The sequence below is a fragment of the Nostoc sp. UHCC 0302 genome, from assembly GCF_038096175.1.
Classification (GTDB): Bacteria; Cyanobacteriota; Cyanobacteriia; order Cyanobacteriales; family Nostocaceae; genus UHCC-0302.
The window spans coordinates 6,982,094-7,097,436 of record NZ_CP151099.1 but is presented as its reverse complement, the minus strand read 5'-3'; the positions used below and the strand labels follow the sequence as shown (position 1 = coordinate 7,097,436).

Sequence of the window (115,343 nt, the reverse complement as noted above, 5' to 3'; positions counted from 1 at the left end):
CAGGCTGGATCAAGAAATTAAATAAACCAGGAGTAGGATAGCTACCCAAACCAGGGCGAAAACCATTCCCAGTTGTGCTAATACCCAATTGACGGCCAGTAGTGCGATCGCAATAGAAATGCCGTAATATTCCGTTTTCGATAAACATTAAAGACTCAGTAGGAGTGCCTTCATCATCAAAAGGGCAACTGTAAGGGCCAGCTTCAGGATCTTGATAAAGGGTGAGGGTGGGTGCAATTACTGGTTTACCCAGGCGTTCTGCCCAAGGAGAAGCTGCTTCCAAGACTCGCTTACCGCTTAAAGCAGCTTGGACAGTTCCCCAAAGCATATCAGCAGCTTTAGAAGTAAACAAGACTGGAACGCGACCAGTAGGGGATGGAACGTTTTCTCTTGACCAAATTAACCGTTGTAAAATTTGGTTAGCTACTCTTTCAGGTTGCAGTTCGCCCCGCTGGGTTTGACCATCGGAAACACTCAAGAAATCATCACCGCGTACCCATTCTGCCGACATATAGCAACTAAGGGTTGTGTCAGTGTAGTGACAATCTAAACCTTTAGTGTTGACAAGTCTGGTAGTTTCAACATCACATTCCCAGTCACTGTTACATAAAACATCTGGATAGGCATCGCGAATCAGGGCGATCGCTTCTTTGCCCCAATCTACCAAAACCTCTATAGGCACACTTTTTCCTAAATCTGGGTAGGATGGCTGAAAGTTAGTACCTAATTCCACTGGTTCCGGCTGATTAAGTTGACTCAAAGCGATCGCTCGTTCTACCAGCACCTCCGGAGGGACAGAACCGTAAGCCACCGTGAGTCCTGGACATCCGTTTCGCCACAGCCGCAGTGCTGTGCCTTCAGATTGACTGGTTTCTAGCTGCTTGAGCCGATTTGCTTCAAAAAATACTGGTCGAGAAAGCGATCGCGACTGATACACCTCAGCAGCTTCTGCTCCAGATTTTATGGCCAGTTCCAGCAGTTGTTCGGCTAGTGTATCGTGTGACAAATTTTCAGAACCCATGACCCTTGGTGAATTGTGGATTGTGGATTTTGAACTGCAAATTGAGACTCCCCCAAGGCGATGAATCCAGCCCTAAAACGGTTTCCCGTTGCAGGCAACTGCTTCACCACAGCAGTGGCTCCGTAGAATATATCCGACGAAGGACTGCCACAGAGTAAACTGATACACGCAAATAATTTCTCAAAATCATCAACGTATTTCAGCGTTTGCAAGTTGGAACCACAGATCAACGTTGTCTGGGAAAGTTCTGGCGTTTCTTAAAGTTCTCAGTAAAGACTGTGCCTTTACTCACACTTTTCGAAAACCGATGCACCCTGCTTTAAGCTACGAAGCATCAACAAACTTTCCGCTGATGGACGCAGATAATTATCCCAAATCATTGTCATGTCTGGACGTATTTCAGCGGTTATAATTTGTAACCACAGATTAACGCTATCTCAAAAATCAGGGCTGTGGACTTCTAAAAGGCAGAAGGGGCTTGCGGATAAGTCAATTTAAAATTCAAAATTTATTCTGTGCTTTTCTGCTTCTCTGCCCAATACCCCATGCCCAATCTTTTTTACAAGAAAAACCAGATCATCGCTCCAGTTCCTAATATGCAAATAATTCCTGCTACACCAGCTAAAGGTTTTTTGTTCTTACCAGTAACCCAATCTGAAACTTTATCTGTGTAAGTAATCAGTCCTGCTGTGTCTATAGTAGCGATCGCCCATACCCATCCTGCGTGCAGTCCCCAAGCTACACCTAAATTGCCGCTATCAAAAAACCGTGCTAATACCAACACCATTCCCATTAACCACAGTCCAGGAATTTGAGGTATGGTTTCGCGCTGCTCCCAAACCAAGTGTAGCAAGGCAAAAATTAAGCTAGAAATTACTGCTGCTAGCCAAATTGGATAATCTTGCTCTAATTCTGTAAACAGAAAACCCCGAAAAACTAACTCTTCTATAGCAGCGACTAACAATGCTATTAACAAAATTGGTAAAAAAATGGGTAACACTAGCTTGATGTTTGACTTTTGAAAAGAACACCAACCCAGCCATAATTGCCCACTAAAGACAACGACTAGACTCAGCACGCCCAAGCCTAAACCTAGCCCTAAAGAACTTAAAGTTGAAATATTTACTATAAAGCCATAATCAGAGAAAGATTTCTTAGACAGCCAATTAACTCCCCAAAGAATTAGGGGAGCTAATAGGTAAAGAGACACCAATAAAGGTATCTTTTGCTCTGGCTGCACAGGTTTATTTGGTTGCCAATTGAGGAATATTGCTAATATTCCTGCCACTGGCAACCAGCATCCTACCCAGAAAACAAAAAATGTCAGTACTATAACTAGTACTGATGCATCTTCCATAAATGTCAGTAAGGCGTTAACTGAAGGTTTAAACAGCGGTTTCAAAATAGACAAAAAAAACACGTTAGACTTCTTGCTAAATAGATTACTTGTTAATCAAGACTCTACTAGAATTTTTGAATTCTGCAAGGGGTCTAATCGTATTTTTGGCTGAGACAAAATTATCAAAATAGAAGTACTCGTTTCCTGTATGAGTAGAGACAAGTTATCAAGCATTTACTTGAAACTGAGTCTCTACTTCAGAAAAATTTACTCCTCTTCGTCCAAATCTTCTTCGTCCGATTCTTCCACGTCATCTATGTCTTGTAGGGTTTCTTTTTTATCACTTTCACCAAGTTGAATCAAGTGAATATGCTTGTATCCCAGCCTAATTTCAAATTCATCTCCAGGCTTTAAGCCCATTGCTTTGGTATATGTTGCACCAATTACAATCTGACCGTTTTGATGAACGCTAACGCGATACGTCGGTTCACGACCACGACCATCTTTAGGTGCTTCTGGACTTAGAGGAATTCCTCTAGCCGACAGCAAAGCGTCATAAAAATCAGTGAGATTGACACGAACTTGGTTATTCTTAGTAACAGTGTAATAGCCGCACTGCTTAGCTCTTTCTCGGCGTGGTAAAGTGGAAAGTTCTTTTACTTTAGCAAGTAGAGCTTTTCCGGTTAATGGGGCGGTTGCAGTTTCAGTCATTATGCTCAAATTTTCCTTACTCTCTCCGAACTGATAAACAATTACGTTTCATGCTAGCATCTGGCTTTTTAGCATCGGCATAGAGCTGCTCAGAACCCTACGATGAGGAGTCAATTTCTACTGATAGTTAAGCCCAAGCAGTTCCATTATGGTTACCCACAACAGATTAGTGGCCATACTTGTCAGAGACATTAATTTTGGTGATTTTACGGCACTTTTAACCATCATTCGCCATTAGAAATAAAATTATTTTTTCTTTTGGCGTTAATGTAGCGGTGTAACTTTAAGCCACCTTTACAAACTGGGCAGGCAAAATCGGTGTGGATTCTCCTTCCGATTTATTGCTGTTAAGTTCTACTACAAATAAGTCGTAGACCCCAGAAATTGCAGGTTTTCCACTTTCAGTGCTTGCCTTTCTTGCTCTTGAATTGTAGGCTTTTCCCTACTCATCTTCTCAAGCTTAGGACAGCATAGTATTTGAATAGGGTTCTACGGGCATACACCCTTTTGTCCTGCCTGTAGAGACATGAATTTTCTTGTCTCTACATTATTACAAAGAAACAAAGCAGAAGTAGCCACGCTTATGCGGCTCTTGATTCTGGTTTTCTTACTTCGTAATTTTATATTAAATACTAGCATGGACTAATAATAGCAAAATAGTTGTTGAATTTTGAATTAAACTTGCCGAGAAACTTTTATCTAAATCTCTGGACTTGAGGAAGGAAAAACTGGTGAGGATTTTTCTCCCGCTTTATTGCCTATTGAGTATTGCTGTATGGGTTTTATAAAAATTTATCTAATTTAGACTCACAGTTTTGTCCAATGAGTTAAAACCAAGATTTTCTTGATTTAGAGCAGACAAAAAGCGAAAAGTCTGACGTATCCAGGTTTAACAGCATCAAAACTTTTTAATAAAGCGGCGAGGATTTACCTCCTGTTTATTACTGTGAAGCAAAAAGCAGTCAGAATATTTTGCACTTCTGTCTATGGGAAGAATAAACTTCGCAACTTCGTAAGCGTGCTTTATTGCCATCACCAGATTTTGAACGTCAGCTTTAACATTTCTATATAACCAAAAATTTCTGGCTTCGCTACTGCTTGAGGTATTTTACCAGCTAGTGGCTCTGACTCCAGTTGACATCAAATTGATCAACTCAGATGCATTTAATAACCTAACATCTATTTAATATAGATATTTTTACTATGGAGGAGATCAGGGCAAGCCCACCTTTGGGTAAAACACCTCTTCCCGATACTGCCAAATAAGTAAATTAAATATGAAGCAACTGCTACTTTTTTACTCTTGGGCATAAAGCTTGAGATAAATCTCGTATAGAGTGCTTCTACAACTGAAATTTTCATAAGTTATGCAAATTTATGAAAAAATGAACTCTAAAGGAGGTAGAAGAAAGTTACGCGTGAGATTTAGTCGCTAGTTCCTATGTCTTTCGGACATGGTAAGCGAAAAGATAAACTAAGCGCAAAGCGCACACCTTCGCATTCGCTCACAAAAATTTTTAAGTGAAAGGATACAGTGATAAGTCTGAGGGTCGGTTTCTCCTGCTCAGAAATTTTCAATACAAATAAATAAGAGTTTTAGAAAGTTATTACATGAGTCCTAATTTTAATGGTTATCCTTAAACTAGAATCAGTAGCTGTTTAATCATCAGCTGATAAACCCTTGGCTTTGAATCAAGGGCAACAAGAGTATAGCTTGCTTTTCGCAGCCACCTGCCTTTACTGATGATTTATGGGGCAGGCGACAAAATTTTAAGATTTTGGTTGGTAGTAATGGAAGTTCTTTTTAAAGTCATTCGGCAGCAACAAAATTCGTCTCCTGTTGTGCAAACTTATCTTTTAGAGGCAGAACCTAGTAATACAATCCTGGACTGTCTCAATCAAATTAAGTGGGAGCAAGATGGAACGTTAGCATTTCGCAAAAATTGCCGCAATACTATTTGTGGTAGCTGTGCCATGCGAATTAATGGGCGTTCAGCTTTAGCTTGTAAAGAAAATATAGGTGCTGAACTTGCTAGATTACAACAAATAACATCATTACAGAGTAAAGTAAATGCCATTCCAGAAATCACAGTGGCTCCTTTAGGGAATATGCCCGTGATTAAAGATTTAGTTGTAGATATGAACAGTTTCTGGAATAATCTTGAGGCAGTTGCTCCTTATGTGAGTACAGCAGCGCGACAAGTACCAGAAAGAGAGTTTTTGCAAACACCAGAAGAACGATCGCGTCTCGATCAAACTGGCAACTGTATTATGTGCGGTGCTTGCTACTCAGAGTGCAATGCCCGCGAAGTCAATCCAGATTTCGTTGGCCCCCACGCCCTCGCTAAAGCTTATCGCATGGTGGCAGACTCCCGCGATCGCGATACTGAAAATCGCTTGGCAAACTATAACGAAGGTACTAAAGGAGTATGGGGCTGTACCCGTTGTTTATACTGCGACTCCGTTTGTCCAATGGAAGTCGCACCGCTAGAGCAAATTACTAAAATTAAACAAGAAATTCTTGCAAATAAAGAAGTTGCTGACACTCGCTCAATTCGTCACCGTAGAGTATTAGTAGATTTGGTTAAAGAAGGTGGTTGGATTGACGAACGTCAGTTTGGCTTACAAGTTGTTGGTAACTACTTTCGCGACCTTAAAGGATTACTTTCTCTTGCACCCCTTGGTCTGCGGATGATCCTTCGGGGTAAATTTCCTCTCTCATTTCAACCTTCCGAAGGAACTCAAGAAGTGCGATCGCTCATTGAATCTGTGCAACAAGAGGAACTGGGGACTAGGGATTAGTGATTGATGGGTACTGGGGATTGGGTATTGCCTATTGAGTACTAAAGTATTGGCAGTTAAAACAATTATTTCCTAGTCCCTAGTCCCTAGTCCCCAGTCCCCAGTCCCCAGTCCCCAGCCCCCAACTTCACCGCGGGTCTTGCGGTATATTCAAAGGCTCCCCAGAACGGTTATAGACTAAAATATCCCACTGCCCATTGTTACTGGACTCAAAGGCAATCCTATTACCATCAGCGCTAATTGCAGGGTTGCGAACTTCTGCTTGCAGGTTAGTAGTCAAATTCCGCACTTGGCGTGTTTCGCGATCGTAAAGAAAAATAGCTGATCGCCCCTGGCGACTCCCCGCAAAAGCAATATAACGACCGTTCTCCGAAACACTAGGATGAGTTGCAATGGTATCAAAGGAGTTTAAACCCGGTAAATCAACCAAATTACGACTTACCGTATCAAACATATAAACATCTTGGCTGCCTCGGCGGTCAGTAGTAAAAACAATGTATCTTCCAGATATTTCAGGGTCTAATTCTGAAGCGAGACTGTTGAGACTTTGACCCCCCGGATCAAAGGGATAATTTAAAAGACGGGGATAACCAAAACACCCAGTCAACAAGCTTGAGCAGATAAATACAGGTATAAAAATAACGCCTTTCATAATATTTATTTAGAAGTTAGGAATCAAGAGTCAAGAGTCAAAAGCCAAAAGTCAAGAATTAGTATTTCTTCTCTTTGTCCCTCTGCCTTCCCTGCCCCCTGCCCCTCTGCCTCCTCTACGGCGGTGAACCCACAGTTGCACCATTGGGAATATCTAACTCTATATTGGGGCCGCGGTCTAGCACTTCAATATCCCACTGACCACGACTTGCGGTTTCAAAGACAACATAACGTCCATCTGGACTGATATTCGGTTTTCTCACCCAGCCGCGATAGACTGGGGTGAGGATTTGCGACTGTTGCGTAGCGCGATCATAAAGCGCTACCACTGGTCTACCCTGGTCGCTAGTAAGATAAGCAATGTAACGCCCGGTATAGCTCAAGCTAGGACTTTCAGCAATTGTCTCCGGTCGGTTTAAACCTGGGATGCGAATCAACCGCTGCTCGTCCAAGTCGTATACCAGTAATTGGTGATTCCCATTGCGGTTAGATACAAATGCTACAAAGCGGCCATTTCCACTCAGAGCAGGTTGCTCCTCAGTGTAGCGACTGTTGAGGGAAGTAGGCCCTATGGGGATATCGTTGGAACCACAAGATACCAGAAAACCTGTCAAGCTAAAAATCAGGCTCCAATGAATTGGTCTTTGGAGCCAAAATGTAAGCGTAAATTTTTTCACCTCAAATGTTTTCCGTTGCCTCTAAGCCTACCTTTAACCTGACTGTTTTAAACTTCATCAAAATCAGTCGAGTTATCGCGTTCGTCATTTGGCTTTTCAATTGGGTTATACGGTACATATTCGGTTGGTATTGCCTCATCATCTTCACGCTCTCTTCGAGGAGCTGAGTCAGCAGGTGGACGACGCCTTCTTGGTCTGGGAGCGACATCATCTTCACGGCTTTCTGGTCGCTGGGGGCTGTTATTACTACGACGAGAGGGTTTTCTGACTTCCTCACCAGAACTATCCCAATCATCAACTTCTCTAGCAGAAGAACCCCAATTTTCGTCTTCCAGTCTTTCAGGAGTGCGGTTCACCGGACGCCCAGGGCTACGCCTACGTGACCTATCAGTCGGGTTCTGCCTTTCACTACTGCTGCGGCGTTCTGTACGGCGGGGGGGTTGTTCCTCATAGTAGTCATCACGAGATGAAATTTCATCCCTGCTACCCCGAATTCTGGGACGTACTGGGCGTTCCTCTTCTTCTTCATAGGGCAGTGGATCTAAGTCTATATCCATCTCAGCCTGATACTTCTTCCTATTACTGTACGAATAGTTTTTGCTGATCTCTCGTTCATCGTCCACAATAGGAGTATTGCGCTTGGCTTGTTGGGTAGCTATACTCCGCAAGCGAATACTTTCAACTGCAAAAAATACAGTTGTGCCAACTAAAAGCAGTTGACCAAATTGTAAAATCGGGTCTAGTCGCCATCCTTGAAAGACGAGAATGAAGCCACAGAGTAAGCCCACTGCGGCAAAAAAGATATCTTGATCTCTTGACAATTCAGGACGCACAGTGCGGAGGAAATACAGTGCTGCCCCAGCCACAGCCAAGAAAATTCCTAGAATACTGGCTGAGTTCGCCCCAAAATTTACCTGAGCCAAAACACTGGCTGAGTTCAGCCCAAAATTTATCATTGCTGTTTTCCCAATATCAAATCTATGTTAGCGACTCACAATTAAAATCACTACTCTAATTAGCTACTACATATTGAAGCTTCAAAGCATCTGGCAAAGAAGCTCTGAAGCTGTTTACCGAAAGCGGAAAAAGCCTATTAAAGCTCATGTCTGTCAGCGACAACCGCCCTGAGTGCAAGAAATTGCTGTTCTTAGTGCAATTAGTCTAAATGGCTAACAGACAATCCGGTGTGAGAGCCGAATTGGCTCCCACAAGCATTATTAACGTTGAATTTTATCTTTTTGGCTAATGAAAATTAGTCCAACAGTAGCAGGAATAACCACAATTGCAGCACCCGCAACCAGACTCCAAAGAAAATTTGCTAAAGAAGGTGTCATAGTTCTCAACCTTTTTTTACACAGTTCATAATTAATTTTAATGGTGTATTACTTCCTTGAGAAGCCTTTAAGCATGAACTGTCAAACTTGGTAACCCCTGACAGAAGTCATTTAGTTAACTGAGCGAGCGAGTTTGCTTTTTTATTCTCAAAAGTAAGTGCCAGCATTTAGTTAAAATTGTAGAGAAACTGCTTTACAAAGCTTCAAGTTTCCTGGCGATCGCTAAGCGCGGCTTGCCGTTCGCGAACCGATTCGCCCTTGGCGTTCCCATACCCCTACGGGGAAGCAAGCTACGCGGAGCGTCTCCGTTAGGAGAAGGGTAGGGCTTGCCGTTTGCTCAAATTTTTTCTTTCTCGGACAGATAGTAGCTCAAACCAATGACTGGTGTTAACCTGACTGCTTGGATTCTCGGCCCTGTATTGGGACTGATGACATTTTTGTTTATTTTCCGCATAATTCTCACTTGGTATCCGCAAGTGAATCTTAATCGTTTACCCTTCAACCTAATAGCTTGGCCTACTGAACCATTTTTAATACCATTGCGAAAGCTAGTGCCGCCCATAGGTGGCGTAGATATTACACCCATCATTTGGGTTGGTATCTTCAGTCTGGTGCGAGAAATTCTATTAGGTCAGCAAGGATTGCTGACCATGATGACTCGTGTAAGTTAGGGCATTGGGCATGGGGCATTGAGTATTAGATTTTAATTCCCAGTCCTCAGCCCATAGCCCCCAGCTACTGCCCTGAGTTATTCATTTCTTGTACAAAGTTGGTATAGACATTGCCTTGCAAAAACTGTGGGGTTTCCATAATTTTTTGATGAAAGGCGATCGTAGTAGGTAGTCCCGTAATTGCACACTCCCGCAGTGCGCGTTTCATGCGATTAATTGCAGTGGGGCGGTCTGCTGCCCAAACAATTAACTTGCCAATTAGGGAATCGTAGTAGGGCGGGATTTGGTAATCTGTGTAAACGTGGGAATCAATGCGAACACCAGGGCCTCCAGGGGGAAGATAGCCACTGATGCGTCCTGGGGAAGGACGAAAATCATGCTCAGGGTCTTCAGCGTTGATCCGGCATTCGATCGCATGACCCCGCAAAACCACTTGGTCTTGAGTCAGCTTGAGTCTTTCCCCTTGGGCAATCCGGATTTGTTCGACAACCAAGTCGACCCCTGTAATCATCTCAGTTACAGGATGTTCCACTTGAATCCGCGTATTCATTTCCATAAAGTAGAATTTGCCGAATTTATCCAAGAGAAACTCAATAGTACCTGCCCCACTGTAGTTGATAAACTGAGCAGCTTTCACCGCAGCTTCTCCCATTTTCTCACGCAGGTCTGCGTCGAGAGCGGGGCTAGGGGCTTCTTCTAGTAGTTTTTGATTTCGGCGTTGAATTGAGCAATCCCGTTCGCCTAAGTGAATAACGTTGCCGTAGTTATCTGCCAAAATTTGGAATTCAATATGGCGGGGACGCTCAATAAATTTTTCTATATAAACGCCAGAATTACCAAAGGCAGCTCCTGCTTCTCCTTGAGCAGCTAGATAGAGTTTGACAAATTCGTCTTCAGAATTCACTAGACGCATACCGCGACCGCCGCCACCCGCTGTGGCTTTAATCATCACTGGGTATCCGATATCTTTAGCGATCGCCAATCCTTCTTCCTCAGATTCTACCAACCCATCACTACCTGGTACGGTCGGCACACCAGCTTTTTGCATGGTTTCTTTGGCAGTGGATTTATCCCCCATCTGCCTAATCGCTTCTGGAGTTGGGCCAATAAAGGCAATATGATGGTCAGCACAGATTTCCGCAAATTTGGCATTTTCTGCCAAAAAGCCATAACCAGGATGAATCGCGGTGGCATTGCGTGTTAATGCAGCAGCAATAATATTGGGAATATTCAAATAACTTTTACTGCTAGCAGCCTCACCAATGCAAACAGCTTCATCAGCAAGTTGGACGTGGAGGGCATTGCGGTCAACAGTGGAGTGAATCGCAACCGTTGTAATCCCCATTTCTTCACAGGCGCGGAGAATGCGAAGGGCGATTTCTCCCCGATTGGCAATTAATATTTTGTCGAACTTCATTTTTTAGTTTCGATATCATTACCAGTAGATTGATATTTTCTCCCATCCAATTTGATACAACGCTTTTGCACCATTTCAAATTATTACAGGAGATTCTTAACCCCGATGCTGAGTAAGCTGTGAAAATCGGGATTGCTGGCTCTACGGGTCTTAACTAGACTAACAACATTCATTGCTGGTGCAAGTCTTTGCTAGTTACCCGTCTAGGTCTTCCCAAGCCCACCGTGCCTTCCACAGCAACTCAACCCCTTTTAATATCACTTGTGCAGCTGCTAAATTTCTGTGAGTCTGATATTATATCCACCTCAGAAAATTTATAAGACTATACACTTAGATTTTTGGGAACTTGAACTTAGATATCACCTTACTATAATTGTTTTGTTATGCTATATTTTGTATTCAGACAACCCATGCGGATGTGGCGGAATTGGTATACGCGCACGTTTGAGGGGCGTGTGCCTTTGGCTTGCGAGTTCGAGTCTCGCCATCCGCATTTTTTAATTGTCTTAGTCAAAAGTCCAGTGCCAATAGTCAAAATCAAATGCTATTGACTTTGGACTCTTGACCTTTGACTATTGACTTACCTCTGTTTTTTTATGCTTTTATAGAGATAGGTGAAGTTTTGTAAAAAGCATTGACTACTACTTTTACGCCGACAGACAACTTAACGCTACCAGCAGCTTGGCATCGACTGACTCCTATTTGGCAAGGTGGAGAGGAAGTAATTCAACAAAGTTTGCCTCACACTCAGCTGGCACCAACTTGGCAAATGTTGCTTTTAGGCGACGGTTCGCCGACAAGACATTTAGAATTACTTACCGGTGAGCCAACAGAAGTAGATGTCATTGATATGTCACTAATTGGTATGGACTCAGATAGTGCGCCTGAGTTAATCAAAGCTGTTCCAGGGCCACGACTGCGGCGGCAGGTATGGCTGCGTACAGGTTCAGGTCAACGTTTGGCTTATGCTACCTCGTGGTGGGAAGCCAGTCATGTAGATGAGTATTTGCAAAACCGTTCCTTACCAATTTGGGCAAGTTTAGCCCGTCTGCGTACAGAATTATATCGGGATGTCCGAGGAATTTACTATGGTTACTCATCTGCGCTAGAGTCGGGTTTTAATGTAACTGGGCCTTTTTGGGGTCGCCACTACTTGTTTTGGCATCATGGACAGCCCCTGACTATGATTTATGAAGTTTTTTCACCTTATTTAACCAAGTATTTGGGGCCTATGCAGGTAAGTGAGCTTAACGTTCAGACATAGTGCCATTTAGAAAATCTGTAACCTTTTCCTATCCTTATCCTTAATCTCTAAGAAGAGAACTTGCAGATTCGTCAACTTAGTTATATTCTCAAATTGCTTAGAAACCTGGAATAACAGCAATTTTCTGCTCAATAGACCACATACTTGACCTTTATGTTAAAAAGCTTGGAGTGGAAGAAACCTCTGCTCAACGCCAGTAACGCTCCTGCGTTGCTACCGCTTCTCTACGAGACCGGAGGCGAACGCTAACGCCCAAGTCGGGAAACCCTTGACGCTCGTTCGCCCTTGGCGTCTCCGTTGGCGTAGCCTCTCCCTTTGGGAGAAGGAGAAGACTCGCTAACGCTGCGCTAACGGCAGTCGCTCATGGGGAAAACCCCCTACAGCCCTTCGGGCATCCTACGGCAGGCGCTAGCCTCTCCCTTTGGGAGAAGACCGCGCTGCCTCACCAAGCGACTGGCTCAACTTTTTGCTCTCAAAGCTTCTCTTGCTGAGAAAGGCTTATACCCATTCTCAGCAAGAAAAGAAGTTAAGTATCTTAACGTAGTCTAATTAAGTGAGAACTGCTGTAATTCTGGGAGAGTTCCTTATAAAAGTAACCTTTCCGCGAAACTGTCCTGCGAAATTCAACAAAGCGTGTTAAAAAAGATAACTAATCACAAAAACACTGCTTTTAAAACAGTAGAGAAGGTTGATTACCAAAGTACCATCAAGGTCTAGGTGGAGAAATTGATACAATTAGCTGCCCTAGATAATAGGAAACCTTTGGTTGATTTAACCAATCAAGCAAGTAATAAGTTTGCAAGTATGAGGTATAGGTTTCAATGGCACCGCCTGTTGTGTCTGTCCCAATGAAGAAAAAAAAGAAACCGTCTCTGGTGCTGACGCTTTCGGCTGCTGGGTTATTAATTGGTGCAGGAAGTGCGGCATACTGGTTTTTAACCCAAGGACAATCTTCTTCCAGAGATTTGCCAGTAGGTGCAAATATTATTCCTCAAGATGCTTTGTTTGCGGTTTCTTTAACAACAGATCCTAGACAGTGGCAGAAATTGCGAGAGTTTGGGACAAAAGAAACCCAAGCAGAACTAGATAAAAATTTAGTCCAGTTGCGCGATCGCTTTTTGACTAATAATGGTTACGACTTTCAGAAAGATATCGCTCCTTGGGTAGGCGATGAAGTAACAATCGCCATTCTTACCCCCCAAACAGCAATTAAACCTGCGCCCAAACCAGTTGCTACTGATGGAGATACTACTAACTCTGGGCAATCGATGGTGATGGTGCTGCCAATAAAAAGCCCAGAAATAGCTAAAAACTTTCTTGCACAACCCAAAACTCTCAAACAAGGCAAATGGATTGACCGCACATATCAGGGAATCACTATCAAACAAAATCAGGGACAAGCTGACGGAAACTTTTCCGCAGCATTAATAGACGGACGTTTCTTAGTTGTCACAGATAATCTGAAAGCTACAGAACGAGCCATTGACGCTTATAAAGGTAAAACATCCCTAGCAACAATCGGGGGCTTTGCAGAAAATTTCCCCAAAATTGCCAACTACCAACCCTTTGCCCAGTTTTATGTAAATGTGCCAACAGCGGCTAGGATAGCCACCGCTTCTCCAAACCGTCGGTTACCTGCTCAAGTACTAGCTCAACTTCAAAATAACCAAGGTTTAGCAGGGACAATTACCTTAGAGTCTGAAGGAATTCGCTTAAAAGGCGTTTCTTGGCTAAACCCTAATAGCCAGCGTGTGCTAGCCGTAGAAAATAAAGCTGGAACTATGCAAAGCCGCGTACCCGCAGAAACCTTAATGATGCTGTCTGGTAGTAACTTACAACGGTTGTGGGGAGACTATGTTTTAACATCTCAAGGAAATCCTCTCTCACCGATAACACCAGAACAGCTGCGAGGTGGAATTAAATCTCTAACAAATTTAGATTTAGATCAAGATTTGCTCAGTTGGATGAAAGGTGAGTTTTCCATCTCAATCGTTCCCACCACTGCCAAACAGGGTTCAGCAGAAGATTTTCGTGCAGGTTTGTTGATTATGGTACAGGCAAGCGATGCCTACAGTGGGCAAAGCCTACGTAAATCAGCTGAAGCATCTTTACAAAAACTGGATGATGTGATGAAAAATCAATACCAGTTCAAGATCCAACAGGGTAAAGTTGGCGGTCAAGCTGTCGTTAACTGGGTTGCACCGTTTGGCACATTAACTGCTACCCACGGTTGGTTAGATCAAGATATCGCTTTCTTAGTAGTAGGCGCTCCCATCACCGATAAAATTGTTCCCAAACCCAACAATACACTAGCTAGTACTCTCCCCTTTCAACAAACAGTTCCTACAGAACCTAATCCAACAAATGGGCAATTTTTCTTGGATGTAGAAAGGACTGTGAAAAATTTTCCCTTACCAACTTTGATTCCCAATCAACAAACCTTGCTAGCAGCAACGCGTTCAATTGGGGTAACATCTGCTGTCAGCGATAGTCGGAGTAACCGCTACGATATTTTTTTTGCACTTAAAAAAGCTGGTGACTCACCTGCTTTACCCAGTCCAGGTAGTAGTCCTAGCAGTCTTGCTATTCCTGTCCCGGCTCAATCACCGTGACACCACCAGCAAAAATTAAGAGTTAGAAGTTATCAGTTTATAACTTCTAACTCTTAACTGTTAACTCCAAAGTTATCCATTCCCCATTCCCCCTTAAGCAGATAGGATCAAAACAGTCAGAATCTATATTTTTAAGTAATCCACCGGGGAGAAGACTTTATGAATTTGGTTGCACTCCAGAACTGGCTGGACAACGCCTCCTTTGCGATATTATTTCTCACAATGCTCGTGTATTGGGGAGGGGCAGCTTTTCCAAATCTGCCTTATCTAGCCGCTTTGGGAACAGCTGGGATGGCGATCGCTAATTTGTGCATGGCTACTCTACTGGGAGCAAGATGGATAGAAGCTGGCTATTTTCCCTTGAGTAATTTGTACGAATCCCTATTTTTCTTAACTTGGGGAATCACCGCCGTGCATTTAATTGCCGAAAATACTAGCCGTAGCCGCTTAGTAGGAGTTGTTACCGCCCCCGTAGCTATGGCGATCGCAGCTTTTGCCACATTGACGCTGCCATCTCAAATGCAACTTTCAGAACCCTTAGTACCTGCTTTGAAGTCAAACTGGCTAATGATGCACGTCAGTGTGATGATGTTGAGTTATGCTGCTTTGATGGTGGGTTCTTTATTAGCGATCGCTTTTTTAGTTGTCACTCGCGGTCAAAATATCCAGCTACAAGGAAGTTCTGTAGGTACTGGTGGCTATCGTAGCAACGGCTATCGCTTGCACAAAACAGCTGAACTAATTTCTCAACCATCAACACCTCCCGTTGAAAATAACGGCTTTGCTCGTTTTGAAACCAATAACAACGGCAACAGTAACGGTAACACCGCTGTTTTAGGTTTAGTCACAACAACCCCAATCCAAAATCCAAACACTGAAATCCAAAATTCGGAACCCCTTTCACCACAACGTCTTAGCTTAGCTGAAACCCTCGACAACATCAGTTATCGCGTCATCGGACTTGGTTTTCCTCTGCTGACGATTGGGATTATTGCTGGCGGTGTTTGGGCTAACGAAGCTTGGGGTTCCTACTGGAGTTGGGATCCCAAAGAAACTTGGGCTTTAATCACCTGGTTAGTTTTCGCCGCCTACCTCCACGCTAGAATTACTCGCGGATGGCAAGGGCGTCGTCCTGCGATTTTAGCCGCCACCGGCTTTGTTGTCGTCTGGACTTGCTATCTCGGTGTGAATCTTTTAGGTAAAGGTTTACATTCTTACGGGTGGTTCTTTTAATAACTTTACTTTCTACCCCTCTTTAACAACAAAGAGGGGTTATTTTACCGAAGAGGAGCAGATTTTACATTAATCACTACTTTTGTTACTTTTAGCTTGCTTTGTCGCAGGTGAAAATATGGTTAAAACCCCAGTTAAAAAACTAACTTTTGAAGAGTTTCTAGAGCAATATCCTGATAGCTCTGGCATCTACGAACTGGTAAATGGAGAAATTATAAAAGTGGAGCCAACTAGAGCGCATAAAAATGTAGCAAGATTTCTGATGCTAAGTTTCAACGATGAAATTAGGCGCTTAGAACTTAACTATATTGCTGACAAGGATATTATTATCAGGACGTTCACTGATACTGGTGAAGAACAAGGTAGAAATCCAGATGTCAGCGTAGTTAATGCATCACAGTGGAATAGCAATGTCCTCGCTTATGGGGCATTGATTGAGCCAATTCAATTGGCTGTAGAAGTTACTTCAACAAACTGGGATGATGATTATATTGACAAACTACAGGAGTATCAGCGACTCGGTATCTCTGAGTATTGGATTGTAGACTATCTTGCAATTGCCAGTCGCGCTTATCTCGGTAATCCTAAACTTCCCACCGTTTTCGTTTACCAGTTGATAGATGGTCTCTACCAAGTGCAAAAATTTACAAATAATGACCGCATTCTCTCTACTACTTTTCCAGAACTAGCAGTGACTGTTGAGCAAGTTGTAGCTGCAAGTAAAATCCAAAAACTATAACGGATTTCAATTAATTCCTAGTTTTATTTCGGATGAGGCGCTATGTCTATAGAAACTATAGATTTAGTGACAGGAGATTTTTATGGGAGATGGATTCGAGAGGCTAAACCACGATGAAGTTGTGTCTATAGAACCAGACACTTTTAATAAATTAGATATTGCTAAAACTTTTAAAGTCCGTGATTTGATTAGAGCGATAAAGGAGCATATTGGAGCAGACGGGACATCTGAAGCAAATCTGTATACTGAAGGACTCAACTGTGAAGTCTTACAATTTACTACCGAGGGATGGAAGAAAGGAAAAGTTAGGCTTGCTTTAGAATTTTGTCCTGAAGAACCAGAATCACCATTAGACGAAATTTATCAACAGCTCAAAGAAGCAGAAAACCTAATAAAGTAGCCAGTCCCCAACTAAAAAATTTTGATACCAAGGCGAAATATATCATTGTTATTAGTAGCACAGATGCACGCCGATAAAATAGAAAATTATCTGCGTTCACACCGAAGTTCTGAGCAGCTTCTGCTGCTCAGGTTTTTGTCTGCGTATATCTGTGGTTAAAAGTCAAAAATGGTATGGACTCCGCTACATTCAAAAATACATCGCACTATCCGATCGCGCCATTTATTTGAGCGCAATCAGCGGCTATTAGTAGCAGTTTCCGGCGGACAAGATTCACTGTGCTTAATCAAACTACTGTTAGATTTACAACCAAAGTGGGTATGGCATTTAAGTATTGCTCACTGTGACCATCGCTGGCGTTCTGATTCAGAAGCCAATGCTAATCATGTCAAAAATTTAGCTAAAACTTGGGATCTACCTTTTTATTTAGAAACTGCTACACAGCCTTTAAATAGTGAAGCTGCTGCACGTGATTGGCGCTATCAAGCTTTAAATGCGATCGCCCAAACAAATAATTATCAATATATAGTTACAGGGCATACCGCAAGCGATCGCGCTGAAACTCTACTTTACAACTTAATTCGTGGTACAGGTGCAGATGGTTTGCAGGCTCTGACTTGGAAACGTCCACTAACTACAGACATTATCTTAGTGCGCCCACTTTTAGAAATAACTCGTACACAGACAGAGCAATTTTGTCAATATTTTCAATTACCAGTTTGGGAAGATTCCACTAATCAAGATTTAAAATACGCCCGCAACCGCATTCGCCAAGAGTTAACACCATATTTGCGAGATAATTTCAACCCACAAGTAGAATCAGCATTAGCCCAAACCGCAGAACTTTTGCAAGCAGAAGTCGAGTATTTGGAGCAAGCAGCCGAGAAGTTGCGAAAAGAAGCACTTGGGGAAGTAAACCAAGAATTTTTCTTGTCCCCCTCTTCCCCTGCTCTTCCTTTAAGGTTAAATCGTACAGTCTTGCAAACAGCACCACTAGCATTGCAACGTCGGGTAATGCGTCAAGTATTGCTGCAAATACTGGCTGACGCCCCTAGTTTTGAACATATCGAAAAATTAACAGTTTTAATTACAGCACCAAATCGGTCACAAACCGATCCATTTCCTGGTGGTGTGATCGCGTTAGTAGAAGGCGATTGGATTTGCTGGAAACAGTTATGAGTTAGGAATTATGAATTAGAAATTTTCTCCAACTCATAACTCCTAACTCATCACTCCTAGCTTTTCACGAAGCTATTAATTCAGGTTGAGGTAACAAACTTTGGATAGTTTGACGCATTTGGGCGATCGTCTGGAGTTGATAATCACCAGTTTCTTGGACTTGAGACAAAGATTCTCCAATTCCTTGTAACTTGTGCCGTAAACTATCTAAAGAATCCTGAATGGGTTGTAATGTTTCTTGATAAACATTTAGCTGGCCCCAGGATTGAGATGTTGCTGAGCGCAAGGACAGCAAGTTTTCCTCGATTACTTTCAGTTCTTGGTGTTTCTGTTCAAGCTCATGTGTTTGATTGTCAATCATTCCCTGAGCTAATTCAATACCAGAGCGTATCTGCTCAATCTCACGTTCCAGCTTTTGTATCTCTTGCGAATGTTGTTGTCGCTGGGTTTCAATTTGTAACAGAATCGGCTCTAAATTAACTTTGTTACCTTCTTCTTCATCAGCGACAGTATGTCCTTGCCGCCGCAGCAGTACAGCTTGGTGTTGCTTGAGAAACTTCTGATGCTGTAGCATATTGCGGCGTTGTCCTACTAAACTGGAGTTTAGCATTTGATATAGGTCTTTTTCATCCGCCAGTTCCATTTCTAAATTGATGTGGTCATGGTCAGATGCTAGGTTTATTTTCTTTTCTAGTTCTTCTATAGCTTCTTGCTTATATTTAAGTTCTTGTTCTTGATCGTGAACAAAGCTAGAGTCTATTTCCAACTTATGCTGCAAGTCTTGCACAATCTTTTGCAGTTCTTCTAAAGACATTTGCTGCAAAGCTTCCACATCAGCTTGCTGGCCGAGAACAACATCACTAGATGTTGCAGCCAAGGTATGAATATTTTGGTATAACTCTTCCTGATTTCGTAACTGCTCTTTGAGTTTTTCAGCCAACTCTTGCTTGGTGGTAAGAGCGGCTGTATTTACCTGCAACTGTACTGTTTGCTGTACTAAAGAATTTTGTGCCTGTTGCCATGCATTTTGGCGATCGCTAAACGTTTGCGCCAGTTGTTCTACTTCCTCTTGCTGTGCAGCCGCCACACTTTTTTGCTGTTCCAGTTGTTGCCAGTGTGGATTCAGCGTAGCTTGCTGGCTTTCGACCAATTCAAAAGCCAGATGCAGATGTTCTCTGACTGTTTCCGTAGGAGCAACATGACTAGACAAGCGATCAAGTAACTCACTAATTACCCGACTTTGTTCTGCATCCAAAACACTCCCTTGTTGGAAATCCGCTTGACACTCTGCAAGGCGACGCTGCTCACCGCGTAAATGCTCCCAAGCTCCTTCCAGTTCTTTGCGATTGCGCTCAATTTCTACTTGCAACCGTTCAATCTCCTCGCGCGAGGTTTCAACTTGCTGTTTTTCCTCATCGAGGCGTTGAACATCATCCTCCATTTGTTGCAGATGTTCTAAGCGTACTTCCATATCCATTTCACGGCGATTCAACTCTTGCGCCTGAAACGTCAAGGACTGCTTCCACTGATCAATCTCATCTTCTTTGAGCTTAAACTTTTCCAGTTGACGAGAAAAATTCTGCAAAATATTCACTAGTGGTCGGCCTGCTTCTTGAATCCGCTGCACTTGACGATTCGGATTCACTTCAGCCAATACCAGTGCGCCATCATTTAATTTGCTTGCTTCCTCAGCAGCAATTACTTCTTCTGAGACAGTATTCCAATTTTGGTCAGTGCGCTGACAAGCTAGCAGTTTCAATTCGGTTTTTGAACCACCGCTGAGTAAGCCACCTTTCTGTTTTTGTACTTCTGCTAAATACAGCACACCTTTAGTCCTTTTGATGCACTTGACATTTGTTTTTTGGGATATACATTAGATAATTCTGTTAACTTATCTGACTGAACCTAAGTTTAGAAAAGACACACAAAACTATTTATAGGCGTTAGATTTGGTCTTGTTATTTATAGAAGCGATTAGGGTCGCGCCTTTATATTCTGTACTCATGACGTTGATCATGACTTCCGTGTGATCACTAACTTTGCCAAAGTGTATTACAAAAGTTTAAGGATAGTAGCTGAATATATTTTTTAAACAGAAAAAGAGATTAGGGAAAAATCTTACTAATACGTCATAATCAAAACCTAATCCATCTGCTCAAAACATGAAAAAATTGAGGGCGCAAGGGATAAACAATATCAACGGGATTAAAAGGAGCAGCTTTTAGCTAAATGCAGGGAAATTTAAACGAAATTGATATTTGCAGTATTCTGCAATTGATTGAGTTGGGACAGCGAACTGGGCAACTATGGGTAGAAGCCTATAGCTCTCACCAAAGTAATCAACTTGCAGAGGAAGGTTTGAGATATCGCCCCAAGCAACAGTCTTGGTTTGTCTTTTTCTTGAATGGTCAAATTATTTATTGCCAAGAAGGTGAAAGTAGTGTATCTCGCATTAACGATTATTTACGTCACTACCGCATTGAGAAGCGACTCGGCGAGATGCACTTGGCTTCCCTAGCATCAACTAATGCGCCAGAGTATGCCTATCTCTGGGAACTCTTAGAGCGGAATATTATTAAGCCGAAGGTAGGTGGTAGTATCATCCTTGGCTTGGTGCATGAGACTCTCTTTGACCTGCTGAGTTTACACCAAGGTAACTTTATTTTCCATCAGAGTGCAGCCTTGGCTCCACAATTACGCACCCTAGAAATTGCTCCCCTGATTACAAAAATTACCAAGCAGCTGCAAGAGTGGAAACAGCTACATCCACACATTCAGTCTCCTGAACAATTACTAGTGCTAGCCGACAGTGTTCGGCTACGTTCCTCGTTACCAGATGCAACAGTAAATAAACTAGAGCATTGGGCAGATGGGAAAACTTCCCTGCGTCAACTGGCTCGCTATCTCAACCGAGACATTTTGACAGTCGCTAAAGTAATTTATCCATACGTGCAACAGGGTTGGCTACAACTAGTTAATTCAGTCAAGACTAAATTAAACACCCATACAAAAGAAACAGAGTTGGCGGAAAACTATAGAGGACGGATAGTATGTATTGACGATGCGATCGCTATTGGTGAAACTGTAGAGTATATTTTAAAACCACAAGGCTATGAAGCGATCGCCCTCACAAATCCCTTAGAGGCGCTCAGTCTTGTTTTTCAACTCAAGCCGGATTTAATTTTGTGCGATATTACTATGCCGGAATTAGAGGGTTATGAAATTTGTGCCATGCTTCGACATTCAACAGCATTTAGGCTCGTACCAATTATCATGCTTACTGGTAAAGATGGATTTATTGACCGAGTCAGAGCTAGGATGGTCGGGGCAACAGATTATTTGACCAAACCATTCGCAGACACTGAGCTAATAACGCTTGTAGAGAAATATATCAACATAAACTCCTAGGAAAATAGGGTATTGGGAAGCCAGCCACATCGCGGGTTATCCGACTTGTAAAAACTAGCGTCAGGAGGCTTCATAAAAACAAATTTTTATTCTGCCTTATAAATTCTGTTTATAAAATCTCTGAAACGGAGGTATAAACGAGATTCAAGACTTGTTGATTCCATTAAAGATGGGGTAAAAGATGTTATCACAGAATCAACTGACCCCAGAGGAATGTCAATATTCAGTAAACTTAGTGAAAAAGTAGAATTTATTTATACATTTATTGCTTACGGGGGGGGGGAATTAGGGAATGTTCCAAACAGGAACGTCTACATCAGGAGGTAGATAGAAATTTATGAGTACAGTTCTGATTGTGGAAGACAGTATCGCACAAAGGGAGATGATCACAGACCTCCTAAAAGCAAGTGGCTTAACAGTCACCCATGCTAGCGACGGATTAGAAGCGTTGGAGGCAATTCAAAGCACGCCTCCCGATTTAGTAGTACTGGATATTGTCATGCCCCGGATGAACGGCTACGAAGTTTGTCGGCGGTTAAAGTCTGATCCGAAAACTCAAAATGTTCCTGTAGTTATGTGTTCATCCAAAGGTGAAGAATTTGATCGCTACTGGGGTATGAAGCAAGGAGCAGACGCCTACATAGCCAAACCGTTTCAACCAACCGAGTTGGTGGGGACAGTCAAACAACTGCTGCGAGGATAAGGATGAGAATAATATGGTCAGCAAACCGGACTTTTTAAGTGGCAGTGGTCAAGACCACTTTCGTCCTGAATTACAAGTAGAAAGTCCCGAAGGTGAGTTGCATTTAAGGTTTTACATTCCTTCGCATCAGGAGTTTGCACTACAAGCAACTGGTATCCGGGAGGTAATTGAACTAAGTCCTGACAGAATCACCCCAATTCCTAATGCTTCTCCTTTACTTTTGGGTACTCTAAATTTACGAGGTCGAGTTATTTGGGTGGCTGATTTGGGTCAATTTCTTGGGGAAGCAACTGCATTAAACACAGATAGAGCCGAGATTCCAGTGATTGCTATTGAAGAGCAAGACACAATAGTGGGTTTAGCAGTAGAGGAAATTGGTGGCATGGATTGGCTGGATGTCCAGCATCTCATCTCACCAAATCATGTTCCGGATACTATGGCTCCCTTTTTACGCGGAGAGTGGTTATTAGATGCTAAAAAAAATCAGTGTCTGCGACTAATCGATCAAATGGCAATTTTGCGGAGTGCCCGGTGGGCAGGATGAAATTGGGAGGAGGAAATGGCAGCAAGTATAAATAATTACGAGCCAACATATCAACAGGCAATGACAGCCTACGTACAAAGGGAGTATGAAGTTGCCGCCACTTTAGTTGATCAAGTGGTGCAAAATCTACCAACTGACCCAAATTCTCATTTATTACGGGGTCACATATATTACGTTTTGCAGCAGTACGATGTAGCACAAGAAGAATATAAACAAGTGTTGCAATTGACTGACGATCAAGAAATTATTGGTTTTGCTAGTAATGGACTTGAGAACATCAATCAATACTTATCACTAGGCGGTCAGCTTCATACATCTGCAGACGAAGAGGAAATAAATTCTACAGAAGAGTTTAAGCCTCTGGTAGATAGCGAACAAGAATTTCCAGATTTAGCTGCTCATCAAGAGTTTGATAGTGCCAGTCTTGATTTAAACTCTTTCAAAGAGCAGCCAGATGTTAATACCTTAGAAGAACTATCTTTTGATAGTCCATTTGATCTACCCACAGACAGTAGTGAGTTTGATAAAAACTCAGATTCTACCGCCTCTTTGGGTGAAGATCCTTTTGCTTTAAATCAACAATCACAGGAACAAGAGTCGAATAGCAACACTTGGGAGGAACAAACAGAATTAGAATTACCAGTTTTCTGGCAGGAAGATAGCTCAGAAGAGAGTCTTGAAGAACCAACAGTAGACAGGAATTTCTCGGCTAGTGACTCAAACTTGACTAACGAAAATTCTGTAACTGGAAATCATCATAACTCTTCGCCATTTGCTGAATATAATTCAACAACAAGCGAGAGTTGGACAAAAGATCCTGATTTGGTTATTGAGTCAGAGCCTAAAAATTTTAGTAGTGATTTGGAATATACAAACAATAGTTTGGGAGATGAAACTTTATTAATTGCTGAAAATGAATTAAAACAGACTTCAATAACAAATGATCTAGAATACAGCAATCCAGATAATTTCTCTCAAGCAGCAACAGATAACTGGTTAAAGCAAAAAGAAGCTGAGGAAGAGTTAGACTTCCAGCCCAACTTTCCTAAAGAATCTTCATCGTTTAACAGCAGTTTTGCTATAGAAGAAAAGCAGCCTAAATCAAATGAACTCATAGATCACAATAACTTTGATGATGAAAGTTTTGATATGGAGGCATTTGAGTCTGCCTTTGGCTCAGAAATATCCTCTCCTGAAGAGACAAATGGTCGATTGAGTGGAGAAAATTCTAAGAGCAATATAGAGTTTTTAGACGATTTTGAAGAATTTGACGATTTAGGAAATATTCCAGGATTTGACCTAATAGACGAAGATGCTAACTTCGGCAATCTGGCCATGCATTCTGGTTCACTGGAAACCAGTGGCAGCGTCAGGAATCAATTTGTGGAGGCAAGCTCAAGTAATACAGCTAGCGATCGCGACGAAGAACTGTTTACAATGACTGGTTCACAAGAAGCAGTTCCAACCTTTACTCAAACAGATGTCGTCTCGAAGTCAGAACCTAACGTTAGCGTCGAGCAAGGTTTACTAGCACCCCTAGAGAATGCCCCCATAGAAAGAAAACAATGGTTAGTCGCAGGGACTGTGGGCATTGTTTCGGCGCTAGTTGTAGCTACAGTTAGCTTTGTAGCCACCACATTTTCTCCACCCCAACAACGTGAATCAGTCAGGAACACAGGTTGGGCAATGTCACTAGCAGCCGGGATTGCTGGTTTTGCTACCGCAGGTTTTATGGGGAATCTGACACTCAAGCAAATTCGCCGTACAACCCAGGATTTGCAAACTCAATTTGATGCTGTACGCCAAGGAAATCTCAATGCTCAAGCGACAGTCTATTCTGAAGATGAATTAGGACACCTATCCAGTAGTTTTAATGAAATGGCGCGGGTCATTTTTACAACTACAAATGAAGCCCAACGTAAAGCTGATGAACAAGAAGAAGCCAAAGAAAATCTACAACGCCAGGTGATTCGTCTCTTGGATGATGTGGAAGGAGCCGCTAGAGGAGATTTAACAGTACAAGCTGAAGTGACAGCCGACGTATTAGGAGCCGTAGCTGATGCATTTAACCTGACAATTCAAAACCTGCGGGATATTGTGCAACAGGTAAAAGTGGCAGCGAAGGAAGTGACAAAAGGTGCGACCAACTCTGAAACCTTTGCGAGAGCCTTATCTAGTGATGCCTTACGGCAAGCAGAAGAGTTAGCAGTCACACTCAATTCTGTGCAGGTGATGACTGACTCGATTCAGCGCGTAGCAGAGGCGGCGCGGGAAGCTGAAACTGTTGCCCGCGATGCTAGCACGATCGCTCTTAAAGGTGGAGAAGCAGTAGAAAATACCGTAGCGGGGATTTTGGAAATTCGCGAAACCGTTGCGGAAACCACCCGGAAAGTCAAACGATTGGCAGAATCTTCGCAAGAAATTTCTAAGATTGTAGCGTTGATTTCTCAGATTGCTTCTAGAACTAACTTGTTAGCACTCAATGCCAGTATTGAGGCAGCCAGGGCGGGAGAAGCCGGACGCGGGTTTGCCATAGTAGCAGATGAAGTGCGTCAGCTAGCGGACAAATCTGCCAAATCTTTGAAAGAAATTGAACAAATTGTGATGCAAATCCAAAGCGAAACAGGCTCTGTAATGACAGCGATGGAAGAAGGCACACAACAGGTAATTAAAGGCACAAAATTAGCAGAAGAAGCCAAGCGATCGCTAGAAAATATCATTCAAGTGGCAAATCGCATTGATATTCTTGTGCGCTCAATTACTAGCGACACTGTAGAACAAACGGAAACTTCTCGCGCTGTAGCTCATGTAATGCAATCAGTAGAACTCACAGCGCAAGAAACTTCTCAAGAAGCACAACGAGTTTCCGGCGCTCTTCAAAACCTAGTTGGCGTATCTCGTGACTTGATCGCCTCAGTTGAACGTTTCCGAGTGGAAACCATTGAAACTACTAGGTAATTAGTCATTTGTCATTGGTTATTTGTCTTTAATAAATGACAAATGACTGCTCAGCACTCAAAACTCAGCACTCAGAACTTTTATTATGCTGCCGGAACAACAACAGCGGATTTTGGGTTACTTTATTGAAGAAGCCAGAGACCACCTGAATACAATTGAGCAGGGGTTACTGAATCTAGAGAGTACCCTGAACGACCCAGAAATGGTTAACGAAGTCTTCCGGGCGGCTCACTCCATCAAAGGAGGAGCGGCGATGCTTGGATTGACTAGCATCCAGCACACATCCCACCGACTGGAGGATTGTTTCAAAGTTCTTAAAGAGCATCCAGTTCAGATTGACCAAAAGTTAGAGTCTTTATTTCTCGGTGTATCTGACACCCTAAAAGCACTTTTAGAGCATTTGAGTGGCCCGTTTGGTTTATCGGAAGATGCAGCTAATACTCTCATGTCAGAAACCGAGCCGGTCTTTCAATGGCTAAATGAGCATCTAGAACTATTAGTACAACAAAGTAGTAATTTAGTACCAAATACTACTTCTAAAATAGAAGTACAAGCACCCTCTGTAGATAGCGTCACAACACTTACAGAACTTTTCCTCCGACGGGATATTCCCAGTTTGCCAGAAGAAGCCCGCAGGAAAACAGCAGAAATTTCTTTTTCGGTAGTACCCCAAGAGGTGCGTACACCAGTAACAGCCAAAGGAAATAATAATTGGGGTGAGTTTCAAACCCAGGTACTACAAACATTGCGGGAAATGTTGCAACTGTTTAAGCAAGCAACAACACCCGAAACTCGGCAAAATCTTCAGCAATGCTGTTATCGATTAGTCGAACTTGGTTCAGATCAGAATTTGTCCCAATGGTGTGGCTTGTGTCAAGCGGCAGCTAGTGCGATTGTCAATCCCGAAAACAGTTATCTGACTCTAGCAAAAATTGTCATTACCGAAATCAAGCTAGCTCAAGAGTTAGTTCTACAAGGTAGAGAAGCTGAAATTACAATTAGTCAGCAACTAGAAGCACTTCTAAGTTTCTCAGAAATTGAGCTGTTAGAAATTACCACTGATTTTGGTGACAAACAACCTGCGGCTTTGATAGAAACATCAACTGCGCTAGAGACAGTTCTGTTTAGCAACACTCTCGAAACAGCGAACGCTGGGTGGTTACCACTACAAGCTAACGAAATTAGCCTATCTAAGGTAAATGAGAACGAAATACTTCATTTAGACGAAATTACGAGGGAAGATCACTCTTTTAATTTACAAGCGACAACAGAAAGCGTTCTGAGTCAGAGTAATTCTGCTTTTAACACCTTGTTTGATCATGAAACTGAGGTACATCCGATTAATAGGAGTATTGACCCCAATGGGCCAGAGGTAGGAATAGCAGAGTTAAATACTCTTGCCGATTTATTTGAAGGAGAGACTCCTGATCTAGATGAAACTTGGCAAAAAGAGGAAATTTTAGACATTACCAGTCCCAATGAATTGGGAATTGATTTTGGCAACAGCGACGCTGAGGACAGTGATAGCGACTTATCTGATTTACTCTTGTTTGATGAAGATACGAGCAACGAGCAGCAGCTAATAACAACAACCGCTGTAGAAGATATATCTTTGTTATTTGGCGACCACTTCCTAGAAAAAGATAATTCAGAACCACAAAATTTACAAACACCAGCTACAAATGTAGAACTGAACAATGTTGCAATTCCTCTAAATTTAGACTCTTCTTTCTCAGATACTTTAGAAGAAGTTACGGCAACTGATGACTCGGATCTGTTTATGGAATCTCTAAAAACAAATCCGAGCCACAATGATGTGCTTGAAGATTTATTGGCAATAGCACCAGATGATCATAGTGAATCACTACCTTCAAGTGAAGTAACTCAACCAGAAGTAGAGGCGATCGCCAGTATAGAACCATCTTTCAAGCAACAGAACAGTTTGGATGAATTATTCTTAGAAACAGGGAACACAGATTGGGTAGAGAAAATTACCCTAGATGACTACGTAGAATCAAACTCATCCCAATCTCAGCCTCAAGGTTTGTCTTTAGAGAGTTTGTTTACTAAAACGGAAGAATATGAGCTACCACCTACGGTTGAGTTAGAAATTGGTGATTTATTTGATTTAAACCCAACAACAGCGTCTGAGTTTTCTAACTCAGAAGATGACCTGAGCAACTTTTGGAATCAGGAAACCACAGCAGAACAAGAAGAATTAGATGCTCTCATTGAGCAGGATGTAGCTAGGGACTTAGAAGAGAGTTTGTTTGCGGCAGCTGTTGATGACATTTTTGCTGAGAGTCGGGAGTCACTACTATCTTCCTCAACCAATTTTAATTTAGAAAATTTTGGTATAACTTTCCAGCCACAAGAGCAGCTAGACCTACTATTCTCCTCAGATGCTGGAGATGATTTATTTGAGGAGTTTGAACCAAGTAACTCAACGGTTTTCCCTCAAGAAAACAGCGAAGAGATAGGTACGTTAGAAACTTCAGTCTCTCCACAAGAAATTCGTAGCTTGTTGCAAGCACCAGAAACTTTAGATTTTATTCCAGAATTTACTAATCAACATACAGAGACATCTGCTATTGATTCTCCCCAAACATTTGCCGATCTAGAAATTGATTTATTTGATTCTCTCCACGACAGCAGCGAAGACAATCCACAATTTTTATTTGCGGACGTTTCTACAGTAGATTCTCCCTATGTTCAAGTAGACACCACAGATCATCCAGATGAAGATTTGTTGGCAGCAGCACTCGAAATTCAGCCTAGTCTGTTAGATACGACCGATGAAAACACCTTAGACAATCCACAATTTCTATTTGCGGACGTTTCTACAGTAGATTCTCCCTACGTTCAAGTAGACACCACAGATCATCCAGACGAGGATTTGTTGGCAGCAGCACTTGAAATTCAGCCTAGTCTGTTAGATACAGCCGATGAAAACACCTTAGACAGTCCACAATTTTTATTTGCGGACGTTCCTACAGTAGATTCTCCCTATGTTCAAGTAGACACTACAGATCATCCAGACGAGGATTTGTTGGCAGCAACACTTGAAATTCAGCCTAGTCTGTTAGATACAGCCGATGAAAACACCTTAGACAGTCCACAATTTTTATTTGAGAATGATTTATTCTTTACAGAAATTGCTCTGCCAGAAGTGGCAAATCAGGAAAAATTACCAGAAAACGAAGAAAGCACGGAAAATAATGATTTAACAGCCGTCGATGATTTCTCACAAACTGTTATTCAAGAACATGAATTTGCAGCCTTAGATTTAAGTTTGGATGAGTCCAATTTGGTGTTAGATTTGTCTAAGCAAGTGTTGGATCTAGAAGAGACAATTGAACTTGTACCAGCAAAAGATGAAGAAAATGCCAGTGTTGATGAGATTCAAGCAGTCGAGGCAGGATCGGCAACAACAGAAATAATTCAACCAGTTGCTTTAGAAAATGATATTCCTAGCCAAGATGAATTTGCGGACTTGGAAGCATTACTAGAAGCAGAAGCAGCTATCCCCAATACTACCTCTATACCAGAACTAGATTTTGCTGCCCTCGAAGCATTGCTAGGTACAGACAATAATGAGGCAACAGCAACACCAAATTATCACCAGCCTTTCAGCACTCAAGCAGAAACACAATCTGAAAATACCGCTAAAAATGTAGTTCGATTAACAGATACAGATGAATTTGGTGATTTAGAGAAGTTGTTGGCAGAAGCCGATCAAACAATATCGCACTCATCATTGCTAAAAACAAATATAGGTAAAACTACACGCTCCTCTACTCGTCGTGCTGCAAGATTTGAAGAAACGATGAAGGTTCCAGTCAAACAACTGGACGATATGAGCAATTTAGTTGGAGAGTTGGTAGTAAACCGTAACACCTTAGAGCAAGATCATGAACGTCTACGGCAATCACTAGATAACTTGCTGATTCAGGTGCAACAACTCTCGGATGTGGGAGCGAGGATGCAGGAATTGTACGAGCGATCGCTACTGGAAGCTTCTCTATTAGCTGGGCGCAAAAAGAAAGATTCTGGCGGCACTCCATCCCAGGACTCCAATACCGACCGGGGTTTTAGCGAGTTAGAAATGGATCGCTTTACTCCTTTCCATACACTATCTCAACAGATGATTGAGCGGATTGTGCGGGTACGTGAGTCGGCAAGTGATATTGACTTTGTTACCGAAGAAACCGAGCGAGTGGCGCGGCAGTTCCGCCAAGTAACAACCCAGCTACAAGAGGGTTTAACAAGAGCGCGAATGGTTCCTTTTGCCCAAACTATTGATCGCTGGCGGCGAGGAGTGCGCGACAATGCCATCAAGTGCGGCAAACAAGTGGAGTTGGTGATTGAAGGTGGCGATACCTTAATTGACAAGATGATTTTGGATCATCTTACAGATCCGCTGACGCATATGCTCAATAATGCGATCGCTCACGGTATTGAAACGCCAGAAGAACGGCAAGCTGCTGGGAAACCACCCGTGGGAATTATTACCATCCGTGCCTTCCACCAAGGTAACCAAACTGTAATTTCTGTAGGCGACGACGGTGCAGGCATCGATCCAGAAAGAGTTAAGGCGAAGGCAGTGAAAATTGGCATGATTACACAAGCGCAAGCCAAAACCATGTCTCGCCTAGAAGTCTACGACCTGTTATTCCAGTCTGGTTTTACTATTAAAGACCAGGCAGATGAAATTTCTGGTCGGGGTGTAGGTATGGACGTAGTGCGCTCTGAGATTAGCGAAATTCGTGGCACAGTTAACACCGATTCTGCTGTTGGTAAAGGAACCATCTTCACTATTCGTCTGCCATTAACCCTGAGTATTTGTAAAGCTCTCTGCTGCGTCTCTGATAAAGCGCGGATTGCTTTCCCAATGGATGGCGTAGAAGATACTTTAGATATCCCAGTCAAAAATATCCAGCACAGCGCCAATGGGCAATCATTTATTTCCTGGCGTGATACCTTGCTGGCATTCCGACCCCTCAAAGACCTTTTAACTTTCAATCGCCAACTTAGTCGCGGTAGCGTCTATGGCGGTAATCGAGATGATGATATGGTTTCTGTGGTCGTAGTGCGATCGGGGACTACTCTGATTGCTTTACAAATTGATCAGGTATTGAGTGAACAAGAAATTGTAATTAAGCAATTTGAAGGCCCAGCCCCTAAACCCATTGGTGTAGCTGGTGCTACAGTCCTGGGTGATGGTCGCATTATGCCTATTGCTGACGTGCTAGAAATAATTGACATCTTCCAAGGACGGATTTCTACACAAATTGGTAGCAGTAATTGGCAACAGAAGACTACTCCGACTGCCCCAGAGAAGATTGATCCAACAGTGCTAATTGTTGATGACTCAATTACAGTTAGAGAGTTGCTTTCCCTAACATTTAATAAAGCTGGTTATCGCGTCGAACAAGCACGTGACGGACAAGAAGCTTGGGATAAACTGCGCTCCGGGTTGCCTTGCGATATCGTATTTTGCGACATTGAAATGCCCCGTTGCGATGGTCTGGAGTTACTCTCTCGCATCCAGAAAGACTCTAACCTCAATCACCTGCCGATTGCTATGCTAACCTCGCGTGGGGCAGACAAGCACAGGCAAATGGCAGTTCAACTTGGTGCTAGCGGCTACTTTACCAAACCCTATCTCGAAGAAGCTTTACTCGAAGCTGCCACCCGGATGTTAAAAGGTGAAAAACTGGTTAACAGCACCACCGTTTAATAATTCTAAATGTAAAATTTTAAAAGCCTCACACATCGGCTTTTGGTAACTTTTTTGGTAGCAATTATCAGCTGTGGCTGGTTGCTACCTTTTGCTGTTGGGACAGATGAGACTAAGTTAACCTGAGTTCGGGTTAAACAGATGAAGGAAAAAGCCACTCAAGTTGAAGGCTAGGTTTCTTAGGCTGATGACAATAAGCGATTAAAGCGCACAGAACATTAACGCAAAAATTGACTGGGCTGCGATGACGAGAGTGTTCAATCTGAGAAATGTTTTTGAGTTGGTCGTTAATAGTCTCAATGATGGAGCGTTTACGGGACAAAAGCAAGTCAAGAAGACGCATCAACTTATTTTTCATGTTGCGACGAGGTTTGGCAAAAAATTCAATTCCGAAGTCTTGTAAAAGTTGCGCAGCGAGTTTCTGGGAGACATAGCCTCTATCAGCAAAGATTTTTCCAAACAGATTGCTGAGTAAATTAGGTACTGGTTGACGGTCATCAACGTTACCAGGGGTGATAGTCACATTTAAGAGTTGACCAAACTCATTAACCACCAGATGCAGTTTGAAACCAAAAAACCAATCGACAGAAGTCTTCCCACGCTCGGCTAAACCTTGAAACACCCTATGGCGTGAAATCCGACGATTATGGCAGACTTTCAAACTAGTTGAATCGATAAAACCGATACCCGTACATTTGCCAAAACAATGCTTGAGATACACGCACAAAGGTATCAACGTCGATGGTATCCATTCAATAAATCGTTGATAACTTGGTAATCCTGGAAACGCCGAATGCCAATGCTGTTTCACCTGATCTAAATAAAAATGCTTGAAATTGCGGTAGTGATTTTGATGGAACGCAATGACAATTGTCATGATTTCGCTTAAACATAGGCTTTTTGCGCGAATGCGTTTGATTCCTTCATGCTTTAATAGCTGTTTGTGCCATTGCGCTTCAAATGCTTGACAGAAATCATCTACGTGGCAAAACAAAACATCTAAACTAAACATAGGGCAGGTTGCTGGATTTTCGTTATTTTCAGCTTACTACCTGTCCTTTTCCTTATCCCGAACTCAGGTTAAGTTACATTCAGAGTAAGCTAATCAGCATTTAAGCTGCAACATAGCTGAAATTAGTTTTATGTTTGATTTTCCGATGCCACTTAATCACTAACTCGCCTTGATTCAACAACTTATCTAGCAGTGTTTGTAATTCATCTACTGATTTAAATAAGCGATGAGCAATATACTCTTTACATGAATGCCAAACTAATTCGATAATGTTATAGTCAGGGCTATAAGCAGGCAAGAACTCTAAAATAAAATTCGGGAACTCTTGGGATATTTTAGCTAGAATATCTTTGCGTTTATGAAAACTAGCATTGTCTAAAATTAAAATTATCTTTGGCCCATACTTCGAGAAATCTTTACCCACATTTCCTTTACTTACCCACTCTTGTTTTATTAGTTCATTTAATTGTTGTAATTGCTCATAAAAAATATCTGCATTTCCCTTTTTTACAAAAAAGTATACGCGTTTCCGGTCTAATTCTCGAATTGCTCCCATGACGTTTACTCGACCACAACGTCGTTGTCCTGGAATATTCTTGCGTTTTCCTTTTTTACCCCAACCCTTGCGACGAATCACGCGTAAACTAAAACCACTCGTCGCGCGGGTACGCGCGCCCGCTACGCTAACGTCCAAAACCATACCTGCAAACGCTCTGGCTGTTCTCGCGCTATTGATAAATATTGAGCAAGTTTTTCTTTAAACTTCGCTCTCTCTATTGGGTTTTGTTTATCTTCCAGGTTATACTTAGCCCAGATATAGCTATACTTTTTTCGCTTTAATATCCTCCTTACTTGAGAGCTACTTAAATCAATTCCTGTTTTTTCGGTTAAATATGTAGCTAGTCGCTCTGCTGTCCATTTTCCAAATTCATACCCTAAATCTGAGGGTTCTTGGTCAACAGTTTTTAATAACAGTTCAATATATTCAGGCGTAGCTTTTCGGTAATATTCGTCCTCTCTTTTATTATGTAGAGTTTCCAAATTATCAGGATCACCGTGCATACACCAATATGCTACTGTTCTATGCGAACAGCCTAAAAATTTAGCAATCTCGTATTGTGGTTTCCCATCATTCTGTAGCAGAATAATGAGAATTCTTTCCCTGACGTGTGGCTGCTCGCTCTCTTTCAGAGCTTGTTGTAGCTTACTAACTTGTGACGGCGTTAAAAAGTTCTTGGCTGGTGGTGGCATCTTTGCTTTGAAACGTCTTCATCTTTCTATTATGCAACTTACGTGCCGATTAGCTTACCAATACCAATTCAATTAATGATTGCAACACATTTTTGGGTGAAGACGCGATTCATTATGTCTCTACAGAATTTGTCACATTCTTTTTTTAAATTGGTATAACCCAGAGATGGGAACAAGTCAAAATTAATGCTTTCGACTCTCAGAATTTTGCAGGAGATGATAACAATAAGAGAGTGATAGAGATAGTAAGTTATGAGCCGATAACTCTATCATCTAAGTTCTATGCACACAAAAGAGTTTTATCCCAAACTATGGCCTACTCTGAAAAACGTCTAGCTTATCCACTCACCCACAAAAGCAATCAAACCGATAACTACCACGGTACTTTAGTTACAGATCCTTATCGGTGGTTAGAAAATCCTGACTCCGAAGAAACAAAAGCTTGGATTGAGGGAGAAAATAAAATTACTTTTGCCTATCTAAATGAAATTCCTGTTAGGGAAAAAATTAAACAGCGCCTTACGAAACTTTGGGATTATGAAAAATACAGTATCCCCTTTAAAGAGGGGGAACATTACTTTTATTTCAAAAACGATGGATTACAAAACCAAAGCGTCCTTTACACTCTAAAAACCCTCGACGACCAACCCAAAGTTTTACTCGACCCCAATAAACTATCTGAAGATGGTACTGTTGCCCTTTCGGGATTATCTATCAGCTATAACGGTAAACTTTTAGCATATGGTCTCTCTAGCTCTGGTTCTGATTGGCAAGAGTGGAAAGTCCGTGATGTCGAAAGTGGTGAAGACTTACAAGACCACCTCAAATGGATTAAATTTTCTGACGCATCTTGGACGCGTGATAATCAAGGTTTTTTCTACAGTCGCTACGATGAGCCAAATGAAAAGACTAGATTAGAAGATGTTAACTATTATCAAAAGCTCTACTATCATCGATTAGGTAAACCTCAATCAGAAGATGTACTGATTTACCATCGCCCTGACCAAAAAGAATGGGGTTTTAGTGGTGACGTCACAGAAAATGGACAGTATTTAATAATTTCAGTTTGGTTAGGAACAGATTCCAAAAATTTAGTTTTCTACAAAGATTTGATTAATGCTAATGCTGAAATTGTAGAACTAATTAACCAGTTTGAGGCAGATTATAGTTTCATAGACCATGACGATCGCATCTTCTATTTCCGCACAAATTTAGATGCACCACGGGGACGAGTTATCGCAATTGATACCAAAAATCCAACGCTAGAAAATTGGCAAGAACTTATTCCCCAAACAGCAGAAACGCTGGAAAGCGTTGGTATACTTAATAACCAGTTTGTTGCTGATTATCTTCAAGATGCTCACACCAAAATCAAAATTTTTGACCTCAAAGGTGGATTTTTACGCGAGGTAGAATTACCTGGACTCGGTTCAGCAGGTGGCTTTGGTGGTAAACGTAATGATACTGAAACTTTTTATAGTTTTACCAGCTTTACTACCCCAGGCACTATTTACCGCTACGATATGGTGAAAGATAAAAGTGAGCTGTTTCGCCAACCAAAGGTAGATTTTAATCCAGAAGATTACGAGACGAAACAAGTCTTTTATCACAGCAAAGATGGCACAAAAGTGCCGATGTTTATCACTCACAAAAAGGGCATTAAATTAGATGGGAATAACCCCACTTATCTTTATGCTTATGGTGGTTTTAATGCCTCAATGACACCGGGTTTTTCTGTAAGTCTCTTGGTATGGATGGAGATGGGCGGTGTTTATGCTATGCCTAATATCCGCGGTGGCGGCGAGTACGGCGAAGAATGGCATCAAGCAGGAATGAAGGAGAAAAAGCAGAATGTCTTTGATGACTTTATTGCTGCTGCTGAGTGGCTAATTGCTAATAAGTATACAAGATCAGCAAAACTAGCGATCGCTGGTGGTAGTAATGGTGGATTGCTGGTGGGTGCTTGTATGACTCAGCGTCCTGAACTATTCGGTGTTGCTTTACCAGCAGTAGGTGTGATGGATATGTTGCGATTCCATAAATTCACCATTGGCTGGGCTTGGACTTCTGAATATGGTTCTCCAGATAATCCAGAGGAGTTCAAAACGCTTTATGCCTATTCACCATTGCAAAACATCAAACCAGATACAGCTTACCCTGCAACTTTGATTACCACAGCTGATCATGATGATCGCGTTGTTCCTGCTCATAGTTTTAAATTTGCTGCTGCTTTGCAAGCTGCTCAAGCAGGTGATGCACCAACGCTAATTAGAATTGAGACTAAAGCGGGGCATGGTGGAGGTAAACCCACTGATAAAATTATCGAGGAAGCATCAGACAAGTGGGCTTTTGTAGTGCGTACTCTGGATATTGAAGTTTAGCAGATTCTTAGGGTGGACATTACATTGCCCACCCTAAAGCTAGACAAAATGCGATTCCTTGCCCGGAAGAGCAAACTACACCACAATTAACAAGGCGAGTTTCAATTTGCATTTCTTGCTCTCTTCCCACGAAAATAATATATAACTTTTTAACGAACCGCAGAGGCGCAGAGAAATCAGAGTAAGAGAAACAATACGTAATTTTGCACTGGTAAGTGAGCAGTTTGAATCTGTAGTCTCTTTTGGGAAAATTGATATTATTTTTCTTCTCTTTTAATCCTTTCCTCGATGTGAGCAATAAGCCTTCTGCTTAAAACTAAATTTTGATATTACGTAAAAGCACTAATTACGTAAATTTAACATATTAAACTTTACATTAAACACAAGGGCGAAGTTAACGAAATGTATTCAGCAGTATTTAGAAATCTATTCTTCTAAGTGTAAGCAAGTTTTAAGCCCTAAAATAATGTGATTTTATTTACTAAATTTTTCCTTTGTGTTCAGGGGAGCTTACTTGTTTTGTGCCTTGTTACCTCCATAACTAATAACTTGGGTTAGATTTAAATTTTGAACTGCCCTTTGGGGTTGTGTTTTATAATTTCAGATTTTGAAGTGCTTATGAAGCCACGCTCATACATACTTATAGGGTTGTTCCTCAGCCTTTTCTTAAGTACCGCGCCATTTTCGGATAATTTAACCAATGCTGCTACCCCTACAGCAGCCCCACCTGTGTCTGCTGTATCCTTCACCCAAGGGGTGCAGAAAACGGTCTTGGATAATGGTTTAACGGTGTTAACCAAAGAAGTCCATACCGCTCCGGTGGTAAGTGTCCAGGTTTGGTATAAGGTTGGCTCGCGCAATGAGGGTGCAGGAGTAAATGGCATCTCTCACCAATTAGAGCATTTGATGTTCAAGGGTACTACTGCTCGTCCAGTGCAGTTTGGACGACTGTTTAGTGCTTTGGGCAGTCAGTTCAATGCTTTTACCAGTTATGACGAAACAGTTTACTATGGCACAGTACAGCGGGATAAGCTGGAAGCATTGCTGATACTAGAAGCCGATCGCATGGAAAATGCCTTAGTTGAGTCTGAGCAACTCAAGAGTGAAAAGCGAGTGGTGATCTCTGAGTTGCAAGGTTATGAAAACTCACCTAGCTATCGTCTTGATCGGGCAGTGATGCGAGCAGCTTTCCCCAATCGAGCCTATGGCTTACCTGTGGGAGGTACAAAAGCCGATGTAGAGAAATTTACGCTAGAACAAGTACGTAATTATTACCAAACTTACTACAGTCCAGAGAATGCAACTTTGGTGATTACAGGTGATTTTGCTACAGAACCTGTACTCAAAGTGGTTAAAGAAACTTACGGCAAGCTGCCAAAACGAGACAAAACGGCAGCGGCTAAAAATCCAGCTTTGGTGAGTGCGACTACTGTTATTGCCAAGAAAGAGCCAATTGTTTTAAAACAACCTGGAAGTACGGCACTATTACAAGCCGTTTATCCGCTACCAGACATTAAGCATCCTGATGTACCAGCGATTGATGTGATGGATGCCATTCTAACGGGTGGACGTAGTTCCAGGCTTTATCAAGCTTTGGTAGAATCTGGACTCGCCAGTTCAGTTAGTGGAGGTGCTGCTGAACTGATTGAACCGGGTTGGTATGAAATTAGTGCTACGGCAGCGCCAAGTCAACAGTTAAGTAAGATTGCTCAGGTACTCCAGCAAACTTTGACAAAATTACAGCAGCAGCCAGTCACTCAAGAAGAATTGAACCGCGCGAAGACACAGCTACAAGCCTCCTATGTACTGGGTAACCAGGACATCACCAGTCAAGCAAATCAACTGGGTTATAACGAAACTGTCGCGGGTGATTATCATTTTATTGAACGGTATCTGGCTGCGATCGCTAAAGTCACTCCAGAGGAAGTACTGCGAGTAGCCAAAACTTACCTCAATCCTGCTAAACAAACCATCGGTTATTTTGAACCAACCCAACTAGATGGAAAACCAGGAACTTCCAATGCTGGTTCTGGTCGCACAGTGGAAAACTTTAGCCCTGGTAAGCCCGTAGATCCAGCAGAACTGGCGAAATACTTGCCACCCGCAACCTCAGTAACAGATTCTAGTAAACAATCGCTACCACAACAATTTACCCTAGCCAATGGCTTGCGGGTTTTGTTATTGAGCGATCGCAGTCTCCCCACAATTAATCTTAGTGGCAACATTGATGCTGGCAGTGAGTTTGATGGCAATCAAAAAGCTGGATTAGCAACTTTGACTGCTAGTAACTTAATTAATGGCACGCAGACTAAAAATGCTCTAACCATAGCAAAAACCTTAGAAGACCGGGGAGCTAGTCTAGATTTTAGTGCTAGCCGCGAAGGAGTCAGCATTAGTGGTCAAGGACTTTCAGCAAATCTGCCGATATTAATTCAAACTCTGGCTGATGTGGTAAAAAATGCTACTTTTCCGACTGCACAGTTGGAACTTAGTCGTCAGCGGGCGTTGACTAATCTCAAAGTGCAGCTAGATGACCCCAGAGGTTTGGGAAGACGGGTATTCCAGCAAGCAATTTACCCAGAAAATCATCCGTTCTACAGCTTTCCCACAGCCGAGACTCTAAAGAGTATCTCTCGCGATGATTTGCTCCGCTTTTATCAAGAACACTACCGTCCAGATACCACAACGATCGCTTTAGTTGGTGACTTCGATCCAGTTAAGGTGAAAGCATTACTCAATCAGGAGTTCGGCAAATGGCCAGCTACAGGTAAGCCACCTGCTCTGAAGTTGCCGACTGTACCAGCACTGCAAACCTTGAAACAGGTAAATAAGGTGATTCCTGGTAAGACAGAAGCTGTTACTTACATTGGCTACAATGGCATTTCTCGAAAAGACCCGCGTTACTATGCGGCACTGATACTGAATCAGATTTTAGGCGGTGATACCTTATCTAGCCGTTTGGGTACTGAAGTACGCGATCGCCAAGGTCTAACCTACGGTATTTACAGTGGATTTGCTGCCGGAGTCAATCCTGGCCCCTTCTTGATTCAGATGCAGACTGCTCCTGGGGATGCTCAAAAAGCGATCGGTAGCACCCTTGGTTTACTCAAACAGTTGCGTGAGCAAGGAGTAACTGAGGCTGAATTAAACACGGCAAAACGCTCGATTACTAACAGTTATCCTGTGGATTTAGCTAATCCCAGTGATGTATCTAGCATCATTTTGGATAATGATGTCTATGGGCTTTCTCCAGCAGAAATTCGAGATTTTCCTAAGAAAATTCAAGCAGTTACTATGGCTCAGGTACAGCAGGCAATCCAGGATTTAATTAAGCCAGGAAATTTGGTGATAGTTACAGCTGGCCCTGGAGACGCTGTATCAAAGGGCAGTTAATTACACTAAAGGGGATTGGGTAAAAAGCTCCAAAATTATGGAATTTGCTCTGAAAGAGAACATATTTTGGAACAATTTACCAGATTTAGGGTGTGTTACGGCGGAACGCCTAACGCACCTCTATAGTTGATATCAAGATGGTGCGTTGCGCTGCACGACAACGCACCTTACTATCGTTTTATACTTAATTGAGTTGAGCTACTTAAGCTCATAATTTGAAAATTAAGTTAAATCAGCCAGTCGAGTAATCACATAAGCGATCGCACTTAAGCAAACTCTGGAGCGTAAATTTACCAAAAATACTAAAGACTTGAGCAGGTACAGCATCGACTGGAAGTAATTCTTAGTACATCCACTATTGTCTAATCACATTCCCCTGATTGCTCATCTCGCTTCATAATGAAGAAAGATGAAGATGCACTCAGAAAACTTGGAATGAGCAAAACTGCCCTGAATTTAGTTGCGATTTCTGTCTTTCTCATAACTTTTTCCAGCCTATTAGGGCCATTTATTCATTTGTCGCCCACAGTACCAGCAGTTGCGACCTTCACCATCTTGGGATTAGCGACGTTAGATAGTTTCAGCTTACAAGGGAAGGGAGGTACTATCCTTTTAGATTGGATTGCTGGTTTTTCACCGGAACATCGCGATCGCATTATCCACCATGAAGCAGGACATTTTCTAACTGCTTACCTGCTGGGTATTCCTGTTACAGGCTATACTCTCAGTGCCTGGGAAGCCTGGAAGCAGGGTCAACCAGGTCAAGGTGGTGTTACTTTTGATGATCGGGAATTAGCATCTCAATTGGATGTAGATAAAATCAGCGTCCCAATGGTGGAGCGTTACTGCACTCTTTGGATGGCGGGAATTGCTGCCGAAACGCTTGTTTTTGATAATGCTGAAGGTGGATCTGATGATAAAAACAAGCTAAACAGTTTATTGACAGTTTTGGGGTTTTCTGAATCTAATTGTCAGCAGAAACAGCGATTTCATGCTCTCCAGGCAAAAACCTTATTGCAAGAAAATTGGTCTAAATATCAAGCCTTAGTCAAGGCTATGCAACAACGTGCTTCAGTCGCAGATTGTCAAAATGCGATCGCAAGTGCTGAGTTTTAAGTTGTAAATTGAAAAGTATTCATAACTCATTTAAGAGTCAGTACTCAGCGCTACTGAAGATTCAGTACTGTGAGAGGAAACATTTTTCCCGTGTGATATAGGGGATAAGTATTCGCAACCAATAACTCGGTTGCGTCCAGCAGCTTTAGCTTGTAACAAGCATTGATCTGCACGATTTAGTAGGCTCTCTCCTCGTTCGTCGTCCGCTGCTACTAGAGATGCAGTACCCAAGCTGATTGTGATATCGATAGCTAGTTTGTTGTTGATTGCAAACGGTTGTTCGCTGACTAGGCGATTGAGACGGCGTGCTACTATTAATGCTTCATCAGCAGTAGTTTTACCTAGAATAACTACAAATTCTTCGCCCCCATAACGGAATGGAGTGTCTTGAAAGCGTAAATTGTGGCGCATCCGGGTACAGAGCAACTGCAAAAGGCGATCGCCAACTAAATGTCCGTAGGTATCGTTGACGTTCTTAAAATAATCTACATCTAACATAATCAAACTCAAAGGAATTTCTTGAGTCCGAGCTTTTTGAATTTGACGGGGTAAGTCCCATTCCAAAGCACGACGATTATTCAATTCTGTCAACGTATCAGATAGGGCGATCGCTGACAACAAATCGTTCGTCCGCAGCAGATCGCGATATTTTTGTGCTTTCCGCAAGCCAACTGTTAATTGAGATAGTATTAGCTGATGGTTAGCGCTCAACTCGGCCAAAGTCTGCTCTGGAAGCTGCCAAATGTAGGCATCGGCTCCTTGTCTTAGTGCTGCGGCAGTCATCTCTAACTCCCTGTGCAAGCCATACTTACCTCTCTGGGTTAGCTGCTGGGGCCGATCTTCGAACATAATACAATATATCCAGGATAGCTTTGTCTGGTCTTTCAACCAACCACACAATTCCATACTGCCATCCAGGCTAGCCTGCACAAGTATTATATCTGGCGGTGTAGTTTGAATTCGCGATACCGCTTGATTGACATTGGTAATAACTTCTACGCTAAAAGCGTCTGAACAACTGATCTGATCTGGAAGTGTGGTGAGAAATGTATTGCTTCCAAAGACCAGAATAGAAATACTCATTTCTTTGCTGTTTATGCTGTTTCGGCTTTCCGTGAATTAATTTAGAAGAATTTGCCGTGAGTCTCTCTTAATACTTAATCTACTGATTATCTAACTTTAGGTAGATTTTTTAGTACTAATCTAATATTTATTTATTTTAATGCAAAATACGCAAAATACTCTCAATTTTAATCTCATCTTTATACTTTCTCTTTACTATACTTCCTGAAGCTTCGCTTTATGATACTAATGTCAGCTTTTCGATATTTTTCAGTAACAGTATAAATACTGAAGATTTAGTTATTTTTATTTAAATGGTATAGAAGAGTTTGCATATGGTTAAAGTACACAGAGAAGTTTGAGCGGCAGAAACTGCCGTTAGCTCTTCGCTTAGCGCAGGCTGCTGAACTTATGGCTGAACATGGATAATTGTAAAGGCGCACATCTATGTATATCGAAGTGTGACTAAATCTTTGATTTAGTAGGGATGCAGAAACACCATGAATTCATTCCCCCCTTCTGCTGTTGGAGACCAAGGCAAATAGGTGAGGCTCATTCGCGTAGAGTGTCGCATACAAGACTCGCTAACGTCAATCGCTCATGATGAGCCAGTGCGTTGCGGAAGTATCCTCTGTTGTAGCAAGTGGTGTGGAAACTTCTAAGACCCTTATGGGTTCGGCAGTCGCACAGAATTCAGGATCTTTTCTGACCGGAGGCGGAGCATCTTTGCTGCTCAATTCTTTTTTAATCACCAGTCAAAATGAGGAGTGTGCGATTGACTCCTGAATCCGAATTGAAAACAGGACTGTCTCGAACTGTGTTAACACTCTTTTTTGGCAAAAACAGAAAACCTCTGGTAACCCATCATTAAAACTAAGTTTTAGTAAAAATTTAGTTTGACATTAATAACCTTCAACGGTATAGCCAGCAGCAACAATTACTTGTTTGATTGTCTCTTCAGAAGCTGCGGATTCTACTGTGACAGTTTTAGTATTGACATCAACATTCACTTTGGCGTCGGGTTCCATTACATGAATCGATTCAGTAATTGTTTCTGCACAGCCTTCACAAGCAATGTCTGATACTTTTAGTTTTAGAGCCATTTTTTACCTCTGTTTGTGTACCTTACACTTCTTGAGTATTAATTTAACTGAGTAGAACGCAATGTTCATCCCACCACAGTGGTGATTGTGAAAAAACATAATAAATACACACAATTCACCAATTGGCAAATTTGGCTAGCAGCAACATGAAACAAAATGCAAAAATAGATAAAGCTAGTTATGGAAATACACCTAGCAGGTGAACGCCCCCCAAGCAGAGAACTCGTAGCACAAATGTCCCTGACTGCGGCATACTTTGTCTGTAAAAGCGGTGAATGACGCTCTGCGGACGTTCCCCAGTTTATTAAAACTACTTTCGCAAACACTCATGTCTTCAACTCCCCAGTATTTCAGCGGTAACGAAATTCGCGCTAAATTCCTTGACTTCTATGCCCAAAGGGGACACCAAGTTCTTCCGAGTGCCTCCCTTGTGCCAGAAGACCCAACCGTGCTGCTGACGATCGCGGGGATGCTACCATTTAAACCGATATTCTTAGGACAGCGCACGCCAGAATTCAAACGGGCTACGACTTCCCAAAAATGCATCCGTACTAATGATATTGAGAATGTAGGACGTACCAAACGGCATCAAACGTTCTTTGAGATGCTGGGTAATTTCAGTTTTGGTGATTATTTTAAAGAACAAGCGATCGCTTGGGGTTGGGAAATCTCCACAAAAGTCTTTGGTTTATCGCCAAAAAACCTAGTTGTCAGCGTTTTTCAAGAAGATGATGAAGCACATAACATCTGGCGCGACCAAATCGGCGTACCGGAAGCTAGGATTAAACGTTTAGGTGAAGATGATAACTTTTGGGTATCTGGGCCGACTGGGCCTTGTGGGCCTTGTTCCGAAATATATTATGACTTCCACCCAGAACGCGGCGACGACAATATTGATTTAGAAGACGACTCCCGATTTATCGAGTTTTATAACCTCGTCTTCATGCAATACAACCGGGATGTATCAGGCAATTTAACACCGCTGCAAAATAAGAACATTGACACCGGCATGGGTTTGGAGAGAATAACGCAAATTCTCCAACAAGTGCCGAATAACTATGAAACTGACCTGATTTTTCCGATTATCCAAACAGCGGCGCAAATTGCAGCTATTGATTATCATAGCAGCGATGAAAAAACTAAAGTCTCCCTAAAAGTTATAGGTGATCATGTTCGTGCAGTCGTCCATCTGATTGCTGATGAAATCCGCGCCTCCAACGTGGGACGGGGTTATATATTGCGGCGGTTGATTCGGCGTGTGGTGCGTCACGGAAGATTAATAGGCATTACTAGTGAATTTATCACTCAAGTTGCTGAAAGTGCGATCGCACTTTCCCAATCAGCTTACCCCAATGTGCGGCAACGGGAAGCAGCAATTAAAGCTGAGTTGCAACGGGAAGAATCCAATTTCCTCAAAACTTTGGATAGAGGTGAAAAACTTTTAGAAGAAATCATCCAAGAGGTGAAGCAACAAGGAAAAACCTCTATTAGCGGTGAAAGTGCTTTTACTCTATACGATACCTACGGTTTTCCCCTCGAACTTACTCAAGAAATCGCTGAGGAAAATAATCTCACAGTAGATGAAGTTGGATTTAATGCCGAGATGCAAAAGCAGGTGGAACGTGCCAAAGCAGCACACGAAACCATCGATTTAACTGTGCAAGGTTCTCTCGATAAACTTGCAGAACACATCCACGCAACTGAGTTTTTAGGTTATACCCAACCTGCGGTAACGGCAAAAGTCGAAGCGATATTAGTAGAAGGCGTTTCCCAAGAAGAAGCTGAAGCAGGAACCGAAGTGCAAATCGTGCTTGACCAAACCCCATTTTATGCCGAATCTGGGGGACAAATTGGCGATCGCGGTTATATCTCTGATGATGGCATTGTCGTTCGCATTGATGACGTGAAAAAAGAATCAGATTTCTTCGTTCATTTCGGACACATCGAACGCGGTACACTGCGCGTTGGCGATAATATCACCGCCCAAATAGATAGGGCTTGTCGGCGTCGCCTCCAAGCTAACCATACTGCAACGCACCTGCTGCAAGCCGCACTCAAGAAAATTGTTGATGAGGGAATATCACAAGCGGGTTCCTTGGTTTCCTTTGACAGGTTGCGGTTTGACTTTAACTGTCCGCGTCCCCTGACAGCAGAAGAAGTGCAACAAATTGAGGAACAGGTTAACACTTGGATAGCTGAAGCACACGCTGCAAAAGTGGAAGTATTACCTTTAGCAGAAGCCAAAGCTAGGGGTGCTGTTGCTATGTTCGGCGAAAAGTACGGCGAAGAAGTACGCGTGATTGATTTCCCTAGCGTGTCGATGGAACTTTGCGGCGGTACTCATGTCAGTAATACTGCGGAAATTGGTGTGTTCAAGATTATCTCAGAGGCTGGTGTAGCTTCTGGGGTGCGACGCATTGAAGCTGTTTCCGGGCCTGCGATACTGGATTATCTCAACATTCGGGATAAAGTAGTGAGAGATTTAAGCGATCGCTTTAAAGTAAAACCCGAAGAACTTCCAGATAGAATCACAAGTCTGCAAACCGAACTGAGAAATAGTGAAAAACAGTTAGCAACACTAAAATCACAGTTAGCTATTGCTAAATCTGATAGCCTGCTGCAAACAGTTGAAACCATCGGCGATTATAAAATTCTCGTTGCCCAATTGGAAGATGTTGACCCGGAATCTTTGAAAACCGCAGCCGAACGCTTATTACAAAAAATCGGTAACGGTGCAGTAGTGTTGGGTTCCGTTCCCGAAGCTGGGAAAGTTAGCATAGTTGCAGCTTTCAGTCCTGAAGTGAATAAAAAGGGACTGCAAGCAGGTAAATTTGTCGGTAATATTGCTAAAATCTGCGGCGGTGGCGGCGGCGGAAGACCAAATTTAGCCCAAGCCGGGGGACGCGATGCAAGTAAATTACCAGAAGCGTTGGAACAAGCCCGAAGTGAATTAAAATCTGGGTTGAGTTAATTTCTTGTAAGGCAGGCATTTTGCCTGCCTATAGATTATTAAAAAATTTTTAGTATAGATTAAGCAAATTTGTAATTATCCTTTAATTAAGTAGTTATCAGAATTATTTGTGAGATTAGTAGAGCGGTAGCAAAGCCCATAATAACTTTGTAAATATTGAGTTTTCCGATGGTAACTTAATCTAATTTAGCTGTATTATACTTATAATTATTGTTAACAATAATTATTAAAAATTTCCATATATAATATAAAAAATTATGTTGAGTAAACTGGTTTCATAAATATGAATCTCTATATTGTCTGTTTACAGAATCTATCAGAAGAAGTAATTTTAGAGTTAGATGAAATAGTTTTAAAAAGATTAGTTGATAGTTATAATTCTGGCGCAACAGAAGTAATGATAAAAGGTCAATCATATCGCCTTCAGCTCGTACAAAAAATTATAATTTTTCAAATCGACAATTATGAAGAACTTTGTAAAGAAAAAACAAATTTCTTTAATCAATTATTTGGTTCCCAAGAATATTATAAATCAATTAAATTTATAAGTAAGTTTGGACGTGAAATAACAGATGAACTTATACAAGCGACCTGGAGTGAAAATAGAAGAAAAAAAATAAAGGATTCACAAGAATTAAAAACAACTAAAATTTACGTAAATATCACAAGAATACAGGAACTTAAATCCATTTCAAATACAAAATTTGATTTATCAAAGCTTATTCAATATTGCGAAGAAATAAACAAATGTTTTGACAATGATTGCCTACTATCTGTTGTAATGCTTGTGAGGGGAATCATAGACCATATCCCACCAATATTTGGTAAGCTAACATTTAATGAAGTGGCAAGTAATTATGGCTCTAAAAGCTTCAAGGAGTCTATGAACCATTTAAACAGTTCATTGCGTAAAATTGCTGATTCCTATTTACATACACATATTAGAAATAAAGAAGTTCTTCCCAATGAAACACAAATAGATTATTCCAGAGATTTAGATGTATTACTTGGAGAAGTATATAGAGTTTTAAAATAGCTTCTGTATCCAATTAGGAAACTGGAAGAACCGAAGTAAAATCCTAGATTTACCAGCAAGTACGCATACACGAAGTGGTTTATCATCAGACATAGCATTACAATAAAATTAAACAATATTCTATCTCTTAACCACGTGTAAGTACGAAGTGCAAAAAGTTACAGTTGAGCAAATCCAACAAGATCCTTTGAAGTACCTTAATCAAGTTGAGGCAGGTGAAAGCTTTATTCTTATCCAAGCAGATAAGTCCATCGCAGAATTAAAACCAATTATTAATATCAACAAAAAGCTACGACCATTTGGTTTATGTGCCGGAGAATTTATTGTGCCTGATGATTTTGATGCACCTCTAACTCATGAGGTTCTGAATACATTTGAGGGCGGGTGAAAATTCTTTAAGGATGAATAGATGAATATTGAGCAAGCAGTCTTAGAAAAATTACGCCAGCTACCTGTAGATCAGCAGCAAGAGTTATTAAAGTTTGCAGAATTTTTATACCAAAAAAGTACTTCTAAAACTCCCTTACTTAGCATTAGAGGATTATGTGCTGACTTAGCAGTAGATATTACTGAAGAAGACATTACCCAAGCACGTAAAGAAATGTGGGGTAATTTTCCAAGGAATATTGTGTGATGACATCAGTAGTTGCAGATACACACACTTTAATTTGGTATATTTTTGACTTAAAGAGGCTATCTGAAACTGCTTTAACAACTTTGGAACAAGCAGTGAATGGTGGTAATCCTATTTATGTTTCAGCCATCTCAGTAGTCGAAATTGCTTATTTGGTAGAAAAGGGGCGGTTCACTGAAGAAGTATTAAAACGAATTCTTAATGCTTTAGATGACCCTAATGTGGGTATCGTATTAGCACCTTTAGACCGTAATGTATCCGGAGCAATTCAGCAAATTGATCGAGCAACTGTTCCTGATATGCCTGATAGGATTATTGCAGCTACTGCTTTGTCTTTAGGTTTTCCCCTTGTTACCCGTGATTTACGAATTCAGGCACTAACCAGTATTCAAACAATTTGGTGATGTAGAGCGATCGCCTAAAATAATTGTTTCATAAAAAGTGCGATCGCTTCACATCCAACACCTTATTTAAAAATTCAATTTTTAACGCATTAGCACTGTATTTATAATAAAAATAGCAACTATTGAGAAAATTAGAAAAATTTTATGACTGGTAACTTACTGAAAAACGTAACTAATGAGCTATCCACAGTAAACTATTCAGTATTAGTTGAAGTAAAAGAAGGCGGATATCAAGCAACAGTGTGGGGTTTACAAGATTGTCAGGTATTTGCTGCAACGCGAGAAGAGGCACTGAATAATTTACATGAACTTGTGAATATTCGATTAAAAAATGTAGAAATAGTTACCCAAGAAATTGAAGCACCCAAATCAGAACATCCTTGGATGAAATTTGCAGGAATGTATCAAGACAATCCGCTATTTAATGATGTCTTATCAAACATCGAAGATTATCGCCGGGAACTCGATGCAGAAATTGGTGCAGAGGATGAAATTTGATGAGTTTGTGGATACTAGATACAGATACTCTGACATTATTTCAAAACCAGCACTCTTTGATTAAACAACGTATAAATGAAGTAAATTCTGAAAATATTGCTGTCACTGTAATTACAGTTGAAGAACAAATGCGTGGATGGTTGGATGCTATTCGACAGTCTTCAGAAGCCCAAAGACTCAGATGGGGCTATTTAGGATTGCAACAGGCAGTAGAGTTTTTTAACATAATTAGAATACTTGATTTTGATGAAACAGCTATAAATTGTTATACAAAATTAAAGAAACAAAAAATTCGTATTGGTACGCAAGATTTACGAATAGCGTCAATTGCAATTTCTAATAATGGGATTTTAGTAACACGGAATCAGCGTGATTTTTCCCGGATTCCTGGGTTACAGTTTGAAGATTGGACGGTGGAGAATTAATGCGATCGCACAAACTTCTTGTTTTTGAGGGTATGAATATTACAGGTGTTAGAGAAAGCAACCTTAATTACTCTCAAAGCAAGCTATCAAGAAAATTGTAATTAAAAAAGCCCCCGGCTGAGGGCTTGTTAAGTTATTCGCGTGGAGTGAATAACTAACTAATTAATACTCAAAGCAAATAGATTAATCCGAACAGAATAATCCAAATTACGTCAACAAAGTGCCAATATATTTCGGCAGCTTCAATACCAAAGTGCTTTTCGCTACTGTAATGACCCTTAACGCGCGATCGCCACAATACAGCAACAATCGCTAAAACCCCAAGGGTAACGTGCAGTCCGTGGAAGCCAGTTAAAACGTAAAACGCACTCGCAAACAAATTGGTAGTCAGACCAAATTCTAAATGGGTATATTCATACACCTGACCTACCAAGAAGATAGCACCCATCGCCGCAGTAATTGCCAACCAAATACGCGCACCTTGCGTATCATTCTTTTTGATAGCAGTATCAGCATTATGCATGACAAAACTGCTAGCAATTAGATTTACGGTGTTAACTCCGGGTAGTAATAGTTCTAACTCTGGTGTACCTTCAGGGGGCCACGCAGGTAAGGTAGCACGGAAAGCTAAATAAGCTCCAAACAATCCCATGAAAATCATCCCCTCAGCAATGAGGAAGACAATTAGCCCAAACAGGCGATGATCTGGATGTTCTTCGTGATGACCATCTACCGCTTCCGCAGCGTGGTGATGATTAAGTTCCGTTTTAGCTGGGTCAATAGTTTGACTTTGCATGAATCTTTATAAGTGAGTAGGGGGTGGGGAGTAGGGAGTAGGGAGTTAGGAGTGGAAAGTGGGGAGTGGGGAGTTATTCATTTCTTCCTTTATTCCCAGTACCCAGTCTCCAGTCCCCAGTCCCCAGTTTATTTACGGTCTTCGGGATTAGCAGCAACCGCTGGATCTGGCTCTGCTCTTAATACTGAGTTCGGGCCGGCAGACAAGACTGGATCGGGATCAGATAAGGGTACGCCTTCTTTAGCCTTTTCCAAACCGTAGTCGTAAGGGCCTGTAGCCAGTACTGGGGTTTTATCAAAATTTTCGATCGCCGGTGGTGAGGTTGTCATCCACTCTAGGGTCAGCGCTCTCCAGGGATTATTACCAGCTTTCTCTCCGTACAACCAACTCCAAATCGCATTGAAGATGAAGGGGAAGGTTGAAACTGCCAGTATATAAGCACCTATGGTACAAATTTCGTTGAGAAAAGTGAATTTGGGGTCGTATTGTGCAACACGGCGGTTCATGCCCATCATTCCCAGCTTATGCATGGGTAAGAAGGTCATATTTAGACCGACAATTGTCAAGCCGAAGTGAACCTTACCCCAAAATTCGTTCAGCATTCGCCCTGTCATTTTGGGGAACCAGTGGTAAATCGCTGCATAAATGCCGAGAACGCTACCACCAAACAGGACGTAGTGCAAGTGCGCTACTACAAAATAGGTATCGTGAACGTGAATGTCAAACGGTACAGCCGCCAACATTACGCCACTGATCCCGCCAATCACAAAAGTGCCAACAAAGCCCATTGCAAAGAGCATCGCACTGTTGAGTCGGATTTTTCCGCCCCACATTGTTGCCAACCAGCTGAAAATTTTAATTCCAGTGGGTACGGCGATGATCATGGTGGTGATCATAAAGAACATCCGCAACCAGCCAGGGATACCGCTGGTGAACATATGGTGCGCCCAGACGATTAACCCTAAAAAGCTAATGGCGAGGGAGGAATAGGCGATCGCTTTATAGCCAAAAACTGGCTTACGCGAATGGACGGGGATCACTTCCGAAATTGCCCCAAAGAAAGGCAAAATCATGATGTAAACCGCTGGGTGGGAGTAAAACCAGAACATATGCTGGTATACAACGGGATCACCGCCCCCAGTCGGATTAAAAAATGTTGTTCCCGCCAATAAATCAAAAGCCAGCAGAATTAGACCTGCTGCTAGTACTGGCGTAGATACCAAAGTTAATGCTGAGGTGGCAAACATTGCCCAGCAGAACAAGGGCATTTGATTGAAACCCATACCTGGGATACGCATCCTCAGCAATGTGACGAGGAAATTAATTGCCCCCAGAATTGATGATGTACCAAGCAAGAGGACACTCATAATCCAAATACCCTCACCCACTTGACCTGTTACCAAGCTCAGGGGGGGGTAGGAAGTCCAGCCTGCATCGGGTGCATCACCTACCACTAAACTAGCGATTAGCAGCAAACCAGAAGGTGGAATCATCCAAAAAGCAACAGCATTCAGACGTGGGAATGCCATATCCTTAGCCCCAATCATTAAGGGGATTAAGAAGTTAGCAAACCCCGCACCCGCTGGCACAATCCATAAGAAAATCATGATTGTGGCGTGTAGCGTGAATAAACTGTTGTAGACTTCAGGCGTGACAAAATCCACTTCTGGCGTTCGCAGTTCTGTACGAACTAAGTCGGCCAAGACGCCACCAATACAGTAGAAAATGAAAGTTGTGACTAGGTATTGAATCCCAATCACCTTATGGTCTGTGTTGAAGGTAAAGTAGTCTTGCCATTTTCTGATCCCTGGCTCTTCACTAAGGGCAGGGATATTGGCAGTTTCTTGTAACTGAGCTTGTGTCATAGGAGTTACTTGTCATTTGTCCTTCGTCCTTCGTCATTCACTAATGACTAATGACTAGTGACTAATGGTGATGGGCAGTTTGAACTTGATTGAGCGTTTCTGGCTGAATTCCCATGTCCTTGGTGTAAGGAGCGAGAAATTCATCTGGGGATAGATTTGTAGGGTTAACAGCAACTGCTTGACTTAGGGGTTCTTCGCGGCTAGCAACTAGCTGCTCTTGTACCCATTTGTCAAATGCTTCTGGTGTTTCCACAACTACTTGTGTTCTCATTGCACCGTGGTAGGGGCCGCAAAGTTCAGCACAGATTAGAGTATAGTCACCTGCTGTTCTGGGCGTGAACCGAATCTCGCTTTGTCTACCGGGAATCGCATCTTGCTTAAGACGGAACTCTGGAACCCAAAAAGCATGAATAACATCGTTGGCTGTCATATTGATTTGCACCTCGCGCCCAATGGGAACGTGCATTTCACCTGTGGTGATCCCAGAGTCAGGATAGGTGAACAGCCAAGCGTACTGTAGACCAGTGACGTTGACTAATAATTGGGCTGGTTTGCCTACATTCTCAGGACTGGGGCCAATAGTGGGTGAAACTACACCTACACCAGGAGCATTCCGCTTTTGAGGAATTTGGTCAGCATTGCGAACTGCTGCTGTGGCGGGGTCTTGCATTGCCTCATCAGATTTCTCTTGATTGAGGTTGGGTTCTGTGCTGGGTGGTGTGTCGTTGAGAGTTGCGGCGAGAGCGGTTCCCGCACGCTTCGCGAACGCTGCCCCAGGCATTGACATTGACATCGACTGCCCAGTAATCGGAGCTTCATGAATGGCATGAGGATCAAAGCCACCGATTTCGTTGTACACATCAAAACTGTAAACAGAAATACCGATAACGATAATTGCTGGGATCGCAGTCCAAAGAATTTCTAGAGGCACATTGCCTTCAACTGGTGGCCCGTCTTCATTGTCACCAGAACGCTTACGGTATCTAATTGCAGAGTAAATCAAGATACCTTCGACTAGTAGAAATATACCTGTGGAAACAACCATCATCGTGTTAAACAGACCATCCACTAAGACGGCTTCATCCGAGGCTGCTGTTGGCAACAGACCGTGATTTTGACCGTACCAAAGGCTGACTAGTGTTAGCACGATGCCTATGAGTAATGTCCAGATCGAACTTGGAATCTTCACGGCTTACTTAATTGAATTTACTACTTTATCTTAAAGCTGCCCACTTACTAAGGTAGTCTAGGCTGTCTGTCCTTGGCTTCAAACCTCTGAAATTTTTATTAATTTTTTTGGCTAGTTGACTAATCTTGAGTACAAGGTATCTATTAGATACTGCCAAAACTAGATGCAAATCAGCTGAAAAATTTAAGGAAAAATTTAGGATAGTAAATTTAATCGCTATTAGTCAATTTCTCACATCTTAAAAAATACCTAAAGCTTCAGGCAAAACATAGCTAGAGTGATTCAAAGTATAAGTGAGTGCCAATCTATAAAACCTTAGCCTATACGCTAGGGTAGAGATGGGGAGGACACTTGCTTGCCGGGGTTCCCCCCGTTGGGTAAAGTGTCCGTTCGGTATTGCAAATTGAAAATTTTGAGAGAGCTACTACCAAGAGCGGGCAGAAGGTATTGTTGATGAACGAATTTGTCCTACAACAACAAAATGAAGCGGCAGCTGAGCAGCAAAAGCCCAAGGAAATGATTCGTCGCTTGGTGTGGAAAATGTGCATAGCCACCTTGATTTTGATGGCAATAGGCTCTGCCACCCGCGTGATGAATGCTGGGCTTGCTTGCCCAGACTGGCCCTTGTGCTACGGAGAACTAGTGCCAGCCAAGCAAATGAATCTCCAGGTGTTCTTGGAGTGGTTTCACAGATTGGATGCGGCTTTGATTGGTATAAGCGCGATCGCACTCTTCGGTTTGTCTTGGTGGAATCGTCGTGCCTTACCTAACTGGTTGCCTTGGGCATCCACATTCGCCGTGTTTTTAATCGTGTTCCAAGGCATTTTGGGTGGACTCACTGTCACCGAACTGTTGCGGTTTGACATTGTTACCGCCCACTTAGGAACGGCGCTGTTGTTTTTCATCACCCTCTTAACTATCGGCACAGCGCTTACACCCTATCAGGGAACTGGAAACGTTGGGAAGTTGCCTTGGGTAGGTTTAACCGCTGCTATTTTAGTTTACCTGCAAAGTCTTCTAGGTGCTTTAGTCGGGTCTCGCTGGGCGCTACATCAATGCTTTGGTGGTTCTCAGCTTTGTACTGTGATGTACAGCCATATTGCTGGTTTGGTACCGCCAACGGTAGCAACCTTAGCAATGATATTTATCTGTTGGCGTACACCAGCACTAAATCCAGCCTTGCGACGACTGGCAAATATGGCTGGTGGGTTGTTGAGCTTGCAAATCTTGTTGGGAGTCGCCACGTTCCGATTACATCTTCAAGTCGAGCCTCTCACCGTCTCTCACCAAGCTGTAGGCGCTGCCTTGCTGGGTACTTTGGTGGCTTTCACAGTTTTAGCACTGCGAGACTGGGTTGCTAGGCATGAGATTGCAGTGCTGAGTGCTGAGTGGGAGAGTGAGAGAGTTGGACAAATAACTCCTAACTCTTAACTTAGCACTCAGAACTAATGGAAGCCGCAACGGCGTGTATTGCGACCCACGCAAGAAGTGCAGAAAATCTGTGTTTTTATTCGTCTCAAAAAGCCTACTTGAGCGGGGGCTGCATATAAGTTGTTGAAAAATAAGGAATCAGAGCCAACATGATTGAGACTAATGTCTCTCGCCACCACGAAACATTTTTACAAGTAGTCCAAAGCTACTATCAGCTAACCAAGCCTCGGATTATTCCGTTGCTTTTGATTACTACTGCTGGGAGTATGTGGATTGCTGCTAAGGGAGAAGTAGACCCATTGCTGTTGCTAGTAACTCTGACTGGTGGCACTTTGGCTGCTGCAAGCGCCCAAACGATTAACTGTGTGTATGACCGGGATATTGATTATGACATGGAGCGGACGCGCCATCGTCCAATACCTTCCGGTAAGGTGCAGCCGCGCGATGCTCTAATTTTTGCGATCGCACTGGCGACGATTTCCTTTACACTCCTGGCAGTATTTGCCAACTTGTTAGCCGCCTTATTAGCCTTCTCTGGTATCGTCTTTTATATTTTGGTCTATACCCACTGGCTGAAACGCCACACCACCCAGAATATCGTTGTTGGTGGGGCGGCTGGGGCAATTCCGGCTTTAGTGGGTTGGGCTGCTGTCACAGGCACTTTAAGCTGGTCAGCATGGTTAATTTTTGCCATTGTCTTTTTGTGGACACCACCCCATTTCTGGGCTTTAGCTCTGATGATTCGGGATGATTACGCAAAGGTTGGGATACCAATGCTACCTGTGATTGAAGGCGATACGGCAACTGTGAAGCAAATTTGGTACTATACACTGGTAACAGTATTTGCAACCGTGTTATTGGTTTATCCCTTGGGCGCAAGTGGAATTCTTTATGCAGCGATCGCTCTCGGTCTAGGAGGATTATTTATCCACAAATCTTGGCGCTTGTTGCACAATCCAGAGGATCGGACTGTAGCTAGAGAGTTATTTCTCTATTCCATCTCTTACATGATGCTGTTGTGCCTTGGCATGGTTGTAGATAGTCTGCCGATTACCCATAATCTAATTGCTGCGGCGATTAACCAGCTGAACTTTCTTGGTTAGAGAGGGAGAAAAACTTTTGCGATCGCGTTTGGTAAAGGGGCGCGATCGCATTTCTAGAGACTCGAGATTCAAATTTAGAGATAAAATACTACTACTTGCTTAATCCTGTATGTATTCTTGGCTAGTGATTAAAGCCAACTCAGCTCGCATTAATTCTCTACCTAAATAAGCTGCATGGTCTAATTGAGTTACTGGACAGGGCTGAGTTTCTTCAAAAATTTTTACGCAAACCTGTTTTGCCGTCCTCCCACTAAAAACATTTATGTGAGTGCCTTTTATCTTGCCACGTGTAGGAATCACCTTTCCACTTTCTGGTTCGAAGGTCAAACCATGCTCGTCAACCACATTTGTGAAATGCTTGGCATAAATTAAACCTGCTACTTGCTCCAAGTAGATAATAAAATATCCACCAGGATCAAGGTCAATATGACGCTGAGAAAGTTTATGATCAATTAATGTAATCTTATTTTCATTATTTTCAATTTGATCAACCAAGGTAAGTATTTCAAAAGACTGTGTAACTTTGTTTGGTATTGAAGTAATTTCCTTTTGACTAGTAAAAGAATTATTACTCAAGTTCAACTGTTGCTGAGATAAAGCAATAGCTAGACCTTCTGAACGATTACGTACCACTTCCTTTATCCTCCGTACAGAAACCAGCAAAGGTTCAAATCCACTTTCAACTAGCGGTTCTGCTAGAGTTTCTATCAAGGAAACTATACGAATCAACTCTGCTTTTTCATCTACTTTCAACTCTAAAAGAATAGATATTAATTCATGCACTGCTTCACTCGGTCGTGTATATGCTAACGCCGTCCACCTCTGTGCATGAGCGAAATCACGAATGTCCGGGTCGTGGCTCTCAATTTGCTGCCGTACATAGGTAAGTAAAAAATCAGACAATTCATTAATCCGCTTTTCGCCAAAATGAGGATTCTCTTTTAATTCTTTCAACAGCGAATTTCGTACTGCTGTATCCATTTCGTAGAGTTCATGTCCCACTTCATTGCAAAGATTAGAAAGCAGCAGATCCGCAACAGCCAGCCAAGGTATTTTCAACTCCTGTCTATGAATATCTCGTTGGAAATTTGCCCACAAGCGATAAAGCAAATCTGGAGTGAGAGCTAACGGAAAAGCAGCATGATAAGCCAGATAGAGATGCGCTTCCCCGAAGCGTTGACCAAAAGACTCAATTCGACGACTAGCAACTTCTGGCTTCATGCTCTCTACCTTTGAAAGACTTTTAGTTAGATTAATTACAAGCCACTACCTTAATTGTGCATTGATTCCCCGACCCCGCAACACATCGATCGCACTATCAAAACCCTGTCGGCTAACTTCAAACATCGGCACTAAACGAGCGATTTCTCCGGCTGTTGTACCAAACCATCGCTCTGTCGCCATCGGATTTAACCATGCAATATAACGCGATCGCTGTTTCAACTGGTCTAAAAATTTTTGGCTTAACTCTAGCCGTTCCAAACTAAAACCGCCCCGTGCTGCTCCCCCATCACTAAAAATTAATACAGTGGAACGCTCTGGACGCAACTGAGCTAGAAAATCTGTGACAGGTTCGGCTTTTTGGCGCGTCTGGTCATGGTAAAGATACTTAGTTGGGCAATTGTGAAAGTAGTAAATGCTAGCTTTGCCCAAACGTCCGCCTCGTAATGCCGTCTCAGCCAATCGCTGGGATAGTGCGTGAAAGGGAACCATCGACCCCTTGTGGTCAATCAGCAACAGCAGTTCAGTTCTATTCACCCGACTGGGGATCATTACAGGCTCTAGCAAAACCCCCTGCCGTACCACTTGATCAATAGTTGCCTCTATGTCTAACTCTATGGGCGAACCTTGACGTACAAAACGGCGTAGATGTCGCCAGCTTTGTTTCATCTGTCGCCGCGTCACCGGAAAATATTCATCGGTTTGGGTAAAGCGATTAACAGTAATTTCCTCATTTATTTGAGTAGTAATCTGTACTGCTTCAGCTACTTGCATCTCATCCTGTACTTCCATTAATTCCGATGAAACGGGTACAGTGGCAGGTGTTTTGTTGGGTGGCTCAGGTGAAGAATTATCCTCACTTTTTACAGCTTCTTTCTTGGTAACAGAATTTGTTACACGATGAGGGGCTATCATTACCTGCTGAAAGTGATAATTAAACAGATGTTCTTCATCCTGGGATTTTACCCACAAGGTAAGGCACAGTTCTGCTAACGCTTTTTGATCAGTCGTGCCAAAGCCTTCCTGTAAAGCTGTCAAAACAAGACGATATTCATCGATACCCAAAGGCAAACCTGCCTCGCGCAGTTGTGTAAAAAGCTCAAGCAGTGGTAGTTCTTCTTGGGGAGATTCTATCTTCATGCTTCTGGCTGGGTACGCATCTGTTCACCATAACGGCGATAATCATCCCAACTCTTCAGCAACACCCCAGGATACAGAAGTTCAGTTTTTAACTTGCTGAGAATTTCATCATCTTGATGACTAAGAATTCGCACCCAATCCATCAGTTCGCTGGTGCTGACCTTTTTACCAGCTTCGCCTTTGTCCCGCCGCATCTCTTCGCGCAGTTCTAAAAAGCGATCAATAATTGCGTCCACTAATTCTAAGGGTGAAACTGTAAATCGAGTTTTAACAATCTCGATTAACTGCTGACGTTCAGGGAATTTGACATAGTGAAATAAACAACGACGTAGAAAGGCATCAGGCAAGTCTTTCTCATCGTTACTGGTGATAAAAACAATTGGTGTTGCTTTCGCCTGAATTTTCTTGAGTAGACTGTTTTGTTTTACTTCTGTGACTTCAAACCTTTGCTCATCAAGCTCTAACAGCAGGTCATTAGGAAAATCAATGTCAGCTTTATCTATTTCATCAATCAAAACCACAGTTGGCTGCTCGTCGCGAAAGGCACGCCCTAACGGGCCCCACTCTACATAGGCATCAGCATTTTTTGCTTTGACTGCGGCTTCTTCATCTATTTTTGAAGCAGCGAGTTGAGCATCCCGCAACCTGCCAACGGCATCATAGGTGTAAAGACCATCCCGCGCTCGACTGGTAGATTTAATGTACCAAGCTTCATAAGGTAAACCCAACTCATAAGCCACCGCACGAGCCAATTTTGTCTTGCCGCATCCTGGTTCTCCCTTTAATAGTAAAGGGCGTTCGAGGGCGATCGCTAAATTTACTGCCTCTACTAATTTCTCACTAGGCAGGTAGGGATACAAGATTTGCCCAGTCTCCGGGTCTTGTTCTCCTGGCTGGGGTTGAACCTTACCTATGTATTTCAGCCGCTTGCCGTCTAAAGTTCTAACCACCGGGTTTCTTCCTCCTGCCAGTTACAGCCACACAAACCAAAAATTTCAGCAAACACACGCTCTGGAATGCCTTCACTCTTCTCTAGAATCACCTGAACTGTATAGTCAATTTTTTTAGTCATCTGGATTGGTAGAACATCAATTGCATTTTCCATCCAGTTAAGCAAGACTTGCTCAGATAAGGGATCAATCATTGGTAGCCTAATGGGAATATGGGGTTTCCATACCAGATCGAGTTGATCTGCAAACCCAAGATTCCAAGTGTTGACACAACCATCTTGGTCAAGCAAAAACATCAGGAGAAAAAATTCGTTGCTTGAGCAAATTGTCTGTGGGGTTGAGTTTACCAGGAGCAACCAAAAATCACGGATTAATTCGTGCAGATAGGTTTCATCAATGCATTCGAGATCGTGAAAGACTAGGATGATATGTTGAGTTTTCAATTGAGCAACTACATTCCTGGCAATCTCCTCATGGGATGAAAAATCTTGTACTCCAATCCGACGACCCAACTCTCTCCATAGGGCTGCAATATCAGTCCTAAGTGTCCGGCGTGAGAGATAAAATGTGATTGGGGGAGTCACCGTACTTTCAGGAATTTTTTGTAACAAACGCTTCAGTAACCAGATTTGACCATATTCTGGTGAACCATGAACTAAGAAAGCTCCTATACGTTTTTCTGTAATAAATTCTCGGAATAACTGTACCTGTGCTATGTAGTTGAGGCGAAACAGTTCACTGTGTATTGGCTCACTCTTACAAGACCTCTCAATAATCTGAATCTGCTTCAGGAGGCGATCGCGTTCTTTCTCAACTCGCTCAATTTCTTTGTCTAGCTGAAAAGCTACTGAAGCCCCCGCTTCAATGGCGTGTTGATTCCGCAACAACTTTATCTTCTCGCTAAACGCATCGTAGTGTTGTTGAAGTTCTTCCCGTTTTTGCTGTAAATGCCGAACTGAAGACATCTGTGAGTTTTAATACCCAACTATTGAGATATTACTATTTTTATTGCAGGCTATTTTCTAGCTGCTCGATCCGTTGAGTAAGTTGTGTTTTTTCAGCTTCAGCATTTTCAATTTGCTTTTCTAACTGAAACTTTACAACAGTGCTGGATTCTATCGCTAAATCCAACCGTAGGCGGCTCAATTTCTGACTTAATAAATCATACTGTTGCTGGAGGCTTTCGATTTCCTGTAAAATTCGCTGCCTTTGTCCTGGATTTAAATTAGCTGAGGATGAACTTGGTACTTCACCTGTTTTGCCTGGAGACACTGAGTTTTGTTTGCTGTACAGAACTGGAGTTAAATGTTCTGCAATGCCTTGCAATCTAATTTCTACACAACCGAACTTGTAAGCTTGATCTATTGTCCGCCTTGCTGCCAATGCTTTGTAAAAACCAACAGCAAAAGCGATCGCGGCTTGATCTCCAATTGCTTTATTCATGCCAATGACAAACGGAATATATTCTGCAATAGCTTTTGCTTGAGCTTCGGAATAGCAAGCATTCAACACCACACAATTTATTTGATCGGCTACTAGTTCAAATAACGCCGCTAGGGCATCGGGTTGTACAGGTTGGTATTTTCCGAGTAAATCTTCAAAACAAAGTTCACCTGTACTGGTTCCATGTCCAGAAAAATGCACAATCTGCGGCTCAAAATCAAATATTGCTTGGCTGATATCTCCCGGACGTACAGATTCACGGGAGTCTAGAACAAATCTATCTCGCTCTTTTGCTAGTTGTAGTTTTTCACGAATATCACGCAACTCTTGCCCCAAGCGTAATCGTGCAGCATCACTGGGATCTGCTGCCAAAAACAGAATTTTGATTTGACCATTACTGCTCATTTAGAGGATCAACCCAGAGTATGATTTTTGACCAAGTTCATTTTCACATAAGTCAAGACTATAATCAGTCACACTTTTGCTGCTGTTCCTGTTAATCTCATAGAAATCTGGCATTTAAGTTGAGAAAAACTCAGGAAACAACTAAAGAATTTATCTAGTTCCCAGGAGATAAACAATTCTCGCCACACCAGATAGGGGTTATTTAGTGATCGCGTTAATAAAAAGGCACGTTAATAAAAAGGCACATTTCTGAAATCGCAATAACTACCCTCTGGATCTTCTTCAACGAAAAAGGTTCATCTATCCTATCTACATCCCTGGCTTCATAAGTTCTGCTAAATCCACCCTCATCCAAAAGTCGTATTACTCGGAAACGGTTTCTGAACAATGGTGTGAGTGTTTGCCCACAGTTAATGCAAAACTTATTGTCATCAAGATTAAAGAGATTTGAGCAGTTGGAATTGGAACAGTAAAGCATATCTGGAAGTTTTTCAACAAATGGTATCTATGTTAAGTTTCCCCATTTTCTGCTTACTGGGTTTCACACTCTCTGTTTTTTCAATAAATTTACGTCTAGCGGCGTCTAGAGTCTAAAGTTAGTTTTGCTAGCGTAGTGATATAGGGTTTAGTGCCTTTCAGAAAGTGACTGGAAGCAAAAGGATTACTATGGCTCATTTAAATTTACGTCGTCCCCAAAATGTCAACGGCGATTTTTATGTAGATACTACCTGTATTGATTGTGATACTTGCCGCTGGATGGCTTCTGAGGTTTTTTATGATGTTGATCAACAATCGGCAGTGTATCATCAACCAACAAATGAAGCAGAAAGATTAGCCGCACTCCAAGCTCTTTTAGCTTGTCCTACTAGTTCTATTGGCACAGTTGAAAAGCCAAATGATATCAAAGTTGCCCAACAGAGTTTTCCAATTTTATTAGACGAAAATGTTTACCACTGCGGCTATCATTCCGAAAAATCTTATGGTGCTGCTAGCTATTTAATTCAGCTTCCTGAAGGGAATATTTTGGTCGATTCTCCTCGATTTACGCCGCCATTAGTTACGCGTTTAGAAGAGATGGGTTCAATTAGTTATATGTATCTGACTCACCGCGATGATGTGGCAGATCATCAAAAATTTGCTGAACATTTTCAGTGTCAACGCATTCTTCACGCTGATGAAATTTCTGCGGGTACTCGCAATGTAGAAATACAGCTAACTGGTTTTGAACCATTTGCCCTCAGCCCAGATTTGTTAATTATTCCAGTTCCTGGTCATACCAAAGGGCATACTGTTTTACTTTACAAAAACAAATTTCTCTTCACTGGCGACCATCTCGCTTGGTCAGAAAATTATCACCAGTTAGCTGCATTCCGCGATGTCTGTTGGTATTCTTGGTCAGAACAGATTAAATCAATGCGTCAGTTAGCTAATTACTCTTTTGAATGGGTGCTACCAGGTCATGGACGGAGATTTCATGCTGATAGGGGAACTATGCATCAGCAAATGGATAAATGCATTGATTTAATGGAAGCTTTGTAGTAAATTTCCTGCTGTAGAGAAGTACTGATGTGAATATATAGTCAAAGTCTGGATAATATTCTGTAATTGCACCTCATCACTTAAGTTCAGAACTTTGTGTTTAGAACTCTATTAGTTCGACAATTTCTTAAGGAGGAACTTATGCGGGAATCGCCGCTATATCAAGAAATTCTGCAAGAAGGTGTAGAAAAAGGAATTCAACAAGGAGAGGTGTTACTAGCTCTACGCCAACTCACGCGTCGGCTTGGTCAAGTTCCTCCCCAGTTGCAAGCACAAATTCAGCAGCTTTCTAGTAGCCAGGTGGAAGCACTTGGTGAAGCTTTGTTAGATTTCTCCACAACACAGGATTTAGTAGCTTGGTTACAGACTCAGCAGGCTAATTCGTAACGATGCTCCGCCCCGCTAACGTAATTCAGATGGTCTGATTTTATCTGAGTTCCCTCTCCTTGAATCTGTAGCTTGATTTTGGGGAATTTATATTAGGTGCGTGCCTCGCACACTCGCTCGTCACGCCACAATTGATATAATCTCGTTGCTGGCATTGTCATATATAAGATATCCCCAGCGCTGAGGTTAGTTTCCAATAAATCCCAGCCGTGAAGAGTTTGGTAATTCGTTTCTAAGTATAAAGGCACAAAGTCAGCAGACATGGCTATATCTTTTACACGCTGACCGTAAAAGGAGTGTGAAGCTGTAATCACAGTAGCAAAAGCTACCCAAAGACTATCGGCTGTAATACCATTACCTAAAATTTGTCCTCCAAGTGCCGCAGCAGCAAAAGCTGGAGCAGCAAGTTCAGCAGGACTCAGAACGGCCTCGAAGTCAAATACTTGTTGTGCCATGCCAGCAAAATCAGGATCGGCATAATGCACAATTACCGGAATACTAGGTGTCAAGCCTTTTGCTTTTAGGGCAATCTCTAGGTTAATAGCATCGTTGTTGGTAACAGCAAGCACTGCGGCGGCAGAGTCTATATTGCTGGCTTTGAGGGTGGCGCGAAAGCTGGCATCACCTTGAATTACTGGAATACCGAGTCCTCTGGTAGAGTTGACATATTTGTTGTTGGAGTCTGTTTCAATCACTACAACTTCATATCCGCTACTGTGGAGTTGCTGGACGATTCTGATGCCGATGCCACTCAAGCCACAAACTATGTAATGATGTCGCTGGGGTATACGGGCAGCATCCCAAAATTGCTTAAAGCGGCTTCCTAAGACAAAATCGGTCAGCATTGCATACCAAATACCAATTACCACTGCTCCAACCAGCATCATGACAACGGTAAAGAATTTAATGCTGTCGGGAGCCTTTTCTACAACTTTGTCATTACCACCCGCTCCGGTAATCATGCCTACAGAAAAATATAGAGCATCGACAAGAGGTAATTTCAGATCAGCGGACATATAGGTGAGTGTCGCAACCACAATAACTGCTAGTAGTGCGATCGCACCCACGACTACTGATCGTCCATGTTGCTGAAACTGCTTGATATTAGTTAGGATTTTCAGCAGTTTTTTAAACAACGATTTGCGCTTGGAACGGATGCGGGGTTGAGTACCAACGATTAAGCGATCGCCGACTTTTAAATCTTGCCCAGACAGCACCGCAGAGACCAAACCCATCTCACCTTCTACTGGCAAGTAATAAATCAGCATCTGGGATCGATCTTCCCATAAATCACTCAGCTGGCGACCTTTCCACGGATGGTTTTCATTAATATACTCTTCGTAAATCGGCCAAGTCTGTTTAAATAGCTTGATTTGTCCAATTGCTTGGTTTCCAAGTGCTGCAAAGGTGAATACTGGTGCTGCCAAACCTACAACACTCATACTCAAATGGTCTGACAAAGTTTGATCCAGGCGATCGCCCAAATTTGTATTATAAAAGCGGTTGATAATCCGAACCTGCGGATTTAGCACCCGCGCTTGCATCATAATTGACAAATTTAAGGCATCATCGGGGCTAGCTATTACTAAAGTTTTTGCTTGCTCAATTCCGGCTGCTTTTAGGGTAGCAGCAGCGTATAACTCGCCAACAATTACGTCTCCTGCGGCTTCACCAGGGATGGATTGCTGATGAATGCCAATAACAAACGCTCCTTGCTGCCTTAGCAAACGAAAGATTTTATAGCCAGTAAGTCCTAAGCCACAAACAATAATTCTGGGTTTCATGAAACAGCAGCGTTATTTACAAGAATGGCTGCATTTCTAGTTATTTATCAACATTGTTGCCCACTTTACTTGAGCATAACTGTAGCTGATAACACGATACCGCAGAATTAAGGATAAAGACATAAGTCGCCATAAGTAAAATTGCTTCTCTATCTAGTTTTTGAATTGAAAAGGTTTACCTCATTAATTGGCAAGCTGCTATAAATTTCATTGAGATGGCACTTTTACAAAATTCCGACAGTCAATGTTATAAAGATAACTTGATTTTGTATAACTTCACTTATGAAAAATTTAGCAAAACTAAAAAACTTTGGTGGAATTTTATGCCCTTTAGTTGTAGTAGGAACGATAGCTGTTACAGCCCAGGCACAATCCCAGACAGCATCAGGGCCAATTTATGCACCTAATGTGACGCTGGATGTACAACGTAATAGCGGTACTTGTCCTCAGAGAATTGGACTTTGGTGGTTTGCGCTACCTTATGAAGGCGGTGCTGAACATACAGTAGTAGCAGATACTAGAGCATTTGCAGATACAACTAAGTTAGTTTCAGCTAATAAGCAGTTTGTAGAATTTGTCTCGCCTTTACGCAGGAACTACGCTTCTTGTGTTGGTAAAACAAATGGACAAGAATACGATTTTTATAGTGTGCAATTTAAAAATAAAAAAGCGTATTTCCGTGTAGATTTGCAAAATATTAATGCACCTGGACGCATAATCACTTACCAAAGTGTAGCGGCTTCTCGTCCTTATGTGCGCTGGGCGATCGCTGACTAATACCATTTCACTTTAAGAATGATACAAATACTTTGGTAGGGACACGGCATTGCCGTGTCCCTACGAGAAATCTATATGTATCAAGATTTTCGTAAATTGGTATAAGGTTTTTGATTCCAATTTGTATCGCGTAATTCCTATGGGGCGGGCAAAATACCCCACCCCACAAAGCCAGTTTGTCAATCAAGCAGTTACGATATAAGGTGAGTTAATCGCCGCTACACGGCCAGCATCCACCAAAGTTTGATAAACTATTGCCGCTACCTCAGCGCGTGTAGCATCGCGGGTAGGATTTAGTTGCTTGAGGTTTGGATAATTGATAATAATCTGCTTTTCTAAAGCTTTTGCAACCTCATCTTTTGCATATTCAGGAATTTTTGCTTGGTCATCAAAAGCTTTGATGGCAGTTGTACCATTAGCAGATAAACCTAATCCATTCACCAGAGAAACTATAACTTGTACACGTTGAATATTCTGATTAGGGCGAAATGTGTTATCGGGATAACCAGATAGAAATGAACCTTGATATGCTTGCTCAATTGCCTTTGATGCCCAAAAGTTTGCAGGTACATCTTTGAATTTGGTAGCAGCGCGGTTTGACGATGGGTTGAAAGCTTTTACAACTAAGGCTGCAAACTGCGCCCGCGTCATTGTAGCATCTGGTTTAAATGTGCGATCAGGGAAACCGTTGACTATTCCCTGTTTGACTAATTCTCGAATAAATGCGGCTGCCCAATGATTAGCAATATCGCTTAAGTCAATAGAAGTAGGTGCAGGCGTTGGCGCAGGCGTAGGTATCGGTGTCGGTAAGGGAGTTGGTGTTGGTGTCGGTGATGGAATTGGTGCAGGTGTCGGTGTCGGTGATGGAATTGGCGAAGGTATTGGTGTTGGTAATGGAATTGGTGTAGGTATCGGTGTTGGTAATGGAATTGGTGCAGGTATCGGTGTCGGAGTAACAGAAGTATCTGCAAACTCTATGTTTCCCGCAACTTTATTTCGATCTATTTGATTCCCCACAGAAACCAGTTTATTGGAACTGGCGTTTTGTAAATCAAATTTACCGTTATTGCGTAGAGTGTTACCCCCAGGGTTATTACTACTGCCGATATCTGGTAAAGCACTCGCAATTATAGTTAGACCATCATCAGTATTATTTTCACTGAGATTATTACGTAACACAGGACGAGCATTCCCGGAGATAACAATCCCAGAGCGGTTTTCGTAAATTTTGTTATTTAGAAGTGTGGGTGATGCCGTGTCGCTGATGGCAATCCCAAAACCTGTTTTAACGTAGGTGTTACCCTGAATTTGACCTTTGGAATTTTTCGCGATCGCAATCCCATTAGCTGCATTCTCACTAAATACATTACCTGAAATAACTGGGTTAGCGTCACCTGTAGCAAATACGCCCTCACGTTTGCATTGCGTGAAGGTGCAATTAGCAATGGTAGGGGCAGTTGATTCTACCCAGACTCCACTACCACGGCTAGCTAGATTTGTTACAGTTACTCCCCGGAGTTCGGCGCTAGTCAGCAGCACGAAGGTGACGTTTTGACCAGCAAAAGTACGACTCAGGTAGTTACCAGTTCCTTCAATCAAAATGCCGCTGCCTTTGTTGGCTTCATTACCTACCACTGTCACCCCAGATGGAACTGTTAGGGGAAAAGTTTCACCACTGGCAGCATTATAATTTCCTTGTGCCAGTTGAATTTTAGTGCCGAGTGTAGCTACCTTTAAGGCTTGCGTAATCGTTTTGAATGGAGTTTGTTCGCTACCAGAATTGGTATCACTGCCTGTCCCTGGATTTACGTAAAAAATTTGCACCATATTTATACTTTCAAAAAATACATAGTCATCCTAGCGCTAACTATTGCACTGGGTAGCGAGCAGTTATCCTGCTGATATTGACTGCTAGAGTAATATTAGTCACATTAGTACAAATTTTTGCCCCAAGATTAGCTTTCTGGGCAAGGTATTATAAAATTTAATGATAAAATTTTTGATCTTAAATTCTTTATTATTAGTTTCCCAAGCACCCAATCCTGACCGAAAATTTCTAGATTTAAAAAGTCAGTTAGAAAAATTTGGATTTCAGGTAATAATTCAGCTACCACCAAAACGAGGGGCTTATGGTTTATTAAGAGATGCTGATAAAAAAATTTGGATTAATCCCATAGTTTTTGAGTTACACATTGGTACTCAGACGTTAATCCACGAAGCAGTTCATGCTGCACAAGTGTGTGCAGGAAAAGGGAAGATAAAAACTTTAGGTTTAAAGGTTCAGCCTAGCAATTATGCTCGACCATTTTTTATGCGTTATACCGATGTTCACAGACAAGATTTAGAAAGAGAAGCTTACGCAGTACAAACTCAACCTAATAGTTTTGAACTAGCTGTATCTCTTCTTCAGCAACACTGTAAATAGCTAGTTATCTTTATTATCAACTAATAAATAACCGTCTTCCATATGAAGAATCCGAGGGGCAATATCCAGAATCCGGCTGTCATGGGTAACGAGCAGGATAGTACAGCTTTGCTCTTGCGCAAGAGTTTGCATCAGTTCCACCACCTCTCGCCCTGATTTCTTATCAAGTGATGCCGTTGGTTCATCAGCAAGAATAATTTTAGGATTCGCCACCAAAGCACGGGCGATCGCTACTCGTTGCTTTTGACCACCAGACAGATTTTCTGGGTAGGAATTAACGTAATTTCCTAATCCTACTGCTTCTAGCATTCGTACAGCCCTTGCCTGTCTTGCTTTCCAGGATAGGCGATCGTGCAGTTCCAAAGACATCTCGACATTTTGCCGGGCTGTTAAACTATTCAAAAGGTTATGGGATTGGAAAATATAGCCAATTTGTCTCCGTACTTTGATTAACTGATTTTGTTCAGCACCGCAGAGTTCCCGACCAATAACTTTTAAACTACCGTACTGACAAGAACGCAATCCACCAATCAAGGATAGCAAAGTGGTTTTTCCTGAACCAGATGGCCCAGTCATAATCACTATTTCACCAGGGTAAATATCTAGGTTGATATTAAATAGAACTTGTTTCCGTAAGCTTTTTTTTCCAAAAAAGTGATTGATATTACGAATGGAAATCACAGACTCATAGGGAAACAATTGCTTCGAGTGATAGTAATTTAAAATTTGCATAATTATTAGCAACAAACTGCCGAAAGAGTTCAAAAGCTGAAAGCTACTATATTAAGTAGATTTGCTGAAATTTGTTAAGAGTAAAAGTTTTACGAGTCGCAAAAGTTAGTTTTTGAGTCGCAAAAGCTAGTTTTGATGTCGCAAAAGCTGGTTTTGATGTCACAAAAGCTGGTTTTGATGTCACAAAAGCTGGTTTTGATGTCGCAAAAGCTAGTTTTGAAGTCACAAAAGCTGGTTTTGATGTCACAAAAGCTGGTTTTGATGTCGCAAAAGCTGGTTTTGATGTCGAAAACTGATTAAAAAATATCTGCCGGGTCTGCCGAGTTTAATTTACGCATAGCGATCGCCCCAGATATTAAACACATAACAATTGTCAATATCAATACCTGAATTACTCGCTCAGAAGTCATAAACAGCGGTAGTTTTGTAGCGCTTCTAGTTAAGTTATACATTCCAAAAGAAATTACACAGCCAGGAATATAACCGAATACAGCTAAAATTAATGCTTCTTGTAAGACAACAAATAATAGGTAAACATTGCGAAACCCCATTGCTTTCAGTGTGGCGTATTCAGCAAGGTGATCCATAACATCGCTGTAGATAATTTGGTAGACAATAATCACACCAACTAAAAACCCGATAGTTACACCCAAAGAAAAGATAAAACCGATCGCGCCACTTTCTTGCCAATATTTCTTTTCAAAATCAATAAATTCCTGACGGGTAAGAACTTTTACATCATCTGAAAGGTAAGACCGCAACGCTTTAACTACTACATTGGCATCACTACCAGATTTTAATTGAATTAAACCCAGATTAACTTTCCCTGGTTGCTGTGAAGAAAAAATTCGTAAAAAGTTTTGGTCACTTGTAATTACACTAGCATTGGCTACAAAAGACGCGCCGACTTCATATAAACCCTGAATATTAACTCTACGTCCTTGCAGTTCTGTTGTGACAGATTTACCTTGAGATATTTGTGCGATCGCTTCTTGATATTTACCGTTGGCGTTGCGGTCAAACAATAATGTATCTGGATATTTAATCAGAGCTAAATTTTGATTAACTTCTGGCAAATTAAACGCTGGTTTTTCTGGATTAAAGCCAATAACTAGAATTGATTCATCAAGTTTAGTTTCGAGACTCTTCCAAACTCCTAAGCGAATATACAAGGGATTAACTGATTCAACTTCTGCTAAGTTAGCAGCTTGAAATAATCGACGGCGAGGAAAACTACTCAGAAGTCCTAAGTTTTGCGCTTGGCGGCTAATCACTACCAAGTCAGTTTTTAATAGCACATGAAATCGAGTATTGCTATCATATAAAGCAGATTGAAAGCCAAGCTGCATTAACATAAGAAAAACAGCAAAAGTAATTCCCAATATGGCAACAACAAAACGTCCCTTTTGTTTTATTAATTGCAACCAAGCTAATGGAATATTGCGTTTAAACATAGTAATTATCATAATTTAAATTAATTTGAAATAAAAAACCACAGAGACGCTGAGTAACAGAGTAATAAGAAAAAATACTCAATTTTTCTCTCTGCGACTCTGCGACTCTGCGTGAGATTTTTATAACTTTTAGTCAGCAAGAACTGAATTCTGCCTCTTTCATAAATTAACTTCAACATTAACCTGAAGATTAGTAAAGCGAGCAACCTGCCTACTCGCAGCTTGATCTAAACGAATTTTGACCTCAATTACTCTGGCATCTGTTGCCGTTGTTGGATCGCTATCCAGCACATCTTTCTTAGCAACTTTTAAACCAATTTGATCAACTGTTCCGCCTAACTTACCGGGGAAGGCATTGCTGGGACTGCTAATACTAGCACTTTGCCCTGGGCGAATCTTGGCAATATCACTTTCGTAAATTTCTGCTACTGCAAACATCCGCTCAGTTTGCCCAAGTTCGACAATTCCTTCGTTTCCTACTGTTTCACCAGGATGAGCAATAATTCGCAGAATTTGACCGGCTTTTGGTGCGCGAATATATGCCAAATCGAGTTCGGCTTGAATTTTATCAACTGTAGCAATAGCACTATCTACTTCTGCTTGTGCTGTTGCTACATCTGTAGGACGAACTTCGGCTGTTTTTTCTAAGGTGGCTTTGGCTTCTTGAATCTGTGCAGTGAGTGTGCGTTGAGTTCGTTCTAAACCTGCCTTAGCACCGCTTAACTGTTCTTGAGCGCTTGTGAGAGCTAGTTTGCGACTGTCTAGTGCAGAAGCAGCGATCGCTCCTTCATTATAAAGAGTTTGGTTGCGACGAAATTCTATCTCTGCATTCTGCAACTCTGCTTGCATACGAGCGATAGTAGCCTGCTGAGTTTGGATTTCACCATCTAACTCGGCTTGCAGATTTCTCACATTCGCTTGTATGGCTGCAAGTTCACCTTGTTTTGCTCCTGCTTTGACCTGAGCAAGACGAAATTGGGCAACTCTAGCTTGCTGTTGTGCTTCTATCAAATTAGCTTGCAGGCGATCGCGATTATCTAAAATAGCAATGATTTGTTGCGATCGTACCTGTGTGCCTTCATCAACTAACAGTTTAGCTACACGGCTACCACTACCAAAACTAGGATTAGTAGGAGCCGAAATCTTAATTACTTCACCTGCTGGCTCCAATCTTCCCAATGCATTTACTTTGGAAATAACTACTTGTTTAACTTGTGAAGTAACTGCTGGACGTTTAGTTGTAGCTGATAGACGGGCTAAATATAAAACTCCTGCTGATATCCCCACCATGCAGGCAATACCTAAAGCAATTAACCAGCGTAAATAGGGTGGAAATAGAGATGGTTTTCTAACTTCCTCAGAGTCTTGCAACATTGTTCTTACAATTACTTATATTTTAGAACGACTTAAAAGTTTTTGATTTTCAGTTATTTCAAAAATAGTACTAAACATCACATTCATTTTTGACCAAGACCTATACTCAAACTTGTAAAACTGAAAGCGGCTCAGAAGAATAATTACTCTTTCATAAAGTGGTATTAAATCCAAATCATCAATATTACAAAAACCATCAATCTGATTTATAATTTGCTGATTAGTACTACAAAGCATTACCTGACGAAAGTTTAATTCTTGAGATATTTTCAAACCCAAGATAATGCTTTGATATTCTGCAATTTTCTCAGGCACGTTCCCCAAGTATTGGCGTGCTGTTGCGAGGATTTTGCCATCTAGGTTATATGTAGTTGCAATAGACCAGCCTGGATTTTTTCTAGATATGGCATAACAGTAAACAGTCACATAGTTACATGAATGGTAATTTAACCCAGGGCGGCTATAGTAATGCATGAAATTCATTTTTATATGATTTAACCTCAAATTTATTTTTTAAAAGCATAAATTAAATAGAAATTATGCGTTAACTAAAAATTATTGAAAAAGAATTTAGAAGTCAGAATCAATACTTCGACTACTTCGGCTGCGCTCAGCACAAGTACGCTCAGTAAGCATTAGTAGGGGATTCATACCCGCCACTAAATTGTTGCACCACAAAACAATATATAAAGCCTCTTTTACTTGTGAATACTGACTTCTGGCTCCTGAATTCTACTGTAAAGACTGCTCTTATCTATCTGTGCGATTTCTTCATACTTGAAAAAGCCAGGGTTTAGTATTCCATTAGGGTCATATTTCCTTTTAATTTCATTAATTTTAGACCAGGAATTACCAAATTGAAGTCGCCAGCGTGGAAGGTCAAATTCTACCCAAGTAGCCATATATCTTTTGCCACCCATTTCTAAAGCAAGGTCAGTAAGTAGATTTAACTGCTCTAAAACCGGTTTTACTTGGGCTTTAGGGATAGTAGGATACATCCCCAATCCGATAATTAACTCATCATCGGGTAAAGGGAACATAGGCATTTTAGTATTGCCAGAAAGTAGACAAAATGAACCAACAGGTATAGTTCGGAAGTCCGTGAAAGTAGGTATGCGCTCAAGAGCAATATCAATATATTCTTTAGCAACTGAACTTGGCAGCAGAACGTCTATCCAAGAATTAGCAGTACCTACAGAACGAGTTACTTGCGCTATCGGTTGGATAAACTTGTCAAAAGCCAGGTCTTCAGTGTGGATGTGACGATAGAAATTTAAGTTAGAAAGTAATTTTTGCTCATTTATATCTTTTACAGAATTGACTTCTAGAGTAATTTGCATCCTGTAAAACCATTGTATTAAGGGCCGTATTCCCTTTTCATTTACTCTAGATACTCCTAATAAACATGGAGAAAATAAAGATACTAAACCATCAATCAGTCCTTCTGAAATCAGAAAACGCTGATCATTTAAAAGAGTGTCTAAGTCGTCATAACAAAGAGAATAGCTGCGAGTATAGGGGCGGTATTTTCTCAGCCGATTTTGTACTTTGGTAATGATGCCAAACTGACCATAACCACAAAGAACGTGATAGAAAAGTTCGCTATTATGTTCTGATGTACACCAGACAATATCACCTGTTCCAGTTACAACTTCCAAACCTAAACAATTGTCAGCTTGAGAACCATAACGAAAAGAACTCAATCCTAAACCGCCTGCTGAGAGAGTTCCGCCTAAAGTTACTTCAAAGTTATTTGTGAGGACAGGAGGAATCACACCATACGGTATTGAAGTATCAACTATTTGCTTCCAAGTAACGCCAGCATCAGCTTTGAACCAAAGTTCATCCGCGTGGAATTCATGAATTTGATTAAGATTTCTCATATCTAAGAGAATTCCATCTTGGTTCAAAGATTGACCACTTAATGAATGACCCGCAGCCCGTGATGAAATAGTTAACTCTTGATTTGCAGCATACTTTATGGCTTTAGCAATATCAGTAGAGTTTTGAGGACGAACAACAATTTGAGGCCGTTTTTGAATAATGCCACCAAAATCATGAGACACAGCCTCTAAGTCTTCTTTAGTATTGCTGACTTCGCCTTCAATAAGATGTTTTAAATCTGAAATAATGCTACTCATGAAAATAAGGTTACGAAACTATTTTTTGACTGGGTTGAATGGGAATTTAATGAATACTATGTGGTTTACTGGGTTGTAGCAAATGGTGTCAGAGGCTTAAAAACGCTATTTTTCAGATGTAAAGTGTAGCGGAATACCTAACGCACTCCAATAGATGACCTGAAGATGGTGTGTTGCGCTGCACGACAACGCACCCTACTAGGTTTACGAAAAATAATTTTTAGATAGACTTTTGCACAAATATTTCTGTATGGGTCTATTACTTCAACTTAATTAGATGCATTTTGAGCATCTTAATCCCAATCTCTATAAAGCTAGGAACTATGCTAAATAGCTCTATCATGCGATTTATTAAGTTCTTAGATTTAGTTATTCCTACTACTTTATTTGTAGATCTTTCATACTTAAATACACAAACACAATTGCCTTCTGCTTGTTTACTGAGAATTGAAGCTTTCATGTTAGGGAAAGCTCTTCTAGTAGCTTCTTGTTCCATCTCACAAAAAACACGGCATGGGTTATCAAAACCATATTCTTTAGAAATTGATAAAACTGGGCAAACTCTTTGGATTTCCAATGCTGCATCTGTTCCATTCTGAGAAACATCTACTATTTCCATAACGAAGCCCATCAGCCCAAGTAAGGGAGAAGCTTTCTTAAAGCCTATAGCTAAGGTATTGTTATCAATGAAAGTACCCATTAAAGCTTTTTGTTGTTCAGGATATTTTTCCATTATCTTTTCAAAAGCGGCTTCGTCTCCTATCTCTTCTACCAGCTTTTTGTATCTTTTAAATCTATTTCTAAACAAACTCATTGCTTTCGATTCATCAAGATTGATGATATCTTCCATTCGGAGATTGCCTGTAACTAGGTTTTTTTCTATGCTCATCGTTATTTTTTCCTCCACTTATTAAAACTAGCAGCTAGTTTTGGTATTAACCTTTACAAGCTGGAATACAAACAAAGTCCAATTATCCAAACAAGTAGATATTTGCAAGCATTTAGACAAGATAATGCAATATCTATTTCGAGTTCGCCTGTTGTATGTCTGTAACGCTGTGTCTGTTCAAAAGCAAAACTATTTGCTTTTGTTTGTAACGGCTCTTGATAAATTTGGGATTGATTTCTCAATGCAATTTTGGCTTTTGATTGCCTCACACTCACCAATTTTATTTTTCTCATTTCAGTGCTAAATTTCGTAATTTTTATGGTTAGTCGTCTTTATTAATGTGGTCATCAATTCTGAATAGTTGAAAAAGCTATAACCAATTACGAGGATTCTTCAGTACTTCTCTGAGCATTGCTTCTTGACTACCAGGAATCGGTTGGTCGTCATATTGCCAGCTAGCAGCAGGAGGCATACAGTTGAACACACTTTGCTGTTTAACCATACCGCTTGCTAGACCAAAACGAATGCCGCGATCGCACGACAATATAAACTCGGCATAACGTCCACGCACAAGCCGCTGCCAGTTTTTGTTTTCTTCAGTAAAGTTCATATCCTTGCGTCTTTCTACAATCGGCATATAGGCAGGGATAAAAGCCTCAGCACAATTTGTGACAAAAGAAAGAAGTTTTTCTGGATTACCTTGATTAAGATGGTCGAAGAAAATTCCACCTATACCTCGGTTTTCACCGCGGTGTGGGATGTGAAAGTACTCGTCACACGACTTTTTAAAGCGGTGGTAATAGGAAGAATCGTACTTGTCGCAAACTTCTTTATGTACCTGATGAAAATGAACTGCATCTTCCTCGAAAAGGTACGCCGGTGTGAGATCAGCACCACCACCAAACCACCAATAAATAGGTTGACTACCATTACCAATCTGGAAATAGCGATAGTTGACATGAGCGGTAGGAGCCATCGGGTTATAGGGATGAATCACAAAGCTAGAACCCGTGGCAAAGAAGCGGTTGCATCTACTGCTAGTCATTTGATCTGCTATTGCTGTCGGGAGCGCACCTGATTGCTGAAAAGACGTTCCAGGAGGCAATTCACCCTCTATTGCAACATAATTGACTCCCACCTTTTCAAAGACATTGCCATTGTGCAGAGCGCGGTCAATATATATGGTGTCCTCACTACTTTCACCAACCGTCCACACACCCTTGTTGTTACGAGTCCAAGACTGTTCGAGGAAATCCTTACCATCTATGACTTGAAGAGCTTCGCAAGTATTCTCAAACATCTGTCTAAAAATCTTATCGATTACCCCACGCACTCTTGGTTGTTGTGCCGTTGGTTTTTCTAGGACATCGGTCATATTATCTCCTCACACTAATTAAGTCTTTTTTCGGTCTTACTGAATTGAAACCCCTTTCTCTACGAGACGCTCCGCGTTGGCGGAAGCCTCCCCCTTTGGGAGAAGACCGCAGTCGCAGTGGCTCCAAAGAAAAGCCTTCCCCCAGCAATGGTTCACTGTATCTCTGCGTGAACTTTTCATATCTTTATTCAGCAACGCCGTATTTCTGTTAGCTAAAAGCTATATTCCGTTCACGTTGATAACTTTAGACTCTCAATTTCCAGTTGCCCATGTACTGTAAAGAAAATAAGTCAAATAAGGGTGCATGATGATTACCTTATTTGAAAAGATTCTGAGGATTCATCAATAAAGTGATTGTGACCATTTCGGTTAGACACAGAAGATGAAGTTAAATGCTTTTGGAGAAACTTACGAAAAGTAATATCTAAAGCATCAGCAGCAACATGAAGTTCTTCTGATATTTTGGGCATTGATTGAGAGTCTAAAGTAGCTACCACTACTGTGTCCTCTTGGGCTAGTTTGTGGTCAAGCTTCCTAAAAAATCCATCTAACCAAGGGAGAGGTAAAATATTGCGATACAAAACGCGTTTAACATAAGTAGTTTTGTCATCAATCGGCAGGTGAGCAACTAAAATGCCGAACTTGATATCAAACCTATTATTTCTACCTATGCTAATTTCCGCTAAGGTAACATTAGGGAGATATAAAGTCAATCTTGTGTTTAACTCTGGACGTCCACCAAGTAGAAAGTTCAACAAACTTTTTGAGTTACTTAAGGATTCATACTTGACTTTAGCAACTGCGCCCCAATCATATTTATCAACTTTATACTTAATAGTTTTGTTGATTGGGATTCTCTGACCAAAAGATTTCTTGTGAACTGCTATGACATGAGTAAAATCAAGATTAGCTTCCATGAGTCGAGCATAGTTAGCATTATCTATGCCCTCATCATAAACAGGACGCATAGTCGATACCATGTATTCTGGAAAATTTGGCAATGGAGGACGTTCTTCTGCTGGCAAATCTCCATAAAACAGCCAGACAAAACCATATTTTTCTTTTATTGGGTAGCTGTCTACACTAGCTCTTTTGGGAATAGGTGTTCCGGTTCCATTGGAAGGTATTTCAATGCATTTTCCATCAGCTTGAAATTTCCATCCATGATAAGGACAACGGATACAGCCTTGTTCAACCCAGCCTAAAGACAAGGCTGCACCACGATGAGGACACTGATCTTTCAAAGCAATTACTTGTCCTTGAGAATTGCGGTAAAGAACAAATCTTTGATTTAATATCACAATTTGCTTGGGCTTGTTAGTAACAGCTGAACTAAATTCACAAGCATACCAAAAGTTTTTCAACGTTATTAGTTCCTATTATTTTTGGTTGTAAATTAAGTCAAATTTTCTCTGTATTTTGGCTAATAGATTGGTGAAATAGCGCTGTGGAATACGGTTATTCTACTTATAGTGTTTCGACTCCAATGAGGTACAGAATAACCCCTCCCCAACCCTCCCCTTGGTAAGGGGAGGGTGCGCGACAGCGCGGGTAGGGTGTATTTCATGTGCCTGGCAATTGCTGTATTGATATTTCTTAAAAGAATCTCATGCAGAGGCGCAGAGAGAAAAAACAAGAGAAATCTTGAGCTTTTACAAATAATTTAAGGCTGCTGTATGTATATTTAGTTCATCAACGAGACGTCAGAAGGTTGTGCTTGCTCTTGGCTACAGTTATCTGAATTGCTATCATTTGCTTTTAAATTCCAACCCATTGCTAAATATTTTTGGCGAAGCTTACGATAGGCAAGGGTTAAAGCATCAGCAGGAACATGAACTTCTGTTGATAAAGTATCAGGTATTAATTTTGGGTATTGGGACTCGGTTACCAACCTATCTTCTAAACCAACTTTGTGGTGAAATTTTACGAATAAGCTATCTGCCCAAGAGTGGGTAAAAAAATTGCGAAATTGAATCCGCTTACTAATGGTTGTGTTGTCATTAACAGGAATGTGGACAGCATAATTAATCATTTTGCCACGACCAAAGTCACTCTCGATTTTAGTTATGTTGGGAAGATAAAAGCTAGTCTTGGCATTTAGCTGTGTGCGTGCTGGGCGAAAGAAAGATTTAAATACACCATTTTTAGGTTTGGTGTAATTTTTGTATGTAATTTTAGCACTCATTCCCCAATTCTCATCTTGGATTACATAATCTTCTACTCTTGGATCTTGTGCAAATCCTGCTCCGAAAGAATTAGCATGAACTGCAAAAAGATGGGCAGGATCAAGAGCATTTTCTATGACCCGCGTGTAGTTAGCTTGCATCTTATATTCCAAGTAAATGGGATGCATAGTTGGGTCTTGATATTCTGGCAAGGGTGGAATTGGTGGGCGTTCTTCTGCTGGTAAATTTCCATAAAATACCCAGATAAAACCGTATTTCTCTTGTACTGGATAACTGTTTACATTAGCTCTTTTAGAGATAGGTATTCCAGGTGCATTGGAAGGAATTTCAATGCATTGTCCATCAGCTTGAAATTTCCATCCATGATAGGGACAACGGAGACAATCTTTTTCAACCCAGCCCATAGATAATGCTGCACCACGATGGGAACACTGGTCTTTCAACGCTATGACTTGCCCTTGAGAATTCCGGTAGAGGACAAATCTTTGGTTTAACATCACAATTTGCTTGGGCTGGTTACTAATAGCAAAGCTAAATTCACAAGCATACCAGAAGTTTTTTAGCACACCTAAGCTCCTAACTATCTTAAATAAATTATTTGGTGAAAAGTAGCTTTTTACACCAAATTACAATTTCCTAACTCAGTTTCAACATCAGGTGTGTTCGGCGGCGAATACAGTAAATTCCAAGGTTTAGGACGCTAATAAAACTACACGAAAGACGTCGGCTCTGATGCCTTTCTTTATTGCCCATCAGTTGAGCAGTTCTAAACTATTACACATAGTCATATGTATTCAATGAAAAGAAATATTTTTTCTTGACATTTTCCGAATGAATAAGCCTAAAATGCTTCTCAAGAATGCTCATAAGCTATTTGCAAATGATGTGGGTTGTAAGTATTGTTTGTAGTTTATTTGCAAATAATCTGGAGTCTTGTCAAATTTTAGTTAGAGCAACTGAATCTTGTTTTTGGGTGCTGCTTAGCTTAACCGCTACATTCATCTCAATCATCACCAAAAGCTGCTAAGAGCCATAGTTCTCGTTTCATTTTTGTCTGTAAGTGTTGATTTTACGTTAATTGAGCCAACTTAAGCCAATGTTGACTTGGCTCGCTTATTTGATATTTGGTTTGCCCCCACTGGCACTTTCTGGCGTCTATTGCCTTTGTTGTGTGTCTTTCTTTGGGTATAGGTGATACTATACCAATGCACTAGTGCATTAGTCAACCAATGTATAATTTTTCTCTATTAACCATTGCACCAATAAACTAGTGAATAAGTTCATTAGTTGGAGTATAGTGTGGCACAAGGAGAAGCTTCGATTAGGGTTTACCTATCGCCTGAAACAAAAGACAGGTTTAAAACAGTTTGCTTTTTTAAAGGACTCAATATGTCTGACGTTACAGCCGAACTCATTGAGAATTGGTTAGCCAAAAATGATCTGGATCTACCAATTTCCCAAAGAAATGCTCCTTCAACCAAAAGTAAGAAGCGTGAAGGGTTAGGATGACTACAGAACTAGGTTTCCTAAAAGCCAGCCAAATACTACAGCAATTCCCAAATTGTCAGTAACGCGGCAATGGGAGGGGCAAGCAGTAAGTAATGGTAACAACTATGTGATTTTAGAAATAGCTATGATTACAGACGATTTGGAAGTAACAATCAAAATTAATCAGCTGCCCCAAGTCAATACTGGATAGTATGGCTGGTAAAAGTTTGGGAGCGACTGTACTGGAAACGCTGTGACAGCCACAGTCAATCCCAAAATCTGAAAAAATTGACTAAGAGTGTTGTAATTATCGTAATTATCGGCTGAGGGTAGCCTCGCTAGCAATCTCCAACTCGGCTTGTTTTATAAAAGAGAAGCGATCGCCTCCACCAACGCCAATCAGAGAAGCGATCGCTATACAAGAAACATAAGCACAATAAGAGGATTGTATGCTGTATCAAAAAATCTACTGTCTTACTTTAGATAGATCAAGCAAATATACACATATACCAACAGGCTGAAATTATGGTAATTGCAGAAAACGCGTGTCATACATAGAAGTAATATATGTCTGCAATTAAGAAGGGGCGTACAACTGTTAACCGTGTGAACTTAAGCTTAAAGTTAGACCTCTAAGAGGATGTTTGGAAAGTCTCAAAGTATAATAAAAACCCCTCTCCAAACCTCTCCCCGAAACGGAGAGAGGCTTTGAAACCCCCATTCCCTTGTAGGGAAGGGTTAAGTTTAGGAGATTTTGCGTTAGCAATAATACTTTTAAAACAACCTCCAAGAGGTTTTACTAGGCAAAACCTGTCCCTCTGCGAGTCGGAGAGGGACAGACTTGAACTTTAGTTCAAGGCAGGGAGAGGTTTATCTAACTCACGTGAAAAATGATATTACTCCACTCGGCTGGTAGGCAATTTAGCCCCACACCTTTTACAAAAGCCAGCATCTATATCGTGGTAAGCCAAACCACAATTTAAACAAACTATTTCTACCTGATTGGCAGTTTTAACCAGTCGCTTTATTAAATCTCCCACTTGCCAAGGAATCAACGCAATTCCTGTCAATATCATTAATACTGTTAGTAAGCGACCTAATTCAGAAATTGGAATAACATCACCAAACCCTACTGTTGTCATTGTGACAACTGAGAAATAGAATGCATCTAAAAACGTACCAAATTTTTCACGATTAACAGGATGTTCTACTTGATAAATTAAACCAGAGTAAATAAAAATAATTGCAAACAACGTAAATAAAATTCGCGAAAAAATCATACCATCTTCGGTACTGATACTAGCGAATAAAAATTTTCTATCTATAAACCTGATTAAGCGTAAAATCCGAAACCATCGGAGTAGACGAATAAATCGAATATCCACTGCTCCTAAGAAAAATGGCAAAATTGCCATTAAGTCAATAATTGCATAAAAGCTAAAAATATACTTAACTTTATTTTCTGCACTCCAGAGGCGGAGTAGATATTCTACTACGAAAATTATAACTATCGCTGTATCTACTACATCTAATTGGAACCGAACAGAATCAGGAATATTATAAGTTTCTGCTACAAAAATTACTGATGATATTAGAACTAAGGCAGCAAGTGTTAAATTAATTGCTTTACCTATTGGTGTTTCTAGGTCTGTTAAGTAAAACTCTGTTTGTTCTCTACTCAGTAACATATATATCCAGAAATCATTTCAATGCATTCGCTTAAATGACATTGACGATACAATACTATTATCCTGTATACTTCTAAAATTTCAAGTCAATTATGAAGCAAGAATATTTTATGAACTTGGCATTAACAGAAGCAAAAAAAGGTGATGCTCCTTACGGTGCAGTAATTGTTAAAGATAACGAAGTTGTTGCCGCTGCTCATAATACTGTAAGTAGAGATAGCGATCCATCAGCTCATGCGGAAATCAATGTTATTCGTAGTTTAACAGCTAAAATTAAAAACCCTGCTTTAGAAGGTTATAGCATATATACAACTGGTGAACCTTGCCCAATGTGTGCAACGGCTTGTATTTGGACAGGTTTATCAGAAATTGTATATGGTGCTTCAATTCAAGATTTAATTTCGCTAAATCAGTCACAAATTAATATATCTTGCGAAGAGGTTATCGCTAAGTCATTTAGAAAGATAAAAGTAATCAAAGGAGTTTTAAAAAATGAATGTTTGGAATTGTTTAAATAGACATATTAGCAATAAATTGCTAATTATTTAAGTCCATTTAAATAGGATAGAAATGTATTTGCAAAAATAGCTGCTTGAGTGCGATCGCGCAGATTCAAGCGATTTAAAATATTAGTAACATGATTTTTTACTGTCCCCTCAGAAATGTAGAGTTCTTGAGCGATTTCGCGGTTACTAGCACCTGTAGCTATTAACTGTAAAACTTCTTTCTCTCTAGGAGTAAGTTCAGCTAAAATAGGTGGTGCAGGAGGCGTTGGCTGGGTTAATTCACTGTTAGAAAACTGAGTCAAGAGTTTTTTAACTATTCCTGGGCCAAGTTGCGTGTACCCTTTATGAACAGCACGAATAGCAACAGCTAATTCTTCTGAGGGTGTATCTTTTAGTAAATAGCCCATTGCGCCATTTTGAAGTGCCGCTGTCACATATTCATCATCATCAAAAGTCGTCAATACTAAAATTTTAGTTCCAGGAAAATGCTTTTGAATTTCTCTTGTAGCTGCAACTCCATCCATTACAGGCATTCTGATATCCATTAACACTACATCTGGTTGTAATTGGGCGACTAAACTAATTGCTTGCTCGCCATTTTCTGCTTCTCCTACTAATTCTAAATCTGGTTCTAGTTCCAATAATGCTTTTAATCCTTGACGAATTAAACTTTGATCATCCACAAGCAAAACTTTAATCATCGTTTTAACCTCGTCAAGGGAATATCAACTGTAATTTGGCAACCAGAACCAGGATTGCTATTAATCATAAACTCACCTGCTAATGCTAAAGTGCGATCGCGCATACTTTGAAGTCCGAAACCAGTAGTATTTTGGTTTAAATCAAAACCTCTGCCATTATCTTGAATTATCAATTTTAAACTTCTTCTCATGCTCATGAGTGTCAGTTTAACTTCTGTTGCATTTGCGTGTTTAGATATATTTGTCAACGATTCTTGAATAATGCGGTATATAGAGGTACTAATTTCAGGTGGTAGGGGATTTTCAAGATTAATTTGGCAAATTAGTAATATACCATTTGAGCGGTGAAAATCTTCTGAAAGAATTGCGATCGCGTGTTCTAAAGATTGCTCTTGTAAAGGATTAGAACGCATAGTAGAAACAGATTGGCGAACATCTTTCAGCGCCTTAGAACCTAGTTCTTTTGCTCTTGCTAAAAATGTTTGAGCCTTAGTTGGATTAGATTGCCATAGTTTTAAAGCAGTTTCTAATTGCAGATTTAAAGCAGTTAGAGAATGTCCTAATGAATCATGGATTTCACGAGCAATACGGTTACGTTCTTCCAAAGTAGCTTGATTTTCAATTTGCATGGCATATTGACGGAGTTTTTCATTAGCAATAGCTAGCTTCTCTCGGCTCTGTCGTTCAGATAATACTGCATTCATCATCAACAACACAAAAACCAAACTTAAGCCAAATACCAGTGACCAGTTCAAACTAAAAAATCTAAAACGTTCTTGTGCCTGGGGGGATGCTTGAAAGTTGAATAACTGATATTTCAGTTGTGTAGTAAACAAAGATAATATAAATGATAATATCGTAACAAACAAACGCCCAGGCAATTGAAAAATCAGACAACTGCGAGTAACTAGAATTATGTAAAGAAAAGGAAACAGGCGAGCAAATCTTCCGCCAAAAAGTCCAGTTATTAAAATTAATATAAATTCAATTGCTGTGTAAATTATTTTATTTCTATGATTATTAGTAGGTAATCTTAACCCCATTAAAGCAAAAAGAGTTAGACTATAAATTGAAAGGTCAGGAAATATAGTGCAAATTGATAAGTTTGTAAATAGAGTACAAATTGATAGGTCTGAAGGCTTGAGACGTAATCGCGGCAACGGAGCTGGTAGAAATGCTGTAAATGCAGTGATTGCCAATAATATCCACTCTAAATACAGCAGAGATGGAAAGGGATGATTGTTAATTAGAATCGGACGACGACTCATAGTATTTGAGATTATTAAAGCTTTTATACTAACTATCTTGGCGCAGTTAAAATGTGATGAAATAGAGATATCTGCTGCTCCAATATTTTTATATTTACTCTAATTTAGATATAATGGCTAGTCCAATTCGTTATGATTAAGTCATGACTAAAGTCATGGGTACAACCGTGACTTTCTCCTCATGTGGTTACTAGAGATAAGTTCCTATGATGGTGACATCCAAACAGGAAAAATCACCACATCACAAATGAAACTCAAAGCATTATCATTAGTAGCTGGAGCAATTGCCCTAACTTTAACAGCAACTCCCTTTACAGTTCAAGCGCAACCCACCTCTTCAACTCTGCAAGTGGCGCAAGTCCCGAAAAAAGGTGCTTGGCAAGAGTTGGGACTAACAGAAGCACAAAAAACCCAAATTCGGCAAATTCGTCAGAGTTTTCGCGGTCAATTTGAAGTGATTTTAACCCCAGAACAAAAAGCGAAATTGGACGCTGCAAAACAAGCGCGTCAAGCACGGCGGGAAGCTAGACAGCAAGCAGGTCAGCAACCAGGCCAGCAAGCGGGTCAATATCGCCGTAGAGCAAAGCCATTTGCTGACTTGAATTTGACAGAGCAACAAAAAGCTCAAATGCGACAACTTAGAGAGTCGGAGAAACAACAAATTCAAGCCATCTTAACTCCTGAACAAAAGGCAAAACTCCAACAGTTCAGAGAAAATGCTCGTTCACGCCGTCAACAATCTAATCAATAGCCTAAGTTTAAAAAATTGCTTTGAAATCTAACGCTGAGAATATGAGTATTTCTAACGAAATTTCCATAAAATGCTAGACCTATGCTTGCGTACTGGTAGATGCCTAATTGCCAAGCAGCGGCGACAGCTTAACCACCAAAAGAAAAGTATTTTTCATGCAAGCGATCGCCAGCAATATAACTAGATATTACTGCCGTTGGCTTCAAATTATGACAAAAAATTGGAGTGGGTTTTTTCCCACCCCAATCAATCCCAGATTCAGAAGCAAAGTTTAGACTGATTAAGTTTAAGATGACACTACAACGCTTATGATTACTTGATCACAAACCTGAATCATTGACAGAAATTTTAGATGTAATAGATTATGGTAAGCTGACCAACATGGTTGTCACTCTCGCTTCAACTCAAATAGTTGGCAATCAAAGTTAGTTTGGCACTTACTCTTGACTGATGTGCTGTAAGTATAGTTTTCCACAGTCAAGAATTATATAGACTTCTTGCAGAAGATCCGGAAAGGGGAAAAATCCTATCCCCTTTCCCTTTCCCTATTTATCACTTTCATAGAGCTATAACAATCCTCCACAGATTTGTGAGAATTGAAAGTTTCAGAATCCTGGTTCCTTGCGAATAATTTAGGATTACTATACTTTAGATCCTAAGGAACTCTCACCGTCATTAGTTCTTCGTCAACACAAATTATTCACAACAAAAGACAAGAATCAAAGTCAGCAATTCTCATTAGCTGAATAAATTTATCAAAACAGAATTCGGGAGTCAGGAGGCAGAATGGGCTGCGCCCCGCCAGTCACACAGAATTGTATTCTGTGTGACTGGCGGGTCTGAATCCCCTAATCTCTAGTCTGAAATAGCTGATTAACCAAGGTTTACCCCACCCTAACCCTCACGCCACTTGCTCCACTTGGGGAAACCCCCTACAGCCCTTCTCCTAAAGGAGACGCTACGCGAACGGGCATCCTACGGCAGGCGAAGCCTCTCGTAGAGAAGACCGCACTGGCTCCCCTTGGAAAGAGGAGGGAACTAGATTTCCTATTTCCCCCCTTTATAAGGCTACGGTGTACACACAAGTCTTCTAAAGTTGTGTCACAGGCTTTTGATCCCCCTAAATCCTCCTTTTTAAGGGGGCTAGGGGGGATCAAGGTTTCAGGCTTCAGTGCGTAAGTCTTATTAATATCATTCGTTATTTCGAGGTTCGCATTTGTTACTCCGGGGTTCGCATTTGTTATTTCGGCGTTCGCATTTGTTATTTCGGCGTTCGCATTTGTTATTTCGGCGTTCGCATTTGTTATTTCGGCGTTCGCATTTGTTACTTCGGAGTTCGCATTTGTTACTTCGGCGTTCGCATTCGGCATAGCTTCTCTACGAGACGCTAACGCGAACGCTTAGAGCGACGCAGGAGCGCCACCCGAAGGGAGGTTACCTCCGTTGTAGCAAGTGGCGTGGGTGGGATTAAGGGGGGTAATTCGAGTTGTGTATACACCGTAGCCTAGCAAGGGGAGGAGCCGTCGGCGGTGGGGTTGTTACTATGGATCTTTATACAGAATTGGTACAAAATCACCCCTTTTGGGGAATTTTCCTCTCTTGCTGTGTATCTTCTACAGGTGCTTGCTCCGTTATATAAATTCAAAAATGAAATTTTATTACCCACTTGTACCTGCATTAATTGGTGTATCAATTACCCTCGTTCAACCCCAAAAGGCTTTAGCGCTTTCAGAAGCAGAAATCGCTAAAGTTGCCAAAGCTATTACTGTAGAAATTGATAATCAAAATGGTTCCGGTACTGGAATCATTATTAAACGAGAGGGTAAGAACTACACTGTCCTTACTGCTAAACACGTTATAGAAGCTCAAGCTAAATACGAAATAGTCACTCCAGAAGGAGCGCACTACTCGCTTAACTACAGCACTGTCAAAAAGCTAAGAGACGTCGATTTAGCTGTTGTACAGTTTACCAGCAACCAAAATTATCCTGTTGCTAAAATCGGCAATTCAGATGAATCAACTGAAGGAACAACCGCTTATGTAGCTGGTTTTCCACGTGTAACCGCAGCAATTTCTAAATCAATATACAATTTCACTGATGGGCGGATTACTGCTAATGCCGCCTCTAAACCCTTACGAGATGGTTACGCCTTAATTTACAGCAATAATACCTTAGCAGGGATGAGCGGCGGCCCAGTATTAAATGACAAAGGTGAACTCATAGGAGTTCATGGCAGAGCAGATGAAGTAGACATAGATAGAAAATCCGGTTTTAATTTGGGTATTCCCATTAATACCTTTTTGAGACTCTCACTTCAAGCTGGAGTAGACGTAGGCATTCGTCCTCCCGCCACACCTGTAGCTACAGCACCGAAAGCTGACGACTTCTATATTCAGGCTCAGGATAAGTTGAACAAAGGAAACTATCCAGGAGCGATCGCGGATTTTAATCAAGCGATTAAGCTCAATCCTCAATATGCCCAAGCCTATTTAGGTCGAGGAATTACGCAGGCTCGTCAGAAAAACTACCAAGAAGCGCTGGCAGATTACAACCAAGCAATTCGCCTCAATCTCAAAAATCCTGAAGCTCCCTTGGCATATATATTTAGGGCTGAAGTCCGCGACAAAACGCAAGACTTGCAGGGAGCGCTAGCAGATTACAATCAAGCAATTCGCCTCAATCCCAAACTTCCATTTGCTTACGGATATCGAGGAATTGTCCGCAAAAGACTCGGAGACTTGCAAGGAGCGCTTTCAGATGCTAACGAATACATTCGCTTAGATTCTACAACCACAGCAGCCTATGTGTTCCGGGGGAATATCCGCGCCCAATTGGGGGACAACCTTGGGGCAATTACTGATTTCAACCAAGCCCTGCGGCTTAATCCCAAGAATGCCGAAGCTTACTTTGAACGGGGTAATTCTCGTGGGACATTAAAAGACTGGAAACAGGCAATTACTGATTTCACTCAAGCCTTACAAATTAATCCAAACTATGCCGAAGCCTACTATTTAAGGGGTTCTGTTCGCTATGAGTTGGGAGACAAGCGGGGGGGAGTTTCAGACTGGGAGCGAGCCGCTGATCTCTTTTTACAACAAGGAAAAACAGAGTTTTATCAACAAACGCTGAATCTCATCAAACAATTTCCGCAGTAGCTAGTGAGTCAAAGTAGACTTTCAAGCTCATTATGAGTTATGAGTTAATCAAAACTCATAACTTAATTAAAATGTCCAAAGAATTTGCTATTGGTAGTAAAGTCCGTGTTGTGGCACTACCATCCTACGTGAAAACAGCAGACCCTATGCCCATGCTGCGCCCACCCGATGTTATTCACATTGGCGAAGAAGGAATAGTCCTTGACCGCCGTCCCGGTGGTTATTGGGGTATCCGTTTTTCTAAGGGAGCGTTCCTTTTAGATAGCCAATACATCGAAAGTACAGACGCTCCTACGGAATCTCATACAGAATTAGATTAGTAGCAACCAAGAATTGTAAACTTATGTAAAGTTGTAATTTTGGTTTACACCATGATTTCGCGCCGCACTTTTTTAAACATATTATTTGCTAGCTGTTTTGCTGTCATCAGTTGGTTGAACTTTACTCATACTGCTGATGCTCTTGGCGGTAAACTTCCTGCAATCAATCAACCTGCGCCAGAGTTTACTTTGCTAACTAACACAGGTGATGGCAAAATTTCTCTCTCTGACTTACGTGGAAAGTGGGTAGTGCTTTACTTTTACCCCAAAGACTTCACAGCTGGTTGCACTATAGAAGCTCGCCGTTTTCAGCAAGACTTACCTAAATACCTAGAAAAAAATACTGAGATTATTGGTGTCAGTGCTGATGATGTTGATTCCCACGCCAAGTTTTGCGATTCAGAAGGGCTGAAATTCCCCCTGTTAGCTGATGCTGATGGCTCTGTGAGTAAAGCTTACGGTTCTTGGATTGGCTTTGTATCTATGCGCCACAGTTTTCTCATCGATCCTCAAGGCATCTTGCGCGAGACTTTTGTCAAAGTCAACCCCACAATTCATAGTTCAGAAGTACTGGCGAGATTAGAAAAATTGCAATCCGCTGCTTCTTAGGGAAAGACGCGATTATACTCTTACGAGAAGCCGCACTCCCTGCGTCTACGCGTCTGTACAAAAGGTAGGAATTTTAAGGTTTGACCGTTGACTCTTGACTTCTAAAGTAAAAAAGGTAGGAAACCCTACCTTTAACCCAAAAAAGCATTTTGTAACCAAATACCAAATTAAATATCACACACAGTTTTGAAGAATCTATTGCAACAATATGACGAACGTGTGACGCTTAATTTGAAGTAGATTTTGCGATCGCTCCAAGCTGTAACCCCGGTGGATAGCTACCTTCTTCTTTAATTTGTTTAATTTCAGCATCAGTTATGGGCAAATTTAACTGCTGTGCCAAAGTCCGTACAATATCACCTCGATCAATTACACCAGCAACAGCACCAGCGGGGGAAAGCACAGTAATCCGAGGTAATTGCTCATTTTCTAACTTGTTAATCAACTCAACAAAAGAAGTTGACTCAGCAACAGTGGGTATTTCTGTCAGAGGATGCACAATGCTTTGTAAGGTTTGAGTTTCCCATTCGCTCCTTTCAATTAAACGCAAATCGTCAATGGAAACTAGACCTCGATAGCGTCCATCAGAAGCAGCAAAATATACTTGTAGGGGAGCGGTTTCCAACAGGTATAAATCGGCAAAGGAACGCAATGTTTGGTCAGCATCGACGACACGAAAATCACGGGTCATTGCATCGGAAGCTTGCAGCTTGAGCAAGCTTTCTTGCAATGTTGTCACGCGGTCATAAGTGTTAGCGTTGCGGACACCAAACCAACCGAGCATTGCAATCCATAAACCGAGTGCCAATTCTCTGGTAAAAAAATCTACGGCAAATCCTAAGACGATCGCACCATAACCCAAAATTTGCCCCGCCTTTGCAGCCCAATGTACGGCTTGAAAACGATTACCTGTGACTTGCCATAGTGCTGCTTTTAACACTTGTCCGCCGTCTAAAGGTAAGCCAGGAATTAGGTTAAATAGTGCCACTACCAAGTTAATTCTGGCTAAATCTCCGACCATTACACTTACTGGGCTAGTATCAGGTAAAAAAGAACCTCCCAGACGCAGTAGGAAAAATAGAGCGATACTGACCAAAGGCCCGGCGATCGCTACTTGAAATGCTTTTTGCGGTGTTTTGGATTCTTCTTCTATAGCAGCGATACCGCCAAACAGAAATAGGGTAATCGAATTAACTTTAATACCTTGCGATCGGGCTACCAAACTATGACCCAACTCATGTAATAACACCGAACCAAATAGTAGCAGCGCCATTACGATTCCAGCACTCCAAGCTATGACTTGCCCCCATTCTTGGTAAGCTACGCCAAAGTTGAGGGTTGCCAACCCTAAAATCACAAACCACAACGGATCTAAAAACAAGGGAATTCCAAATAAAGACCCAATTTTCCAATTTGTTGTTTGCATTACATTGTCCTAAAAACTAAACATCACTAGCAGTTCCTACTTGAAAATTAGCTAGTGCGAATTTATACATATATTTAGAGTGCATCAATCTAGTAGTGTCGAGTTAAGAGATGCTCTAATCTCTAGAATAGACAATTATGGGAAGGGGAAGTTGAAGGGAAACCCCTTATTTAGTACTGCCAGTATTGGGAACAGTAAGTTGAACTGCTAATAACATTGATGACATTGTGGTTCCTTCTCCTGCATGAATAAACTAATTGAGTTATTGAGATGATTAATCCCATCTCGAAAGCCTAGTACATCCTCTGCTGATAAAGTAGTTGAAGCCTCTACTAAAAGGAAGGTTAAAATCTCTCCTCTTAGTTAGACCGACTACGCAAAAGCTGACTTGGCTAATGCTCACTCCTTTGTCTTGCCGGAGAAAGAACCAGAATCGTTTTTAGAGTTTTATAGTTTTATGTTGATGGTGACGTTACAAGTAACGCCTGATCATCGCAAAACTACAAACGGCCAAGATTAGCTAGTCCTAAGACGATGCCGACGCCGATAATATGTCCAAAAGCCATCGCAGCAACGAATGTTGGAATACTGATTGGTAGTACAGGGAACTTGGGCCCAACTAAGGGTTTTTCAATCCTAGTACTCAGTAAAACAATTATTAAGCTGCTGACGCTGATGATAATACCTACTGTGGGATTCCACACAGGTGTTGTAGGAACAGATGTGGGAACTGCTAGTAAAATAGATGAAATCAAGCTTTTGCCTCCTAACCTAAATAGAATAATAATGTGAACCTAAAAGATTATAGAATTACCAAGGCCCAAAAGTTTTTTCAATAGTTTAGACTTTTTTGATGATTGTTCTATATTTGTCACATTTTAATGCGGGTTAAGATTTGCGGCATTACTCAACCACATCAGTCTGTAGCGATCGCCTCTCTTGGCGCAACGGCACTAGGATTCATTTGTGTGCCAACCTCCCCTCGTTACGTGACGGCATCACAAATTCGAGCAGCAGTAGCAGAACTACCAAACAATGTTGACACAATTGGTGTTTTTGCCAACGCCAGCATCTTAGAAATTAACCAAACAGTTGTTGATTCTGGCTTAACTGGTGTCCAGTTACACGGAGATGAGTCACCAGAATTTTGCTACCAGTTGCGGCGATCGCTACCAAATGTCGAAATTCTTAAAGCCATTAGAGTTCGTAGTATTGAACATCTTGAAACTGCGGCTAGTTACAGCGAATACATAAATACTTTGCTACTTGATGCTTACCATCCACAACAATTGGGTGGTACAGGTCAAACTTTAGATTGGAAGATGCTAGAACAATTTAGCCCCAATTGCCCTTGGTTTTTAGCAGGAGGACTAACACCAGATAATGTTGCGGAAGCTCTAAGTCAAATTAAGCCTAGCGGCATTGATTTATCTAGCGGTGTAGAACGTGCGCCAGGAGATAAGGATTTAGACAAAGTAGCACTGTTGTTTCAGCGGCTAGGAACTGGGGGATGAGGAGCAGGAGGCAGGGAGCAGGGGAGCCGGGAGGGAGCAGCACTTCTCTACGAGAGGCTGCGCCCTAAGCGCAGCTATGCCGTAGGCTTTACGGCTACGCTCAGTGACCGAGGGGCAGGGAGCAGGGAGCAGGGAGCAGAAGGAAAATAATCAATGCCCAGTCCCCCGTCCCCAGTCCTCAGTCTCCAATCCCCAGTCCCCAATCCCTAAAAGAACGCTGCTTGATGGCGAATCAAGTTTAAGAATTCTTCGCGGGTTTTTTGCTCTTCTTGAAAAGCACCCACCATTGCACTGGTAACAGTCCAAGAACCTGGTTTCTGAACGCCCCGCATTACCATACACATATGGCTAGCTTCCATCACAACGGCAACACCGCGAGGTTCCAAAATCGTCTGAATTGCTTCTGCAATTTGCCGGGTTAGCCTCTCCTGAACTTGCAAGCGACGGGAATACATTTCAACAATCCGGGCTAGCTTACTTAATCCCACAACTTTTTGGTTGGGAATATAAGCAACGTGCGCTCTACCCATAAATGGCAACATATGATGTTCGCACAGACTGAAGAAGTTAATATCCCTGACTAGCACCATCTCGTTATGTCCTTCATCAAAGATGGCACCGTTAACGAGTTCTTCAAGAGATTGGTTGTAGCCACCAGTCAGAAACCGCATTGCTTCAGCCACCCGCTTGGGTGTTTTGAGAAGTCCTTCGCGTTCGGGGTCTTCTCCAACACCTACGATTAGTGACCGCACGGCGTCCATCATTTCATCGAGATGTTCCTCTTGTGGCGGTAACACATCCGCTGGCCGCCCGTTATGAGTATTGCGATCGGGTCTAGGATTTATGGCGTCTGCCAACTCAGGAACTAGAGGCGATTGAGGGCGATTAGAACCGTTGGAACTAGCGATAGTCATGATGGATATCAGTCTTGGTTATGGTTTAAAAGTTGGCCATTAGTCATTGGTCATTGGTGATTTACAAATGACTAATGACTAATGACTAATGACAAAAAACTATTAGAGTGCGCCAGCACTAGGCATCAAAATCAATTCATCAATAACTGCGTGTTGTGATAACAAAACAGTGTGGAGAATTGACTGAGCAACAATTTCTGGGGTTAACATCTTTGAGCGGTCAAGGTTGGCTTTGACTGTTTCTGTGTCCCAAAGTTCAGTATTGACTGCTCCAGGACAAATAGTAGTGACGCGAATCCCATTGGCTCGTTCTTCTTGTGCCAGGGTTTGAGAAAGGGCAATTAAACCTGCTTTGCTGACACTATATGCTCCCCAATGAGGAAAGGGCTGCTTAGCGGCAATAGAGGCAACGTTGATAATTGTGCCTCTACCCTGCTCACGCATTACAGGCAAAATCCCAGTGATGCATTGAAACACGCTAGTGAGATTCAAGTTAATTACTTGTTGCCAGTCTTCTAAGGGAGTATCACTCAAAGTAGCTGTGTAGGCTATGCCAGCATTGTTTACCAGAATGTCTATTTCGCCAAAATCAAGGGCGATCGCCTGGATCTTTTCTTGTACTTGGGAAATACAAGCTAGATCCACTGCGTAAGCTTTCGCTTCGACTCCAGTCTCTTTTGCTGCTGCTGCAACCGCTTCCAACTTATCCATAGAACGGCTGACTAGAGCGACATCTATTCCTGCCTTGGCAAATACTAAAGCTGTTGCTTTGCCAATCCCACTGCTTGCCCCTGTAATCAAGGCGCGTCGTTTCTGCTCAACACTCATGGTATCTCCCAATTTTTCGGCAGTTCCCTAAGCCTATTGCCACGCAATTCTTCACATATCTCTGTTTGGATAGGTTAAACAAATCTAAAAATCCGTTGATTTTTCTGTGACGCCTGCTATACTACATTGCCAGTGTATGTATATTCTCATTTTAAATTTTTCTCAGTCACGACAGCATAATCACTTGACTGAGAAGGAATTCCGTACAATCAAAGTTGATTACTCTATACTACACAAACGACTCAATCAAGTTGAATACATTTGCTGAACACACAAATGCCTATGGCCGATCAGATTGTTAAAAATCTTTAAGCGCCATAGGCAATTATAGCATTGTGATTAATCTAATCAATCATCTCTAGTAGCGCTAGTGGGCAACTTCAGTGAAAATACCCATTTTGCGGAATTTGTCATAACGCAGCTGGCGTCGTTCTACAGGAGTTAAGCGATTGAGTTCGTCTAAATTATCCAGTAGTGCTTGCTTGAGGGTCATAGCGGCTTGCAGGGGGTCAGAGTGAGCGCCACCAGTGGGTTCAGGCAATATTTGGTCAATGATTCCTAAGTTTTTCAGGTCGTGGGAAACGATTTTTAAGGCAACAGCTGCTTGGGGGGCTTTAGCAGCATCTTTCCACAAAATAGCTGCACAGGCTTCAGGGGTGGCAACAGTATAAACTGAGTGTTCAAACATCATCAGGCGATCGCCGACACCAATACCAAGTGCGCCGCCAGAACCGCCTTCACCAATAACTGTGCAGATAATAGGCACATCAAAGCAGAACATTTCGCGCAAGTTATAAGCGATCGCTTCTCCTTGACCTTGATGTTCGGCTTCCACGCCAGACCAAGCTCCTGGTGTGTCGATGAAAGTTAAAATCGGCATGGAAAACTTATTGGCGTGTTCCATCAACCGCAGCGCTTTGCGGTAGCCGCCAGGATAAGGCATTCCAAAGTTACGGGCAATATTATCTTTGGTATCACGACCTTTTTGATGACCTAACATCACCACGGGTTGCCCACCCAAACGTCCGACACCACCGACCAAAGCCGGATCGTCACCACCACAGCGATCGCCATGTAACTCCATCCATTCATCACTAATTGCTTGGATGTAATCAAGAGTACTAGGGCGGCGGGGATGCCTTGCGACTTGCAGTCGTTGAGATGGTGATAGACTAGTAAAAATTTCCTCACGCAGTTGCATAGCGCGTGATTCTAGTTGACGGATTTGACCAGAAACATCAACGCCATTTTCTTCTGCAAGTTGCCGAATCTGCTCAATCCGAGTTGCCAGTTCTGCTAGCGGCTTTTCAAAATCCAACAGTAGCGGTTTACGCTCGGTAGTTGCCATTGTAGAAGTTATGAGTTAAGAGTTATGAGTTTTTAGTGTTGAGTTAATTGTTAGTTGTCAGCTGTCAGTTAGTTCTTTTATGCATTTACTACTGACTATTGACCCTACGGGTTCACCAGTTACTCGTGGGGAGCCGCCCAAAGCACTGCTTCCCCATCGCCCTTGGCGTCTCCCATTGGGAGAAGACCACACTGGTTCACAACTGCCTCATGACTAAACTAGCAGAGGTCTAAATCCGTGTTTGATCGACACTTTCCCAATCTGCTCCATTTTGTCTACAGTAATCTGATTTCGCCCCCAGGAAAAGTTCGTGTATAACTTCTCAAATTCCAGCAGCATTGATTCAGCAAAACAAGCAAATAACTGGCGTGCGGGTACATCCATATTGACGATTTTCATAATTTTCCAGTCAATATCTAGGGAATGTTCTACAATTCCACCATTTAACACGTGTACACCGGGATGCTGAATTTTCATTGCTAAGTTTTTAGGATAGCCACCATCTATCAGCAGACAGGGTTGTTTTAAAACCTTGGGGTCAATTTCTACGCCTTTGGGCATACTAGCTACCCAAACTACAACATCAGCTTGAGGTAATGCTTCGCTCAAACCCATAATTTTCCCTCGCCCCAGTTCGTCTTGTAACAGTTGAAGACGTTCTTGGTTACGGGCGATGAGCAAGAGTTCTTTAACATCTGTTTTTGCATCTAGCCAGCGTGTAACTGCACTGCCGATATCTCCAGTCGCCCCACATACAGCAACAGTTGCATTCTTGAGTTCAATTCCTAATTGTTTCGATGCTTCTTCTACCTGCCGACAAATAATATAGGCGGTATGTGTATTTCCTGTAGTGAAGCGCTCAAACTCTAATTTAATGTTGCGGACTTGGTTAAACTGCTCCAACTTAAAGTTTTCAAAAATAATTGAAGAAAAACCACCTAGAGCCGTGATATTTATACCATGCTTCTGGGCGTGGGCCATGGCATTTAGGATTTTGCGTGTCGCTGCTTTGATGCGGCGACTAGCTAGCATCTCTGGTAAAAAGCAAGATTCTACATACCGTCCTTCGATTTTCTGCCCAGTTACACTGGTAACGGTGATGTTATCAACAATTTGCGGTGGGGCGCTACACCAAAAATCTAGCCCTTGATCGGCATATTCTGGGAATCCCAATTCTTGAGCTACCGCTTGAGCGTGTTCCAAACTAGTCAGATGTCCAATTAAACCAAACATGTATTATTGTATTAGGCTTGTACTGCCTCAAAAGCGTGGGGTTATTAGTTATAGTTAGAAGTTAGGCGTAGAGACACGATTAATCGCGTCTATACAGGAGTTAAGAGTATAATATATAACTCATAACCCCCGAACTTTTTAAGCTCCTGTCAGTCCGTAAGCTGACAAGCGCATGATGTCGCGAGTAGTGAAACCGATATTACTTAACGCTTCACCGTACTGGATCATAAAGTCTTCCACCAAAGCATCTTTTGCCATTGCCATTGTGTGGGCGTCGCCTTCAACTTGGTTGAGCATTCTCCAGACAATAGGCAGGTTTTGGCGATTTGCTTCCTCTAGTTCAGCTTTTGATTCTGCAAAGTGTTCTTTTAACCAAACTTCTCCAAAGTTGAGGTGACTGTATTCGTCTTTCACCACTCCTTCAGTAATCTTGCGAGCAAAACTGTCAGCAACGGGAATGTAAATGTTATACGCTGCGATCGCAAAACATTCGATAATCAAAGACTGAATCAACAAGCAAGTGACGACTTTACCTTCTGCCGCTGCCTTTTGGAAATTTTGGTGTAGTCCAGAGAAAAATTCCTTGGCAAATTGCAAATCTGGGGTTACCTCTAAATTGCGTCCACAAGCTTCAAATCCTTTCTTGTGGCGGCTTTCCATCTTGGAGAGGCGAATTAGTTCATCTTGATGTTCCGGCAGATGTTGGGCTAGTGTGATGTAATTTTCATGAGCTTCTTGTTCCCCTTCAATCACGATCGCATTAATCCGGCTATAGGCATCTTTGTAGGTTTCGCTTTTGAAATCAAGTTCTTCAAATTGGTCTGTAAGCTGCTGCATAGTATGTTTACTCCTGTAAACTTGATTTATTTAATACCAGAGTTAAATTTACCCTATGAACTTAGAGTAACAAGCACTGTGGTTTAATTTAACTTAACAAGTCGCTATCTTTATAGATTAGCTTTTGCTGGGGACGATGCTCTAGTACTAGAGAAACAAATGCTTTGCAGCTCAACTCATGTCCAAACCCAACCTGAATCAGAAATCTAGCAATTTTTTGAGCCTAGTAGTGCTATTACTGGGGGCATTTATCGTCCTACTACCGTTGCTTGTGGTTTTTCTCACCTCCTTTGCATCTCCTGGAGCAGCTTTAGAAGTTTTACCAAAAAATAGCTGGTCTTTAGCTAATTACCGCGAAGCATGGCAGCGAGGTAAATTTTTGCTGGCGTTTGCTAATTCTACCTTGGTAGCGATCGCTGTAACGGCGTTTCAGATTGTCACTTCCGCATTGGCAGGTTACGCCCTAGCACGGCTAAAGTTCCGGGGACGCCAAGCACTGCTACTGGTTGTCTTGGCAACTTTGGTAATTCCCTTTCAGTTGTTGGTAATTCCAATATTTTTGGTATTAAAGTGGGGACACCTAATTAACACTTACGGAGCGTTAATTTTACCAACTGCTGTCAACGGCTTTGGTATTTTCTTATTACGTCAGTATTTCCAAACAATTCCTGTGGAGTTGGAGGAAGCCGCAGCCATAGACGGGGCGAACCGACTGCAAATTTTGTGGCGAGTGATGTTACCTTTAGCACGTCCTGCTTTGGTAACGTTGTTTTTGTTCACCTTTATCGGCGAATGGAACGATTTGTTTAAGCCTTTGGTGTTTACGACACGCCCAGAATTAAGAACTGTGCAGTTAGCACTAGCAGAGTTTCAGGAGCAATTTACGAACAATTGGCCTTTGATGATGGCAGCAGTCACAATTGCCACAGTTCCAGTGATGGTATTATTTCTTATAGGTCAGCGTCAGTTTATTCGGGGTATTGCCACAACGGGGATTAAGAACTAAGTCAGGAAAGTTGGCAAAGATGTGAAGTGGACGAAAAATTTAGGTGTTCCACTATTCTTTATCAGCCTCTTCAACGGACTAAATATGATTAAACAAATATTAATTAATAGTTAATAAACTTTGTCTTAATTAATTCTGTTGACTAAGCAGCAAATAACAATCAGATTCATGAAATTCTAACTAAAATTTACTAGAAAAGCATGAATATTGGTGACATCATGTATAATTCTACCACGTAAGCTGCATCGCAAATTAATTAGAGTTAATTTGAGAGAGCTTTACAACTTAATTTTTTCATACCCTTCTACAAACTGTATTCTTTAGCCTTTATTACCAACATTGGGTAACAGATTTTAGTCAATAAAACTCTGTTTTTAATATGGTATAAATATGGTTCGCATTGGGTAGAAACTCTTTTAATTAGTAAATTACATCTAAGTTCATACATCTACCAGCCTGCAAGGAAAAAAATCCATGACTTTTCAACCATCAGAATCAAGACCCCTAGATGCGGAGACATTAAAACAGTTACAAAGCGAGATTCAACAGGAAGTGCGTGCGAGCTTAAAAAACGTTGACTTCGGTAATCTGCTTCAAAAATATGGAATATCAGGAGACGATATCCTGCAATTTGAGTGCAATCTAGACCTAACTAAGGTTTCATTGAGTAGTACTCTTGATGCACTGGAGGACGCTCTTGGTTCAAAATTAAATCTAGGTAAGTATAGCGTGCTGGCAGATTGCTGGTGTCCAAAGATAGGTGTTTGTCCTTGCCCTTGCCCCAAGATATGAATCAATTGAGAATCAAGAGAATAACATTACCTTATAAAACCTAGTATCTCGGAAGTGATTTCATGGAATTGGAGGCTAACTCTCAATAAGTAAGCTGCCAGTAGTGAAGTTGCCGAATCTTCCTAATGAACACCTTATTTCAGTTATTTGGAATATAGGTTGTAGGTTGCTCGTAGGGACATAAAATATTTGTGTCCCTACTTTTTATTGTTTATGAAGTGAAACTCTGTGTTTATTTGAAAAAAGTAAAATGCTGATTACCCATTTTGATATAGTCTATTTAGTTATAGGTTTAGCAAGACTGTTGTTTGCTGAGCAAATTTTACTTGTTTGGACAAAGTGATATCAAGTATGAGTAATTTTTGGACTTGGTGTCAAGAGCTAGGTGTTGTAATAGTTAGCGCAATAGCTTTTTCTGGAAACTCTGCTGTTGCTCAAATCGCTCAGGATGGTACTCTACCCGTCAATTCTCAAATTAATCAACAGAGCCAAACTATTACAATTATTGAAGGTGGAACCTTATCGCAAAATGGACGTAATCTGTTCCACAGTTTTAAAGATTTTTCTATACCTGATAGAACTACAGTTCAATTTAATAATATTGAAAGTGTTCAGAACATTATAAGCCGAGTAACAGGTAAATCTGTTTCTAATATTGAAGGCACTATTAAAGCTCAACACACAGCTAACTTGTTTTTAATCAATCCCAACGGGATTATTTTTGGCCCTAATGCTTCTCTACAAATAGGTGGTTCCTTTGTGGCAAGTACAGCCAGTAGTCTGAACTTTGACGATGGAACTAAATTTAGTGCCACAGATCCCAAAACTACATCTTTACTGAAAGTAAGTGTACCTGTTGGCTTACAATTTGGGGCAACTGTGGCTCCCATCAGCAATCAATCCCAAGCTAGTAGTTCCGATGGTACAACAACTAATGTCTTAGGAGAACCTGTTGGTTTACAGGTAAAGCCTGGTAAAACCTTAGCACTTGTAGGTGGTGATATCAAGCTAGAGGGTGGAAACTTAACAGCAGAGTCGGGACGAATTGAACTAGGAAGTGTTGCAGGTAATAGTCTAGTTAAACTAAATCTCACGAACCAAACCTGGATTCTAGGATATGAAAATGTCCGCAGTTTCCAAGACATTCAAATAAATCAGCGAACTGTTAATGGTGTTAAATTTTCATCTCAGGTAGATACTAGTGGTGACGCTGGGGGTAGTATCCACTTACAAGGTAAGACAGTGGCACTCAGTGGTTATCTTGCACGCTTGCTAAGTCTAACTACAAGTGAGGGAGATGGTAAAGGCATAAATATTACTAGTGACAACCTCATTCTTGAGGATAGCGCACAGGTAATTACTTCCACTTTAAGTAACGGTAAGGGAGGAAATTTGACAGTAAATGCCTCTAAGTCTGTAGACTTGATAGCAGGCTATACCTTACCAAGTGTTTATACTGGATTGTTTAGTCAAACTTTTGCTGATGGAAATGCAGGTAACATCAGGATAAACACTGGAAGATTACGTATTCAAAACGGAGCGCAGGTATTAGCAGGCTCTGGTTTTTTAGAAGCGAACTCACAATTATTACCCGCTACAGGTGATGGAGGGAATGTAACAGTGAATGCTTCTAAGTCAGTAGAGCTGATTGGAACTTCACCAATAGATAATCCTAGTAGCTTGTCGGCTAGAACTCTAGAATATGGAAATGGGGGAAAAGTTAACATCACAACTGACCAATTGATTGTCAGGGACGGAGCTGAAGTAACTGTAAATGTTAACGTTCCACAGAATGTAATTCCTCTTGGGGATACAAGTAAGTTAGGAACACCAGGCGCACTAGAGATAACGGCTAACTCTATACTTCTAGACAATAAAGGCAAACTTTCTGCTGAAACTGACTTAGGTCAAGGCGGGGATATTACGCTCAATGTGCAAGACTTATTATTAATGCGCCGCAACAGTCAAATATCTACGAATGCAGGTACAGCTAGGGCTGGTGGAGATGGCGGTAATATCAACATCAATGCACCTAATGGTTTCATCGTCGCTGCGCCTTTAGAAAATGGCGATATCACTGCCAATGCTTTCTCTGGTTCTGGTGGTAAAGTCACAATCAACGCTAAAAGCATATTTGGATTTACGCCACGTACACGTGCAGACTTAGTGAGACTCTTGCAAACTGAAGATTCAACAAAATTAGACCCAAGCCAGCTGCAAACGAACGATATCACGGCGTTTTCTCAGGAAAATACCTCATTAAGTGGCACAATTCAAATCAATTCACCGGATGTTGATCCTAGTAAAGGATTAGTAGAATTACCAGTAAATTTAGTTGATGTTTCGCAGCAAATTGCTGCTAGCTGTGATTCTGGCGAAAAAATAGCAAAAGGTTCATTTATTGCCACTGGACGTGGTGGAATAGCATCTAGCCCCATAGAGCCATTGACAGCTGATGCAGTGCTGGTAGATTGGATAACGCTGGAGCCTGAGCAAGAGAGCCGTGCTGAAAGTATTCAGAATAGAGTAATCGTTGAAGAACAGCAGAACACAGAAGGAAATGCACAAAAAGTTAGTTTAGTCAATAAATCTAGTGAAATTGTGGAAGCCCAAGGGTGGGTTGTGGATGCTAATGGTAATGTGGTTCTAGTCGCTCAAGCACCAACTGTAACGCCCCATAGTTCCGCGCTCAATGTGGCATCTTGCGCTGTGCGCTAGGAAGTAGGAGCAGAGTGGATAATAAATATTGACTCTTGACTGTACAGACGCGTAGACGCTCGAAGAGTGGCTTCTCGTAAGAGTATAATCGCGTCTCTACTCCTGACTGGCTAATTTGTTTCTTGGATTTGCAGGCGGACAGTATGTTCAGTTGCGCCGCTGAGTTGCAATTCCATGATTTCGCCACCGAGAGGTTCCAAGCAAGTCAAGAGCGATCGCAAATTCGGTGTACTTGCACCAGTATCAACATATAATCTATCTGCTAAATTACCAATGCGTTTCCAAGTCATGTATAACTTGGCGATCGTTTGTTCTATTTGGGATGCTTGATTTACTAAGTCAGCAGCTACGCTCAAACAGCCGACTCTTTGAGCTTCTTCTAGGGCTGTTTCAATATCTATATCTTCTTGTGTGAGTGCCTGAACTTGCGCCGCAGATTTCAGATATTTTGCTAGATAACGGGCTTCTGTGGTTACCTGTTTGAGGGTATCGATATCTGGATTGGCAGCGATTTCTTTTTGGATGAATTTTTGGTGAGATTCTGGCAGTTTTTCCATTTCCTTCACCAAAGGGGCAATGTAGCGCGGCGGAAGTGTGTTATCTGCTGCTTTTATTTTTACTGGTTCGGGTAACAAATCTGAGGACATCGCTGTCCATTCATCTGTGAGTTGACGCACTTCTCGCCTAGTGATGCGATCGCCTTTTTGCGCGGCCTCACTCACCATCTGTTGCACTTCTGGGGATGATTTGGATGTTTCGACAAAAGCCCGTTTGCTAAAGTTATTTACTGCTCCTGCATCAAGTTTTCCTTCTTCTAAAAGCGTATCAGCACTATTAGCTAGTTGAATCCAAGCATAGGCCTGGCTTTTACTGATTTCCCTTTCTTTGAGCCATCTGAGAAAGCCAGTACCGCGACCGTCGCCGCCCTTTTTTTCTCTATCGCGGATAGACCGGAGAATGCGCCCCCGCCAGATTTCGGTTTGCAGATCGAAGCGATCGCATACTTGCCAAGCTACATCAAGCTGCTGTTGAAAATCTGACTCCAGAATCTGATCATCTTCAGGATCGGGTAGTTCAAAGGTAAGGTCTGCTGGCTGTTGTAAAGCAGCAGCAAGGTCGTTGATAGAGTCGGTATCTTGCACGATTGATAGCTAACTAGTGTATGCGACCGGCTTATTATGGCACAATCTGAGTACTTGAGTGGTGAGATAAACTCAAATTTCCTTTAGTTCATTTGTATTAACTACTATTGTTTCACCTTCAGAAGTGTTAAGGGCTTACGCAAGCGTCATATTTTTTTCGTGGAGGTTGTCCAGAGTCAAAAAGTCAAAAGTCAAGGTTTTTTGACCCTTGACCATTGACTCTTATACCAGAAAATATGTGCGCCAGTTGCGTAAGTCCTGGCGTTAATAGGTTTTAGAAACTGTTTAACTAAAGTACAATACTTTTTCTAAATAAAAAAGAATCACAACTCTCACTTCTTCTCGAAGATAAAGTCAGTGACTTCTTTTACTTCTAATTTCAATTAAACCTGTATCTAAAAGAATGTGTTTTAATATTTTTATCTTCACTAAACCGATTTTATGGTGTATTAAACTTAGCCCTATACGCAATACAAACGTGACGAATCAACGTTAGAGAAATCTTAATTAAGATGCAAGAACCCCGCTTTCTTAGAGAAACTGGGGTTCTGACACTTTCAATTCTCACCAATCAAATAAGATTGCTATGCTAAAGAATTTTACACTGGTAGAAATTTTCTAAAGCATAGATACACAACAGGATTAATCAGAATTGTAGATCAAACAAAGTATTAGTATTTGCTTCATCTACGATTCTAAAATTCAGTTATGCAGGAATCAATACTGTATCGATGACGTGGATAACACCGTTATCAGCAGCAACATCTGGTGTTGCAACAGTCGCATCATTTATTTTGACACCATTAGAAGCGTCAATTTTTACATCAGATCCTTCAACAGTAGTAGCTGATTTCAGCTTAACTACATCAGCAGCTAATACTTTACCTGAAACTACATGATAAGTCAGGATTTTCTTGAGCTTTGGAATGTCCTTGAGTAAAGCGTCAACTGTTCCTGCTGGAAGCTTATTAAATGCTTCATCAGTAGGTGCAAAAACGGTGAATGGGCCAGGGCCTTTGAGGGTATCCACAAGACCAGCAGCTTTGACAGCAGCAACTAAAGTGTTAAAAGAGCCAGCGCTTACAGCAGTATCAACAATATCAGCCATATGTTTTGATTAACTTATTTACATTTCGTTACGAATGTAATCTTCTTTACAAGAAACAGTATCTATCTTTAGGCATATCTCTAATAGATTTAATACAAAATAATCAAATGTCTGCCTATTCAATTAATGAAAATTTTGTATGATTGTGTTAATTTATAATTTAATTAAAATGAAGTTAAGCTTTAATTAAAAATTGATTTTAGAATTGAAGTAAACTGGTCTATGAATCTGAAAAACTCTGTATACAGCAGAATAAAGGCATTAGCCGTCAGCAGCCACAAATATCAGGTTAGGATAGTTAGAATATTTAGATTATTTAGGGAATTAGGGAAAAACTTTATTAATAAATTAGTAATCATCTAGTTTATTAATTCTAATTTTATAACTAATAAATTTTGAATTATTACGTACTAGGATATTAATTTTATCAAAACTAATCTTTTTCCTAGTACGCAGATATCGATTCATTTTATTGAATAAAATCTTGATGAGCAGCTACAAGCATTTGTGCTTGCCTTAAAACGTTACCAAACAAATAAGTAGGAATCTGCCAAGCTGCTACTGTAATTTCTTTTGTAATGTCCTGTACACTAATTGCTATTAATTCATGCTCTGGTGGTTCTCCTTCAATTGCTCCAGACCAAGTAAAAGCTAATAAAAAATCGTCGTATCCAGGTAAAGATGCAATTAAACATTCTTCTGGTGTTGCGTGGCAATTAATTCCGTGTTCATTTGCCAATGCTACTAGTTTCTGGAAGCTTTTTATCGTCATTTGCCTTCTATTGGATTTTTGCACATGAGTATCCTAAGAACAACCTACTTGTCTAATCTATGAAGACTTAGGTGTCTGCTTAGAGCCAGGAGTTCTTAAGATTTTATTTGAGGAAATACGGGAATATTACCGCGAGCAATTGCTTCTATCAGCAACAATTGCTACTATTTTAGCCAAAGCATTATGAATAAATATTATAGAACGTGTAAAGCTTTCTACTTTTAATTATCAAGATAGTTGAGAAATTAGAATGCTGTTTGCTTGATAAAAGCGATTATGTTTAGTTTGGTAACAAGTGACCATTAGAAACTAACAAGATTACAAGCAGGCAATGCATGAAGACTCTTTTAAACTTGAAGTCTGAGTGTTTGTAAATGCAGAAAATTGAACATCCTTACTTTTATGAAAATATATTACCCAATCACACAATAACTGAGCTTCTTTTCTCAAAAGCCAACATAATACCAATTCAATTAATGATTACAACACATCCTTGGATGAAGACGCGATGAATCGCGTCTCTACGGATGGTCTATTTGTCACATTCTTTTTTCAAATTGGTATAACTTCACAGAAAGCTTCACTATACTGTACTCGCTTATCTATTACAGTTAGATAATTATGTTATTTTTGGAAGTCTCTTATGTAGGAACAGTTAAAGGAATTCCATTATCTGTGGATTTTAAGTTAAGTATGAAGGGAACAGCTTTCAATACCCAATCAAAAACGGGTGTGTAATCAGCAGCTTCTTCCCCAAAGCAAATATCTAACATATCAGTATGAATGATTCCAGGATTGAGAGGAATAGCAGCCATTCCCCTAGGCAGTTCCTGTGCTAACGAACGAGTCAACCCTTCTATCGCCCACTTGGAAGCGCAATAAGATGCCACCATCTCAGAAGTAGAACGTCCCCAGCCTGAGCTAAAGTTAACAATAATGCCACTTTTCTTCTCTACCATAGCCGGAACAAAGTGGTGAATTATATGAATAACTCCTTTAATGTTGATATCAATCAGTTGTGAAATTTCTGATATTGGAATCTGCCACAGAGGCGCTAAGTTATTAATGATTGCTGCATTGTTAATCAAAATATCTGGTGCTTCGTATTCGCTGAGTAAACGTTCCGCCCAAGCTTTAACTTGTTGATTATCTGCAACATCTACAGCAGAAAAACTGTGAGGTGAGCCAAACTTCTGGCGTAATTTGTCTACTGCTTTTTGAGAACGAGCGCAACCAATGACAGTATGCCCTTGATGGATAAACTGCTCGGTCATAGCATAACCTAAACCCCGACTAACACCAGTAATTAAGATCAGCTTAGTCATATTTTTCCCTCGGCGCTGTTCTAACCATTGCCTGCATATTACTAAAATTTAGCGATCGCAACCTCTCAACCCAAGCCACAATAATATAACTCGTAAAATAACAATACATTTTCCCCAACTGCGCTGAACAGAACATAATCTACAAATAGCAGGATTCGTCTCGGCGTAATTCTGACTGTAACTAAATCGTGGGTTGAGGAAGAATGAGGATAAACCACAAGTCGCAGCGGATTTTATGGTGTTTGCTAGCCAGTTTTTCCCGCTACAGCTTAACTTTTTTGCTAACTGTGGTTTTGCTGTCTGATGCAGTTGGGGCAATACCGAGAAATGCAAGATGGCAGATAGCACAACAGTCAGTAACAACGCAAGATGCAAAACGAGCCTCGGCGCGGGAACTGTTGACACAAGCGCAAAAACTTGATGAGCAAGGCACGGTAGAATCTAAACGACAGGCGATCGCAAAATATCAACAAGCAGTTAAAATCTGGCAAGAAATCGGCGAGCACAATTTGACAACTACGATATTACAAAGAATTGGCAGCCTCTACTTTCAATTAGGCGAGACGAAAAAGGCAATCGAATCATACAATCAAACTCTAAATATTCAAGTTGCTGAGAAAGATTTGATTGGACAAGCTGATACTCTCAACACTATCGGCAGAATCTACACCGAATTGGGCGAACCACAAAAAGCATTAAACTCCTTAAATCAGGCTTTAGAAATCCAACGCACTAGGAAGGATTTAGTTGGACAAGCTAATAACCTAACCTTCATTGGTGCAGTCTATTTGTCTTTAGGCGAAAATCAAAAAACACTTGTGTTTTTAAACCAAGCGCTGGAACTACAACGCCAAGCCCAAAGAAATTTATCTGGAACAGCCCTGGCGTTGAACCTGACTCAGCAAGCTTCTACTCTGATGGTGATTGCTGGAACCTATAATGCATTAGGGGAATCTCAGAAGGCTTTAGATTACTATAACCAAACGCGATCGCTCTTGCAAAAATTGGGTAATCGCAATGCAGAAGCTGAAGTTCTCAACCAAATTAGCTTTGTCTACGAATCTTTGGGCGAAAAGCAAAAAGCCCTCGATTCTTTGAACCAAGCACTTGTGCTTCAAAGCGCTAATCAAAATCGCGCGAGAAAAGCCTTCACCCTCAGTAACATCGCAGGAATTTATCAATCATTGGGGGATTATCAGCAAGCGCTCAACTCATACAATCAAGCACTGGATTTATGCCGTCAGGTTGGCGATCGCTCCACAGAAGCATCTATACTCAAGGGTATCGCTTTAGTATACAGTTCACTGGGTGATTATACTTTAAGTGTTGAAACTTATAATCAAGCACTAACGATATTTAAGAGCATAGGCGATCGCGGCCAAGAAGCTCAAACTTTAGACAGCATTGGCAGCGTTTACCGAGTCACGGAAGATTATCCCAAAGCTTTAGATAATTACAACCAAGCGCTGAAATTATGGCGTGAACAAGGGGCTGTTTTTCAAGAATTCGGCACACTTACAGGCGTTATTAGGGCTTATGAGTCATTAAAGGATTATCCGAAAGCACTTGAGGCTGCAAACCAAGCGCTTTTATTAGCACGCCAACAAAAAAGCAGTTTTACCGAAGCCTCTGCCCTGGCGTTTTTAGGTAGGATATACCAAGCGTCGGGTGATTATCAAAAAGCACTGTCATTCTCTCAACAGGCTGTAGCTGGAATGCAGAAGTTTGGGCGTCGAGATGCAGCAGCTAAGGTTTTAGGTAATATTGGCGATACTTACAATTCATTAAAACAATCCCAACAAGCGATCGCAACTTACAATCAACAATTAATATTGCAGAGAAGGTTAGGCGATCGTACAGGTGAAGCTGACGCATTGTATAATCTTGCGGTTACAGAACGCACTAGAGGTAATCTCAACGCCGCTCTTCCCCAAATAGAAGCAACAATTAAAATCGTTGAGGATACACGTAGCAAAGTCACCAGCGAAGAACTGCGTACTTCCTACTTTGCAACTGTGCAGAAGTATTACGAGTTCTACATTGACCTGTTGATGCAATTACACAAGCAAAACCCATCAAAAGGATACGATGCGTTAGCACTGCAAGCAAGTGAACGTTCTCGCGCCAGAGGTTTGGTAGAACTGTTAACAGAAGCCAATGTAGATATTAAAAAAGACGTTGACACGAAGCTACTAGCAGAAGAAACCAATTTGCAATGGCGCATCGATGCCAAAGAGAAAAAACTTTCACAGCTAGCCAATCAAGATAGTACTCCCAAACAATTAACAGACCTGACCGAAGAAATTAAAAACCTCCTGAATCAGCAGCAACAGCTCAAGATAAAAATTCGCAGCCAAAATCCTGAGTACGCCGCACTAAAGTATCCTGACCCCATCACCTTAAAAGAAATTCAGCAGCAACTAGATAAAGATACCCTGCTATTAGAGTATTCTTTGGGCAAAGAACGCAGCTATCTGTGGGCAGTTACACCCAATTCTCTCAATAGTTATGAACTTCCTGGACGCGAACAAATAGAAAAAGTGGCAAAGAATTTATACAGCTACTTAAAAAACCGCAGAATGCAGAGAGTATCTGGTGAAGCAACAGCTCAACCTACTGAGGAACTCAGTAAGCTTATCCTTGCACCCGTAGCTGAGAAGTTGGGGCAGAAACGCCTATTAATTGTTGGTGATGAGGCTTTGCAATATATTCCTTTTGCAGCATTAAATGACCTAACCCCCCCTTCCCTGGTAGGGAAGGGGGAGCAAGTTCAACTCCCCTCCCCTACTAGGGGAGGGGTTGGGGGAGAGGTCTATCAGCCATTGGTAGTCAATCATGAAATTATTAATCTGCCTTCCGCCTCTACTATTGCCATTCTCCGCAAAGAACTCAAAGGACGCACCAAAGCACCGAAAAATCTCGCTGTCCTTGCTGACCCGGTATTCAGTGCTGAGGATGAGAGAGTTTCTATCAAACCATCAAATATTACCAATGACCCCGACATTCAACTACAAGCCTCTGCCCTGAAGCGGTCTGTTAGCAATATCAACCTCGGCAATATGGAACGGCTCAAAGGCACTCGTACTGAAGCGCAGGAGATTCTCAAACTAGTGCCGTCATCAGATGAGCTACAAGCTTTGGATTTTGATGCTAATTACAACTGGGCAACTAGTAAACAACTAAGTCAATACCGCATAGTTCACTTTGCTACCCACGGCTTGGTTGACAGCAACGACCCAGAATTATCTGGGATAGTGCTTTCTCTGGTTGACAAACAAGGCAGACCCCAGAGAGGTCTTCTGCGACTCGATGATATCTTCAATCTCAACTTACCCGCAGAGTTAGTAGTTCTAAGTGCTTGTAAAACTGGGCTGGGTAAAGAAGTGAAGGGAGAAGGATTAGTAGGATTGACAAGAGGATTAATGTATGCAGGTACAGCTAGGGTTGTAGTGTCTTTATGGAATGTTGATGATGAGGCGACATCGTTGTTAATGCAGAAATTTTACAACCAAATGTTGCAGCGTGGGTTATCTCCAGCCGCCGCCCTCAGAGCCGCACAACTCCAATTATGGCAACAGGAACAGTGGCGTGATCCTTATTCTTGGGCAGGTTTTACCTTACTTGGGGAATGGCGGGAATAGGGATTGGAGACAAGGAGACAAGGAGGACAAGGGGGACAAAGCAAGGAAGGATAACCAATATCCAATGCCCAAATCCTCTTTGTTTAGAAAACAATGTTACAAAAACAGAAACCAAAGCGAATATTGTCTAAAAAATGCATAAAATAACAATAAAATTTCAGCAATATTGCTGATAAAAGCTGAATAATTTATTATTAGCAGCATTCTTGTCTGCGTAATTATTTTTGTTTATTATTTGTTAATGCTTAAGAATGAATAAATTAAAGTATCGGTGTATTTTTTGGTGCTTTATACCAAATTTTACCTGTTGCAGCTTGACTTTTTTATTGACTGGAGTTTTGCTATTTGATGCGGTGGGAGCAACACCCAGAAGTACAAGATTGCAGATAGTACAACAATCACAAACAACACAACAGGATGTAAAAGGAGCCTCTGTACAGGGAAAACAACTGTTGGATGAAGCAAAGAAGCTGTATGAGCAAGGCACAACAGAATCTAAGCAACAGGCGATCGCAAAATATGAAGAAGCACTAAAAATCTGGCGAGAAATAGGCGATCGCAATTCGGAAGCTACGACACTTTTTGCCCTCGGAACTCTCTACTTTGTCGCGAGTGACAACCAAAAAGCACTGGAATATTTTAATCAAGCACTAGTTATCAGACGTGAAATCAAAGACCGTTTTGGAGAAGCTGTTATGCTCTCTTCTGTTGCTGGTGCTTATTCCAACTTGGGTGATCAACAAAAAGCGCTCTCATATTACAACCAAGCACTGTCATTCTTTCACACCAACAAAAAACCTGATTTTGAAGCAATAACGCTGATTAGCATTGGCGGAGTTCAATTTCAATTGGGCGAAACCAAGCAGGCACTTGATTCCTATAATCAAGCCCTTGTAATTCAACGTGGTCAAAAGAATCTGGATGGACAAGCTGACACTCTCCAGGCGATCGGCTTAATATACTCCCAATTAGGTGAACCTCAAAAGGCTTTAGACTCTTACAATCAGGTATTGAAGATCCAACGTACGAGGAAGGATTTGGTTGGGCAATCCCTTGTTCTCAACCATATCGCCTCAGTCTACTCCTCTTTCGGTCAGCATCAAAAGGTACTTAACTCTTTAAACCAAGCGCTAGAATTGCAACGGCAAGCGCAGGCAACTCTTTCAGGAACAGCCCTTGTATTTAATCTTAAAGATCAAGCTTCTATTATTATGGCGCTCGCTGGAGCCTATAATTCCTCAGGCGAGCCTCAGAAGGCAGTAGATTACTATAATCAAGCGCGAGCGCTCTTCCAAAAAGCAGGTGATCCTTATGGAGAAGCCTCTGTTCTCAACCAAATCAGCTTTGTCTATGACCAATTGGGTGAAAAGCAGAAAGCGCTGGATTCCTTAAACCAAGCACTTATGCTTCAGCGTGCCAGAAAAGATCGTGCCAGAGAAGCCTTTACACTGAGCCTCATCGCTGGAATTTATCAGTCATTCGGCGATTATCAGCAAGCACTCAATTCTTACAACCAAGGACTGGATCTTAATCGTCAGGTGAATAATCAAGCTGGAGAAGCGGATACCCTCAAAGATATTGCTACAGTTTACAGTTCATTGGGCGACTATAAGTTAAGTATTGAGACTTCTAGCCAAGCACTGGATATATTTAAAAAGATAGGCGATCGCACACAAGAAGCTCAAGTCCTAGAAAACATTGGCAATGCTTACCGAGTCACAGAAGATTATCTCAAAGCACTGGAGTACTTCAATCAGGCGCGGAAGTTGCAACGCGAACAGGGAAATGTTATTCAGGAATTTGCCACACTTGCAGGCATCATCAGGACTTATGAATCATTAAAAGATTATTCTAAAGCGCTTGATGCTTCCAATCAGGCGCTTTCTTTGTCACATCAACAAAAAAATACCTTTACCGAAGCTCTTGCCCTTGCCTACTTAGGTAGAGTCTACCAAGCGTCAGGCGATTATCAAAAAGCACTCTCATTTTCTCAACAAGCAGCGTCTGGTTTGCAGAAGTTAGGGAATCGGTATGCAGAAGCTAATGCTTTGGGCAATATTGGTAAAGCTTACAATTCATTAAAACAATCCCAACAAGCGATCGCAACTTACAACCAACAATTAGCATTGCAGAGAAGATTAGGCGATCATACAGGTGAAGCTGACACATTTTACAATCTTGCGTTTACAGAACGCACGAGAGGTAATCTCAACGCCGCCCTTCCCCAAATAGAAGCAACAATTAAAATCGTTGAAGATACACGTAGTAAAGTCACCAGTGGAGAACTGCGTACTTCCTACTTTGCAACTGTGCAGAAGTATTACGAGTTTTATATTGACCTGTTGATGCAGTTACACCAACAAAACCCATCAAAAGGATACGATGCCTTAGCACTGCAAGCAAGCGAACGTTCCCGCGCTAGAGGTTTGATAGAACTACTCACAGAAGCTAACGTAGATATCAAAAAAGGTGTTGACCCCAAACTCTTAGCAGAAGAACGGCGTTTACAATGGCGTATTGATGCCAAAGAGAAAAAACTCTCACAACTAGCAAGTCAAAAAGAAGCACCAGATCAAGTCGTAACAGCCACTACACAAGAAATTGAAACCCTGCTCAAGCAAAAGCAAGAACTTGAGGCAAAAATCCGCACGACTAACTCTGAATATGCAGCACTCAAGTATCCTAACCCCATCACCTTAAAGGAAATTCAACAGCAACTAGATAAAGAAACCCTGCTATTAGAGTATTCTTTGGGTAAAGAACGCAGCTATTTGTGGGCAGTCACACCCACTTCTGTTAATAGTTATCAACTTCCTGGACGCGAACAAATAGAAAAAGCGGCAAAGAATTTATACAACAACTATTTAAAAAACCCAGGGATGCAAGGAGTATCTCCTGAAGAAACAGCTAAAGCTGCTGACGAACTCAGCAAACTTATCCTTGCACCAGTAGCTGAAAAGTTGGGGCAAAAACGTTTAGTAATTGTTGGTGATGAGGCTTTGCAATATATTCCTTTTGCAGCATTAAATGACCTAACCCCCCAGCCCCCTTCCCTGGTAGGGAAGGGGGAGCAAGTTCAACTCCCCTCCCCTACTAGGGGAGGGGTTGGGGGAGAGGTCTATCAGCCATTGGTTGTCAACCATGAAATTATTAGTCTGCCTTCCGCCTCTACGATTGCCATTCTCCGCAAAGAACTCAAAGGACGCACCAAAGCACCGAAAACTCTAGCCATCCTTGCAGATCCGGTATACAGTGCTGAAGATGAGCGCGTCACTGGCAAATCCCCAAATACCCCTAATAACCCTGATATTCAACTACAACAGTCAGCCCTCCAGCAGTCAGTAAGAAGTGTTAACCGCAGCCAGATTGAAAGGCTCAAAGACACTCGCACTGAGGCACAGGAGATTCTCAAACTAGTATCGTCGTCAGATAAGCTGCAAGCTTTGGATTTTGATGCTAACTACAACTGGGCAACCAGCAAACAACTTAGCCAATACCGAATGCTGCATTTTGCCACTCACGGCTTTCTAGACAGCAATGACCCAGAATTATCAGGCATAGTACTATCTCTAGTTGATAAACAAGGCAAGCCCCAAAGAGGCTTTCTGCGGTTGAATGAAATCTTCAACCTTAATTTACCAACAGAATTAGTGGTGCTAAGTGCCTGTGAAACTGGATTAGGGCAGGAAGTGAAGGGAGAAGGATTAGTAGGGTTGACAAGAGGGCTAATGTATGGAGGCGCAGCGAGGGTTGTAGTGTCTTTATGGAGCGTTGACGACGAGGCGACATCCCTATTAATGCGAAAATTTTACAGCGAAATGTTACAGCAAAATAAGTCCCCATCTGCCGCCTTGAGAGCTGCACAGCTCAAATTATGGCAACAGGAGCAGTGGCGAAATCCTTACTCTTGGGCAGGCTTTACCTTACTTGGCGAATGGCGAGAATAAGGCATTGGTTATCTTTTCTTACCTTGTCCCCCTTGTCCACTGTCAACTGCCCGCTGTCAACTCTCAACTGTCAACTCTCAACTGTCCCCGATTCCATACAAAAACAGTGATTTTTAATAAAAAGTATGTTGAAATCTAAACAATTTATTTTTACCTGTGTAGCAACAATTAGTGCCGTGACTTTGAGTATTTGGGCATCAGTTTCAGCGCAAACACAATCTCAACCAGCCAAACCAAGCTTTACTAAAGTTCAAAATCCAGCAGTATTTAAGTTGCAAACCAAGGGAGAACCTTCAGTGCTTAATCAGCCTGAAGATAAAGAACCTCCTGGAAATCGGCGGGCAATTATTGGCTCAGACGATCGCATTCCCATGACTAGCCGAAAATACCCTTGGTCAGCAGTTGGAAAAATTGAGGGAACAGGTGATGATGGGAGTTATAGTTGCACGGGAACGTTAATTGCTGAAGACGTTGTTTTAACCAATGCTCATTGTGTAATTAATCCAGAAACCGGAAAGGTGAGTAAAGCGATCGCATTTTTACCGAACTTAATTAACGGTATCGTCCGGGATCAAAAGGATGTGGCTTATGCAACCAGTGTTTATTACGGCACAGACTTCAAACGGGGAAATTTAGAGGATTTCGTAGACGACTGGGCTGTTTTGAAACTAGACAAGCCCCTCGGTAGGAAATACGGATATTTAGGCTGGAAATCTTTCCCAGCTTCTACTCTAATTGGAGATACAAAAAAATTTGCTTTAGTAGGCTACTCTGGTGATTTCCCTAATCCTAAGAAAAAAGGATACGAAGCCCTGACCGCCGGTGAAAGCATGACTGCTGGTGTTCATTTAGGTTGCAGCATCCTTCGCCAGAGGGATAACTTATTTTACCACAACTGCGATACTACTGGCGGTGCATCTGGAGGAGCAATTATCACTAACATTGACGGCAAGTATTATATTGTCGCCCTTCACTCTGGCTGGAATAAAGTTAATGGATTGGTGTTGAACCGCGCAGTAGAAATATCTCGCTTGGATGAGTGGTTGCGACGAAATCAGTAGAAACGGATAATCAGACGCACAGCGGTGCGCCTCTATCCCTGCCTCTACTCCCTTAAACTTCAGTTGAAAATAGGGGCTAGAGGCTAGTCCTTAGCCCTTACATCCATTTTTAAGCTAGTCAGTCACGAGCAATAGCCCACAACGAGGGAATGTAAATCTCTCCTTATGGCCTTATTTATATTCTGCGATGAATCATTTCCTATGAGCTTTCTTACAGGTAGTATGTAGCTTTGGAGACAGGAGGGAATGTAAATCTCTCCCCTCTACACTCTTACAGCCATTTTCCAGACAGTCAGTTACAAGGAATCAATTCTTAAGCTAGTCAGTCACAAGTTATAACCCACAAAGCAGGAATGAAAATCTCTTCCTCCTACACCTATACAGCTAGACCTTTACACATTGGCATACGCCAGTTGCTAAGAAAGCGGGAACGCTAAGAGCGAACAAAGCAGGTAAATCCCCTTTGGCGACAAAGGCAAACACAGCCGCCTTTTCTGGGAAACTCTCCCTGAAGTTTGGAGCCGACATCGAACCCTGATCTGAGGCTTCCTCCGCTCAGAGTTCTCAGAAGACTTTGCTCAAACTTCTCTTCTCTTTGAGACTCTCCACGAACGCAGCGCTGATTTACCGCAACGCACTGGCTCTCCTACACCTACAAGTAGGGGTAAACCACCCTGGTAAGGTCTGTAACTAATCACAGACAATAAAAATAAAACGATGAACCAGTTAGACTACCTCAGAATTAGCTTAATTGATCGCTGCAATTTCCGTTGTCAATACTGTATGCCAGAGGGAGCAGAATTAGACTATATCCTCAAGCAGCAGTTGTTAACTGATGCGGAACTGCTAACTCTGATTCAAGAGGTGTTTATCCCTTTAGGCTTTACTCGGTTTCGTTTGACTGGTGGGGAACCTCTGCTACGTCTCCGTGTGACGGACTTAGTAAGAGCGATCGCATCTCTCCCCCAAATTGAAGACCTTTCAATGACAACCAATGGGTTTTTACTAGCCCCAATGGCGCAAAATCTCTACGATGCTGGTCTACGCCGAATTAATATTAGTCTAGACTCTCTCGATCCCGACACTTTTGATCAAATTATCGGTAATCATGGTCGTTCCCGTTGGCAACAAGTTTGGCATGGAATTCAAGCTGCCTATAACGTTGGATTTGACCCGCTGAAGCTGAATGTAGTGGTGATTCCTGGGATCAACGACCACGAAGTTCTAGATTTAGCTGCCCTAACTATTGACAAACAGTGGCACGTTAGATTTATTGAGTTTATGCCCATTGGCAATTGGCATTTGTTTGGCGATCGCGGTTGGGTAACTTCCGCCGAGTTGCGACAACGCATCCGTGAATGTTGGGGCTTGACAGAATCACAAGTTCGTGGTGCAGGCCCCGCTGATGTGTTTCGGATTCCAGGAGCCTTGGGAACACTAGGATTTATCAGTCAGATGTCGGAGTGTTTTTGCGATCGTTGTAACCGGATGCGCCTTAGTGCTGATGGGTGGCTGCGTCCCTGTTTATTGAATGAAACTGGTCAAATAGACTTAAAAACTGCTTTGCGTTCCGGTGTCAGCACCGCTCAATTACAAACGCAGGTCAGGAAGTTACTGGCAATCAAGCCAGAAATTAACTACAAACAGCGTGATTCTGGGATTACGGGTACATACACCCGCACTATGTCACAAATTGGTGGATAAGACAGTCCTGAGTAATGAGTCCTGAGTTCTGAGTCATAAAAACTCAGCACTCGGTACTCAGCACTCAGCACTCTCTTACGCTTGCCGTGAGTAGTATTCCACCACAAGGAGTTCATTAACTTGTAGTGCCACCCATTCGCGTTCAATAACGCTGTTAACTTTCCCAGTTAACTTATTTTTGTCAAACTCCAAATGGCTAGGGAGGTTTGCTAAACCGGGATACTGCAAGTTAGTTTCCACCAACT

General features: G+C 41.6%; 93 protein-coding genes, 1 tRNA gene and 1 pseudogene (2 of these 95 running past the window's edge). 46 read left to right on the top strand and 49 right to left on the bottom strand.

From position 1 onward, the window contains the following. The 3 genes from WKK05_RS30650 to WKK05_RS30640 form a co-directional block, all read right to left on the bottom strand. Positions 1–1,021 carry the 5' portion of a TldD/PmbA family protein gene (locus WKK05_RS30650; RefSeq protein WP_341526774.1) on the bottom strand. The gene continues 290 nt to the left of window position 1, outside the view, so 1,021 of the gene's 1,311 nt are visible here — the first part of the coding sequence; the start codon lies at positions 1,019–1,021; its stop codon lies beyond the left edge, outside the window. Positions 1,022–1,580: 559 nt separating this feature from the next. Beyond that, positions 1,581–2,441 (bottom strand): CPBP family intramembrane glutamic endopeptidase, encoded by an 861-nt coding sequence (locus tag WKK05_RS30645; protein WP_341526773.1) that lies wholly within the window; start codon positions 2,439–2,441, stop codon positions 1,581–1,583. 186 nt (positions 2,442–2,627) lie between these two features. Then, positions 2,628–3,071, bottom strand: a complete 444-nt coding sequence (locus WKK05_RS30640; RefSeq protein ID WP_341526772.1) for an AbrB family transcriptional regulator — start codon at positions 3,069–3,071, stop codon at positions 2,628–2,630. A 1,791-nt stretch (positions 3,072–4,862) separates the two neighbouring features. On the opposite strand from WKK05_RS30640, the gene WKK05_RS30635 reads away from it, so the two are divergent. Next, positions 4,863–5,873: a succinate dehydrogenase/fumarate reductase iron-sulfur subunit gene (locus WKK05_RS30635; RefSeq protein WP_341526771.1), complete on the top strand. Its 1,011-nt coding sequence runs from the start codon at positions 4,863–4,865 to the stop codon at positions 5,871–5,873. A 127-nt stretch (positions 5,874–6,000) separates the two neighbouring features. Here WKK05_RS30635 and WKK05_RS30630 read toward each other — a convergent pair whose 3' ends face one another. From WKK05_RS30630 to WKK05_RS30615, 4 genes are all read right to left on the bottom strand, one after another. After that, a complete protein-coding gene (locus WKK05_RS30630; RefSeq protein ID WP_341526770.1) occupies positions 6,001–6,525 on the bottom strand; it encodes a Tol biopolymer transporter periplasmic protein in 525 nt (174 codons plus the stop codon). Positions 6,526–6,640: 115 nt separating this feature from the next. After that, positions 6,641–7,201, bottom strand: a complete 561-nt coding sequence (locus WKK05_RS30625; protein ID WP_341526769.1) for a hypothetical protein — start codon at positions 7,199–7,201, stop codon at positions 6,641–6,643. Between the two features lie 47 nt (positions 7,202–7,248). Next, positions 7,249–8,157 carry a Ycf66 family protein gene (locus tag WKK05_RS30620; protein WP_341526768.1) on the bottom strand — a complete coding sequence of 303 codons (909 nt, stop codon included), beginning with the start codon at positions 8,155–8,157 and terminating at the stop codon, positions 7,249–7,251. Positions 8,158–8,418: 261 nt separating this feature from the next. Continuing rightward, complete coding sequence (locus WKK05_RS30615; protein WP_341526767.1) at positions 8,419–8,535, bottom strand: photosystem II reaction center X protein; 117 nt, start codon at positions 8,533–8,535, stop codon at positions 8,419–8,421. A 377-nt stretch (positions 8,536–8,912) separates the two neighbouring features. Between WKK05_RS30615 and WKK05_RS30610 the strand changes: the two genes are divergently transcribed. Then, complete coding sequence (locus WKK05_RS30610) at positions 8,913–9,206, top strand: YggT family protein (RefSeq protein WP_341526766.1); 294 nt, start codon at positions 8,913–8,915, stop codon at positions 9,204–9,206. A gap of 64 nt (positions 9,207–9,270) precedes the next feature. Here WKK05_RS30610 and accC read toward each other — a convergent pair whose 3' ends face one another. Beyond that, positions 9,271–10,623: an acetyl-CoA carboxylase biotin carboxylase subunit gene (accC, locus tag WKK05_RS30605; RefSeq protein WP_341526765.1), complete on the bottom strand. Its 1,353-nt coding sequence runs from the start codon at positions 10,621–10,623 to the stop codon at positions 9,271–9,273. 412 nt (positions 10,624–11,035) lie between these two features. Here accC and WKK05_RS30600 point away from each other — a divergent pair. From WKK05_RS30600 to tilS, 7 genes are all read left to right on the top strand, one after another. Next, positions 11,036–11,116 (top strand) — tRNA-Leu (locus tag WKK05_RS30600). Between the two features lie 141 nt (positions 11,117–11,257). Continuing rightward, positions 11,258–11,887, top strand: coding sequence for a chorismate lyase (locus WKK05_RS30595; protein WP_341526764.1), 630 nt, complete (start codon positions 11,258–11,260; stop codon positions 11,885–11,887). Between the two features lie 821 nt (positions 11,888–12,708). Next, a complete protein-coding gene (locus WKK05_RS30590; protein WP_341526763.1) occupies positions 12,709–14,499 on the top strand; it encodes a DUF3352 domain-containing protein in 1,791 nt (596 codons plus the stop codon). A 159-nt stretch (positions 14,500–14,658) separates the two neighbouring features. After that, positions 14,659–15,732: a c-type cytochrome biogenesis protein CcsB gene (ccsB, locus tag WKK05_RS30585; RefSeq protein ID WP_341526762.1), complete on the top strand. Its 1,074-nt coding sequence runs from the start codon at positions 14,659–14,661 to the stop codon at positions 15,730–15,732. 118 nt (positions 15,733–15,850) lie between these two features. Further along, the gene (locus WKK05_RS30580) at positions 15,851–16,471 is read left to right on the top strand and encodes a Uma2 family endonuclease (protein ID WP_341526761.1); all 621 of its coding nucleotides are present in this window, start codon (positions 15,851–15,853) and stop codon (positions 16,469–16,471) included. 82 nt (positions 16,472–16,553) lie between these two features. Further along, entirely contained in the window at positions 16,554–16,871 is a 318-nt protein-coding gene (locus WKK05_RS30575) for a KGK domain-containing protein (RefSeq protein WP_341526760.1), read from the top strand. A 168-nt stretch (positions 16,872–17,039) separates the two neighbouring features. After that, positions 17,040–18,050 carry a tRNA lysidine(34) synthetase TilS gene (gene tilS / locus WKK05_RS30570; protein ID WP_341526759.1) on the top strand — a complete coding sequence of 337 codons (1,011 nt, stop codon included), beginning with the start codon at positions 17,040–17,042 and terminating at the stop codon, positions 18,048–18,050. Positions 18,051–18,114: 64 nt separating this feature from the next. Here tilS and hmpF read toward each other — a convergent pair whose 3' ends face one another. Continuing rightward, positions 18,115–19,875, bottom strand: coding sequence for a pilus motility taxis protein HmpF (gene hmpF, locus WKK05_RS30565; RefSeq protein WP_341526758.1), 1,761 nt, complete (start codon positions 19,873–19,875; stop codon positions 18,115–18,117). Positions 19,876–20,279: 404 nt separating this feature from the next. On the opposite strand from hmpF, the gene WKK05_RS30560 reads away from it, so the two are divergent. From WKK05_RS30560 to WKK05_RS30540, 5 genes are all read left to right on the top strand, one after another. Continuing rightward, a complete protein-coding gene (locus WKK05_RS30560) occupies positions 20,280–21,458 on the top strand; it encodes a response regulator (RefSeq protein ID WP_341526757.1) in 1,179 nt (392 codons plus the stop codon). A gap of 337 nt (positions 21,459–21,795) precedes the next feature. After that, positions 21,796–22,161, top strand: coding sequence for a response regulator (locus tag WKK05_RS30555; protein ID WP_341526756.1), 366 nt, complete (start codon positions 21,796–21,798; stop codon positions 22,159–22,161). Between the two features lie 13 nt (positions 22,162–22,174). Continuing rightward, positions 22,175–22,705, top strand: a complete 531-nt coding sequence (locus WKK05_RS30550) for a chemotaxis protein CheW (protein ID WP_341526755.1) — start codon at positions 22,175–22,177, stop codon at positions 22,703–22,705. A gap of 15 nt (positions 22,706–22,720) precedes the next feature. Further along, positions 22,721–25,663, top strand: coding sequence for a methyl-accepting chemotaxis protein (locus WKK05_RS30545; RefSeq protein WP_341526754.1), 2,943 nt, complete (start codon positions 22,721–22,723; stop codon positions 25,661–25,663). An 85-nt stretch (positions 25,664–25,748) separates the two neighbouring features. Beyond that, positions 25,749–31,403 (top strand): response regulator, encoded by a 5,655-nt coding sequence (locus tag WKK05_RS30540; RefSeq protein ID WP_341526753.1) that lies wholly within the window; start codon positions 25,749–25,751, stop codon positions 31,401–31,403. 133 nt (positions 31,404–31,536) lie between these two features. Here the strand turns inward: WKK05_RS30540 and WKK05_RS30535 are convergent, their stop codons facing one another. Together WKK05_RS30535 and WKK05_RS30530 are read right to left on the bottom strand one after the other, a co-directional pair. Further along, complete coding sequence (locus WKK05_RS30535) at positions 31,537–32,415, bottom strand: IS982 family transposase (protein ID WP_341526752.1); 879 nt, start codon at positions 32,413–32,415, stop codon at positions 31,537–31,539. Positions 32,416–32,515: 100 nt separating this feature from the next. Further along, a pseudogene (locus WKK05_RS30530) lies at positions 32,516–33,666 on the bottom strand (IS630 family transposase). Between the two features lie 311 nt (positions 33,667–33,977). On the opposite strand from WKK05_RS30530, the gene WKK05_RS30525 reads away from it, so the two are divergent. The 3 genes from WKK05_RS30525 (at position 33,978) to WKK05_RS30515 (ending at position 40,556) form a co-directional block, all read left to right on the top strand. Then, positions 33,978–36,047, top strand: coding sequence for a prolyl oligopeptidase family serine peptidase (locus tag WKK05_RS30525; RefSeq protein ID WP_341526751.1), 2,070 nt, complete (start codon positions 33,978–33,980; stop codon positions 36,045–36,047). A gap of 618 nt (positions 36,048–36,665) precedes the next feature. After that, positions 36,666–39,440: a pitrilysin family protein gene (locus WKK05_RS30520; RefSeq protein ID WP_341526750.1), complete on the top strand. Its 2,775-nt coding sequence runs from the start codon at positions 36,666–36,668 to the stop codon at positions 39,438–39,440. A gap of 435 nt (positions 39,441–39,875) precedes the next feature. Beyond that, the gene (locus WKK05_RS30515) at positions 39,876–40,556 is read left to right on the top strand and encodes an ATP-dependent Zn protease (RefSeq protein WP_341526749.1); all 681 of its coding nucleotides are present in this window, start codon (positions 39,876–39,878) and stop codon (positions 40,554–40,556) included. A 30-nt stretch (positions 40,557–40,586) separates the two neighbouring features. Here the strand turns inward: WKK05_RS30515 and WKK05_RS30510 are convergent, their stop codons facing one another. Together WKK05_RS30510 and WKK05_RS30505 are read right to left on the bottom strand one after the other, a co-directional pair. Beyond that, entirely contained in the window at positions 40,587–41,639 is a 1,053-nt protein-coding gene (locus tag WKK05_RS30510) for a GGDEF domain-containing protein (RefSeq protein WP_341526748.1), read from the bottom strand. An 881-nt stretch (positions 41,640–42,520) separates the two neighbouring features. Beyond that, the gene (locus WKK05_RS30505; protein WP_341526747.1) at positions 42,521–42,721 is read right to left on the bottom strand and encodes a heavy-metal-associated domain-containing protein; all 201 of its coding nucleotides are present in this window, start codon (positions 42,719–42,721) and stop codon (positions 42,521–42,523) included. A 328-nt stretch (positions 42,722–43,049) separates the two neighbouring features. Between WKK05_RS30505 and alaS the strand changes: the two genes are divergently transcribed. The 7 genes from alaS (at position 43,050) to WKK05_RS30470 (ending at position 48,689) form a co-directional block, all read left to right on the top strand. Continuing rightward, on the top strand, positions 43,050–45,692 hold the full coding sequence (alaS, locus tag WKK05_RS30500) for an alanine--tRNA ligase (RefSeq protein WP_341526746.1): 2,643 nt from the start codon (positions 43,050–43,052) through the stop codon (positions 45,690–45,692). 283 nt (positions 45,693–45,975) lie between these two features. Further along, positions 45,976–46,728, top strand: coding sequence for a hypothetical protein (locus tag WKK05_RS30495; protein ID WP_341526745.1), 753 nt, complete (start codon positions 45,976–45,978; stop codon positions 46,726–46,728). Positions 46,729–46,876: 148 nt separating this feature from the next. After that, positions 46,877–47,116 carry a type II toxin-antitoxin system Phd/YefM family antitoxin gene (locus WKK05_RS30490; protein ID WP_341526744.1) on the top strand — a complete coding sequence of 80 codons (240 nt, stop codon included), beginning with the start codon at positions 46,877–46,879 and terminating at the stop codon, positions 47,114–47,116. Positions 47,117–47,137: 21 nt separating this feature from the next. Next, positions 47,138–47,362: a DUF2281 domain-containing protein gene (locus WKK05_RS30485; protein ID WP_341526743.1), complete on the top strand. Its 225-nt coding sequence runs from the start codon at positions 47,138–47,140 to the stop codon at positions 47,360–47,362. Next, positions 47,362–47,766: a type II toxin-antitoxin system VapC family toxin gene (locus tag WKK05_RS30480; protein WP_341526742.1), complete on the top strand. Its 405-nt coding sequence runs from the start codon at positions 47,362–47,364 to the stop codon at positions 47,764–47,766. Before WKK05_RS30485 ends, WKK05_RS30480 begins: the two co-directional genes overlap by 1 nt. A gap of 144 nt (positions 47,767–47,910) precedes the next feature. Continuing rightward, entirely contained in the window at positions 47,911–48,264 is a 354-nt protein-coding gene (locus tag WKK05_RS30475; protein ID WP_341526741.1) for a type II toxin-antitoxin system HicB family antitoxin, read from the top strand. Next, positions 48,264–48,689 carry a type II toxin-antitoxin system VapC family toxin gene (locus WKK05_RS30470; protein WP_341526740.1) on the top strand — a complete coding sequence of 142 codons (426 nt, stop codon included), beginning with the start codon at positions 48,264–48,266 and terminating at the stop codon, positions 48,687–48,689. The genes WKK05_RS30475 and WKK05_RS30470 overlap by 1 nt, the downstream gene beginning before the upstream one ends. Positions 48,690–48,858: 169 nt before the next feature. Here the strand turns inward: WKK05_RS30470 and WKK05_RS30465 are convergent, their stop codons facing one another. The 3 genes from WKK05_RS30465 to WKK05_RS30455 form a co-directional block, all read right to left on the bottom strand. Continuing rightward, complete coding sequence (locus tag WKK05_RS30465) at positions 48,859–49,485, bottom strand: heme-copper oxidase subunit III (protein ID WP_341526739.1); 627 nt, start codon at positions 49,483–49,485, stop codon at positions 48,859–48,861. Between the two features lie 128 nt (positions 49,486–49,613). After that, on the bottom strand, positions 49,614–51,350 hold the full coding sequence (gene ctaD, locus WKK05_RS30460; protein WP_341526738.1) for a cytochrome c oxidase subunit I: 1,737 nt from the start codon (positions 51,348–51,350) through the stop codon (positions 49,614–49,616). A gap of 61 nt (positions 51,351–51,411) precedes the next feature. Next, the gene (locus WKK05_RS30455) at positions 51,412–52,539 is read right to left on the bottom strand and encodes a cytochrome c oxidase subunit II (RefSeq protein WP_341526737.1); all 1,128 of its coding nucleotides are present in this window, start codon (positions 52,537–52,539) and stop codon (positions 51,412–51,414) included. A gap of 453 nt (positions 52,540–52,992) precedes the next feature. On the opposite strand from WKK05_RS30455, the gene WKK05_RS30450 reads away from it, so the two are divergent. Beyond that, positions 52,993–53,970 carry a heme A synthase gene (locus WKK05_RS30450; RefSeq protein ID WP_341526736.1) on the top strand — a complete coding sequence of 326 codons (978 nt, stop codon included), beginning with the start codon at positions 52,993–52,995 and terminating at the stop codon, positions 53,968–53,970. Positions 53,971–54,119: 149 nt separating this feature from the next. Continuing rightward, on the top strand, positions 54,120–55,073 hold the full coding sequence (locus WKK05_RS30445) for a heme o synthase (RefSeq protein WP_341526735.1): 954 nt from the start codon (positions 54,120–54,122) through the stop codon (positions 55,071–55,073). Between the two features lie 99 nt (positions 55,074–55,172). Here WKK05_RS30445 and WKK05_RS30440 read toward each other — a convergent pair whose 3' ends face one another. The 6 genes from WKK05_RS30440 to WKK05_RS30415 all read right to left on the bottom strand — a co-directional run bounded on the left by WKK05_RS30440 (position 55,173) and on the right by WKK05_RS30415 (position 60,710). After that, positions 55,173–55,556 (bottom strand): DUF4346 domain-containing protein, encoded by a 384-nt coding sequence (locus tag WKK05_RS30440; protein WP_341531233.1) that lies wholly within the window; start codon positions 55,554–55,556, stop codon positions 55,173–55,175. A gap of 783 nt (positions 55,557–56,339) precedes the next feature. Beyond that, positions 56,340–57,434 carry a hypothetical protein gene (locus WKK05_RS30435; protein WP_341526734.1) on the bottom strand — a complete coding sequence of 365 codons (1,095 nt, stop codon included), beginning with the start codon at positions 57,432–57,434 and terminating at the stop codon, positions 56,340–56,342. Further along, positions 57,431–58,384: a MoxR family ATPase gene (locus tag WKK05_RS30430; protein WP_341526733.1), complete on the bottom strand. Its 954-nt coding sequence runs from the start codon at positions 58,382–58,384 to the stop codon at positions 57,431–57,433. Before WKK05_RS30430 ends, WKK05_RS30435 begins: the two co-directional genes overlap by 4 nt. Then, entirely contained in the window at positions 58,369–59,349 is a 981-nt protein-coding gene (locus WKK05_RS30425) for a hypothetical protein (protein ID WP_341526732.1), read from the bottom strand. Before WKK05_RS30425 ends, WKK05_RS30430 begins: the two co-directional genes overlap by 16 nt. A gap of 40 nt (positions 59,350–59,389) precedes the next feature. Further along, on the bottom strand, positions 59,390–60,232 hold the full coding sequence (locus WKK05_RS30420) for a CHAT domain-containing protein (RefSeq protein ID WP_341526731.1): 843 nt from the start codon (positions 60,230–60,232) through the stop codon (positions 59,390–59,392). A 214-nt stretch (positions 60,233–60,446) separates the two neighbouring features. Continuing rightward, positions 60,447–60,710 carry a 4-Cys prefix domain-containing protein gene (locus WKK05_RS30415; protein WP_341526730.1) on the bottom strand — a complete coding sequence of 88 codons (264 nt, stop codon included), beginning with the start codon at positions 60,708–60,710 and terminating at the stop codon, positions 60,447–60,449. A gap of 188 nt (positions 60,711–60,898) precedes the next feature. Between WKK05_RS30415 and WKK05_RS30410 the strand changes: the two genes are divergently transcribed. After that, the gene (locus WKK05_RS30410; RefSeq protein WP_341526729.1) at positions 60,899–61,771 is read left to right on the top strand and encodes an MBL fold metallo-hydrolase; all 873 of its coding nucleotides are present in this window, start codon (positions 60,899–60,901) and stop codon (positions 61,769–61,771) included. A gap of 141 nt (positions 61,772–61,912) precedes the next feature. Then, positions 61,913–62,158 carry a DUF4351 domain-containing protein gene (locus WKK05_RS30405; protein WP_341526728.1) on the top strand — a complete coding sequence of 82 codons (246 nt, stop codon included), beginning with the start codon at positions 61,913–61,915 and terminating at the stop codon, positions 62,156–62,158. 92 nt (positions 62,159–62,250) lie between these two features. On the opposite strand, the gene WKK05_RS30400 is transcribed toward WKK05_RS30405, so the two are convergent. Further along, entirely contained in the window at positions 62,251–63,942 is a 1,692-nt protein-coding gene (locus WKK05_RS30400) for an NAD-binding protein (RefSeq protein ID WP_341526727.1), read from the bottom strand. A gap of 282 nt (positions 63,943–64,224) precedes the next feature. Between WKK05_RS30400 and WKK05_RS30395 the strand changes: the two genes are divergently transcribed. After that, positions 64,225–64,719: a hypothetical protein gene (locus tag WKK05_RS30395; RefSeq protein ID WP_341526726.1), complete on the top strand. Its 495-nt coding sequence runs from the start codon at positions 64,225–64,227 to the stop codon at positions 64,717–64,719. A 183-nt stretch (positions 64,720–64,902) separates the two neighbouring features. Here WKK05_RS30395 and WKK05_RS30390 read toward each other — a convergent pair whose 3' ends face one another. Then, positions 64,903–66,546: a DUF1565 domain-containing protein gene (locus WKK05_RS30390; protein ID WP_341526725.1), complete on the bottom strand. Its 1,644-nt coding sequence runs from the start codon at positions 66,544–66,546 to the stop codon at positions 64,903–64,905. Between the two features lie 160 nt (positions 66,547–66,706). On the opposite strand from WKK05_RS30390, the gene WKK05_RS30385 reads away from it, so the two are divergent. Continuing rightward, positions 66,707–67,144, top strand: coding sequence for a hypothetical protein (locus WKK05_RS30385; protein ID WP_341526724.1), 438 nt, complete (start codon positions 66,707–66,709; stop codon positions 67,142–67,144). On the opposite strand, the gene WKK05_RS30380 is transcribed toward WKK05_RS30385, so the two are convergent. Beyond that, positions 67,145–67,876 carry a DevA family ABC transporter ATP-binding protein gene (locus WKK05_RS30380; protein WP_341526723.1) on the bottom strand — a complete coding sequence of 244 codons (732 nt, stop codon included), beginning with the start codon at positions 67,874–67,876 and terminating at the stop codon, positions 67,145–67,147. Between the two features lie 135 nt (positions 67,877–68,011). Between WKK05_RS30380 and WKK05_RS30375 the strand changes: the two genes are divergently transcribed. Next, positions 68,012–68,176 (top strand): hypothetical protein, encoded by a 165-nt coding sequence (locus WKK05_RS30375; RefSeq protein ID WP_341526722.1) that lies wholly within the window; start codon positions 68,012–68,014, stop codon positions 68,174–68,176. On the opposite strand, the gene devC is transcribed toward WKK05_RS30375, so the two are convergent. The 9 genes from devC to WKK05_RS30330 all read right to left on the bottom strand — a co-directional run bounded on the left by devC (position 68,173) and on the right by WKK05_RS30330 (position 77,861). Next, positions 68,173–69,330: an ABC transporter permease DevC gene (gene devC / locus WKK05_RS30370; protein ID WP_341526721.1), complete on the bottom strand. Its 1,158-nt coding sequence runs from the start codon at positions 69,328–69,330 to the stop codon at positions 68,173–68,175. The genes WKK05_RS30375 and devC overlap by 4 nt on opposite strands. A gap of 159 nt (positions 69,331–69,489) precedes the next feature. Further along, complete coding sequence (locus tag WKK05_RS30365; RefSeq protein WP_341526720.1) at positions 69,490–70,704, bottom strand: ABC exporter membrane fusion protein; 1,215 nt, start codon at positions 70,702–70,704, stop codon at positions 69,490–69,492. Positions 70,705–70,719: 15 nt separating this feature from the next. After that, positions 70,720–71,178 carry a reverse transcriptase-like protein gene (locus tag WKK05_RS30360; protein WP_341526719.1) on the bottom strand — a complete coding sequence of 153 codons (459 nt, stop codon included), beginning with the start codon at positions 71,176–71,178 and terminating at the stop codon, positions 70,720–70,722. A gap of 224 nt (positions 71,179–71,402) precedes the next feature. Further along, positions 71,403–72,845, bottom strand: a complete 1,443-nt coding sequence (locus WKK05_RS30355; RefSeq protein ID WP_341526718.1) for an FAD-binding protein — start codon at positions 72,843–72,845, stop codon at positions 71,403–71,405. A gap of 259 nt (positions 72,846–73,104) precedes the next feature. Beyond that, positions 73,105–73,734 (bottom strand): hypothetical protein, encoded by a 630-nt coding sequence (locus WKK05_RS30350; protein ID WP_341526717.1) that lies wholly within the window; start codon positions 73,732–73,734, stop codon positions 73,105–73,107. A gap of 53 nt (positions 73,735–73,787) precedes the next feature. Next, entirely contained in the window at positions 73,788–74,027 is a 240-nt protein-coding gene (locus WKK05_RS30345) for a hypothetical protein (RefSeq protein WP_341526716.1), read from the bottom strand. 77 nt (positions 74,028–74,104) lie between these two features. Continuing rightward, a complete protein-coding gene (gene hemF / locus WKK05_RS30340) occupies positions 74,105–75,109 on the bottom strand; it encodes an oxygen-dependent coproporphyrinogen oxidase (protein WP_341526715.1) in 1,005 nt (334 codons plus the stop codon). A 311-nt stretch (positions 75,110–75,420) separates the two neighbouring features. Continuing rightward, complete coding sequence (locus tag WKK05_RS30335; protein ID WP_341526714.1) at positions 75,421–76,473, bottom strand: aromatic ring-hydroxylating dioxygenase subunit alpha; 1,053 nt, start codon at positions 76,471–76,473, stop codon at positions 75,421–75,423. A 320-nt stretch (positions 76,474–76,793) separates the two neighbouring features. Beyond that, positions 76,794–77,861, bottom strand: a complete 1,068-nt coding sequence (locus WKK05_RS30330) for an aromatic ring-hydroxylating dioxygenase subunit alpha (RefSeq protein ID WP_341526713.1) — start codon at positions 77,859–77,861, stop codon at positions 76,794–76,796. Between the two features lie 733 nt (positions 77,862–78,594). On the opposite strand from WKK05_RS30330, the gene WKK05_RS30325 reads away from it, so the two are divergent. Next, entirely contained in the window at positions 78,595–78,804 is a 210-nt protein-coding gene (locus WKK05_RS30325) for a plasmid partition protein ParG (protein WP_341526712.1), read from the top strand. Positions 78,805–79,679: 875 nt separating this feature from the next. On the opposite strand, the gene WKK05_RS30320 is transcribed toward WKK05_RS30325, so the two are convergent. After that, positions 79,680–80,471: an ion transporter gene (locus WKK05_RS30320; protein ID WP_341526711.1), complete on the bottom strand. Its 792-nt coding sequence runs from the start codon at positions 80,469–80,471 to the stop codon at positions 79,680–79,682. Between the two features lie 92 nt (positions 80,472–80,563). On the opposite strand from WKK05_RS30320, the gene WKK05_RS30315 reads away from it, so the two are divergent. Further along, a complete protein-coding gene (locus WKK05_RS30315; RefSeq protein ID WP_341526710.1) occupies positions 80,564–80,989 on the top strand; it encodes a nucleoside deaminase in 426 nt (141 codons plus the stop codon). 23 nt (positions 80,990–81,012) lie between these two features. Here the strand turns inward: WKK05_RS30315 and WKK05_RS30310 are convergent, their stop codons facing one another. Beyond that, a complete protein-coding gene (locus WKK05_RS30310; protein WP_341526709.1) occupies positions 81,013–81,678 on the bottom strand; it encodes a response regulator transcription factor in 666 nt (221 codons plus the stop codon). Next, positions 81,675–82,946: a sensor histidine kinase gene (locus WKK05_RS30305; protein ID WP_341526708.1), complete on the bottom strand. Its 1,272-nt coding sequence runs from the start codon at positions 82,944–82,946 to the stop codon at positions 81,675–81,677. The genes WKK05_RS30310 and WKK05_RS30305 overlap by 4 nt, the downstream gene beginning before the upstream one ends. A gap of 181 nt (positions 82,947–83,127) precedes the next feature. On the opposite strand from WKK05_RS30305, the gene WKK05_RS30300 reads away from it, so the two are divergent. From WKK05_RS30300 to WKK05_RS30285, 4 genes are all read left to right on the top strand, one after another. After that, positions 83,128–83,697, top strand: a complete 570-nt coding sequence (locus WKK05_RS30300) for a P pilus assembly/Cpx signaling pathway, periplasmic inhibitor/zinc-resistance associated protein (RefSeq protein ID WP_341526707.1) — start codon at positions 83,128–83,130, stop codon at positions 83,695–83,697. Between the two features lie 1,647 nt (positions 83,698–85,344). Then, complete coding sequence (locus WKK05_RS30295) at positions 85,345–86,853, top strand: tetratricopeptide repeat protein (RefSeq protein WP_341526706.1); 1,509 nt, start codon at positions 85,345–85,347, stop codon at positions 86,851–86,853. 71 nt (positions 86,854–86,924) lie between these two features. Beyond that, positions 86,925–87,173 carry a regulatory protein SipA gene (locus WKK05_RS30290; protein ID WP_341526705.1) on the top strand — a complete coding sequence of 83 codons (249 nt, stop codon included), beginning with the start codon at positions 86,925–86,927 and terminating at the stop codon, positions 87,171–87,173. A 51-nt stretch (positions 87,174–87,224) separates the two neighbouring features. Next, on the top strand, positions 87,225–87,782 hold the full coding sequence (locus WKK05_RS30285; RefSeq protein ID WP_341526704.1) for a peroxiredoxin: 558 nt from the start codon (positions 87,225–87,227) through the stop codon (positions 87,780–87,782). Positions 87,783–88,008: 226 nt separating this feature from the next. On the opposite strand, the gene WKK05_RS30280 is transcribed toward WKK05_RS30285, so the two are convergent. Together WKK05_RS30280 and psaK are read right to left on the bottom strand one after the other, a co-directional pair. Next, positions 88,009–89,208, bottom strand: coding sequence for a site-2 protease family protein (locus WKK05_RS30280; protein WP_341526703.1), 1,200 nt, complete (start codon positions 89,206–89,208; stop codon positions 88,009–88,011). 500 nt (positions 89,209–89,708) lie between these two features. Further along, entirely contained in the window at positions 89,709–89,963 is a 255-nt protein-coding gene (psaK, locus tag WKK05_RS30275) for a photosystem I reaction center subunit PsaK (RefSeq protein ID WP_341526702.1), read from the bottom strand. A 126-nt stretch (positions 89,964–90,089) separates the two neighbouring features. Between psaK and WKK05_RS30270 the strand changes: the two genes are divergently transcribed. Next, positions 90,090–90,722, top strand: coding sequence for a phosphoribosylanthranilate isomerase (locus tag WKK05_RS30270; protein WP_341526701.1), 633 nt, complete (start codon positions 90,090–90,092; stop codon positions 90,720–90,722). A gap of 206 nt (positions 90,723–90,928) precedes the next feature. On the opposite strand, the gene folE is transcribed toward WKK05_RS30270, so the two are convergent. The 3 genes from folE to WKK05_RS30255 form a co-directional block, all read right to left on the bottom strand. Continuing rightward, positions 90,929–91,636, bottom strand: coding sequence for a GTP cyclohydrolase I FolE (folE, locus tag WKK05_RS30265; protein WP_341526700.1), 708 nt, complete (start codon positions 91,634–91,636; stop codon positions 90,929–90,931). A 102-nt stretch (positions 91,637–91,738) separates the two neighbouring features. Continuing rightward, positions 91,739–92,464, bottom strand: coding sequence for an SDR family oxidoreductase (locus WKK05_RS30260; RefSeq protein WP_341526699.1), 726 nt, complete (start codon positions 92,462–92,464; stop codon positions 91,739–91,741). Positions 92,465–92,831: 367 nt separating this feature from the next. After that, positions 92,832–93,812, bottom strand: a complete 981-nt coding sequence (locus WKK05_RS30255) for an acetyl-CoA carboxylase carboxyltransferase subunit alpha (RefSeq protein ID WP_341526698.1) — start codon at positions 93,810–93,812, stop codon at positions 92,832–92,834. A 79-nt stretch (positions 93,813–93,891) separates the two neighbouring features. On the opposite strand from WKK05_RS30255, the gene WKK05_RS30250 reads away from it, so the two are divergent. Next, a complete protein-coding gene (locus tag WKK05_RS30250; protein WP_341526697.1) occupies positions 93,892–94,029 on the top strand; it encodes a hypothetical protein in 138 nt (45 codons plus the stop codon). On the opposite strand, the gene WKK05_RS30245 is transcribed toward WKK05_RS30250, so the two are convergent. Both WKK05_RS30245 and WKK05_RS30240 read right to left on the bottom strand, forming a co-directional pair. Beyond that, positions 94,026–95,045, bottom strand: coding sequence for a long-chain acyl-[acyl-carrier-protein] reductase (locus tag WKK05_RS30245; protein ID WP_341526696.1), 1,020 nt, complete (start codon positions 95,043–95,045; stop codon positions 94,026–94,028). The genes WKK05_RS30250 and WKK05_RS30245 overlap by 4 nt on opposite strands. 138 nt (positions 95,046–95,183) lie before the next feature. Then, entirely contained in the window at positions 95,184–95,882 is a 699-nt protein-coding gene (locus tag WKK05_RS30240) for an aldehyde oxygenase (deformylating) (protein WP_341526695.1), read from the bottom strand. A gap of 178 nt (positions 95,883–96,060) precedes the next feature. Here WKK05_RS30240 and WKK05_RS30235 point away from each other — a divergent pair, with 178 nt between their 5' ends. From WKK05_RS30235 to WKK05_RS30225, 3 genes are all read left to right on the top strand, one after another. Then, complete coding sequence (locus WKK05_RS30235; protein ID WP_341526694.1) at positions 96,061–96,888, top strand: carbohydrate ABC transporter permease; 828 nt, start codon at positions 96,061–96,063, stop codon at positions 96,886–96,888. A gap of 474 nt (positions 96,889–97,362) precedes the next feature. Continuing rightward, the gene (locus WKK05_RS30230; protein WP_341526693.1) at positions 97,363–97,680 is read left to right on the top strand and encodes a hypothetical protein; all 318 of its coding nucleotides are present in this window, start codon (positions 97,363–97,365) and stop codon (positions 97,678–97,680) included. A gap of 351 nt (positions 97,681–98,031) precedes the next feature. Next, complete coding sequence (locus tag WKK05_RS30225) at positions 98,032–100,398, top strand: filamentous hemagglutinin N-terminal domain-containing protein (RefSeq protein WP_341526692.1); 2,367 nt, start codon at positions 98,032–98,034, stop codon at positions 100,396–100,398. Positions 100,399–100,508: 110 nt separating this feature from the next. Here the strand turns inward: WKK05_RS30225 and WKK05_RS30220 are convergent, their stop codons facing one another. From WKK05_RS30220 to WKK05_RS30205, 4 genes are all read right to left on the bottom strand, one after another. After that, on the bottom strand, positions 100,509–101,540 hold the full coding sequence (locus tag WKK05_RS30220; protein WP_341526691.1) for a hypothetical protein: 1,032 nt from the start codon (positions 101,538–101,540) through the stop codon (positions 100,509–100,511). 706 nt (positions 101,541–102,246) lie between these two features. Continuing rightward, complete coding sequence (locus WKK05_RS30215) at positions 102,247–102,648, bottom strand: fasciclin domain-containing protein (protein WP_341526690.1); 402 nt, start codon at positions 102,646–102,648, stop codon at positions 102,247–102,249. Between the two features lie 469 nt (positions 102,649–103,117). Continuing rightward, entirely contained in the window at positions 103,118–103,420 is a 303-nt protein-coding gene (locus WKK05_RS30210) for a hypothetical protein (RefSeq protein WP_341526689.1), read from the bottom strand. A 641-nt stretch (positions 103,421–104,061) separates the two neighbouring features. Beyond that, entirely contained in the window at positions 104,062–104,745 is a 684-nt protein-coding gene (locus WKK05_RS30205) for an SDR family NAD(P)-dependent oxidoreductase (protein ID WP_341526688.1), read from the bottom strand. A gap of 203 nt (positions 104,746–104,948) precedes the next feature. Between WKK05_RS30205 and WKK05_RS30200 the strand changes: the two genes are divergently transcribed. From WKK05_RS30200 to moaA, 4 genes are all read left to right on the top strand, one after another. After that, complete coding sequence (locus WKK05_RS30200) at positions 104,949–108,386, top strand: tetratricopeptide repeat protein (RefSeq protein WP_341526687.1); 3,438 nt, start codon at positions 104,949–104,951, stop codon at positions 108,384–108,386. 314 nt (positions 108,387–108,700) lie between these two features. Further along, a complete protein-coding gene (locus WKK05_RS30195; protein WP_341526686.1) occupies positions 108,701–112,333 on the top strand; it encodes a tetratricopeptide repeat protein in 3,633 nt (1,210 codons plus the stop codon). Positions 112,334–112,458: 125 nt separating this feature from the next. Continuing rightward, positions 112,459–113,394: a trypsin-like peptidase domain-containing protein gene (locus WKK05_RS30190; protein ID WP_341526685.1), complete on the top strand. Its 936-nt coding sequence runs from the start codon at positions 112,459–112,461 to the stop codon at positions 113,392–113,394. Between the two features lie 717 nt (positions 113,395–114,111). Continuing rightward, positions 114,112–115,098 carry a GTP 3',8-cyclase MoaA gene (moaA, locus tag WKK05_RS30185; protein WP_341526684.1) on the top strand — a complete coding sequence of 329 codons (987 nt, stop codon included), beginning with the start codon at positions 114,112–114,114 and terminating at the stop codon, positions 115,096–115,098. Positions 115,099–115,173: 75 nt separating this feature from the next. On the opposite strand, the gene rpsD is transcribed toward moaA, so the two are convergent. After that, a protein-coding gene (gene rpsD, locus WKK05_RS30180; RefSeq protein ID WP_341526683.1) for a 30S ribosomal protein S4 crosses the window boundary here: on the bottom strand, positions 115,174–115,343 show its final stretch. It continues 439 nt past the right edge of the window; the window shows 170 of its 609 coding nt (coding positions 440–609); its start codon lies off the right edge, out of view; it ends in the stop codon at positions 115,174–115,176.

Excerpts from the sequence above, each read along its gene's own strand:
- WKK05_RS30640 (WP_341526772.1), bottom strand. The coding sequence starts at position 3,071 with ATGACTGAAACTGCAACCGCCCCATTAACCGGAAAAGCTCTACTTGCT.
- WKK05_RS30635 (WP_341526771.1), top strand. The coding sequence starts at position 4,863 with ATGGAAGTTCTTTTTAAAGTCATTCGGCAGCAACAAAATTCGTCTCCT.
- WKK05_RS30630 (WP_341526770.1), bottom strand. The coding sequence starts at position 6,525 with ATGAAAGGCGTTATTTTTATACCTGTATTTATCTGCTCAAGCTTGTTG.
- WKK05_RS30620 (WP_341526768.1), bottom strand. The coding sequence starts at position 8,157 with ATGATAAATTTTGGGCTGAACTCAGCCAGTGTTTTGGCTCAGGTAAAT.
- WKK05_RS30615 (WP_341526767.1), bottom strand. The coding sequence starts at position 8,535 with ATGACACCTTCTTTAGCAAATTTTCTTTGGAGTCTGGTTGCGGGTGCT.
- WKK05_RS30610 (WP_341526766.1), top strand. The coding sequence starts at position 8,913 with ATGACTGGTGTTAACCTGACTGCTTGGATTCTCGGCCCTGTATTGGGA.
- accC (WP_341526765.1), bottom strand. The coding sequence starts at position 10,623 with ATGAAGTTCGACAAAATATTAATTGCCAATCGGGGAGAAATCGCCCTT.
- WKK05_RS30590 (WP_341526763.1), top strand. The coding sequence starts at position 12,709 with ATGGCACCGCCTGTTGTGTCTGTCCCAATGAAGAAAAAAAAGAAACCG.
- ccsB (WP_341526762.1), top strand. The coding sequence starts at position 14,659 with ATGAATTTGGTTGCACTCCAGAACTGGCTGGACAACGCCTCCTTTGCG.
- WKK05_RS30580 (WP_341526761.1), top strand. The coding sequence starts at position 15,851 with ATGGTTAAAACCCCAGTTAAAAAACTAACTTTTGAAGAGTTTCTAGAG.
- WKK05_RS30575 (WP_341526760.1), top strand. The coding sequence starts at position 16,554 with ATGGGAGATGGATTCGAGAGGCTAAACCACGATGAAGTTGTGTCTATA.
- tilS (WP_341526759.1), top strand. The coding sequence starts at position 17,040 with ATGGTATGGACTCCGCTACATTCAAAAATACATCGCACTATCCGATCG.
- WKK05_RS30560 (WP_341526757.1), top strand. The coding sequence starts at position 20,280 with ATGCAGGGAAATTTAAACGAAATTGATATTTGCAGTATTCTGCAATTG.
- WKK05_RS30555 (WP_341526756.1), top strand. The coding sequence starts at position 21,796 with ATGAGTACAGTTCTGATTGTGGAAGACAGTATCGCACAAAGGGAGATG.
- WKK05_RS30550 (WP_341526755.1), top strand. The coding sequence starts at position 22,175 with ATGGTCAGCAAACCGGACTTTTTAAGTGGCAGTGGTCAAGACCACTTT.
- WKK05_RS30545 (WP_341526754.1), top strand. The coding sequence starts at position 22,721 with ATGGCAGCAAGTATAAATAATTACGAGCCAACATATCAACAGGCAATG.
- WKK05_RS30540 (WP_341526753.1), top strand. The coding sequence starts at position 25,749 with ATGCTGCCGGAACAACAACAGCGGATTTTGGGTTACTTTATTGAAGAA.
- WKK05_RS30535 (WP_341526752.1), bottom strand. The coding sequence starts at position 32,415 with ATGTTTAGTTTAGATGTTTTGTTTTGCCACGTAGATGATTTCTGTCAA.
- WKK05_RS30525 (WP_341526751.1), top strand. The coding sequence starts at position 33,978 with ATGGCCTACTCTGAAAAACGTCTAGCTTATCCACTCACCCACAAAAGC.
- WKK05_RS30520 (WP_341526750.1), top strand. The coding sequence starts at position 36,666 with ATGAAGCCACGCTCATACATACTTATAGGGTTGTTCCTCAGCCTTTTC.
- WKK05_RS30515 (WP_341526749.1), top strand. The coding sequence starts at position 39,876 with ATGAGCAAAACTGCCCTGAATTTAGTTGCGATTTCTGTCTTTCTCATA.
- WKK05_RS30510 (WP_341526748.1), bottom strand. The coding sequence starts at position 41,639 with ATGAGTATTTCTATTCTGGTCTTTGGAAGCAATACATTTCTCACCACA.
- WKK05_RS30505 (WP_341526747.1), bottom strand. The coding sequence starts at position 42,721 with ATGGCTCTAAAACTAAAAGTATCAGACATTGCTTGTGAAGGCTGTGCA.
- alaS (WP_341526746.1), top strand. The coding sequence starts at position 43,050 with ATGTCTTCAACTCCCCAGTATTTCAGCGGTAACGAAATTCGCGCTAAA.
- WKK05_RS30495 (WP_341526745.1), top strand. The coding sequence starts at position 45,976 with ATGAATCTCTATATTGTCTGTTTACAGAATCTATCAGAAGAAGTAATT.
- WKK05_RS30485 (WP_341526743.1), top strand. The coding sequence starts at position 47,138 with ATGAATATTGAGCAAGCAGTCTTAGAAAAATTACGCCAGCTACCTGTA.
- WKK05_RS30480 (WP_341526742.1), top strand. The coding sequence starts at position 47,362 with ATGACATCAGTAGTTGCAGATACACACACTTTAATTTGGTATATTTTT.
- WKK05_RS30475 (WP_341526741.1), top strand. The coding sequence starts at position 47,911 with ATGACTGGTAACTTACTGAAAAACGTAACTAATGAGCTATCCACAGTA.
- WKK05_RS30470 (WP_341526740.1), top strand. The coding sequence starts at position 48,264 with ATGAGTTTGTGGATACTAGATACAGATACTCTGACATTATTTCAAAAC.
- WKK05_RS30465 (WP_341526739.1), bottom strand. The coding sequence starts at position 49,485 with ATGCAAAGTCAAACTATTGACCCAGCTAAAACGGAACTTAATCATCAC.
- ctaD (WP_341526738.1), bottom strand. The coding sequence starts at position 51,350 with ATGACACAAGCTCAGTTACAAGAAACTGCCAATATCCCTGCCCTTAGT.
- WKK05_RS30450 (WP_341526736.1), top strand. The coding sequence starts at position 52,993 with ATGAACGAATTTGTCCTACAACAACAAAATGAAGCGGCAGCTGAGCAG.
- WKK05_RS30445 (WP_341526735.1), top strand. The coding sequence starts at position 54,120 with ATGATTGAGACTAATGTCTCTCGCCACCACGAAACATTTTTACAAGTA.
- WKK05_RS30435 (WP_341526734.1), bottom strand. The coding sequence starts at position 57,434 with ATGAAGATAGAATCTCCCCAAGAAGAACTACCACTGCTTGAGCTTTTT.
- WKK05_RS30425 (WP_341526732.1), bottom strand. The coding sequence starts at position 59,349 with ATGTCTTCAGTTCGGCATTTACAGCAAAAACGGGAAGAACTTCAACAA.
- WKK05_RS30420 (WP_341526731.1), bottom strand. The coding sequence starts at position 60,232 with ATGAGCAGTAATGGTCAAATCAAAATTCTGTTTTTGGCAGCAGATCCC.
- WKK05_RS30415 (WP_341526730.1), bottom strand. The coding sequence starts at position 60,710 with ATGCTTTACTGTTCCAATTCCAACTGCTCAAATCTCTTTAATCTTGAT.
- WKK05_RS30410 (WP_341526729.1), top strand. The coding sequence starts at position 60,899 with ATGGCTCATTTAAATTTACGTCGTCCCCAAAATGTCAACGGCGATTTT.
- WKK05_RS30405 (WP_341526728.1), top strand. The coding sequence starts at position 61,913 with ATGCGGGAATCGCCGCTATATCAAGAAATTCTGCAAGAAGGTGTAGAA.
- WKK05_RS30400 (WP_341526727.1), bottom strand. The coding sequence starts at position 63,942 with ATGAAACCCAGAATTATTGTTTGTGGCTTAGGACTTACTGGCTATAAA.
- WKK05_RS30395 (WP_341526726.1), top strand. The coding sequence starts at position 64,225 with ATGAAAAATTTAGCAAAACTAAAAAACTTTGGTGGAATTTTATGCCCT.
- WKK05_RS30390 (WP_341526725.1), bottom strand. The coding sequence starts at position 66,546 with ATGGTGCAAATTTTTTACGTAAATCCAGGGACAGGCAGTGATACCAAT.
- WKK05_RS30385 (WP_341526724.1), top strand. The coding sequence starts at position 66,707 with ATGATAAAATTTTTGATCTTAAATTCTTTATTATTAGTTTCCCAAGCA.
- WKK05_RS30380 (WP_341526723.1), bottom strand. The coding sequence starts at position 67,876 with ATGCAAATTTTAAATTACTATCACTCGAAGCAATTGTTTCCCTATGAG.
- WKK05_RS30375 (WP_341526722.1), top strand. The coding sequence starts at position 68,012 with ATGTCGCAAAAGCTGGTTTTGATGTCACAAAAGCTGGTTTTGATGTCA.
- devC (WP_341526721.1), bottom strand. The coding sequence starts at position 69,330 with ATGTTTAAACGCAATATTCCATTAGCTTGGTTGCAATTAATAAAACAA.
- WKK05_RS30365 (WP_341526720.1), bottom strand. The coding sequence starts at position 70,704 with ATGTTGCAAGACTCTGAGGAAGTTAGAAAACCATCTCTATTTCCACCC.
- WKK05_RS30360 (WP_341526719.1), bottom strand. The coding sequence starts at position 71,178 with ATGCATTACTATAGCCGCCCTGGGTTAAATTACCATTCATGTAACTAT.
- WKK05_RS30355 (WP_341526718.1), bottom strand. The coding sequence starts at position 72,845 with ATGAGTAGCATTATTTCAGATTTAAAACATCTTATTGAAGGCGAAGTC.
- WKK05_RS30350 (WP_341526717.1), bottom strand. The coding sequence starts at position 73,734 with ATGAGCATAGAAAAAAACCTAGTTACAGGCAATCTCCGAATGGAAGAT.
- WKK05_RS30345 (WP_341526716.1), bottom strand. The coding sequence starts at position 74,027 with ATGAGAAAAATAAAATTGGTGAGTGTGAGGCAATCAAAAGCCAAAATT.
- hemF (WP_341526715.1), bottom strand. The coding sequence starts at position 75,109 with ATGACCGATGTCCTAGAAAAACCAACGGCACAACAACCAAGAGTGCGT.
- WKK05_RS30320 (WP_341526711.1), bottom strand. The coding sequence starts at position 80,471 with ATGTTACTGAGTAGAGAACAAACAGAGTTTTACTTAACAGACCTAGAA.
- WKK05_RS30315 (WP_341526710.1), top strand. The coding sequence starts at position 80,564 with ATGAAGCAAGAATATTTTATGAACTTGGCATTAACAGAAGCAAAAAAA.
- WKK05_RS30310 (WP_341526709.1), bottom strand. The coding sequence starts at position 81,678 with ATGATTAAAGTTTTGCTTGTGGATGATCAAAGTTTAATTCGTCAAGGA.
- WKK05_RS30305 (WP_341526708.1), bottom strand. The coding sequence starts at position 82,946 with ATGAGTCGTCGTCCGATTCTAATTAACAATCATCCCTTTCCATCTCTG.
- WKK05_RS30300 (WP_341526707.1), top strand. The coding sequence starts at position 83,128 with ATGTGGTTACTAGAGATAAGTTCCTATGATGGTGACATCCAAACAGGA.
- WKK05_RS30295 (WP_341526706.1), top strand. The coding sequence starts at position 85,345 with ATGAAATTTTATTACCCACTTGTACCTGCATTAATTGGTGTATCAATT.
- WKK05_RS30290 (WP_341526705.1), top strand. The coding sequence starts at position 86,925 with ATGTCCAAAGAATTTGCTATTGGTAGTAAAGTCCGTGTTGTGGCACTA.
- WKK05_RS30285 (WP_341526704.1), top strand. The coding sequence starts at position 87,225 with ATGATTTCGCGCCGCACTTTTTTAAACATATTATTTGCTAGCTGTTTT.
- WKK05_RS30280 (WP_341526703.1), bottom strand. The coding sequence starts at position 89,208 with ATGCAAACAACAAATTGGAAAATTGGGTCTTTATTTGGAATTCCCTTG.
- WKK05_RS30270 (WP_341526701.1), top strand. The coding sequence starts at position 90,090 with ATGCGGGTTAAGATTTGCGGCATTACTCAACCACATCAGTCTGTAGCG.
- folE (WP_341526700.1), bottom strand. The coding sequence starts at position 91,636 with ATGACTATCGCTAGTTCCAACGGTTCTAATCGCCCTCAATCGCCTCTA.
- WKK05_RS30260 (WP_341526699.1), bottom strand. The coding sequence starts at position 92,464 with ATGAGTGTTGAGCAGAAACGACGCGCCTTGATTACAGGGGCAAGCAGT.
- WKK05_RS30255 (WP_341526698.1), bottom strand. The coding sequence starts at position 93,812 with ATGGCAACTACCGAGCGTAAACCGCTACTGTTGGATTTTGAAAAGCCG.
- WKK05_RS30250 (WP_341526697.1), top strand. The coding sequence starts at position 93,892 with ATGCATTTACTACTGACTATTGACCCTACGGGTTCACCAGTTACTCGT.
- WKK05_RS30245 (WP_341526696.1), bottom strand. The coding sequence starts at position 95,045 with ATGTTTGGTTTAATTGGACATCTGACTAGTTTGGAACACGCTCAAGCG.
- WKK05_RS30240 (WP_341526695.1), bottom strand. The coding sequence starts at position 95,882 with ATGCAGCAGCTTACAGACCAATTTGAAGAACTTGATTTCAAAAGCGAA.
- WKK05_RS30235 (WP_341526694.1), top strand. The coding sequence starts at position 96,061 with ATGTCCAAACCCAACCTGAATCAGAAATCTAGCAATTTTTTGAGCCTA.
- WKK05_RS30230 (WP_341526693.1), top strand. The coding sequence starts at position 97,363 with ATGACTTTTCAACCATCAGAATCAAGACCCCTAGATGCGGAGACATTA.
- WKK05_RS30225 (WP_341526692.1), top strand. The coding sequence starts at position 98,032 with ATGAGTAATTTTTGGACTTGGTGTCAAGAGCTAGGTGTTGTAATAGTT.
- WKK05_RS30215 (WP_341526690.1), bottom strand. The coding sequence starts at position 102,648 with ATGGCTGATATTGTTGATACTGCTGTAAGCGCTGGCTCTTTTAACACT.
- WKK05_RS30210 (WP_341526689.1), bottom strand. The coding sequence starts at position 103,420 with ATGACGATAAAAAGCTTCCAGAAACTAGTAGCATTGGCAAATGAACAC.
- WKK05_RS30205 (WP_341526688.1), bottom strand. The coding sequence starts at position 104,745 with ATGACTAAGCTGATCTTAATTACTGGTGTTAGTCGGGGTTTAGGTTAT.
- WKK05_RS30200 (WP_341526687.1), top strand. The coding sequence starts at position 104,949 with ATGAGGATAAACCACAAGTCGCAGCGGATTTTATGGTGTTTGCTAGCC.
- WKK05_RS30190 (WP_341526685.1), top strand. The coding sequence starts at position 112,459 with ATGTTGAAATCTAAACAATTTATTTTTACCTGTGTAGCAACAATTAGT.
- moaA (WP_341526684.1), top strand. The coding sequence starts at position 114,112 with ATGAACCAGTTAGACTACCTCAGAATTAGCTTAATTGATCGCTGCAAT.